This window comes from Kribbella sp. NPDC003557 (genome assembly GCF_040610805.1).
Lineage (GTDB): Bacteria > Actinomycetota > Actinomycetes > Propionibacteriales > Kribbellaceae > Kribbella.
In genome coordinates this window covers 562,940-659,120 of the sequence record NZ_JBEXMY010000007.1, presented here as the reverse complement: position 1 = coordinate 659,120, position 96,181 = coordinate 562,940, and the positions used below count along the sequence as shown (strand labels likewise).

At 69.9% G+C, this 96,181-nt stretch carries 96 protein-coding genes (1 of these 96 only partly in view); 58 read left to right on the top strand and 38 right to left on the bottom strand.

Annotation, left to right across the window (positions count from 1 at the left end; all coding sequences use genetic code 11):
• Positions 1 to 148 precede the first annotated feature (148 nt).
• Genes efeO through thpR form a run of 3 tightly spaced genes read right to left on the bottom strand, consistent with a single transcriptional unit; the run spans position 149 to position 2,761 of the window.
• Positions 149 to 1,288 (bottom strand): iron uptake system protein EfeO, encoded by a 1,140-nt coding sequence (efeO, locus tag ABZW60_RS31540; RefSeq protein ID WP_355482985.1) that lies wholly within the window; start codon positions 1,286 to 1,288, stop codon positions 149 to 151.
• A gap of 15 nt (positions 1,289 to 1,303) precedes the next feature.
• Complete coding sequence (gene efeU, locus ABZW60_RS31535; RefSeq protein ID WP_355482983.1) at positions 1,304 to 2,152, bottom strand: iron uptake transporter permease EfeU; 849 nt, start codon at positions 2,150 to 2,152, stop codon at positions 1,304 to 1,306.
• Between the two features lie 45 nt (positions 2,153 to 2,197).
• Positions 2,198 to 2,761, bottom strand: coding sequence for an RNA 2',3'-cyclic phosphodiesterase (gene thpR, locus ABZW60_RS31530; RefSeq protein WP_355482981.1), 564 nt, complete (start codon positions 2,759 to 2,761; stop codon positions 2,198 to 2,200).
• A 34-nt stretch (positions 2,762 to 2,795) separates the two neighbouring features.
• Between thpR and ABZW60_RS31525 the strand changes: the two genes are divergently transcribed.
• On the top strand, positions 2,796 to 4,244 hold the full coding sequence (locus ABZW60_RS31525; RefSeq protein ID WP_355482979.1) for an LLM class flavin-dependent oxidoreductase: 1,449 nt from the start codon (positions 2,796 to 2,798) through the stop codon (positions 4,242 to 4,244).
• Here ABZW60_RS31525 and ABZW60_RS31520 read toward each other — a convergent pair.
• Positions 4,227 to 5,630 carry a mycothione reductase gene (locus tag ABZW60_RS31520; RefSeq protein WP_355482977.1) on the bottom strand — a complete coding sequence of 468 codons (1,404 nt, stop codon included), beginning with the start codon at positions 5,628 to 5,630 and terminating at the stop codon, positions 4,227 to 4,229. The genes ABZW60_RS31525 and ABZW60_RS31520 overlap by 18 nt on opposite strands.
• Before the next feature lie 53 nt (positions 5,631 to 5,683).
• Between ABZW60_RS31520 and ABZW60_RS31515 the strand changes: the two genes are divergently transcribed.
• Positions 5,684 to 6,379 carry a DUF4429 domain-containing protein gene (locus ABZW60_RS31515; protein ID WP_355482976.1) on the top strand — a complete coding sequence of 232 codons (696 nt, stop codon included), beginning with the start codon at positions 5,684 to 5,686 and terminating at the stop codon, positions 6,377 to 6,379.
• Here ABZW60_RS31515 and ABZW60_RS31510 read toward each other — a convergent pair.
• A complete protein-coding gene (locus tag ABZW60_RS31510) occupies positions 6,376 to 7,707 on the bottom strand; it encodes an MFS transporter (RefSeq protein ID WP_355482974.1) in 1,332 nt (443 codons plus the stop codon). The genes ABZW60_RS31515 and ABZW60_RS31510 overlap by 4 nt on opposite strands.
• Positions 7,704 to 8,153, bottom strand: coding sequence for a MarR family transcriptional regulator (locus ABZW60_RS31505; protein WP_355482972.1), 450 nt, complete (start codon positions 8,151 to 8,153; stop codon positions 7,704 to 7,706). The genes ABZW60_RS31510 and ABZW60_RS31505 overlap by 4 nt, the downstream gene beginning before the upstream one ends.
• 83 nt (positions 8,154 to 8,236) lie before the next feature.
• Here ABZW60_RS31505 and ABZW60_RS31500 point away from each other — a divergent pair, with 83 nt between their 5' ends.
• Entirely contained in the window at positions 8,237 to 9,337 is a 1,101-nt protein-coding gene (locus tag ABZW60_RS31500) for a hypothetical protein (protein WP_355482970.1), read from the top strand.
• Here ABZW60_RS31500 and ABZW60_RS31495 read toward each other — a convergent pair.
• Positions 9,298 to 10,770, bottom strand: a complete 1,473-nt coding sequence (locus tag ABZW60_RS31495; protein ID WP_355482968.1) for an NCS2 family permease — start codon at positions 10,768 to 10,770, stop codon at positions 9,298 to 9,300. The two genes, ABZW60_RS31500 and ABZW60_RS31495, sit on opposite strands and share 40 nt — an antisense overlap.
• Before the next feature lie 69 nt (positions 10,771 to 10,839).
• Here ABZW60_RS31495 and ABZW60_RS31490 point away from each other — a divergent pair, with 69 nt between their 5' ends.
• A complete protein-coding gene (locus ABZW60_RS31490; protein ID WP_355482966.1) occupies positions 10,840 to 11,151 on the top strand; it encodes a DUF2530 domain-containing protein in 312 nt (103 codons plus the stop codon).
• Positions 11,152 to 11,196: 45 nt separating this feature from the next.
• On the opposite strand, the gene ABZW60_RS31485 is transcribed toward ABZW60_RS31490, so the two are convergent.
• On the bottom strand, positions 11,197 to 11,970 hold the full coding sequence (locus tag ABZW60_RS31485) for a DUF3027 domain-containing protein (protein WP_355482964.1): 774 nt from the start codon (positions 11,968 to 11,970) through the stop codon (positions 11,197 to 11,199).
• A gap of 106 nt (positions 11,971 to 12,076) precedes the next feature.
• On the opposite strand from ABZW60_RS31485, the gene ABZW60_RS31480 reads away from it, so the two are divergent.
• Positions 12,077 to 13,924: an MFS transporter gene (locus ABZW60_RS31480; RefSeq protein ID WP_355482962.1), complete on the top strand. Its 1,848-nt coding sequence runs from the start codon at positions 12,077 to 12,079 to the stop codon at positions 13,922 to 13,924.
• A gap of 99 nt (positions 13,925 to 14,023) precedes the next feature.
• On the opposite strand, the gene ABZW60_RS31475 is transcribed toward ABZW60_RS31480, so the two are convergent.
• Complete coding sequence (locus ABZW60_RS31475) at positions 14,024 to 15,577, bottom strand: MFS transporter (RefSeq protein ID WP_355482960.1); 1,554 nt, start codon at positions 15,575 to 15,577, stop codon at positions 14,024 to 14,026.
• A gap of 98 nt (positions 15,578 to 15,675) precedes the next feature.
• Between ABZW60_RS31475 and ABZW60_RS31470 the strand changes: the two genes are divergently transcribed.
• Positions 15,676 to 16,410 (top strand): TetR/AcrR family transcriptional regulator, encoded by a 735-nt coding sequence (locus tag ABZW60_RS31470; protein WP_355482959.1) that lies wholly within the window; start codon positions 15,676 to 15,678, stop codon positions 16,408 to 16,410.
• Here ABZW60_RS31470 and ABZW60_RS31465 read toward each other — a convergent pair.
• Positions 16,407 to 16,790: a cold-shock protein gene (locus ABZW60_RS31465; protein WP_355482957.1), complete on the bottom strand. Its 384-nt coding sequence runs from the start codon at positions 16,788 to 16,790 to the stop codon at positions 16,407 to 16,409. The genes ABZW60_RS31470 and ABZW60_RS31465 overlap by 4 nt on opposite strands.
• Before the next feature lie 131 nt (positions 16,791 to 16,921).
• A complete protein-coding gene (larE, locus tag ABZW60_RS31460; protein ID WP_355482955.1) occupies positions 16,922 to 18,397 on the bottom strand; it encodes an ATP-dependent sacrificial sulfur transferase LarE in 1,476 nt (491 codons plus the stop codon).
• A 234-nt stretch (positions 18,398 to 18,631) separates the two neighbouring features.
• Between larE and ABZW60_RS31455 the strand changes: the two genes are divergently transcribed.
• Positions 18,632 to 19,225 (top strand): TetR family transcriptional regulator, encoded by a 594-nt coding sequence (locus tag ABZW60_RS31455; protein ID WP_355482953.1) that lies wholly within the window; start codon positions 18,632 to 18,634, stop codon positions 19,223 to 19,225.
• Entirely contained in the window at positions 19,222 to 20,169 is a 948-nt protein-coding gene (locus ABZW60_RS31450) for a R2-like ligand-binding oxidase (protein ID WP_355482951.1), read from the top strand. Before ABZW60_RS31455 ends, ABZW60_RS31450 begins: the two co-directional genes overlap by 4 nt.
• Here the strand turns inward: ABZW60_RS31450 and ABZW60_RS31445 are convergent.
• On the bottom strand, positions 20,143 to 21,300 hold the full coding sequence (locus tag ABZW60_RS31445) for an MFS transporter (protein ID WP_355482949.1): 1,158 nt from the start codon (positions 21,298 to 21,300) through the stop codon (positions 20,143 to 20,145). The two genes, ABZW60_RS31450 and ABZW60_RS31445, sit on opposite strands and share 27 nt — an antisense overlap.
• 88 nt (positions 21,301 to 21,388) lie before the next feature.
• On the opposite strand from ABZW60_RS31445, the gene ABZW60_RS31440 reads away from it, so the two are divergent.
• Positions 21,389 to 22,270, top strand: coding sequence for a LysR family transcriptional regulator (locus ABZW60_RS31440; RefSeq protein WP_355482947.1), 882 nt, complete (start codon positions 21,389 to 21,391; stop codon positions 22,268 to 22,270).
• On the opposite strand, the gene ABZW60_RS31435 is transcribed toward ABZW60_RS31440, so the two are convergent.
• Complete coding sequence (locus ABZW60_RS31435; RefSeq protein WP_355482945.1) at positions 22,263 to 23,885, bottom strand: AMP-binding protein; 1,623 nt, start codon at positions 23,883 to 23,885, stop codon at positions 22,263 to 22,265. The two genes, ABZW60_RS31440 and ABZW60_RS31435, sit on opposite strands and share 8 nt — an antisense overlap.
• 153 nt (positions 23,886 to 24,038) lie before the next feature.
• Between ABZW60_RS31435 and ABZW60_RS31430 the strand changes: the two genes are divergently transcribed.
• The 4 genes from ABZW60_RS31430 (at position 24,039) to ABZW60_RS31415 (ending at position 28,280) form a co-directional block, all read left to right on the top strand.
• The gene (locus ABZW60_RS31430; protein WP_355482943.1) at positions 24,039 to 25,502 is read left to right on the top strand and encodes a restriction endonuclease; all 1,464 of its coding nucleotides are present in this window, start codon (positions 24,039 to 24,041) and stop codon (positions 25,500 to 25,502) included.
• A gap of 89 nt (positions 25,503 to 25,591) precedes the next feature.
• Entirely contained in the window at positions 25,592 to 26,197 is a 606-nt protein-coding gene (locus tag ABZW60_RS31425; protein ID WP_355482942.1) for an SIMPL domain-containing protein, read from the top strand.
• 60 nt (positions 26,198 to 26,257) lie between these two features.
• Positions 26,258 to 27,493, top strand: coding sequence for an Nramp family divalent metal transporter (locus tag ABZW60_RS31420; protein WP_355482940.1), 1,236 nt, complete (start codon positions 26,258 to 26,260; stop codon positions 27,491 to 27,493).
• 1 nt (position 27,494) lies between these two features.
• Positions 27,495 to 28,280 (top strand): metallophosphoesterase, encoded by a 786-nt coding sequence (locus ABZW60_RS31415; RefSeq protein ID WP_355482938.1) that lies wholly within the window; start codon positions 27,495 to 27,497, stop codon positions 28,278 to 28,280.
• A 35-nt stretch (positions 28,281 to 28,315) separates the two neighbouring features.
• Here the strand turns inward: ABZW60_RS31415 and dmpI are convergent, their stop codons facing one another.
• Positions 28,316 to 28,498: a 4-oxalocrotonate tautomerase DmpI gene (gene dmpI / locus ABZW60_RS31410; RefSeq protein ID WP_355482936.1), complete on the bottom strand. Its 183-nt coding sequence runs from the start codon at positions 28,496 to 28,498 to the stop codon at positions 28,316 to 28,318.
• A gap of 84 nt (positions 28,499 to 28,582) precedes the next feature.
• Positions 28,583 to 29,455 carry a LysR family transcriptional regulator gene (locus ABZW60_RS31405; protein WP_355482934.1) on the bottom strand — a complete coding sequence of 291 codons (873 nt, stop codon included), beginning with the start codon at positions 29,453 to 29,455 and terminating at the stop codon, positions 28,583 to 28,585.
• Positions 29,456 to 29,512: 57 nt separating this feature from the next.
• Between ABZW60_RS31405 and ABZW60_RS31400 the strand changes: the two genes are divergently transcribed.
• A complete protein-coding gene (locus ABZW60_RS31400; RefSeq protein ID WP_355482933.1) occupies positions 29,513 to 29,887 on the top strand; it encodes a DUF427 domain-containing protein in 375 nt (124 codons plus the stop codon).
• Here ABZW60_RS31400 and ABZW60_RS31395 read toward each other — a convergent pair.
• Positions 29,851 to 30,624: an alpha/beta hydrolase gene (locus ABZW60_RS31395; RefSeq protein WP_355482931.1), complete on the bottom strand. Its 774-nt coding sequence runs from the start codon at positions 30,622 to 30,624 to the stop codon at positions 29,851 to 29,853. The genes ABZW60_RS31400 and ABZW60_RS31395 overlap by 37 nt on opposite strands.
• Positions 30,625 to 30,731: 107 nt before the next feature.
• Between ABZW60_RS31395 and ABZW60_RS31390 the strand changes: the two genes are divergently transcribed.
• The 5 genes from ABZW60_RS31390 to ABZW60_RS31370 are packed head-to-tail and all read left to right on the top strand — an operon-like array spanning position 30,732 to position 36,653.
• On the top strand, positions 30,732 to 31,514 hold the full coding sequence (locus tag ABZW60_RS31390; protein ID WP_355482929.1) for a GNAT family N-acetyltransferase: 783 nt from the start codon (positions 30,732 to 30,734) through the stop codon (positions 31,512 to 31,514).
• Positions 31,511 to 32,038, top strand: a complete 528-nt coding sequence (locus ABZW60_RS31385) for a kinase (RefSeq protein WP_355482928.1) — start codon at positions 31,511 to 31,513, stop codon at positions 32,036 to 32,038. Before ABZW60_RS31390 ends, ABZW60_RS31385 begins: the two co-directional genes overlap by 4 nt.
• Positions 32,035 to 34,317 carry a helicase-associated domain-containing protein gene (locus tag ABZW60_RS31380; RefSeq protein WP_355482926.1) on the top strand — a complete coding sequence of 761 codons (2,283 nt, stop codon included), beginning with the start codon at positions 32,035 to 32,037 and terminating at the stop codon, positions 34,315 to 34,317. Before ABZW60_RS31385 ends, ABZW60_RS31380 begins: the two co-directional genes overlap by 4 nt.
• Positions 34,314 to 35,003, top strand: coding sequence for a DUF6000 family protein (locus ABZW60_RS31375; protein ID WP_355482924.1), 690 nt, complete (start codon positions 34,314 to 34,316; stop codon positions 35,001 to 35,003). The genes ABZW60_RS31380 and ABZW60_RS31375 overlap by 4 nt, the downstream gene beginning before the upstream one ends.
• A gap of 9 nt (positions 35,004 to 35,012) precedes the next feature.
• The gene (locus tag ABZW60_RS31370) at positions 35,013 to 36,653 is read left to right on the top strand and encodes a DNA repair helicase XPB (protein WP_355482922.1); all 1,641 of its coding nucleotides are present in this window, start codon (positions 35,013 to 35,015) and stop codon (positions 36,651 to 36,653) included.
• Positions 36,654 to 36,658: 5 nt separating this feature from the next.
• Here the strand turns inward: ABZW60_RS31370 and ABZW60_RS31365 are convergent, their stop codons facing one another.
• Genes ABZW60_RS31365 through ABZW60_RS31355 form a run of 3 tightly spaced genes read right to left on the bottom strand, consistent with a single transcriptional unit; the run spans position 36,659 to position 39,426 of the window.
• The gene (locus tag ABZW60_RS31365; protein ID WP_355482920.1) at positions 36,659 to 37,369 is read right to left on the bottom strand and encodes an FCD domain-containing protein; all 711 of its coding nucleotides are present in this window, start codon (positions 37,367 to 37,369) and stop codon (positions 36,659 to 36,661) included.
• A 27-nt stretch (positions 37,370 to 37,396) separates the two neighbouring features.
• Positions 37,397 to 38,332 (bottom strand): dihydrodipicolinate synthase family protein, encoded by a 936-nt coding sequence (locus ABZW60_RS31360; protein WP_355482918.1) that lies wholly within the window; start codon positions 38,330 to 38,332, stop codon positions 37,397 to 37,399.
• Between the two features lie 14 nt (positions 38,333 to 38,346).
• Entirely contained in the window at positions 38,347 to 39,426 is a 1,080-nt protein-coding gene (locus ABZW60_RS31355) for a sialidase family protein (protein WP_355482916.1), read from the bottom strand.
• Positions 39,427 to 39,473: 47 nt separating this feature from the next.
• Here ABZW60_RS31355 and ABZW60_RS31350 point away from each other — a divergent pair, with 47 nt between their 5' ends.
• From ABZW60_RS31350 to ABZW60_RS31330, 5 genes are all read left to right on the top strand, one after another.
• The gene (locus ABZW60_RS31350; protein WP_355482914.1) at positions 39,474 to 41,096 is read left to right on the top strand and encodes an extracellular solute-binding protein; all 1,623 of its coding nucleotides are present in this window, start codon (positions 39,474 to 39,476) and stop codon (positions 41,094 to 41,096) included.
• Positions 41,096 to 42,040, top strand: a complete 945-nt coding sequence (locus ABZW60_RS31345) for an ABC transporter permease subunit (RefSeq protein WP_355482912.1) — start codon at positions 41,096 to 41,098, stop codon at positions 42,038 to 42,040. Before ABZW60_RS31350 ends, ABZW60_RS31345 begins: the two co-directional genes overlap by 1 nt.
• Positions 42,037 to 42,924, top strand: a complete 888-nt coding sequence (locus ABZW60_RS31340; RefSeq protein WP_355482910.1) for a carbohydrate ABC transporter permease — start codon at positions 42,037 to 42,039, stop codon at positions 42,922 to 42,924. Before ABZW60_RS31345 ends, ABZW60_RS31340 begins: the two co-directional genes overlap by 4 nt.
• Before the next feature lie 72 nt (positions 42,925 to 42,996).
• A complete protein-coding gene (locus ABZW60_RS31335) occupies positions 42,997 to 43,776 on the top strand; it encodes a phosphatase PAP2 family protein (protein ID WP_355482908.1) in 780 nt (259 codons plus the stop codon).
• A gap of 37 nt (positions 43,777 to 43,813) precedes the next feature.
• Complete coding sequence (locus ABZW60_RS31330) at positions 43,814 to 45,823, top strand: AAA family ATPase (protein ID WP_355482906.1); 2,010 nt, start codon at positions 43,814 to 43,816, stop codon at positions 45,821 to 45,823.
• Here the strand turns inward: ABZW60_RS31330 and ABZW60_RS31325 are convergent.
• Entirely contained in the window at positions 45,810 to 47,000 is a 1,191-nt protein-coding gene (locus tag ABZW60_RS31325; RefSeq protein WP_355482903.1) for an MFS transporter, read from the bottom strand. The genes ABZW60_RS31330 and ABZW60_RS31325 overlap by 14 nt on opposite strands.
• Before the next feature lie 89 nt (positions 47,001 to 47,089).
• Here ABZW60_RS31325 and ABZW60_RS31320 point away from each other — a divergent pair, with 89 nt between their 5' ends.
• The 4 genes from ABZW60_RS31320 to tuf all read left to right on the top strand — a co-directional run bounded on the left by ABZW60_RS31320 (position 47,090) and on the right by tuf (position 53,774).
• Entirely contained in the window at positions 47,090 to 47,401 is a 312-nt protein-coding gene (locus ABZW60_RS31320) for a metalloregulator ArsR/SmtB family transcription factor (RefSeq protein ID WP_355482900.1), read from the top strand.
• Positions 47,402 to 47,468: 67 nt separating this feature from the next.
• Positions 47,469 to 49,715: a PQQ-binding-like beta-propeller repeat protein gene (locus ABZW60_RS31315; protein WP_355482897.1), complete on the top strand. Its 2,247-nt coding sequence runs from the start codon at positions 47,469 to 47,471 to the stop codon at positions 49,713 to 49,715.
• 205 nt (positions 49,716 to 49,920) lie between these two features.
• Positions 49,921 to 52,302, top strand: coding sequence for a hypothetical protein (locus ABZW60_RS31310; RefSeq protein WP_355482895.1), 2,382 nt, complete (start codon positions 49,921 to 49,923; stop codon positions 52,300 to 52,302).
• A 284-nt stretch (positions 52,303 to 52,586) separates the two neighbouring features.
• Positions 52,587 to 53,774 (top strand): elongation factor Tu, encoded by a 1,188-nt coding sequence (gene tuf, locus ABZW60_RS31305; protein WP_355482893.1) that lies wholly within the window; start codon positions 52,587 to 52,589, stop codon positions 53,772 to 53,774.
• Between the two features lie 16 nt (positions 53,775 to 53,790).
• Here tuf and ABZW60_RS31300 read toward each other — a convergent pair whose 3' ends face one another.
• On the bottom strand, positions 53,791 to 54,057 hold the full coding sequence (locus ABZW60_RS31300; RefSeq protein ID WP_355482891.1) for a DUF4031 domain-containing protein: 267 nt from the start codon (positions 54,055 to 54,057) through the stop codon (positions 53,791 to 53,793).
• The gene (locus ABZW60_RS31295; RefSeq protein ID WP_355482889.1) at positions 54,054 to 54,758 is read right to left on the bottom strand and encodes a copper homeostasis protein CutC; all 705 of its coding nucleotides are present in this window, start codon (positions 54,756 to 54,758) and stop codon (positions 54,054 to 54,056) included. The genes ABZW60_RS31300 and ABZW60_RS31295 overlap by 4 nt, the downstream gene beginning before the upstream one ends.
• 100 nt (positions 54,759 to 54,858) lie before the next feature.
• Between ABZW60_RS31295 and ABZW60_RS31290 the strand changes: the two genes are divergently transcribed.
• The 6 genes from ABZW60_RS31290 to ABZW60_RS31265 all read left to right on the top strand — a co-directional run bounded on the left by ABZW60_RS31290 (position 54,859) and on the right by ABZW60_RS31265 (position 58,940).
• Positions 54,859 to 55,896, top strand: a complete 1,038-nt coding sequence (locus ABZW60_RS31290) for a LacI family DNA-binding transcriptional regulator (protein ID WP_355482887.1) — start codon at positions 54,859 to 54,861, stop codon at positions 55,894 to 55,896.
• Positions 55,897 to 55,969: 73 nt separating this feature from the next.
• Positions 55,970 to 56,188 (top strand): hypothetical protein, encoded by a 219-nt coding sequence (locus ABZW60_RS31285; protein ID WP_355482885.1) that lies wholly within the window; start codon positions 55,970 to 55,972, stop codon positions 56,186 to 56,188.
• 38 nt (positions 56,189 to 56,226) lie between these two features.
• Positions 56,227 to 56,571, top strand: coding sequence for a hypothetical protein (locus tag ABZW60_RS31280; RefSeq protein WP_355482883.1), 345 nt, complete (start codon positions 56,227 to 56,229; stop codon positions 56,569 to 56,571).
• 58 nt (positions 56,572 to 56,629) lie between these two features.
• Positions 56,630 to 56,995 carry a hypothetical protein gene (locus ABZW60_RS31275; RefSeq protein WP_355482882.1) on the top strand — a complete coding sequence of 122 codons (366 nt, stop codon included), beginning with the start codon at positions 56,630 to 56,632 and terminating at the stop codon, positions 56,993 to 56,995.
• Positions 56,992 to 57,426: a hypothetical protein gene (locus ABZW60_RS31270; RefSeq protein WP_355482880.1), complete on the top strand. Its 435-nt coding sequence runs from the start codon at positions 56,992 to 56,994 to the stop codon at positions 57,424 to 57,426. Before ABZW60_RS31275 ends, ABZW60_RS31270 begins: the two co-directional genes overlap by 4 nt.
• On the top strand, positions 57,423 to 58,940 hold the full coding sequence (locus ABZW60_RS31265) for a multicopper oxidase domain-containing protein (RefSeq protein WP_355482878.1): 1,518 nt from the start codon (positions 57,423 to 57,425) through the stop codon (positions 58,938 to 58,940). Before ABZW60_RS31270 ends, ABZW60_RS31265 begins: the two co-directional genes overlap by 4 nt.
• Positions 58,941 to 58,950: 10 nt before the next feature.
• On the opposite strand, the gene ABZW60_RS31260 is transcribed toward ABZW60_RS31265, so the two are convergent.
• Together ABZW60_RS31260 and ABZW60_RS31255 are read right to left on the bottom strand one after the other, a co-directional pair.
• Positions 58,951 to 59,436, bottom strand: coding sequence for a Clp protease N-terminal domain-containing protein (locus ABZW60_RS31260; RefSeq protein ID WP_355482876.1), 486 nt, complete (start codon positions 59,434 to 59,436; stop codon positions 58,951 to 58,953).
• Entirely contained in the window at positions 59,436 to 59,660 is a 225-nt protein-coding gene (locus ABZW60_RS31255) for a hypothetical protein (protein ID WP_355482875.1), read from the bottom strand. Before ABZW60_RS31255 ends, ABZW60_RS31260 begins: the two co-directional genes overlap by 1 nt.
• Before the next feature lie 123 nt (positions 59,661 to 59,783).
• On the opposite strand from ABZW60_RS31255, the gene ABZW60_RS31250 reads away from it, so the two are divergent.
• The 4 genes from ABZW60_RS31250 to ABZW60_RS31235 are packed head-to-tail and all read left to right on the top strand — an operon-like array spanning position 59,784 to position 61,774.
• Positions 59,784 to 60,110: a metalloregulator ArsR/SmtB family transcription factor gene (locus ABZW60_RS31250; RefSeq protein WP_355482873.1), complete on the top strand. Its 327-nt coding sequence runs from the start codon at positions 59,784 to 59,786 to the stop codon at positions 60,108 to 60,110.
• Positions 60,111 to 60,112: 2 nt separating this feature from the next.
• Positions 60,113 to 60,583, top strand: coding sequence for an SRPBCC domain-containing protein (locus tag ABZW60_RS31245; RefSeq protein WP_355482871.1), 471 nt, complete (start codon positions 60,113 to 60,115; stop codon positions 60,581 to 60,583).
• A 1-nt stretch (position 60,584) separates the two neighbouring features.
• The gene (locus tag ABZW60_RS31240; protein WP_355482869.1) at positions 60,585 to 61,184 is read left to right on the top strand and encodes a dihydrofolate reductase family protein; all 600 of its coding nucleotides are present in this window, start codon (positions 60,585 to 60,587) and stop codon (positions 61,182 to 61,184) included.
• Between the two features lie 2 nt (positions 61,185 to 61,186).
• Positions 61,187 to 61,774, top strand: a complete 588-nt coding sequence (locus ABZW60_RS31235) for a dihydrofolate reductase family protein (protein WP_355482868.1) — start codon at positions 61,187 to 61,189, stop codon at positions 61,772 to 61,774.
• 3 nt (positions 61,775 to 61,777) lie between these two features.
• On the opposite strand, the gene ABZW60_RS31230 is transcribed toward ABZW60_RS31235, so the two are convergent.
• Positions 61,778 to 62,599: a peptidyl-tRNA hydrolase gene (locus ABZW60_RS31230; protein ID WP_355482866.1), complete on the bottom strand. Its 822-nt coding sequence runs from the start codon at positions 62,597 to 62,599 to the stop codon at positions 61,778 to 61,780.
• A 149-nt stretch (positions 62,600 to 62,748) separates the two neighbouring features.
• On the opposite strand from ABZW60_RS31230, the gene ABZW60_RS31225 reads away from it, so the two are divergent.
• From ABZW60_RS31225 to ABZW60_RS31170, 12 genes are all read left to right on the top strand, one after another.
• Positions 62,749 to 63,540 carry a thymidylate synthase gene (locus ABZW60_RS31225; RefSeq protein ID WP_355482864.1) on the top strand — a complete coding sequence of 264 codons (792 nt, stop codon included), beginning with the start codon at positions 62,749 to 62,751 and terminating at the stop codon, positions 63,538 to 63,540.
• Positions 63,537 to 63,992 (top strand): dihydrofolate reductase, encoded by a 456-nt coding sequence (locus tag ABZW60_RS31220; RefSeq protein WP_355482862.1) that lies wholly within the window; start codon positions 63,537 to 63,539, stop codon positions 63,990 to 63,992. The genes ABZW60_RS31225 and ABZW60_RS31220 overlap by 4 nt, the downstream gene beginning before the upstream one ends.
• A gap of 97 nt (positions 63,993 to 64,089) precedes the next feature.
• Complete coding sequence (locus ABZW60_RS31215) at positions 64,090 to 65,352, top strand: toxic anion resistance protein (protein ID WP_355482860.1); 1,263 nt, start codon at positions 64,090 to 64,092, stop codon at positions 65,350 to 65,352.
• A 29-nt stretch (positions 65,353 to 65,381) separates the two neighbouring features.
• On the top strand, positions 65,382 to 65,960 hold the full coding sequence (locus ABZW60_RS31210) for a hypothetical protein (RefSeq protein WP_355482858.1): 579 nt from the start codon (positions 65,382 to 65,384) through the stop codon (positions 65,958 to 65,960).
• A gap of 677 nt (positions 65,961 to 66,637) precedes the next feature.
• Positions 66,638 to 67,684, top strand: coding sequence for an AAA family ATPase (locus ABZW60_RS31205; RefSeq protein ID WP_355482855.1), 1,047 nt, complete (start codon positions 66,638 to 66,640; stop codon positions 67,682 to 67,684).
• Complete coding sequence (locus tag ABZW60_RS31200) at positions 67,681 to 69,006, top strand: hypothetical protein (protein WP_355482853.1); 1,326 nt, start codon at positions 67,681 to 67,683, stop codon at positions 69,004 to 69,006. Before ABZW60_RS31205 ends, ABZW60_RS31200 begins: the two co-directional genes overlap by 4 nt.
• On the top strand, positions 69,003 to 69,998 hold the full coding sequence (locus ABZW60_RS31195) for a glutamate ABC transporter substrate-binding protein (RefSeq protein ID WP_355482851.1): 996 nt from the start codon (positions 69,003 to 69,005) through the stop codon (positions 69,996 to 69,998). The genes ABZW60_RS31200 and ABZW60_RS31195 overlap by 4 nt, the downstream gene beginning before the upstream one ends.
• Before the next feature lie 125 nt (positions 69,999 to 70,123).
• Positions 70,124 to 71,110, top strand: a complete 987-nt coding sequence (locus ABZW60_RS31190) for a hypothetical protein (RefSeq protein ID WP_355482849.1) — start codon at positions 70,124 to 70,126, stop codon at positions 71,108 to 71,110.
• Positions 71,107 to 73,524, top strand: a complete 2,418-nt coding sequence (locus ABZW60_RS31185; RefSeq protein ID WP_355482847.1) for a tetratricopeptide repeat protein — start codon at positions 71,107 to 71,109, stop codon at positions 73,522 to 73,524. Before ABZW60_RS31190 ends, ABZW60_RS31185 begins: the two co-directional genes overlap by 4 nt.
• Positions 73,521 to 74,576, top strand: coding sequence for a PP2C family serine/threonine-protein phosphatase (locus ABZW60_RS31180; protein ID WP_355482846.1), 1,056 nt, complete (start codon positions 73,521 to 73,523; stop codon positions 74,574 to 74,576). The genes ABZW60_RS31185 and ABZW60_RS31180 overlap by 4 nt, the downstream gene beginning before the upstream one ends.
• A gap of 29 nt (positions 74,577 to 74,605) precedes the next feature.
• Positions 74,606 to 75,883, top strand: a complete 1,278-nt coding sequence (locus tag ABZW60_RS31175) for a VWA domain-containing protein (protein ID WP_355482844.1) — start codon at positions 74,606 to 74,608, stop codon at positions 75,881 to 75,883.
• A complete protein-coding gene (locus ABZW60_RS31170) occupies positions 75,880 to 76,620 on the top strand; it encodes an FHA domain-containing protein (RefSeq protein WP_355482842.1) in 741 nt (246 codons plus the stop codon). The genes ABZW60_RS31175 and ABZW60_RS31170 overlap by 4 nt, the downstream gene beginning before the upstream one ends.
• Positions 76,621 to 76,623: 3 nt before the next feature.
• Here the strand turns inward: ABZW60_RS31170 and ABZW60_RS31165 are convergent, their stop codons facing one another.
• Both ABZW60_RS31165 and ABZW60_RS31160 read right to left on the bottom strand, forming a co-directional pair.
• The gene (locus ABZW60_RS31165) at positions 76,624 to 77,085 is read right to left on the bottom strand and encodes a hypothetical protein (RefSeq protein ID WP_355482840.1); all 462 of its coding nucleotides are present in this window, start codon (positions 77,083 to 77,085) and stop codon (positions 76,624 to 76,626) included.
• Between the two features lie 76 nt (positions 77,086 to 77,161).
• On the bottom strand, positions 77,162 to 78,094 hold the full coding sequence (locus ABZW60_RS31160) for a GNAT family N-acetyltransferase (protein ID WP_355482839.1): 933 nt from the start codon (positions 78,092 to 78,094) through the stop codon (positions 77,162 to 77,164).
• Between the two features lie 215 nt (positions 78,095 to 78,309).
• Here ABZW60_RS31160 and ABZW60_RS31155 point away from each other — a divergent pair, with 215 nt between their 5' ends.
• Both ABZW60_RS31155 and ABZW60_RS31150 read left to right on the top strand, forming a co-directional pair.
• On the top strand, positions 78,310 to 78,720 hold the full coding sequence (locus ABZW60_RS31155; protein WP_355482837.1) for a ribonuclease: 411 nt from the start codon (positions 78,310 to 78,312) through the stop codon (positions 78,718 to 78,720).
• Between the two features lie 55 nt (positions 78,721 to 78,775).
• On the top strand, positions 78,776 to 79,723 hold the full coding sequence (locus ABZW60_RS31150; protein ID WP_355482835.1) for a glycoside hydrolase family 6 protein: 948 nt from the start codon (positions 78,776 to 78,778) through the stop codon (positions 79,721 to 79,723).
• 27 nt (positions 79,724 to 79,750) lie between these two features.
• Here ABZW60_RS31150 and ABZW60_RS31145 read toward each other — a convergent pair whose 3' ends face one another.
• From ABZW60_RS31145 to groL, 4 genes are all read right to left on the bottom strand, one after another.
• Entirely contained in the window at positions 79,751 to 80,134 is a 384-nt protein-coding gene (locus ABZW60_RS31145; RefSeq protein WP_355482834.1) for a hypothetical protein, read from the bottom strand.
• Between the two features lie 42 nt (positions 80,135 to 80,176).
• Complete coding sequence (locus ABZW60_RS31140) at positions 80,177 to 81,157, bottom strand: HD domain-containing protein (protein ID WP_355482832.1); 981 nt, start codon at positions 81,155 to 81,157, stop codon at positions 80,177 to 80,179.
• On the bottom strand, positions 81,142 to 82,074 hold the full coding sequence (locus ABZW60_RS31135; protein ID WP_355482830.1) for an ATP cone domain-containing protein: 933 nt from the start codon (positions 82,072 to 82,074) through the stop codon (positions 81,142 to 81,144). The genes ABZW60_RS31140 and ABZW60_RS31135 overlap by 16 nt, the downstream gene beginning before the upstream one ends.
• Before the next feature lie 204 nt (positions 82,075 to 82,278).
• Positions 82,279 to 83,904 carry a chaperonin GroEL gene (gene groL, locus ABZW60_RS31130; RefSeq protein ID WP_355482828.1) on the bottom strand — a complete coding sequence of 542 codons (1,626 nt, stop codon included), beginning with the start codon at positions 83,902 to 83,904 and terminating at the stop codon, positions 82,279 to 82,281.
• A gap of 233 nt (positions 83,905 to 84,137) precedes the next feature.
• Here groL and ABZW60_RS31125 point away from each other — a divergent pair, with 233 nt between their 5' ends.
• On the top strand, positions 84,138 to 84,698 hold the full coding sequence (locus tag ABZW60_RS31125; RefSeq protein ID WP_355482826.1) for a GNAT family N-acetyltransferase: 561 nt from the start codon (positions 84,138 to 84,140) through the stop codon (positions 84,696 to 84,698).
• Here ABZW60_RS31125 and ABZW60_RS31120 read toward each other — a convergent pair.
• The 3 genes from ABZW60_RS31120 to ABZW60_RS31110 all read right to left on the bottom strand — a co-directional run bounded on the left by ABZW60_RS31120 (position 84,687) and on the right by ABZW60_RS31110 (position 86,404).
• Positions 84,687 to 85,022 carry an MmcQ/YjbR family DNA-binding protein gene (locus ABZW60_RS31120; RefSeq protein WP_355482824.1) on the bottom strand — a complete coding sequence of 112 codons (336 nt, stop codon included), beginning with the start codon at positions 85,020 to 85,022 and terminating at the stop codon, positions 84,687 to 84,689. The genes ABZW60_RS31125 and ABZW60_RS31120 overlap by 12 nt on opposite strands.
• 36 nt (positions 85,023 to 85,058) lie before the next feature.
• Positions 85,059 to 85,718 carry a PASTA domain-containing protein gene (locus ABZW60_RS31115; protein ID WP_355482823.1) on the bottom strand — a complete coding sequence of 220 codons (660 nt, stop codon included), beginning with the start codon at positions 85,716 to 85,718 and terminating at the stop codon, positions 85,059 to 85,061.
• Between the two features lie 194 nt (positions 85,719 to 85,912).
• Positions 85,913 to 86,404 carry a SigE family RNA polymerase sigma factor gene (locus tag ABZW60_RS31110; protein ID WP_355482821.1) on the bottom strand — a complete coding sequence of 164 codons (492 nt, stop codon included), beginning with the start codon at positions 86,402 to 86,404 and terminating at the stop codon, positions 85,913 to 85,915.
• Positions 86,405 to 86,533: 129 nt separating this feature from the next.
• Here ABZW60_RS31110 and ABZW60_RS31105 point away from each other — a divergent pair, with 129 nt between their 5' ends.
• Positions 86,534 to 86,869, top strand: coding sequence for a PspC domain-containing protein (locus tag ABZW60_RS31105; RefSeq protein WP_355482819.1), 336 nt, complete (start codon positions 86,534 to 86,536; stop codon positions 86,867 to 86,869).
• Between the two features lie 68 nt (positions 86,870 to 86,937).
• On the opposite strand, the gene ABZW60_RS31100 is transcribed toward ABZW60_RS31105, so the two are convergent.
• Positions 86,938 to 87,903 carry a glycerophosphodiester phosphodiesterase gene (locus ABZW60_RS31100; RefSeq protein WP_355482818.1) on the bottom strand — a complete coding sequence of 322 codons (966 nt, stop codon included), beginning with the start codon at positions 87,901 to 87,903 and terminating at the stop codon, positions 86,938 to 86,940.
• A gap of 171 nt (positions 87,904 to 88,074) precedes the next feature.
• Between ABZW60_RS31100 and ABZW60_RS31095 the strand changes: the two genes are divergently transcribed.
• Positions 88,075 to 89,793 (top strand): ABC transporter ATP-binding protein, encoded by a 1,719-nt coding sequence (locus ABZW60_RS31095; RefSeq protein WP_355482815.1) that lies wholly within the window; start codon positions 88,075 to 88,077, stop codon positions 89,791 to 89,793.
• Positions 89,790 to 91,526: an ABC transporter ATP-binding protein gene (locus tag ABZW60_RS31090; protein WP_355482813.1), complete on the top strand. Its 1,737-nt coding sequence runs from the start codon at positions 89,790 to 89,792 to the stop codon at positions 91,524 to 91,526. Before ABZW60_RS31095 ends, ABZW60_RS31090 begins: the two co-directional genes overlap by 4 nt.
• Before the next feature lie 76 nt (positions 91,527 to 91,602).
• Here the strand turns inward: ABZW60_RS31090 and ABZW60_RS31085 are convergent, their stop codons facing one another.
• Together ABZW60_RS31085 and ABZW60_RS31080 are read right to left on the bottom strand one after the other, a co-directional pair.
• Positions 91,603 to 92,145, bottom strand: a complete 543-nt coding sequence (locus ABZW60_RS31085) for an rRNA adenine N(6)-methyltransferase family protein (RefSeq protein ID WP_355482811.1) — start codon at positions 92,143 to 92,145, stop codon at positions 91,603 to 91,605.
• Between the two features lie 61 nt (positions 92,146 to 92,206).
• Positions 92,207 to 93,349 carry a CapA family protein gene (locus tag ABZW60_RS31080; protein ID WP_355482809.1) on the bottom strand — a complete coding sequence of 381 codons (1,143 nt, stop codon included), beginning with the start codon at positions 93,347 to 93,349 and terminating at the stop codon, positions 92,207 to 92,209.
• Between the two features lie 106 nt (positions 93,350 to 93,455).
• On the opposite strand from ABZW60_RS31080, the gene map reads away from it, so the two are divergent.
• A complete protein-coding gene (map, locus tag ABZW60_RS31075; protein WP_355482807.1) occupies positions 93,456 to 94,223 on the top strand; it encodes a type I methionyl aminopeptidase in 768 nt (255 codons plus the stop codon).
• 12 nt (positions 94,224 to 94,235) lie between these two features.
• Here the strand turns inward: map and ABZW60_RS31070 are convergent, their stop codons facing one another.
• The gene (locus ABZW60_RS31070) at positions 94,236 to 95,264 is read right to left on the bottom strand and encodes an Rv2578c family radical SAM protein (RefSeq protein ID WP_355482805.1); all 1,029 of its coding nucleotides are present in this window, start codon (positions 95,262 to 95,264) and stop codon (positions 94,236 to 94,238) included.
• Positions 95,265 to 95,634: 370 nt separating this feature from the next.
• On the opposite strand from ABZW60_RS31070, the gene ABZW60_RS31065 reads away from it, so the two are divergent.
• Positions 95,635 to 96,181: the 5' portion of a hypothetical protein gene (locus ABZW60_RS31065; RefSeq protein ID WP_355482804.1), read on the top strand. Its footprint extends 128 nt past the window's final position; 547 of the gene's 675 nt are visible here — the first part of the coding sequence; it begins with the start codon at positions 95,635 to 95,637; the stop codon falls past the right edge of the window.

The window sequence follows — 96,181 nt, the reverse complement described above, 5'->3', positions numbered from 1 at the left end:
CCTGGGCCACCCGCGGCCCGGCCGGCCCCCAAATGCCCCCCTGGCTACACCCCCCCCCCCCGCCCCGGCTGCGCCGGGGCGGCGGCGGGAGCAGGAGCAGGAACGGGAGCCTGGCCGTCGGCCGGGGTCGGGGGGTTGGCTTCGTTTGTCATTTCTTCGCCAGCACTCCGGCGACCTTGCTGACGGGCTCGGCGAGGCCGTCTACTACTGCGCCCAGGGCCTTCTTCTCGGGCTCGGTGGCGGTGTAGGGCTTGAAGCCGTCGCCTTCGCGGTACTTGTCGAGGGACGCGAAGACGGCCTTGAACTGGGTGTCCAGCTGGGTGACGAGGGCCGCGTCGCGCTTCTGCAGGGCGGGGCGGAGGGCCTGGATCGCGGCCTGGGAGCCTTCGACGTTCGCCTGGAAGTCCCAGAGGTCGGTGTGCGAGTAGCGGTCCTCCTCGCCGGTGACCTTGCCGGTCGCGACCTCGTCGAGCAGTTCCTTGGCGCCGTTGGCCAGCTGCAGCGGCGTGAGCTTCACGGTCTTCGCCTTCGCGACCACCGTCTTCACGTCGGCCAGCAGCAGGTCGGCGTACTTCTCCATGCCCTTGGTGGTGTTCGAGACCCAGAGCGCCTGCTCGATCCGGTGGTACCCGGTCCACTCCGTCCCCGGCTCGACGTCGTTCACCCGCGCGTCGATCTTCGGGTCCAGGTCGCCGAACGACTCCGCGACCGGCTCGATCCGCTCCCAGTACGTCCGCGACACCGGGAACAGCGCCTTCGCCTTCGCGACGTCGCCGGCCTTCACCGCGGCGACGAACTCGGTGGTCTTCTGCTCCAGCGCGACCGCCTGCGAGTTCACGTACCGCTGGTAGCTCTCGGTCGCCTGCTTCAGCGCGGTGTCGGTGTCGACCTGCGCCGGCGCGTCGCCGGTGACCGTGAGGTCGCCGCGGATCCCGTCGCCGACCATGCCGGGCTTGCAGACCGCCTGGTACTTGCCGGTCGGCAGTTCGACGATCAGGTCCCGCTTCAGGCCCGGCCCGATGTTCTCCACCTCGCCCATCACGCGGTCGCCGTCGGCGTACACGTAGAACTCGGTGACCTTGCTGCCGGCGTTCTCCACCGAGAACGTGCTGGTGCCGGACTTGACGTCGCGGCGGCTCAGGTCACAGCCCGAGTCGGACGCCTTGACCGACACCGGGCCGGTGCCGTCGTCCTTGGCCGCCGGCTCCTCCTTCGCACACGCGGTCAGCGCGGCGAGGCCGAGGACGACACCGAAGATGGAGGCCCGACGGGCCAGAGTCGTGCGCATGGTTCTCCTGGGGATTCAGGCCGCTTTGTGAGCGGTCGTCGCCGGTACGGCGGGCGGTGCGGAGCTCTTCACCGGGCGGAAGTAGAGCACCATCACCGGGACGAGATAGGCGACCCACGCGATCGCCTCCAGCACCGACGGTGCCGGGTTGAAGTTGAAGATGCCCTTGAGCAGGACGCCGTACCAGCTGTCCGGCGGGATCACGTGGGAGATGTCGAAGGCCAGCGTGTGCAGGCCGGGCAGGATGTTCGCCTCCTGCAGGTCGTGGAAGCCGTAGGCGAAGATGCCGGCCGCGACCAGGATCAGCACCGCGCCGGTCCACTTGAAGAACACGGCCAGGTTGATCTTCACCGCGCCCTTGTAGATCGCGAAGCCGAGCAGCACCGAGGTGGCGAGCCCGAGCAGGACGCCGACGAACGGCACGGCGGTGGTCGCGGTGGCGGCCGACGCGTACACGATGAACGCGGTCTCGATGCTCTCCCGGAACACCGCCAGGAACGCCAGGATCACGACCGCGCGCGACCCCACCTCGAGCGCCTGGCCCATCCGTTCCCGGAGCTCCTTGGCGATGCTCCGGGACGCCTTGCGCATCCAGAAGATCATCCAGGTGACGAAGCCGACCGCGAGGATCGACATCACGCCGCCGACGGTCTCCTGGGTGGTGAAGGACTTCGCGGTCAGCGCGGTGACGAACTGGAGCAGACCCCAGGCGGCGACCGCCACGGCAAGCGCCGTGGCGACACCGATCCAGACCAGTTTGAGTCGATCGCGATGGTCCGACTTGACCAGGAAGGTGGCGAGGATACTGACGACCAGCGAGGCCTCGAGTCCTTCACGGAGTCCGATCAGGTAGTTCGCGAGCATGGCGGGACTCTCTCATAGCATTAGGTACGGCTAACCTTCCTGAGGTTAACCTAAGAAGTCCCATTCGCCTACCGTGACGTACGCCGCACTGTGGCCCGGGCCCTCGCCGAGGCGGGACTCGATCAGCTGCAGGCTGCCCGCCGTCCACACCGGGCTCTCGTAGGTGTCGAAGATCCGCACCCACCTGGTGACGTCGACCGGCCGCCGGAGCCGCGCGAGTGTCAGGTGCGGGTTGAACTTGCGCCCCTCGACGGTGACACCGGCCCGGTTGGCGGCGGCCCGGGTGGTCATCGACAGGTGCTTGAGCGACTCGGTCTCGTCGCGCACCCCGGCGTACAGCACCCGGGCGTCCGGCACCCCGGGGAACGCGCCGGCGCCGGCGAGCCGCAGCTCGAACGGTTTCTGCCGCTTCGCGGCCCGCTCCAGCCGCTCCTCCAGCTCCTCGGTCTTCCAGTCCGGCACCTCGCCGAGGAACGCCAGCGTGAGATGCCAGTGGTCGTCCGCGGCCCACCGGATGTCGTCATCCGGGTGCTGCCGGCGCGGCTCGACGAACTCGCTCAGATCCTCCACTACTTCGATGGGTGGCACGACGGCCACGAACAATCGCATCCGAAAAGCGTATCGGTGGTGGAAACTGTTTTCTGTGGAACACCGGCTGCCGTCACCTTGTGTGGTGATCCTGGCCGGTCCGGGGGCGTCGGGGAAGTCGACGTGGGCGGCGGAGCGGTTCGCCGCCGACCTGATCGTTTCCAGCGATCGGTTGCGCGCGTTGGTCGGGGCGGGTGAGGACGACATCGCGGCGAGCGCGGACGCGTTCGCTTTGCTGGACGTGGTGGTGCGGCAACGGATCGGGCGGCGGCTGACGACGGTCATCGACACGCTGGGGCTGGATGCCGAACGGCGCAGGCGATGGCTGGAGCTGGCTCGGGATGCCGGGATGGCCTGCGTCGCCGTGGCGTTCGACACGCCGGCAGAGGAGTGCCGGCGGCGGAACCGGGAGCGGGCCGAAAAACGTATTCCTGCGGATGCTCTGACCAGCCAGTTGCGGTCGTGGGCCGTGGCGAAGAAGGAGTTGCCGGGCGAGGGATACGACGACGTACTGGAGCCGACCGCGGCGCGGGTGGTGCCGACCGTGTTCGTCGAGTCGACCGCGGCGCAGGCGCGGCAGTCAGAAGCTCCGGTCGGGTTGCGCTTCGGGTTGCAGTTGAGCAGCTACACCCACCCGGCGGGACGCGCGGGGATGGCGGAGTGGGTACGGCAGGTGGCGGAGCGGGCCGAGGCGGCGGGGTTCGACGCGATCTACGTGATGGACCACTTCCGGCAGATCCCGCAGGTGGGGCGGGCCTGGGAGGACTTCCTGGAGAGCTGGACGACGCTCGGCTATCTCGCCGCCTGTACGACGCGCGTCCGGCTGGGCACGCTGGTCTCGGGCATCACGTACCGCAACGTCGCGCACCTCGGGAAGATCGCGGCGACGCTCGACGTGCTGAGCGGCGGGCGGGCCGTGTGCGGCGTCGGGCTCGCGTGGTTCGAGGCCGAGCACAAGGCGTACGGCTGGCCGTTTCCTCCGGTCGGCGAGCGCTATGCCCTGCTCGAGGACGCGTTGCGGTTGCTGCCGGTTTTATGGGGACCAGGCAACAAACCGTTCCACGGCAAGCTCCTCGACGTACCCGACACGACCTGCTATCCGCGTCCGCTGCAGGAACATCTTCCGCTGCTGGTCGGCGGGAGTGGACCGCGGACGCTGCGGCTGGCGGCGCGGTACGCCGATGCGGTCAACGTCTTCGGCGACGTCGCCGCAGTCCGCAAAGCAGCCACGCGCCTGGGCGACAGACCAGTAGAGCTGACCCATCTGTCCACAACCTTGGTGGGCAAGGATCACGAGGATCTCGACCAGCTGATTCGCACGCTCCGTCCGCGGAACGTGAACCCGGCGAAGTACGCGGAATCGGTCAACGCGGGCACGACGGACGACCAGATCGGCCGGTTCCGCGAGCTGTCCGAGGCCGGGGTGGCCGAAGTGATGATCAGCCTCCCCGACCTGGACACCATCGACACGGTGGCTGACGTGATCTCAGCGTTTCGGGTGTAGCTCCAGCTTCAGCAGGGCGTTCTCGATCAGCTCGGGCATCGCCGGGTGGATCCAGTACTGGCCGCGGGCCATCGTGTACGCGTCCAGCCCGAAGCTCATCGCCTGGATCACCGGCTGGATCACGGTCGGCGCCTGCGGGCCGATGACGTGGCAGCCGATGATCTGCCCGCTGTCCGGGTCGGCCAGGACCTTCGCGAACCCGGTGGTGTCCTCCATCGCCCAGCCGTACGCGATGTCAGCGTACCGCTGAACCGCTGCCACATAAGGGATTCCACGGTCCCGCGCCTGCTCCTCGGTGAGCCCGACGGAGGCGATCTGCGGCGAGCTGAACACCGCGTGCGGGACGAACCGGTGGTCGGCCTCGATCCGGTCGTCCGGGTTGAGCAGGTTGTGCTTGACCACCCGGGCCTCGTGGTTCGCGACGTGCTTGAGCTGGTGCGGGTTCGTCACGTCGCCGAGCGCGTAGATGCCGTCGACGGTGGTCTGCTGGTACGCGTCGACGACCACGCGTCCCTCGCGGTCCACCTCGACACCGGTGGCGTCCAGGTTCAGCAGGTCCGAGTTCGGCTCCCGGCCGACGGCGACGAGGAGCTCGTCGACCTCCAGCTCGTCGGAGCCGTCCGGGTGCAGCATCCCGAGCAGGATCGAGCCGTCGTCGCGGCGCGCGACCCGGATCGTCTCGTGGTTGAGCCGTACGTCGTACTTCGCCCGCGCGATCTCGGTGTAGCGCGCGGCGATCTCCGCGTCCTCGGTCCGCAGCAGCTCGCCGGAGCGGGCGATCACCGTCACCTCGACGCCGAACGACGCGAACACGTGCGCGAACTCGGCCGCCACGAACCCGCTGCCGATGATCGCCAGCCGGCGCGGCAGCTGCTCGAGCCGCATGATCGTGTTCGACGTGTGGAACCCGGTCTCCGCCAGGCCCGGGATCGGCGGCACGATCGGCCGGCTGCCGCTGGCGATCACGTACCGGTCGGCGCTGAACACGCTCGACGAGCCGTCCTTGCCGTCGACGGTCAGCTCCTTGACGCCGGTGAACCGCCCGGTCCCGTCGTACACGGTGACGTTCGCGTTGTCCGGGTTGTGGTGCCGGTACTCCGAGCCGCCGGCCGCGATCGGGTCGATGCGGCCGAAGATCCGGTCCCGGACCTCGGGCCAGCGGACGCCGAGCAGCTGCTCGTCGATGCCGTACCCCGAGCTCACCGACGGGGTCGCGGCCACGTCGGCGGCGTGCACGAACATCTTGGTCGGGATGCAGCCGACGTTCAGGCAGGTGCCGCCGAACGTACCGCGCTCGACGATCGCCACCTTCCAGTCGGCGAACCGCCGGTTGACGATGGTGTTACCGGAGCCGGTCCCGATGATGGCGAGGTCGTAATGGGTCACGCCTCATTGTGACCCTGACCGCCAAGACCCGCCCACCAGGGAGGATAGGACGAGTGACACGCGGTGAGCTGACGAGCACGAACGGGACGGTCGTCTGGGACGGCCTCGGCACCCTCCGGATCCGGTACGACGCGACGCGGAGCGGGTTCCATCCGCTCGCCGGCGCGGTCCGGGCCCGGCTGGGTGAGCGCGTGTTGCCGGTGGAGGCACTGCGATCGGTCGAGGTGACCGGGACCGGGGCCCGGCTCGTCCTGCGCGAGGGCGCCGACCCGCTGCAGTCGGTGACCCGGCTGATCGACGTCTACGACTTCCCGGGTGTCGACCTCGACCTCGCCGGGGACATCGCCCGCGACGTCGCGCAGGTCCTGGTACGCCGCGACGTACCGGCGACCGCCGCCACCGCGTGGCTGGTCGCACCGCCGGGCGCGCCGGACCAGTTCGAGGGGCACGATGCGACGCTGGTGGTCGCGAACGGGCGCCTCACGTTCACCTACCGCCGGTCCGCGGGCCGGAAGAAGAAGGCGCTCGGCGACCTCTGGTCGGTGCCGCTCGACGAGATCGTCGACGTCGAGTGGATGCCGGAGCAGGGGCGCCTCGGCGCGCGCGGGTTCCTCCGGATCGCGACCGCCGCGACCCCCGACGTACGGCCGAAGCCGAGGCACGACCCGGCGACGATGGTGAGCCGGCGGCACACGGACGTGGACGTGCTGTTCTTCGCGACCCGCCTGCTGACCCGGATCAGGCCCTAGGCGACCTGCGGCCCTACCGCCTTCTTGGGCTCCGCCTCGGGTGCGCCGTCCAGGACCGCCTTCTCGCCGAGCAGCTCGGTCTGCGGCAGCACCTCGAGGCGCGGGCGCGGCAGCAACCGCGGCCGGATCGCGAGACCACGCCGGCGGGAGAAGTACAGCACCGAGCCGATCGTGCCGAGCACGGTCAGCCCGCCGCCGACGATCAGCGAGTAACGGGCGCCGAACTCCTGCCCGACCCAGCCGATGAACGGCGAGCCGATCGGCGTACCACCCATCAGAACGGTCATGTAGAGCGCCATCACCCGGCCGCGCATGGTCGGCTCGATGCTCAGCTGCATCGTCGCGTTCGCGGACGTCAGCATGGTCAGCGAGGCGAGCCCGACCAGCGGCAGCACCAGCGCGAAGCCCAGGTAGCTCGGCATCAGCGCACTGACCACCTCGGCGACGCCGAAGGCCAGGGCCGCACCGATCACCAGACGGGCGCGGATCCGGACCCGGCGGGCGGCCAGCAGGGCGCCGGCCAGCGAACCGATCGCGAGCACCGAGCCGAGGATGCCGTACTCCCCCGCGCCCTTGTGGAAGACCTGCGTCGCCATCAGGGCCGAGGTCAACTGGAAGTTCAGCCCGAACGTGCCGGCGAAGAACACCGCCACCAGCACCATCATCAGGTCCGGTCTGCGCCACAGGTAGCGCATACCGTCGCGGATCATGCCCTTGTCCCGGGCCGCGGGTTTCGGCGTGTGCAGCTCGCCCACCCGCATCAGGCGCAGCGACAGGATCACGGCGGAGTAGGTGAACCCGTTGATCAGGATCACCGGTCCCGTGCCGATCCAGTTGATCAGCAGGCCGGCCAGCGCCGGGCCCAGCAGCCGGGCGGCGTTGAACGACGCGGAGTTGAGGCCCACCGCGTTCGACAGCTCGTCGCGGCCGACCATCTCGACCACGAACGCCTGCCGGGTCGGGGCGTCGAACGCCGTGCCGACACCGAACAGCAGGGCCAGCAGATACACGTGCCACGGCTGGACGACGCCGGCGATCGTGAGGCCACCGAGGACCAGCGCGACGGACGCCATCGCGATCTGGGTGACGGTCAGCACCTGCCGCTTCGGGAAGCGGTCGGCGACCAGACCGGCGTACGGACCCAGCAGGAGGGCCGGGAGGAACTGGAGGCCGGTGACGATACCGAGCGCCGTCCCGGAGTGGGTCAGCTCCAGGACCAGCCAGTCCTGGGCGACGCGCTGCATCCAGGTGCCGACGTTCGACACGATCGCGCCGGAGGCGTACAGACGGAAATTTCGGACTTTGAACGCACGGAAGGTCGGGCTCATCGAGCCGCCAGCCGTTCGAGAACAGGGGCTGCCTTGCGCAGGATGTCGCGCTCCTCGGGGGTCAGTTGCTTCAGCTTGGTCTGCAGCCACTCGTCGCGGCGCCGGCGGTTCGCCAGGATCAGCTCGTCGGCCTTGGCGGTCAGCTCGACCATGATCTGGCGCTTGTCGGTCGGGTGGGGCCGGCGGGCGACCAGGCCCGCCTCCTCCATGTTCGTCACGATCCGCGTCATCGACGGCGGCTTCACCTGCTCGTGGGCGGCGAGCTCGCCGATCGTCATCGCCTCGTGCTTGGACAGCGCGCCGAGCACGCTGAGCTGGTTCGCGGTGAGGTCGTGACCGGGCTCGCGCTGCCGGCGGATCTGCCGCGACAGCCGCAGGGTCGAGGACCGCAGCGCACTCGCCAGCCCGACGTCACTCTTCACCTGCTGCGCTACGACTTCGGGCATGTCTTTACCTTAACTCATTACCTTTGCTAACTAAAACTGGTTTCCGCCGCTTGGTATTCCCGGCTCCGCTAGAGTTCGCGGTCATGGGAACGACGGCCGAGCTGGAGCGGTACGAGCAGCGGTTCCGGCGGGCGGGGCTGCCGCTGTTCATCGAGGACTTCTCGCCCACGCACGACATCTACACGCGGGCGGCGCCGCTGCTCGTGCTGGTGTTCCTGGCCGAGATGCTCGGCGCCACCTCGCTGGACTGGCTGTGGTGGCAGAACCTGCTGGCCGCGATCGGCGGCCTGGTCGCGCTCGTCGTCGGGTTCGGCCTGCTGAACGGGTTCCGCGGGCGGCCGTTCTGGTCGTTGCCGACCCGCTTCGGGATCCCGGAGCTGGCGGTGTTCGTCCTGCTGCCGGCCCTGCTGCCGGTGGTCACGCAGGGGCAGGTCAAGCAGTTCTTCGGCGTCGCCGGCGGCAACCTGTTGCTGCTGGGAGCGGTGTACGTCGTGGTCGGCTACGGCTTCATCGCGACCGTCGTCTGGGGAGTGCGCCAACTGGCCCGCGAGCTGGCCAACTCGGTCGCCAGCTTCATCCGGGCGTTGCCGCTGCTGCTGGTCTTCTCACTGGTGCTGTTCATGACCGCGGACATGTGGCAGGTGTTCGCGGGGATGCCCGCCGCCTTCATCGTCTTCTCGGTGATCGCCTTCACCCTGCTGAGCACGGTGTTCCTGCTGATCCGGCTGCCGCTGGAGGTGGACGCGATCGAGCGCACCGCCGGGTCCGGTCCGCCGCTGCGCCGGATCCAGCGCTTCAACGTCAGCGTCAGCCTGGTGATCCGGCAGTGGATGCAGGTTCTCGTGGTGAGCGCCGGCGTCGGCCTGTTCTTCGTTGCCTTCGGCATGCTCGCGATCAGCGAACACATCTACGAACAGTGGGGCGTCGACGCCGGCTCCTGGTCGTACCACCTCACGCTGCTGGACCATCCGCTCGTCCTCAGCGCCTCGCTGATCAAGGTCGCGGTCGGCATCGCGAACTTCACCGGCCTGTACTACTCGATCGCGCTGCTCACCGACTCGACGTACCGCACCGAGTTCCTCGACACCGTCGGCGCCGAGCTGCGCGACCTGTTCACGGCCCGCGCCGAGTACCTCGAGATGCGTCAGGTCAGCCAGTCGGTCAGCGGGCCGATCGCGAAGTAGACCACGAACAGCGCCGCCACCACCCACATCAGCGGGTGCACCTGGCGGGCCTTGCCGCGGACCGTCTTGAGGATCGCGTACGAGACGAAGCCGGCGCCGATACCGGCCGAGATCGAGTACGTGAACGGCATCAGCACGATCGTCAGGAACGCCGGGAACGCGACCTCGAGGTCGTCGAAGTCGATACCCTTCACCTGCGTCATCATCAGGAACCCGACCAGGATCAGCGCCGGCGTCGCCGCCTCGTACGGCACCAGCGTCACCAGCGGCGCGACCACCATCGAGATCAGGAAGCAGATCCCGGTCACCACGCTCGCCAGCCCGGTCCGCGCGCCCTCGCCGACACCCGACGCGGACTCGATGTACGACGTGTTGCTCGACACCGACGCCGCGCCGCCCGCGGCCGCCGCGACGCTGTCCACGATCAGGATCCGCTGCGAGTTCGGCGGGATACCGTCCTTGTCGTTCAGGCCCGCCTCGGCGCCGATCGCGGTCATCGTGCCCATCGTGTCGAAGAAGTCGGCCAGCATCAGCGTGAAGATCAGCAGCAGCGCCGACACCACCCCGATCTTCTCGAACGAGCCGAACAGGCTGAACTCGCCGATCGTGTCCAGGTTCGGCTTGGTGAACCACTGGTCCGGCAGCTTCGGCACGCTCAGGCCCCAGCCGCCCGGGTTCTTGTCGGTGCGGGCGCCGATGGTCGCGATCGCCTCGATGACGATCGCCAGCGCGGTCGCGGCCAGGATGCCGATCAGGATCGCGCCCTTCACCTTCCGGGCGTACAGCGTGACGATCAGGAGCAGGCCGAAGACGAAGACCAGCGTCGGCCAGCCGTGGAGGTTGCCGCCGACACCGAGTTCGACCGGCGGGCCGGTCGGCGCCGCGGGACGCCGTACGAAGCCGGCGTCGATCACACCGATGAACGTGATGAACAGGCCGATGCCGACGCTGATCGCGATCTTCAGCTGCAGCGGCACTGCCTCGAACACCGCCTTGCGGAAGCCGGTCAGCACCAGCACCAGGATGATCAGGCCCTCGAGGACCACCAGGCCCATCGCGTCCGCCCAGGTCATCTTGGTCGCCACCGAGAACGCGATGAACGCGTTCAGGCCGAGACCGGTGGCCAGCGCCAGCGGGAAGTTCGCGACCACGCCCATCAGGATCGTCACCACGCCGGCCACCAGCGCGGTCGCCACCGCGATCTTCGCGATCGCCGCCGCCGGGTCGGTGCCGCCGCCCACGAACTGACCGGTGCCGTCCTTGACGGTGCCGATGATCAGCGGGTTCAGCACCACGATGTAGGCCATCGTGAAGAAGGTGACCAGCCCGCCGCGCACCTCGCGGCCGAGCGTGGATCCGCGTTCACTGATCTTGAAGAACGAGTCGAGAGGACCGGAACCGGAGCGGGCCGTCGCGGCCTGGGACGAGCTCATGCCCGCATCGTGCCAGTTCCTACCGGGCAGTTGCGAGCACTAATCGGAAACGAAGCTAAGGTAGGTGGCGTGGCGGAGGATCAGGGGGCATCCAAGAAGCGCACCGACCCGACCAGCCAGCTGGCCCGCGGCGAACTGGTCCACGCCGAGGTCAAACCCCTCGACCTGTCCGGCATCCCCAGCGTCATCACCGGCATCGCCCTGTGGGCCGTCGCGCTGGTCGTCCTGTTCCTCTTCCGCGACCGCCTCGACGCCAACGGCCTCGACTGGTGGCTCTGGGTCCCCGTAGCCGGCATCGGCCTGGGCCTCATCGGCCTCTGGTACTGCAAACGCCGCTGGACCGCCATCCAAGCCGGCCACCGCCCCGAAACCGAAGACTGACCAGCCGCGTGTAACCCCCGCGTGCTACACCAGTTCGGCGGCCGGTCAGTTCTCTAGTTCGAGGGTGTCGTAGCCGGTGGTGTCGAAGGCGTGGTCGGGGGTGGGGGGTTCGGTGATGTCGATGGTGGCGTCGGAGTGGGCGCCGCAGCCGTAGTCGTAGGCGACGACTCGGGCCTCGCCGGGGGCCATTTCGTTGGCGCAGACGCCGAAGGCCTGGCCGAGGCTGTCGGCGAGGCGGATCCAGTAGCCGCACGAGTGGCACTTGTACGGGACGGCCTGGGCGATCGCGGACGTCGGTCCGAAGTCGCCGGCGTACCACCGCTCGGCCGCCTCTTCGCGGCCGATCGGCGAGAGCACGCGCTCGCGGCCGAGGCCGAGCTCCTCGACGACCGTGAGCACCTCTTCGGGAGCGTCGGCGGTGTCGGTGAAGCCGGGCTCGAGGCGCGGGTCGTCGGGGTGGGTCGGGAACAGGTCGCCGGGGCGCAGGTCGCCGGGCTGGACGCGCTCGGACCACGGGATCCACTCCGGCGCGACGACGGCCTCGCCGCCGGGGAGCATCACGACCTCGTTGACCGTGACGGTCTTGGCCCGCGAGGCGCGGGTCAGCGTGACGGCCCAGCGCCAGCCGCGGTACCCGGGGTGGGTGGAGGCGAAGTAGTGCGTGACGAGGCGCTCGCCCTCGACCAGATGACCGAGGTGCTCCCCGACCTGTGCGGCGCCGGCCTCGGCGATCGCGGCCTCACGCGCCGGTTCGACCGCCGCGACGCAGACGGCGTCGGGCTTCGCACGTACCGGTTCGGGGGTTCTGACGGGAGTCACAATCGCCCATTCTCGCACGCCGTTCCCAGTACTCCGAACCGCCGTCGCCCACCCGTCGTACGCGCGGTGCCTGCGGTCTGTCCCCGGTACGAGGCAGGATGGTTCCATGCACTCCCCCGACCCCAAGGCCAATCCCGGCGGAAACGCCGCGGGCGGTCCGCCGCGCGGCGACGCGGGCGGGCCGAAAGCCGCCGGGAAGTCGGCCGGCGAGCGGTTCAGTGACGCCCGCGGGCGGATGGGGAGCGCGGGCAAGAAGGTCGGGCACGCGTCGAAGGTCGGCGCCGAAGGTGTCGCGTCGGCGTCGAAGAAGGCCGCCGAGGTCAGCGGGAAGGTCGGCCGCGCGACCGGGCGCCGGATCCGCGGGCTGACGAGCGCCCAGGGCGCGGGTGAGTCGGGGCTGTCGAGGCTGATCGAGCTCGGCGCGGTGAACGCGGCAGGTGACACGGCGTTCGCGGTGTCGCTGGCCGGGACGGTGTTCTTCACCGTGCCGAGCGGCGAGGCGCGCGACCGGGTGGCGCTGTTCCTGGTGCTGACGATGGCGCCGTTCGCGTTGATGGCGCCGCTGATCGGCCCGATCCTCGACCGGTTCCGCCACGGCCGCCGCTGGGCGATCGGGGCGACTCTCGGCGTCCGCGCGTTCCTGGTCTGGGCCCTGGCCTCGTCGATCGCCGGCCACGGCTCCGCCTGGCTGTATCCGGCGGCGCTCGGCTGTCTGGTCGCCTCCAAGGCGTACGGCGTCACGCGCGCCTCCGCCGTGCCGCGGCTGCTCCCCAAACAGATCACCCTCGTCACGGCCAACTCCCGGATCTCGCTGGCCGGTGTCGCGGGCGCGACGATCGGCGCCGGGATCGCGGCCGCGTTCGCCGCGATCGGGCCGGAGTGGTCGCTGCGCTGGGCCGCACTGGTCTACATCGTCGGCCTGATCCTCGCGATCCGGCTGCCCGCCGCGGTCGACTCCCCCGCCGACGAAGAGGTGACCGGTACGGCGGGGCGCGACGCCCGGCGCCGCGCGATCACCGCCGCCGTGGCCCGCGGGATCCGGTGCAACCTGGGCCTGCGGTTCGTGTCCGGGTTCCTGACCATGTATCTGGCGTTCCTGCTCCGCGACCAGCCGGTCAGCGGGGTCAAGGGCGCCGTCGCGGCCGGGGCGGTGGTGGCCGCGGCCGGGCTCGGCAACAGTCTCGGCACCATCCTCGGGTCGTTGCTCAAGGCCCGTAAACCGGAAGCGGTCGTGCTGGTGGTGCTGCTCGCCGACGCGACCGTCGCGATCGCGGTCGCGGTGCTGTACGGCCTGCCGATCCTGATCACGCTCGGTCTGGTGGCCGGCTTGTGCAGTTCGCTCGGCAAGTTGTCGCTGGATGCGATGATCCAGCGCGACGTGCCGGAGTCCGTGCGGACGTCGGTGTTCGCGCGGTCCGAGACGGTGCTGCAGCTCGCCTGGGTGATCGGTGGCGGCTGCGGGATCGTGCTGCCACTGATCCCGCGGCTCGGGTTCGGGTTCCTCGCGGGTGTGCTGCTGATCGTGGTCTTCCTGGTCCTGCGAATGCGCCCGAGCTCGCGCAGCACGCCGGAGACGCTGCGCCCGGGCGGTCTCGGCGGGCCTCGCACCGACGCGCACAAGCCACACGCCGCGGCGCAGTCGCACGAGCCGTCGTACCGCGATGAGCACCCTGACACCACGACGCGCACGATCCTCAGCGTCGCGGAGCAGCGGGCGGCCCGTGAGCGGCGCTCGAGCTCACAGGACGAGCCCACCGTCGAGTGGCGCACCGGCGACCAGAAGCCGCCGCCGGAGCAGCCCATCGGCCGCTGGTGGAGCGGCCAGCCCGACGAGGACGAGAACACCGGCGAGAACCCGCAGCCGTGGTCCGAAGACACCACCGAGGAACGCAATCAGCCCTCGTCCAGACGCCACCACCACCCCCGAGACACACCGCGCCGCCCGCCCCGCTAGAGCACCCGCCGGACGCAGGTTGCGAGACAAGCGCCGGGGGCGCAGCTGACAGCACTCGGCGGCCGAGTGAGGGGTCACTCGGCCGCCGGGTTGAGCGGGTCAGGCTACGGGGGCTAGGTCCGCCTCCTCGGCGGCCGGCTGCTCGGCGGGAGCGGTGCCGTGGGTGGTGCCGCGGAGGGTGATGGTGGTGGCGACCGCGGTGACCAGCAGGACGACTGCGCCAACCAGGGCGACCACGCTCATGCTGTGAGTGAAGGCGTGGCGGGCGGTGGCCAGGACGGTGTCGGCCAGTTGCGCGGGCAGCTGGGCGGCTGCTGCAGTCGCGGCAGGCAGGCCCTCACGGACCGGAGCGGCGACGCCGGCGGGCAGGTCGGTCGGGACGTCGGCGCGGTAGACCGCGGTGCCGATCGAGCCCAGGACCGCGATCCCGAGCGCGCCGCCGAACTCGGCGCAGGTCTCCATCACCGCGGACGCCGACCCGGCACGCTCCGGAGCGACGGAGCCGACGACCGCCTCGGTCACCAGGGTCATCACCATCACCAGACCGGCCGCGAGCAGCCCGGCCCCGAGCAGCGGGACCACCAGTGACGAGTCGACCTGGATCTGGGTGAGTACGCCGTACCCCGAAGCCGCGAGGACGAACGCTCCACCGATCACATAAGCGCGGTCCATCTTCCCGGCCAGCGCGGTGGCGAGCGGAGCCGCGCCGCCGACCAGGACCGACGGGGCCAGCGACCACAGCGCAGCCTTCAACGGCGAGAGGCCGTGCACCAACTGCAGGTACTGGGTCAGGAACACCGCGTTGCCGACGAGCGCCAGGGTGCCGACGGTGTTCGCCGCCAGCGACCCGCTGAACGCGCGGTTGCGGAACATCGACAGGTCGACCATCGGGTGCGCCGCGGTCCGCTGCCGCTGGACGAACAGCACCCCGAACACCAGCCCGGCCACGATCGCCACCACCGGCAGGGCGGACACGCCGTGGGCCGCCAGCTCCTTGATCCCCCAGATCACCGGCAGAACGGCAGCCAGCGACAGCACCGAACCGAGCAGGTCGAACCGCCCGCGCACCGGCGCCTTGAACTCGGGCAGCAGGACCGGCGCGAGCACCACGAGCAGCACCATCGCCGGGGTGTTGATCAGGAACACCGAGCCCCACCAGAAGTGCTCCAGCAGGAACCCGCCGAGCACCGGGCCGAGGGTGATCCCGCCCATCATCACCGCGCTCCAGAACGCGATCGCCTTCGACCGCTGCTTCGGGTCGTGGAACATGTTCCGGATCAGCGCCAGGGTCGACGGCATCAGGGTCGCGCCGCCGATACCGAGCAGCGCGCGGGCCGCGATCAGCTGCTCGGGGTTCTGCGCGTACGCCGCCGCGACCGAGGCGAGCCCGAAGCCGATCGCGCCGAACAGCAGCAGCCGGCGGCGGCCGATCCGGTCGCCGAGCGAGCCCATGGTGATCAGCAGGCCGGCCAGCACGAACCCGTAGATGTCGAAGATCCACAGCTGCTCGGTCGCGTTCACGCCGAGGTCCGCGCTGATGAACGGGACCGCGAAGTACAGCACCGACACGTCCATCGAGACCAGCAGCAGCGGCAGCGCGAGCACGCCGAGTGCGATCCATTCCTTGCGGCCCGCCCGTTCGGTGGTCCCCATGATGCCCCTCCGGTTATCTGTCTATGCCGCACACTGTGTGCGCCATACACAGACCATACACAAGACTGTCTATGCTGTAAACAGATAGACTGCGGCGTATGGACGAGAGCGAGCTGCCCAGGGTCTTGCAGCAGATGTGGGGTATCGAGGGGCGGAGCCGCCCGGGGCCGAAGCCGGCCTTCCACATCAGCGACATCGCGCGGGCCGCGATCAAACTGGCCGACGCGGGCGGGCTCGCGGCGGTCTCGATGAGCAAGGTGGCGGCCGAGCTCGGCTTCACCACGATGTCGCTCTACCGGTACGTCGACGCCAAGGACGATCTGTACGTCGTGATGCTCGAGCACGCGTTCGGCGACCCGCCGGCGCTCGACCCGGAGCTCGGCTGGCGGGGCCGGATCACCGCCTGGGCCGAGGCGTTCCGCGACGGGCTGCGGCGGCACCCGTGGATCCTGCAGATCCCGGTCCAGGAGCCGCCGTTGTCACCGAACCAGCTGGCCTGGATGGAGTCGGGGCTGGGCGCGTTCGAGGGCACGCCGCTCACACCGCCGGACCGGTTGTCCGCGATGCTGCTGGTGAACATCTACGTCCGCGGTACGGCGCAACTCACCGCGAACATGCTGACCGAACCGGACGCGATCCGCGCGGCCGACCAGCTCTACACCGAGCGCCTGACGATGCTCGCGACGCCGGACCGCTTCCCCGGGATCGCGGCGACCCTCGAGCAACCTCTCGACGAGGGCTACGCCGGCGACTTCGACGCGGGAGAATTCACCTTCGGCCTGGACACCGTCCTCGACGGCATCCAGGCGCGCATCACCCGGCTGACGAACTAGTAGTCGAGCTTGTCGGCGACGCCGCGCAGCACGGTGGCGACCTGGCGGGCGGACTTGTTGTCGGGCTGGCGGCCGCGGCGGTAGTTCTCGCCGAGGCGGTCGAGGAGCTTGATCAGGTCCTCGATGACGACCTGCATCTCCTCCGGCTTCGGCCGCATCGCCTTCGCCACCGACGGCGGCGGGTCGATCAGCCGGACCTGCAGCGCCTGCTCGCCCTTACGTCCCTCGACGACGCCGAACTCGACCTTCTGGCCCGGCTTCAGGTTGGTCACACCCGACGGCAAGGCCTCGGCGCGGACGTAGACGTCCCCGCCCTCCTCCTTGCTGAGGAATCCGAACCCCTTCTCGGAGTCATACCACTTCACCTTGCCAACGGGCACGGGAACCTCTTCAGTCGTCAATCGTTCGGGAAGCGACCGGACCGTGAAGCCCGATCGGGAAACCCAGCGTACGTGAACCTGCGCAACGGCGCCTCCGGAAACTACCTGATCGAGCAGCCTCCCCGCACCCCCTACAAGTTCCGGTATTTCTCCGGCTCTGCCAAGCGTTCGTTCATCGACCCGGACCGGAACCCGCGCGGGTCGACCTGCGCCGCCGGGAACCCTTCGGCCATGACCGCATTCACCAGCATTTCGTGGTCCACGCGGTCCAGTAATGCGGCGTCGATCTCGATCGACGCGGTCTCCCCGAGGTCGCGGACGCGCACGTTCTCGACGCCGTACGCCGCGAGCCGCGCACGGACGGCCTGCTCGGCACGGTCGACCCGGACGAGCAGGTTCGGGGTGATGCGGATGCCGTACGCGATCCGGCTGGACAGGCACGCCGCGGCGGGTTTGTCCGACGTCTCCAGACCCCAGCTGCGCGACGCCGTCCGGATCTGCGCCTTGGTCAGTCGCGCGTCCTTCAGCGGCGTCAGCGCGCCGCGCTCGAAGGCGGCCCGGATGCCCGGCCGGAACCCGGCGATCGCGTCGTCGGCGTTCGTCCCGGTCGCGATCGCGGTGATGCCGAACTCGTCCGCGATCGGCTGCAGCGTCTCGACCAGCTCAGCCTTGCAGAAGTAGCACCGGGCGCCCGAGTTCGCCTGGTACCCCTCGCGCTCCATCTCGTGCGTGTGCGGCGAGACGTGCCGGACCCCGAGCCCGTCCGCGAACCGCGCCGCGGGCTCCAGCTCCGCGGCCGGCAACGAGGGTGAGACCGCGGTCGCCGCGACCACGTTCGCCGGGCCGATCGCCCGCGCCGCGGCCGCGAGCAGGAACGCCGAGTCAGCGCCGCCGCTGAACGCGACCACCATCTTGTCGTACGACGACAGCCGCCGCATGAGCGCTTCCAGCCGCTGCTCGAGCACGTACGCGTCGAGCCAGGCGGGGAACTCGGTCAGGTCGTTCAGTACGACGTCGGCGCCGTACGCGCGCAACTCGTCCGCGGTGAACGGACCGGTCGCGACCGACACCGCGAGCGCGCCGGCGGCATGAGCGCCGTCGATGTCGGCGGTGTGGTCGCCGACGAAGATCGTGGCCTGGTGCGCGCGCAGCGCCGTGCCCTTCTCGGCTCCGTGCAGGTCGCCGACCGGCTCGTCGACGTCCAGCCCCAGGTGCTCGAGGTGCAGCCGGACCGACGGGGTGTGCTTCGCGGACACGACCATCGTCCGCCCGCGCAGCGCCCGGATCGCGGCCAGCGACTCGGCCACGCCCGGCAGCGGCAGGCTGCCGGTGATGGCGTGCGACGGGTAGTGCTCGCGGTACCGCGCGACCATCGCGTCGACCTGCTCGGCCGGGAACCAGTTCGCCATCTCCCAGGTCAGCGGCGGCCCGAGCCGGCTGACCACCAGGTCGGTGTCGATCGGCACGCCGGTCTCCGCGGCGAGCAGGTCCCAGACGGCCTGGATCCCCGGCCGGGAGTCGATCAACGTCATGTCCAGGTCGAAGCCGACCACCAACTCCGGCACGTCGGCGGTCTCGGGAGCGGGTTCAAGAGCGGCGGTTGACACGTCCCCAACCCTACGTGCTCCCACCTGCGTCGCGGTCTCGCATCCCGAAACGGCCGACATATCTAGTAAATCAGTCGGATTATAAGTATTAACCGACCGTGAGGGAGCAGTCACGATCGACTCCGACTACAGCAAGGCGAACGGGCGACGCGTCGCACTTCTCCGCACTTGACAATTGACGACTTGGTGTCCGAGCACTTGACATCCGGGGCAGTTTTGTAAACCCTCGTCGGCATGGACTCGTTTGCCGATCGGACCAAACGCCGGCTGCGGGACGAGTTGCTGGACGCTGCCCAGGACGCCATCGAGACAGGTGGGTACGACGCGCTTCGGATGGCCGAAGTGGCTCGTCGTACCGGGGTGTCCCGGCAGACCGTCTACAACGAGTTCGGCGACAAGTGGGGCGTGCTGGAAGCCGTCGCGGGACGCGAGACCGAACGGTTCCTGCTGGATGTGAACGCGGCGCTCGCCGAGCAGTCCGATCCGATCGACGGCCTCCGGGCCGCGGTGGAGCGGGCGCTCACGCTGGCCGGGGAGAACCCCCTGGTGAAGGCGGCGCTGAGCCGGCCGGGATCGGACCAGGCCAGTCAACTGCTGACCACACGGGGGCAGCAGGTGCTGGAACTGGCGCACCTCCGGCTGGATTCCCATGTCAGGGAGCACTGGCCGGAGGTGCCTGCGGAAGACGCGACCAGCTGCGTCGACGTCGCCCTGCGCGTCGTCATCAGCCACATCGTCACGCCGGGCCCTCCCCCGGCCGTGGTGGCGGCGCAGCTGGCTCGTGTCCTGTCACCCTTCTTAGCCGAGTCCAGGAGGCAGCACGTATGAACGATCTGCACAGGCAGGGTTTCAGCTCCCTCAAGGCCGGCGGCCTCAACTGGGACGCGATGCCGCTGCGGCTGTTCGACAAGGGCAACCGCAAGTTCTGGAACCCGCGCGACATCGACTTCAGCCAGGACGCGAAGGACTGGCAGGAGCTGAGCGACAACGACAAGGACAACGCGTTGATGCTCTGCTCGCAGTTCATCGCCGGCGAGGAGGCGGTGACCGAGGACCTGCAGCCGTTCCTGCAGGCGATGGCAGCCGAGGGCCGGTTCGGCGACGAGATGTACCTGACGCAGTTCTGCTTCGAGGAGGCCAAGCACACCGCGGTGTTCCGGCTCTGGCTGGACGCGGTCGGCGTCACCGAGGACCTGCACCGCTACGTCGAGAACAACCCGGGCTACCGGGCGATCTTCTACGAGGCGCTGCCGGTCGCACTGAAGTCGCTGGCCGACGACCCGTCGCCGGCCAACCAGGTCCGCGCGTCGGTGACCTACAACCACGTGGTGGAAGGGACCCTGGCCCTGACCGGGTACCACGCGTGGAACCTGCTCTGTACGTCGCGCGGCGTGCTGCCCGGGATGCAGGAGCTGATCCGCCGGATCGGCGACGACGAGCGGCGGCACATGGCGTGGGGCACGTTCACCTGCCGCCGGCACGTCGCGGCGGACGCGTCGAACTGGAAGGTCGTCACCGACACGATGGAGGAACTGCTCCCGCACGCGCTGACCCAGATCCAGTGGGCGATGGACAACTCCCCCGAGCTGCCGCCGGAGATCAACCCGACCGCGTTGATGACGTACGCGGGCGATCGCGCCACCCGCCGGCTCGGCGCGATCGAGTCCGCGGTCGGCGCGGACGTCGCCGGGATCGACCTCGACTACTCGCCGGAGAAGCTCGAGGACGACTTCGGCGACGAGGACTCAGCCGCGCTGGCGGCGGTGCGCTAGCAGGACGACCAGCGCCGCGGTCGCCAGGACCGCGGGAAGCCAGGTGACGGTCGCCGTGCCGAGACGGTCGGCGACCTGGCCGCCGGTGAAGGCGCCCAGTGCGATCGCGCCGTTGTACACCCCCACCAGCACAGCGGACGACGCTTCGGGGGCACTGGGCGCCGCCGCGTGACCCCACGCCTGCGTGCTGACACTCGTCCCGCCGTACGCGAGGCCCCAGATCACCAGCAGGACAAGGGATCCCGCGATCGTCGTACCGATCAGGGGCATCGCGAAGGCGGACAAGGCGATGCCGCCGGCGATGACGGCCAGGGCCCGGGACGGGCGCAAGGCCCCTGTGAAGAAGTTGCCCACGACACCGGCCACACCGTACGCGAGCAGGAGGGTGCCGATCAGCGCCGGACCGGTGTGCGGCTCCAGCAGCGGGCGGATGTAGGTGTACGCCGCGAAGTGGCCGGTCACGATCAGCACCACGAGGACGAGGCCGACGCGGATGTCGTCGATCCGCAGCACGTCGCGGACGTCGCCCCAGCGCACCGCCTTCTCGGGCGCGAGTGACGGCAGGTAGTAGACCAGCGCGACGGCGAACGCCATCGACAGCAGGCCGATGCCCGCGAAGGCCCAGCGCCAGCCGAGGATCTCACCGACGTACGCGCCGGCCGGGATGCCGAGCACCGACGCGATCCCGATCCCGCTGAAGATCAAGGAGGTTGCGGGTCCGGCGGCGTGTTCGGGGACGACGCGGCGGGCCAGGCCGATGGTGAGCAGCCAGACGCCACCGATCGAGACACCCATGAGGACCCGCGCCGCGATAAGGACCCAATAGACCGGTGCGAGCGCGGCTGCGAACGACCCGGAGGCGAGCAGCACCATCAGTCCGCCCAGCACCGCCCGGCGGTCCAGTCGCCCGAGGCCGAGCGGCAGGACGGGCGCGGCGACTGCCGAGACGAGGCCTGTCGTGGTCAGGGCCAGGCCCGCAGTGCCTTCGGTGACGTGCAGGGATTCGGCCATCGGGGTGAGCAGCCCGACCGGGAGCATCTCGGCAGTCACCACGGTGAACACGGTCGCGGCCATCGTGATCGGTGCGGCCCATCCCCGGGTGATCGTCTGGTCGGCGCAGATCGTCGTCATACATCCAGTGAGCCGTCCCGGGGTGATGCGGAACAACGGCGATCTGATCATGCTTGTATTAGCTGAGCTCATCGATCGGAGGTAGGCCGTGGCTGTCGAGATCCGTGAACTGGAGTGCTTCCTCGTCCTCGCCGACGAGCTGCACTTCGGCCGTACGGCCGAACGCCTCTACCTCTCGCAGAGCCGGGTCAGCCAGCTGCTGCAGTCGCTGGAGCGCCGGATCGGCGGGCCGCTGTTCGAGCGGACGAGCCGGCGGGTGGCGCTGACGCCGCTCGGCAAGGAGTTCCTGACCTCGCTGCGACCCGCGTACGCGGCACTGGAGCGGGTCGTCGAGGGCGCCCGCGAGTACGCCGCCTGCGTGAAGGGTCAGCTCCGGATCGGTTTCCAGGGCACGGTGAACGACGAGATCCTCAACGCGGTGTCGGCGTTCCAGTCACGCAACCCGAACTGCCTGATCGACGTCTGGGAACTCCCGATGAACGACCCGTTCAGCGCCCTGCGGCGCGGCGACGTCGACGCGGCCGTCGCCCTCCTGCCGATCGCGGAGGACGACCTGGTCGTCGGGCCGACGTTCTCCGTCGTGCCGCAGACCCTCGCCGTGTCGAAGCGGCATCGGCTGGCCGGCCGCACGTGCGTCGACGTGGAGGACCTGGCGGGCGAGACCCTGATCGGTTTCTCCGGCCCGGCGCCCAGCTACTGGCGCCTGACCCAAGCGCCCACGCAAACCCCGGCCGGCGCCTTGATCCATCGCGGCCCCGAGGTCCGCACCTTCTCCGAAGGGCTCTCACTGATCGCCGCCGACCGCGGCGCGATGCTCGTCTGCCAGGCCACCGCCAGCCGCAACCAGCGCGCCGACATCATCAGCATCCCGCTCACCGGCGTCCCCGACTCCGCCCTCGCCCTGACCTGGCGCCGCGGCGAGGAAACCCCTGCGTTACAGGCGTTCGCGGAGCACCTCAAGGTCAGCTGAGGCCCAGCAGCTCGACGGACTTCTCGCGCATCTCGACCTTGCGGATCTTGCCGGTGACCGTCATCGGGAAGTCGTCGACGAGCAGGACGTACCTCGGGATCTTGAAGTGCGCCAGCTTGCCGGCGGCGAAGGTTCTGATCGCGTCGGCGTCGAGCGGGTCCGCACCGGGCTTGAGCTTGATCCAGGCGCAGAGCTCCTCGCCGTACTTCTCGTCGGGGACGCCGATGACCTGCACGTCGGCGATCGCCGGGTGGGTGTAGAGGAACTCCTCGATCTCGCGCGGGTACACGTTCTCGCCGCCGCGGATGACCATGTCCTTGATCCGGCCGACGATGTTCACGTACCCGTCCTCGCGCATCGTCGCCAGGTCGCCGGTGTGCATCCAGCGGGCCTGGTCGATCGCCTCCGCGGTCTTCTCCGGCTCGTCCCAGTAGCCGAGCATCACCGAGTACCCGCGGGTGCACAGCTCGCCGGGCTCGCCGCGGCCGACGACCAGCCCGGTCGCCGGGTCGACGAGCTTCACCTCGACGTGCGGCATCACCCGGCCGACGGTCGACGTCCGGCGGTCCAGGTCGTCGTCGCGCCGGGTCTGCGTTGACACCGGCGAGGTCTCGGTCATGCCGTAGCAGATCGCGACCTCGGCCATGTGCATGTCCGCGACGCAGCGCTTCATCACCTCGACCGGGCACGGCGATCCGGCCATCACCCCGGTCCGCAGGCTGGTCAGGTCGTAGTCGGCGAAGTCCGGCAGGCCGAGCTCGGCGATGAACATCGTCGGTACGCCGTACAGCCCGGTGCAGCGCTCGTCCTGGACGGCCCGGAGCGTCGCCGCCGGGTCGAACGCCGGCCCCGGGATCACCATGCAGGCGCCGTGTGTGGTGCAGCCGAGGTTGCCCATCACCATGCCGAAGCAGTGGTAGAAGGGCACCGGAATACACAGGCGGTCGTCGGCGGTGAACGCGATCGTCTCGGTGACGAAGAAGCCGTTGTTCAGGATGTTGTGGTGGCTGAGCGTCGCGCCCTTCGGGAACCCCGTCGTACCGCTGGTGTACTGGATGTTGATCGGGTCGTCGAAGGACAGCTCCGCCTCGCGGGCGTGCAGCCCGTCGACCGGGATCCGGGACGCGTCGTCGCGGAGCGCGTCCCAATCGCCGGTGCCGAGGTAGACGATCTGCTCGAGGGCCGGGCAGTCGGGTTTCACCTCGTCGACCATCGCCCGGTAGTCGCTGGTCTTGAAGTCGGTCGCGGAGACGAGCAGCCGGACACCGGACTGGTTGAGCGCGTAGGACAGCTCGTGGGTGCGGTACGCCGGGTTGATGTTCACCAGGATCGCGCCGATCAGCGCGGTCGCGTACTGCGTGATCGTCCACTCGGCCCGGTTCGGCGCCCAGATGCCGACCCGGTCGCCCTTCGCGATGCCGCGGGCCATCAGGCCGCGCGCGACCAGCTCGACCTCGGCGCCGAACTCGTCGTACGTCCAGCGCCGGCCGGTCTGCACCTCGACGAGGGCCTCGCGGTCGCCGTACGCGCCGATGGTGCGTCTCAGGTTGGCGCCGATCGTCTCGCCCAGCAACGGAACCTCGGACACCCCGGACGCGTACGACGGCAGGCTCATGCAAGCCATCGTCACGCTCGGCAAATGCGTCTGCAAGTGCACGCGCGGCAGGAAACAGGGGGTGGACGGCAAGCAATGTCCTTACCAACTCTGCGTCACAACGGTCGCGGAGCGTGGTTGGGCGGTTACCTTGGAGTCGAGAGGTGTGAGGCGATGGGCCGATCCGTGGAAGGTCACGCCCGCAGCGACCGTCCGCCCGGGCGTACTGCCGAGGCGGCGCAACGTACCGCTGCGGTGCAGGAACGCGTCCAGGCCCTGGGCGGCATCCTCGCCGACGCGCTCGCCGGCGATGTCCACGGCACCGATCTGCAGACCCTGAAGCGGGCGCCGCGGCGCGCGCCGCCGACCGTGCCGCCGGCCGATCTCGAGGCGCATCCCGGACCCGTCTGGGATGCGTTCGTGCCTCAGCCGCCGGGCCGGTTCCGGTGGTGGGGCGCCGAGCGCCGGTTCGCGCGCCGGCTCGCCGACGCGGAGGACCGGTTCGCGGAGGCGATCGAACGGCACCGGGCCTTCGAGGAAGCCCGCAAGGAGCGGGTGGCGCGTGGGGTGCGCGAGCAGGTCGACCAGCAGCGCCGGCTCGACGAGGCGACCGCGGAACAGCATGCGCGGATGGACGCGTACGAGCACGCGGTCCGCGGCCGCGACCGGGCCGCCGTGACGCGGTATTTCACCAGGGCGCTGGACCGGGTCCCCGAGCCACTGGACTTCCCTCGCCGGCGCAAGGTCGGGTACGTCCCCGAGTCGACGCTGCTGGCGGTGGAGTGGGACCTGCCCGACGTCAGCGTCGTACCGGCAGAGGCGTCGTACCGCTACGACCGCTCACTGGACACGGTGCTCGCGGTCATGCGAGAGCCGCTGGAGCTGCGACGGCTGTACCAACAACGGGTGGCGCAGCTGGCTCTGCGCGCGCTGCACCTGGTCTTCGGAAGTGACAGGTACGGCGTGGTCGAGACCGTCGTGTTCAACGGCATGGTCGAGTCGGTGGACCTCACGACCGGCCAGACCGTACGGCCGTGCCTGATCACGTTGCGGGCCACGCGGGAGCAGTACCAGGCGCTGGTGCTGGACCAGCTCGACCCTGTGGCCTGCGTACGGCACTACTTCGCCGCGGAGGTGTCACGGCACCCGGAGGAGCTGCAGCCGGTGGAGCCGGTGCTGGAGTTCGACCTCGCCGACCCGCGCACCGTCGAGGCGGTCGACGTGATCAGCGAGATCGACGCACGCCCGAACCTGCTGGAGCTCACCCCCGAGGCGTTCGAGCACCTGGTGCACAACCTGCTCACGCGGATGGGCCTGGAAACCAGGCTGTTCCGGCGCGGAACGGACGGCGGGATCGACTGCGTCGCCTACGACCCGCGCCCGATCACCGGCGGCAAGTTCGTCGTCCAGGCGAAACTCTGGACCCGCACCGTCCCACCGACCGCCGTCCGCGACCTCTTCGGCACCGTCATCGACGCCGGCGCCACCAAGGGCATCCTGATCACCACGTCCGGCTTCGGCCCCACCAGCTACCAGTTCGCCAACGGCAAACCCCTCCAACTCATCGACGGCACCGCCCTCCTGTCCCTCTGCCACCACCACGACATCCCGGCCCGCATCATCCCCCGCGCCAGCTGAGCGGCGACTCGTAGATCTGGAGTTCGGCTGCAGTGTGAGATGACCGGTGACTTGCTGGTGATGCCAGACTGACCGTTATGGACACAGGGGTGAGTGTTGTCGGGTCAGGGCAGGTCAGTGGCACGCCGGATGTGCTGCGGGTGACGTTCGGCGTGGAGCAGGTCGCAGCTGATGTGGCGGCGGCTGTCGCCACGGTCGGCGAGCGGACCGAGGCGGTGCTCGGGGCGTTGCGGGCCCAGGGAGTGCAGGACTCGCAGCTGGGGACCAGTGCGGTGAACGTGTTCCAGGAGTACCGGGAGCCCGGCACGGACCCGGCGTACCGCGCCTCGCACACCGTGCTGGTGGAGACGAAGGACCTGACCGGCTTCGGCGCGCTGCTGAACGCGGCTGTCGGTGCTATCGGCAACAGCCTCGCCCTGCACGGGCTGCAGTTCGACATCGAGGACAAGTCCGCGCTGCTGGCCCAGGCCCGGGAGCTGGCGTTCCAGCAGGCCAAGGCGAAGGCCGGGCACCTCGCTGCCCTGTCCGGGTTCTCTCTCGGCTCGGTGACCGCGATCTCGGAGAGCCAGGGCCAGTTCCCGATCCGTACCGAGTCCGCAATGCTCGGCAAGGGCGCGTACGACTCCGCTCTCAACGTTGTACCGGGCGACCACACCGTCGAGGTCTCGCTCCAGGTGCACTTCGCCTGGGCGTAACCCGCGTCTCAAAACGCGCACAGGGGTTGCGCGCTGGGTACAGACAGAGAGACTTCTCTCATGTACGCACCGGCACCGCTGCGGCGGCAACTGAGTCGGTCCGGGCTGTTGCTGCTCGGGCCGGCGTTCGTAGCTGCCGTCGCGTACGTCGACCCCGGTAACTTCGCCACCAACATCGCCGCCGGTGCGACCTACGGTTACCTGCTGTGCTGGGTGGTGGTCGGGGCCAACCTGATGGCCGTCCTGGTGCAGTACCTGGCGGCCAAGGCGAGCATCGCGACCGGGCGGACGCTGCCGCAACTGTGCCGCGACGAGTTCCGGCGCCCGACGTCGACCGGGCTGTGGGCGCAGGCCGAGGTGGTCGCGATCGCGACCGACCTGGCCGAGGTGGTCGGCGGCGCGATCGCGCTGAACCTGCTGTTCGGCGTACCGCTGCTGGTCGGCGGCGTGATCACCGGCGTGGTCTCGTTCGGGCTGCTGATCTACCAGTCGAAGCGGGGCCAGCGGCCGTTCGAGGCCGCGATCATCGGTCTGCTGGCCGTCGTCCTGGTCGGCTTCGTGGTGTCCACGGTGAAGTCGGACCCGTCGGCGAGCGGCGTGGTCGGCGGCCTGGTGCCGCGGCTGGACGGCACCGAATCGCTGGTGCTGGCGGCCGGCATGCTCGGCGCGACCGTGATGCCGCACGCGATCTGGCTGCACGGCGCACTCGTGACCGACCGGCACTGGAAGACCATCCGCTCCGAGAACGGCAAGTCCCGCGTACTGCGGGCGACCCGGCTCGACGTCGCGGTTGCGATGGCGCTCGCCGGCGCGGTCAACCTGGCCATGGTCGTCCTGGCCGCGGCTGCCCTGAAGGGCACCGGCGCCGACTCCCTCGACGCCGCCCACATCGCGATCGGCGACCGCCTCGGCCAGCTCCCCGCCCTGCTGTTCGCGCTCGCCCTGCTGGCCAGCGGCTTCGCGTCCTCCTCGGTCGGGACCTACGCGGGCTCGGTCATCCTGGACGGCTTCTGGCAGCGTCACGTCCCGCTGCCGGTACGGCGCCTGATCACGCTGATCCCCGCGCTGCTCGTCCTGGCGATCGGCATCGACCCCAGCCGCGCACTGGTGGTTTCGCAGGTGGTGCTGAGCTTCGGCATCCCGTGCGCCCTATGGCCGCTGGTGAGATTGACCGCCTCCCGGCGCGTCATGGGCGACTTCGTCAACCGCCGGGCGACTACTCTCGCGGCATGCCTGGTAGCCACCGCCGTCACGGCCCTGAACGTCGTACTGATCGTGCTGACGCTGCGGGGATGACATGACCCGGGTGTACGCCGTGAGCGACGTCCACGGCCACCTGGGGAAACTGACCGCCGCACTGCACGCCGCCGGCCTCACCGATGCCGACGGCAACTGGGCGGGCGAGGACGTCAGGCTGTGGTTCCTCGGCGACTTCTTCGACCGCGGCCCGGACGGGATCGGGGTCCTGCGCTACGTGCGCGGCCTGATCGACCAGGCTCCCGACGGCGCGGTCCGGATGCTGCTCGGCAACCACGAGATCCTGGCCCTCGGGATGTACAAGTTCGGTGACACGTTCGTCCCGCACGACGGCATCACGCTGCGCAGCTTCGAGCGTTCCTGGGCCTTGAACGGCGGCCAGGACCGCGACCAGGAGCTGCTCACCGACGACGACGTGGACTGGCTGCTCGACCGGCCGATGCTCGGGCTGGACGCCGACCAGCTGCTGATGCACTCCGACACCGCCGAGTACGTCGAGTGGGGCGACACGCTCGACCAGATCAACGCCGCGGCCCGGGCCGAGCTGCACTCCGACGACATCGAGGTGTGGTGGGAGATCTGGCGCCGGATGACGTCGCGGTACGCGTTCCGCGGCCCGAGCGGTCCCGAGGTGGCCCGGATCATGCTCCAGCATCTCGGCGGCCGCCGGATCGTGCACGGCCACAGCATCGTCGCCGACCAGCTCGGCATCGACCCGCAGTTCCTGACCGGGCCACACCTGTACGCCGACGGCCTGGCGCTGGGCATCGACGGCGGCGCCTTCGACGGCGGGCCGTGTCTGGTGGTCGAGCTCACCGCGGAGTGACGCCGCGAGGACGCCACTCCACCGGCCGGGCGCGGCTACTTGTCGGCGGTGAGCGTGCCGCCGACCGCCCAGCTCTCCGGCGGGGTCTCCTGGATCCAGACCTGGACGCTCTCGGCCGGTACGCCGAGGGTGTCGACGAAGGCGTCGGTGACCTTCTGGACCAGGTCGCGCTTGAGTTCCGGGGTCCGCGGACCCTGCAGGACGGTGACGACAGGCATCGGATTTCCTTTCGGTGATGGGTTCTGAGCCCATTCCAGCCCGCACGACCGCCGCGAACGAGACGCAGTTGCGATGTCCTCCGATCACTCGAACTGATCGGACGCCGTCCGGCAGGCCTCCAGCAGGACGGCGAGGTCGCCGCCGACCGTCGTACCGGCCGGGACCGCGAGGCTCGTGGTCAGGGTGAGCCGCGGGCTCGGTCGCCGGAAGACAACTCGCCCTTCGCGGAGCAGGCGAGCGTGGGACTCGTAGATGACCGTCCAGCTCGGTGGACCGGCACCGATCGCGGCGTGGGTGTCCTGCAGGCTGTTGGAGCGTGGGCCGAGCACCGGTTCGAAGCCGGCGGTCGCGCACGCCGAGAGCACCAGGTCGACCAGCGGCGGGTTCGTGCGGCGGTCGGTGATCCGGAGCGGGAGTTCGCGGAGGTCGGTCAGCCGGACCTCCTCCGGCGGGGCGGTCGTGGCCGGCAGGGCGATCAGCAGGTCGTCGTCCCAGACCGGGACGAACTCGAGACCTGCCGCCTCGTCCTGTCCGCGGACGAACGCGGCGTCGAGCTGGCCTGCTCTCACCCGGTCCAGCCGGGCGCGGGTCGACGCGCTCACCAGCTCGACGTACACGCCCTTCGACGAAAGCTCTGCCACCACTGTCTCCAGCCGTTCGCCCAGTCCTGTGCTGGTTCCCAGCCGGAGCCGGCGGAAAGGTTCGGCGGTGGCGGCGGCGCGGGCCGCCTCGACCGAGGCGAGCACGGCGCGGGCGGCCGGGAGGAAGCGCTGGCCGGCCTCGGTGAGGCGGACGGCGCGGGCCGAGCGGTCGAAGAGCTGGACGCCGAGCTCGCGTTCCAGGCGCGCGATCTGCTGGCTGACGCCCGGCTGGCCGATCCCGAGCTGCTCGGCGGCACGCCCGAAGTTCAGCACCTCCGCGACGGTGACGAAGTACTGGATCTGCCGGAACTCCATCCGCTGATCATCGCGGATCCGGGAATGGCGCCGTCCCGCGCGGGGTTGTCAGCGGTTATGGCCGACAAGACTGTGAAGATTCCCGGACCGGACCACCCGATCACCGTGGGCAAGAACCCGGACCGTGTGGTCGTGAAGGTCGGCGACGTGGTCATCGCGGACACCCGCGACGCCCTGTCGCTGCAGGAGGCGAGCTATCCGGCGGTGCAGTACATCCCGCGCGAGGACGTCGACTTCACGCAGCTCGAGCGCACCGAGCACCAGACCTACTGCCCGTACAAGGGCGACGCGTCGTACTACAGCCTGCTCCCCGCCGGTGCGGCCGGCGAGAACGCGGTCTGGACCTACGAGCAGCCGTACGACGCGGTCGCGGACATCCGCGAGCACGTCGCGTTCTACCCCGACAGGGTGTCCGTCGAGATCATCGCCTGAACCACCGGGGCGAGCACCTCGGGCGGTACGACGTGGTGCTGGTCGGGGAGCTCGACGAGCGTCGCGTTCGGCAGGATCGCCACGATGCGATGCGCCGCGTCGAGCATGAACGGCGCGGTCGCGGTCCCGGCGACCACGAGGGTCTGCTGCGTGATCGCGCGGAGCGTTTCGACCGGTGTGGTGCCCTCGTGCGCCATCACCGCGAAGTCGTAGGCGAGCGTCGGCGCGAGCTCCGCGACACCCGGTAGCGCGGCCACTTCGAGCGCGTCGGATTGCGGCGCGCCGGTCATCAGCATGAACAGCTCGACGGCTTCCCGGTTCTGGCCGTCGCGGATCAGGTCGAGCACCCGCTCACCGTCGTCCGTCGGGTCCACGTCGTCGGGTCCGTACGGCGGCTCGTGCAGCACGAGCTTCGTGATCGGCAGCTGACTCGCCGCGATCGCCGCCAGTCCCGCCCCGGACGAGTGCCCGTAGACGGCCGCCGTACCGCCGAAGACCGTGAGCAGCGCGGCCAGGTCCTCCACCTCGCGCTGGACGTCGTACGGGGTGCTGTCGCCGGAGTCCCCGCGGCCGCGGCGGTCGTACGTCACCACGTCGCACTTGCTCGCCAGTTCGTCGGCCAGTGGCCGGAGCGCCTGCCGGTCGCACAACGCTCCCCCGACGAGGACCAGCGGGTGTCCGCTGCCCAGGCGGTCGTAGGCGATCGTCGTGCCGTCCGCTGACGTCACTTTCTCCATCGGATGCTCCTCGCTCGTCGTGGCTGACGTCCGGGACGTCGGAGCCGGTCGGCGCGCTTCGACATTGTGGTGGCGCTTGGACTGCCGGGGTGGTTCACTGCTTCGCGATGATCACGAGAGTCGATGACTACCTGCACAAGGTTCCCTTGTCCGGGGCGGTTCCCGAACAGGTCGGACCGTTCACCTTGTTCCGCACGACGACGATCTGGCCGTACTACGCCCGCCCTGTGCCCGGTTCCGGGGCGTCGATCCAGCCGGCTGACATCGAGCTGGTGCGGGAGCGGTGTGCCGAGCTTGGCATCCCACTGAGCTTCGAGTGGGTCGTGGAGACCTGCCCGTCGCTGGGACCGGCCGCAGCGGCAGCCGGGCTCAGTGTGGTCGAGCACCCGTTGCTGGTGCTGGAGCGCGCGGACTTCCGCCCTGCCGTGGCCGATGCCCGCTGCGAGATCATCTCGGCCGACGACGGCCTGGTACGGCAGGCCCGTGCGGTCGCCGGGCTCGCGTTCCGTGAGTCAGGCACGGCTGTTGGCACCGCTGGGCCGGCAGAGCGAGACTCCGCGGCTGCGGCGATGGCGGCCGACACTGTCGCGGCCCTGCAGGACCGGATGCGCCGTGGGGTCGCGGTCACCGCCGGTGCGTTCACCGGCGACGGCATGGTGGCCAGTGGAACGCATCAGCCGGTCGGCTCCACCACGGAGATCGTCGGCGTCGGCACGCTGCCGTCGATGCGCCGGCGCGGCCTGGCCGCCGCTGTGACCTCGGCACTCGTCGAGCACGCGCTGGACAACGGCGTGGACCTCGTCCTGCTGTCCGCCGAGTCGGACGCGGTCGCAGCGGTCTACGAGCGTGTCGGCTTCCACCGGATCGGTCACGCCGGAGCAGCTGAGTGACATGGAGTCCGGACACCCGTCTGGTCGTGCTGCGCGGCAACTCGGGCTCCGGCAAGTCCACCACGGCCCGGACGCTGCGCGAACGCCTCGGCCGCGGTACGGCGTGGGTCGAGCAGGACCACATCCGCCGCATCCTGCTCCGCGAGTACGACCTCCCGGGCGGCGTGAACATCGGGCTCATCGACACCAACGTCCGCTACGCACTCGACCACGGGTACGACGTGGTGCTCGAGGGCATCCTGGACGCCGCGCGGTACGGCGACATGCTGCGCCGGCTCACCGCGGACCACCGTGGCACGACCCTGCACTACTACTTCGACATCCCGTTCGCGGAGACCGTCGTACGGCACGGAACCCGGGACCTGCACGGTGTGAGCCCCGAGATGATGCAGGACTGGTACCGGGAGCACGACGTACTCCACGGCGTCGAGCAGACCGTGATCGGGCTGGACAGCGCGCTGGACGAGACCGTGGCGAAGATCCTGACCGACCTCGGGGCGGATCCCGTACCGTTGGAGGGATGAGCACGTCCGAGCCCACCCGCCCCCGTACCCTCGCCGAGGCGCTGCGGAGTTGGGGCGACGCCGCGCTCGGTGAGTTGCTGCGGCGGCGGCCTGATCTGGCGTTGCCGATTCCGGCGGATACCGGGCAGCTTGCGGCGCGGGCGACGAGCAACGCGTCCGCGGCGCGGGCCATCAACCGGCTGGACGAGTTCGGTGTGGATCTGCTGGAGTCGCTGTCCGCGCTGCCGGAGCCGGTGGACCTGACGGCGTTGGCGCAGGGTGTCGACCAGCCGGAGGACGTCGTCCGGCCGCGTGTCGCCGAGCTGCTGGACCTCGCGCTGGTCTGGGGAACCGAGGACGACCTCCGCCCGATCCGTGCGGTGCACGAGTTGCTCGGTCCGACGCCTGCAGGCCTCGGTCCGAGCACGACGCGGCACTTCGGCGACCTGGACAAGCTGATCGAGGAAGCCGGCCCGGACGCGCGCGCCGTTCTCGACAAGCTGACCTGGGGTCCGCCGACCGGCTCGGTCGAGAAGGCGGACCGGCCGGTGACGATCGCGTCGGCGCGCACCCCGGTGGAGCGGCTGCTGGCGCGCGGTCTCGTCGTACCCAAGGACGCGAACACAGTGGTGCTGCCGCGACAGATCGGCCTGCATCTGCGGGGCGGGCGGGTGCTGGCGTCGACGCGTCCGGTGCCGCCGCCGCTGGACGGCAAGAAGGTGTCTGCCGCTATCGCGGATCGGGCCGCGGCCGGTGCCGCGCTGGACCTGGTGCGGCTGGTCGACCGGGCGCTGGAGCAGCTGGGCACGGAGCCGCCGCCGGTACTGCGTACGGGTGGTGTCGGCGTGCGCGAGCTGCGCAGTCTGGCCGGGAAGATCGGTGCCGAGGAGCACACCGCGGCCGCGGTACTGGAGATGGCGTACGCCGCTGGGCTCGTGGCTGCGGTTGAGGTCGGGACGAGTGAGCTGTGGCTGCCGACCAGCTCGTACGACGACTGGCTGGAGCTGGACCTGGCACACAGGTGGGCTCAGCTCGTCATGGCGTGGTTCTCCGGGCTGCGAGCGATCGGGCTGATCGGGCGGCGCGACAGCACCGGCAGTAGTGCCGCTGCGCGCGAGCGGCTGATCAACGCGTTGGCGCCGGACCTGGAGCGGTTGCTGGCGCCGGAGATCCGGCTGCTGGCGCTGCAGGCACTGGCCGAGGCCGGTCGGGGCACCGCGCCTGCTCCGGAGACCGTGGTGACCTGGGTGGCCTGGCATCGCCCGCGGCGTGGCGGGCAGTTCCGCGACGACCTGGTCGAGTGGAGCGTGTCAGAGGCGGCCCTGCTCGGGCTGACCGGGTTGGGCTCGCTGGCGGCGCATGCTCAGCCGCTACTGGGAGCTGAGCCGACTGCTGACGAGTTGGCCGAGGCGATCAGTCCGCTGATGCCTGAGCCGGTGTCCGAGGTGCTGTTGCAGGCCGACCTCACGGCGGTGGCTCCTGGGCCGTTGGTCCGCACGGTGCAGGACGAGCTGTCGGCGATGGCGGACGTGGAGTCGGACGGCGGCGCCGGCGTCTACCGGTTCAGTGAGAGCTCGGTACGGCGCGCGTTCGACCTCGGCCGTACGGCGGAGCAGCTGCACACGTGGCTGGCGGAGCATTCGCGGACCCCGGTGCCGCAGCCCTTGGCGTATCTGATCGACGACGTCGCGCGGCGGCACGGCGTACTGCGGCTCGGGACCGCGTCGACGTACCTGCGTTGTGACGACGAGAACGTGCTGACCCAGCTGCTCAGCTCGAACCTGCCCGGTGTGCGGTTCCGTCGACTGGCGCCGACCGTCGTCGTGTCGCCGTCACCGCCGGACATGGTGCTCAGCCGGCTGCGGGACGCCGGGTTGGCGCCGCTAGCGGAGACGTTCGAAGGCGCGGTGCACGTGACCGGCACGCCGCGACGTGGCGAGGCCCCGCGCCGGCGTACCAGCAGGGACTTCAACGAGAGCGCGTTCGACCTGACGGACGACCAGGTGAAGGCAGTCATCGAGAAGGTCCGCGCGGGCGACCGCATCGCCGCCGAACGCCCCGGCGACGACGGCCTGATCGAGCCTGCGGCCCCGGCCGAGACCATCGCCGTCCTCACCAACGCCGCCGAGGCGCACACCCGCACCTGGATCGCGTACGTCGACCACAACGGCCACTCCTCCGAACGCATCGTCGAACCGGTCCGCGTCGCCGACGGCTGGCTCACCGCCTACGACGACACCACCGACAACCCCCGCACCTACGCCCTCCACCGCATCTCCGCGGCCCGGGCGGTCGAGTGAAGGACGACGACGACCGAGCCTTCTGGGCAATGTTCCGCTGGTCGCCGAACGGCGGCTACCTGCCCCTCATCGCCCGAGCCATGGTCTGGCCACGGCCGCGGCAGGCGTGGTACCAGTTCCGGCTCCGGTGGGGCGGCCGGCTGGCGCCGGCGAAAGACCTGCAACTGATGCTGGAGGCCGGTGGCTGGCGGACGAGCCTCGCTGCGACCTGGCTGATCGCCGCCGGCCGGCGCGAGGACCTGCGCCCGGCGATCGAGCGGGACATGCTGGCGGGCCTGACGGGCGGCCACGGCTGGGGGTACTGCACCTCGCTCGCTTGCCTGGGCACCGAGAGCGACGCGCAGATGCTCGTCCGGTACCTCGATCACGCGCTCACCTTGCCGGTCGAGCGGGAGGGCTTCGAGACCCAGTGCCAGGGAACAGCCCTGGCCACGCTCATGTACCTGGATGAGCAGCTGGGCACCACTCACGCCCAGCGCTTCCTCGGCGAAGGCGGCCCGTGGGAGCGCTGGCCCGGCTCCGCCGACCGTGACCTCGCGGCCTACGCGGACGGTATCCGCTCCGACGTCGTCTTCGCAGCCGGCGGCAACCCGGGCATCCGGCGGCAGCTCAAGGAGGCAGACGAGCCGACTGGCCCTGGGCCGTTTTGGCGGAGAAGGCACAATGGAGGGTCGGGGCGAGGATAGGAGCTGCGGGTGACAGACGGTCCACTGATCGTGCAGTCGGACAAGACGCTGTTGTTGGAAACGGCGCATGCGGACGCGAACGATTGCCGGAAGGCCATCGCACCGTTCGCGGAGCTGGAGCGGGCGCCGGAGCACGTACACACCTATCGCCTGACCCCGCTCGGTCTGTGGAACGCGCGGGCCGCGGGGCACGACGCCGAGCAGGTCATCGACGTCCTGCTGCGCTACAGCCGCTACCCGGTCCCGCACTCGTTGCTGGTCGACATCGCCGAGACCCTGGATCGCTATGGGCGGCTGCGGCTGGAGAAGCACCCCCAGCACGGACTGGTCCTGGTCACGACCGACCGGCCGGTGCTGGAAGAGGTCCTGCGCAGCAACAAGGTCAAGCCGATGCTGGGCGCCCGGCTCGACGACGACACCGTCCTGGTGCACCCGTCCGAGCGCGGTCACCTCAAGCAGACCCTGCTGAAGCTGGGCTGGCCCGCTGAGGACCTGGCCGGGTACGTCGACGGCGAGGCGCATCAGATCGACCTGGTGAAGGACGGCTGGGAGCTCCGCCCGTACCAGGAGCAGGCGACCGATTCGTTCTGGCACGGCGGCAGCGGTGTCGTCGTACTGCCCTGTGGCGCCGGTAAGACGATCGTCGGCGCGGCCGCGATGGCACAGGCGTCCGCGACCACCCTCATCCTGGTCACGAACACGGTGTCCGCGCGGCAGTGGAAGGACGAGCTGCTGAAGCGCACCAGCCTCACCGAGGACGAGATCGGCGAGTACTCCGGTGCGCGCAAGGAGATCCGCCCGGTGACGATCGCGACGTACCAGGTGATGACGACGCGCCGGAAGGGCGTCTACACGCACCTGGAGCTGTTCGACGCCCGCGACTGGGGCCTGATCGTGTACGACGAGGTGCACCTGCTGCCCGCGCCGATCTTCCGGATGACCGCGGACCTGCAGACCCGGCGCCGGCTCGGGCTGACCGCGACGCTGGTCCGCGAGGACGGCCGCGAGGGCGACGTGTTCTCGCTGATCGGCCCGAAGCGGTACGACGCGCCGTGGAAGGACATCGAGGCGCAGGGCTGGATCGCGCCCGCGGACTGTATCGAGGTGCGGGTGGACCTCGAGCAGACCGAGCGGTTCGTGTACGCGACCGCCGAGCCCGAGGACCGCTACCGCCTGGCCGCGTCCACCCCGGCGAAGTCGAAGCTGGTCCGCCGGATCGCCGAGCACCACGCGGGTGAGCCGCTGCTCGTCATCGGTCAGTACATCGACCAGCTGGACGAGCTCGGCGAGCGCCTGGAATGCCCGGTGATCAAGGGCGAGACCACGGTCCGCGAACGCCAGCGCCTGTTCGACGCGTTCCGGCACGGCGAGATCACCCGGCTGGTGGTCAGCAAGGTCGCCAACTTCTCCATCGACCTCCCCGAGGCGTCGGTCGCCATCCAGGTCTCCGGCACCTTCGGCTCCCGCCAGGAAGAGGCCCAGCGCCTCGGCCGCGTCCTCCGCCCCAAGGGCGACGGCCGCACCGCCCGCTTCTACTCGATCGTCGCCCGCGACACCATCGACGCCGAGTTCGCCGCCCACCGCCAACGCTTCCTCGCCGAACAGGGCTACGCCTACACCATCGTGGACGCGGAAAACCTGTTCGCCTGAGGCAGTCAGCTGTCCAGGCGGGTATGGATTCCGTTGAAGTGGCTCTTCATGGAGTGGGCGTAGGTTGCGGGGTTGCCGGACTCCAGGGCCACCAGGAGGTCTCGGTGCCAGGCGGCGGCGTCGGCGGGGGTGTAGCGGGCGCCGGGGAGGCGGGCGTCGACCTGGGCGAAGGTTCGCCAGAAGACTGAGAGCAGGTCGATCACCAGCGCGTTGCCGAGCGGCTCGTAGAGCGCCTGGTGGAAGGCCCAGTCCTCGTCGGGGAAGTACTTGCCCTCGGCGGCCCTGGCCTCCATCCGCTCGACGATCGGCTCCAGCGTCTCGTAGCCGTGCTGCTTGAAGTGGTCGACCACGTCGTCGGCGAGGCCGACCTCGATGGCCTGGCGGACCTCCAGGACGTTCTGTACGTCGCGGAGGTCCCCCGCCATCGACTGCGACATCCGGAAGGCGAGGCCGTCCTCCAGCGACTGCAGGTTCACCTCGCCGACATACGTGCCGTACCCGTGCCGGATCTCGATGATGCCGACCGCCTGCAGCGCCTTCATCGCCTCCCGGAGCGGATGCCGGCCGACGCCCAGTTGCGCCATCAGCTCCTGCTCGTTGGGCAGCGGGTCACCCGCCTTCAGCCCGCGCTCCAGGATGTACGACTTCATCGCGTCCCGGATGAAGGACTGGTTGCCTGCCGCACCACGTGCCCGGCTGAGCCCACCCGTTGTCACTGCCGGCCTCCCATTGTCTGAGATCGCTCAGTGTAATCCGGCGCGTTCCAGCAGCGGCCGGACAGCAGCGATCTCCGTGTCGTCCAAGGGGATGCTCGGGTACGCCGTGACCGGGCAGGCGATCACGCCCAACAGGTAGAGGCCGGCTTTGAACGCCCCCAGCGCCGCCGAGCTCGCGCCCATCCGGGAGCGGTCCGCGACGTTGATGATCTCGAACAGCCGGAACAACCGGTCCTGCTCGTCGCGTGCCGCCGCGGTGTCACCGGCCGCCGCGGCTTTGAACAACCGCACATAGCCTGCCGGGTCGACGTTGCCCAGGCCCGGCACGACGCCGTCGACGCCGAAGGCCAGTGCAGAGTCGACCGTGACCTCGGAGCCCGTCATGATCGCGAAGTCGTTCAAGCCCTTCTCCCGGCGGGACAGCACCAGTTCGCGGAGCGACGTCTCCTGGCCGGACGAATCCTTCACTCCGGCGATCACGCCCTGTTCGCCCAGTGCTGTCATCAACGACCCAGGCAGCTTCGTGCCGGCGCGGGGCGGGATGTCGTAGGCGTACAGCGGGGTGTCGCCCACGAGCGAGGCGAGCCGGACGAAGTGCCGCTCGATCTCGGCCGGATGCGTGGCCGCGTAGAACGGCGCGGTAGCGACGATGCCGGACACACCGGCCTTCAGAGCGGCAGAGACATGCGCGGCGACCCGGTTCGTGGACGTGTCGATCACGCCGGCCAGGACCGGGACCTGGCCGGCCACCTCGGCGACGGTCGTCTCCACGACGACCTGTCGCTGCTCGTCGGTCAGGAACGTGCCCTCGCCGGAGGTGCCGAGCACGAACACCCCGTCCACACCCCCGGACAGCTGGTACTGGATCAGCCGGGCCAGCGATGCGGTGTCGACGTCGTACTCGGGGGTCAGCGGAGTGACCAGCGGCGGTACGACGCCGGCCAGACGGGCGGATGCGGTCAAGGGGTCTCCCAACCTCAAAGGGCGAATGTTGTGAAGCGCAAGGTCGCGAACGAGGACGTCTCACCGGCCTCGTAGAAGATGCCGATTCTCCGGCCGGAGCCGTCAGGGCCGTCGGGCAAGAGCGTCAGATCGGAATACCCGGCCATGCCCTCGTGAACGACCAGGGCCGACTTCCAGGACGCACCGGAGTCCTCGGACACGAAGACGGTCAGCTCTCGCCGTGAGGACGGGTTCACCGGAGTCGACAACAGCAGGCGTCCGTCCGGCAGGCAGAGCACGCTGCCCTGGATACCGGGTGCGGTGACCTCGGGAATCCCGGCGTACGGCGCGTCGAGTGTCCGACCGCCGTCGGAGGACCAGGCGTGCACACGAGCCGGGCCGGTGCCTTGGTGGTTGCGGGCGTTGAAGTACAGCCGCCCGTCGGGCAGCTCGGCGGCGGTGGTCTCGTTGGCGTTGATCTCGGCACCGTCGTTGCGGTCGACGAATCCGACCGACCACGTGACACCGCCGTCGTCGCTGTAGATGCAGTGCCCGCCGTTCAACCGGATCAGGTCGTCCACCGGCTCGGACGGGACGAACGAGTGGTTCGCCGGTACGACGAGACGCCCGGAGCGCAGCGTGATGCCGTGACACGGACCAGTCGCGTACCAGCCCCAGTCGCCCGGCTTCACCTGCGCCGTGATCTCCGCGGCCGGCCCCCAGGTGGCACCGTCGTCCGCGGAGCGCTGCACGAAGACCCGCCGGCCGTGGACCGGATCGGTGCCCCGGGCAAGCGACATCTCGACCGCGTCGGCGCCGTTCTGCACGGTGACCAGCACGATGTCCCCCGAGGCCAGGTCGACCAACGGCACCGGGTTTCCGCAGGTCTTGCCCGGCACCGCCGACACCACCTGCAACGGCAGCCAGGTGCTGCCGCCGTCGAGCGACCGCCGCAGCACCACCTCGATCTCGCCGGCGTCACCGGAGCCGTGCAGCCGCCCCTCGCAGAACGCGAGCACCACCGAGCCGCGCGACAGCACCGACGGGATGCGGAACGTGTGGTAGCCGCTCCCCGCCGGATCGAAGATTTCCGCGGCACCGACTCTTGATGACATAGGACGTACTATGTCATGGTGTGGGCCTCCGATGGAAGTGAGGCCTCATGCCGGTCAGCAGAAGAACATTCCTCGGCGGCGGTCTGGCCGCCGCCGCTGTCGCGGTCACGGGTACGCCGCTGCTGGCGGGGTGCGCGTCCGACAAGAAGAACACCGCCGCGGCGAACGCGGCGGTGAAGCTGCCGACGTACACGAAGTACGGCGAGATCACGCCGGACCTGCCCGGTACCGACGTGGTGCTGGACGGCTTCCTGAAGTACCCGGCGAACCCGGTGAAGGCGATCGCCGAGGCCCCGGGCGACGGCAAGCCGATCACGTTCATGACGAACATCCCCGGCGCGATCCCGCCGGCCGCCGACCGGAACCAGTTCTGGCAGGAGCTGAACAAGCGGCTCGGCTCCGAGCTGCAGATCAGCATGGCGTCGAACGACGAGTACAAGGACAAGTTCGCGACCCGGATCGCGGGCGGCGACCTGCCGGACATCCTGAACATCCCGACCGACACCCCGCAGATCCCCGGTCTGGTGAAGTCCAAGTGCATGGACCTGACCGAGCACCTGTCGGGTGACGCGGTCAAGAAGTACCCGTTCCTGGCCAACATCCCGGCCGAGTACTGGAAGGGCTGCGTGTTCAACGGCGCCATCTACGGCGTACCCGTGCCGCGCGGCATGTCCCGGACCTCGCTGGCGCTGTACCGCGAGGACCTGCTCGCCGCCAAGGGCATCAAGGACCCGGCGCCGAAGAACTTCCAGGAGTTCTTCGATCTGGCCAAGGAGATGACCGCGGCCAAGCAGAACAAGTGGGCCTGGACCCGGGTGCCGCTGTCGACCATCCGGCAGATGCTCGGGATCGCGAACGTCTGGAAGGAGGAGGGCGGCAAGTTCACCTCGATGTTCGAGGACGAGGCCCAGCTCGAGGCGCTCGAGGCCGGCCGCAAGATGGTCGCCGCCGGGGTGATCAACCCGGACGCCTTCAACGACAAGGCCAGCGCTCGCAAACAGTGGTTCAACGGCGGTATCGCCGCGTTCGACTACGACAGCTTCGTCGCCTGGAACCAGTACTACTCCGACAACACCGCCGGCGACGCGTTCGCGGTGAACATGCTCGACGTACCGGGCTTCACCGGCGGTGAGGGCAAGCCGTGGATGGGGTCGGCGCTGAACAACGTGACGTCGTTCAGCAAGGACAGCAAACACTCCGCCGAGACGCTGCTGAAGGTGGCGAACTGGATGGCGGCGCCGTTCGGCACCGAGGAGTACATGTTCCGCAAGTACGGCGTCGCGGGCCGGCACTACACGCTCAAGGGCACGGACCCGGTGCCGTCCAAGGTCGGCGTGGTGGAGACCGGCATCGGCCTGCAGTACATCAGCGACTCGACGCTGGCGCTGTACTGGGCCGGCAAGCCGGACGTGCCGCGCAAGCAGCACGCGATCCAGGAGAAGGTCGCGAAGCGGCTCGTGTACGACGCGTCCTACGGGCTGTACTCCGACACCCAGTCGAAGAAGCAGACGCAGCTGTCCAAGACGATGACCGACCTGGAGGGCCAGATCGTGCAGGGCAAGAAGCCGGTCTCGGACTGGACCGCCGCGGTGCAGACCTGGAAGTCCTCGGGCGGCGACAAGATGCGCACCGAGCTCGAGCAGGCGCACGCCGACACGGCAGGGAAGTAATGCTGCAGAGATCCGCCAAGCACCCGCAGCAGCGCCTGAGCCTCGGACGGCGGCTGCTGCGGGACCGCGTGCTGCTGCTGTTCGCGCTGCCCGGGGTCGCGCTGATCGTCGCCTTCCACTACGTGCCGCTGCTGGGCAACGTGATCGCGTTCAAGGACTACCAGCCGTTCCTCGGGATCGGCGGCAGCGACTGGTCGGGCTGGGCGAACTTCAGCGTGATCTTCAACGGCGACCCGGCGTTCCTGCGGGCGCTGAAGAACACGCTGATCCTCACCAGCCTGCAGTCGATCTTCGTGTTCCCGGCGCCGATCCTGCTCGCCCTGCTGCTGAACTCGCTGTTCTCCGAGCGGATCAAGCGGATCGCGCAGAGCATCCTCTACCTGCCGCACTTCATGTCGTGGGTGATCGTGGTCGCGCTGTTCCAGCAGATGCTCGGCGGCAGCGGCCTGCTGAACAACTACCTGCGCTCGCACGACCTGTCGACGATCGACATCATCGGGAACTCCGAGCTGTTCCACGTGCTGCTGACGTCGCAGATCATCTGGAAGGACACCGGGTGGGCGACCATCCTGTTCCTGGCCGCGCTGTCCCAGATCGACTCACAGCTGTACGAGGCGGCCAGCGTGGACGGCGCGAGCCGGATGAAGCAGCTCTGGCACGTCACGCTGCCGGGCCTGCGCGGGATCATCATCCTGCTGTTCATCCTGCGGCTCGGCGACTCGCTGACCGTCGGCTTCGAGCAGATCATCCTGCAGCAGCAGGCGGTCGGACGTGACGTCAGCGAAGTGCTGGACACCTACGTCTACAACAACGGCGTCCTGGGTGGCGCGTGGGGCGTCGCCGCGGCGGTCGGGCTCGTCAAGGGCATCGTCGGCGTAGCGCTCGTGCTGACCGCGAACAAGGTCGCCCACATCTTCGGCGAGCAAGGGGTGTACCAGAAATGAGCCGCAAGATCGTTCAAGGCGTCCCGATGCCGGGGTGGCCGATGCGGGCTTTCAAGGGCCTGGTGCTGCTGGTCTTCTGCGCGGTCGTGATCATCCCGTTCGTCGGCGTGATCTCGACCAGCGTCGCGCCGAACAAACAGATCAACGAGTCCGGCGGCCTGGTGCTGCTGCCGAAGTCGATCAACTTCTCGGCGTACGAGTCGTTGTTCGCCGGCGGTGTGGTGACGCGGGCACTGTTCGTCAGCATCTTCGTGACGATCGTCGGCACGCTGCTCAGCCTGACCGTGTCGTGCCTGCTGGCCTACGCGCTGTCGCGGCCCGGCTTCGTGGCGGGACGGCCGATTCTGCTGGTCGTGCTGTTCAGCATGCTGTTCTCCCCCGGCATCATCCCGCTGTACCTGACGGTCAAGGGTGTCGGGCTGCTGGACAGCATCTGGGCGCTGATCGTGCCGACGATGATCAGCGCGTTCAACGTCGTGGTGCTGCGCGCGTTCTTCATGAACCTGCCGAACGAGATCACCGAGAGCGCGCGGATCGACGGCGCGGGTGAGCTGAAGACGTTCTCGTACATCGTGCTGCCGCTGTCCAAGGCGGTGCTGTCGGTGATCGGCCTGTTCTACGCGGTGGCGTACTGGAACGCGTTCTTCTCCGCGTTGCTGTACCTGAACGACTCCAAGCTGTGGCCGTTGCAGCTGGTCCTGCGGACGTACGTCATCAACGACACCCAGCTCGGCAGCGCGGAGCTGGGCACCGAACTGCTGCCGCCGCAGGCATCGATCCAGATGGCGATCCTGGTCGTCTCGATCGTGCCGATCCTGGTGGTCTACCCGTTCCTGCAGCGGCACTTCGCGAAGGGGGTGCTGACCGGCGCGGTGAAGGGGTAAGGGGTTGCCCAGGGCAACATCAGGGTCGCGCCTGGGCAAATCCTGAGGGTACGGCAGGTACCGTCGAACGGTATGGGGATACAGGCACTGGAGCGGGTGGGGCAGGGCGGGGAACAACAACAGAAGGTCTTCTGGAGAGTGGCCCGGGAAGCGGTCCTGCTGGCCACCCTCTTTCTCGTCTACAGTGCCGGCCGGCAGCTCGCCGCCCGGCACTCCGGGTCGGCCTTCGACCACGCCCACGAAGTGTTGTCGTTCCAGAACTGGCTGCACCTGCCGAACGAGGCAGCGGTCCAGCACTGGGCCCTCCGGTTCCCGCACGCCATCGAGGGCGCCAACCTCTACTACGCGAGCGTGCACGCGCCGCTGACGGCCGCCGTGCTGCTCTGGCTGAGCATCTGGCGGCCGAAGGCGTACTCGCACGTGCGGTGGACGATGGTGTCGCTGACCGGGCTGGCGCTGATCGGTCACATCGTGTTCCCGCTGGCGCCGCCGCGGATGATGCCGGGCTTCGTCGACACCGGGCTGCGGTTCGGTCAGTCCGTCTACGGTCCGGACCACACCGGCGGCGCGGTGAACCAGTTCGCCGCCATGCCGAGCCTGCACGTCGGCTGGGCCGCCCTGATCGCGCTCTCGATGATCCTGATCACCAGGTCGCGCTGGCGGTGGCTCTGGCTGCTGCACCCGATCATCACGTTCAGCGTGGTCGTGGTGACCGCCAATCACTACTGGCTGGACGGCATCGTGGCGCTGGTCCTGCTGGCCGCCAGCCTGCCGCTCCTGCTGCGGCCCGGTCTGCACGCCTACAAGCTGCGGACCCGTAATTCGGTTCCACCGCGCAGAGTGCTCAAGTAACGTAGCTGGGCTCCCCACACTCGCCGGAGGTTCCAGCATGCCCTCAGACACGTCCGACACCCTCCAGGCCGAGAAGGACTACCTGAAGACCTCCCGGTCGGCGCTGGCGCTGATGCGGGAGAAGACCGGCGCGCTGGAGATCCACAGCGCGGACCGGGTCAACCAGGAGTTCCTGCAGGCCGCCATCTTCCGGCGGATGAAGGAGCTGGAGGACGACCCCGACGTCCCGCTGTTCTTCGGGCGGCTGGACTACCTGGAGCCGACCGAGGAGACGTTCCACATCGGTCGCCGGCACGTGAACGACGCGCTGGGCGAGCCGCTGGTGGTGGACTGGCGGGCCGACATCTCGGTGCCGTTCTACCGCGCCAGCAAGACCGAGCCGATGGGCGTGGGGGTTCGCCGGCGGTTCGGCTTCACGCACGGCGAGATGACCGCGTTCGAGGACGAGGACCTGACCGCCAGCGGCCAGGACGAGCAGCACAGCGACATCCTGGACGCCGAGATCGAGCGGCCCCGCTCCGGCCCGATGCGCGACATCGTGGCGACCATCCAGCCCGAGCAGGACGTGATCGTCCGGGCGGGCGTCGACGACACCATCTGCGTCCAGGGCGCGCCCGGTACCGGTAAGACCGCGGTCGGGCTGCACAGGGCGGCGTACCTGCTCTATGCGTACCGTGACCAGCTCAGCCGGGCCGGGGTGCTCGTGGTGGGTCCGAACGCGAGCTTCCTGCGGTACATCGGCGACGTCCTCCCCGCGCTGGGTGAGATCGAGGCGAAGCAGACCACCGTCGAGGAGCTGGTCGCCCGGGTGAAGGTGGCAGGCCCCGGGCCGGCGCCGGTCGACGTACTCAAGGGCGATGCGCGGATGGCCGAGGTACTGCACCGGGCCGTCTGGTCGCATGTCGAACTGCCCGAGGAGTCGCTGGTCGTGCCACGCGGCGCGCACCGCTGGCGAGTGGCGGCGTACCAGGCCGAGGAGCTTGTCACCGAGCTACGCAGCCGCGGCATCCGGTACGGCGCCGGTCGCGCGATGCTGCCGCAGCGCCTGGCGCACGCCGTCCTGCTGCGGATGGAGGCGGCAGGCGACTCCCCCGACGACCGCGTGCAGGACTCGGTGGCCCGCAGCCGCCCGGTCAAGCAGTACGCCGACGCGCTCTGGCCGGCGGTGGACCCGGCCAAGCTGCTGTTCCGCCTCTTCACCGACCCTGAGCTGCTGGCCCAGCACGCCGACGGCATCCTCAGCGCGGACGAGCAGGCGCTGCTGACCTGGGAGAAGGTGCCGCGGTCCGCCGGCGCGGCCAAGTGGTCCGTCGCCGACGCCACTCTGATCGACGAGATCGCCGACCTGGTGGACCGTACGCCGTCACTCGGCCACGTCGTGCTGGACGAGGCCCAGGACCTGTCCGCGATGCAGCTGCGTGCTGTCGGGCGGCGCTGCTCGACCGGCTCGATGACTGTGCTCGGCGACATCGCCCAGGGCACCACGCCGTGGGCCACGCCGTCGTGGGACGAGGCGTTGAAGCACCTGGGCAAGACCAGCGCCCACACCGAGGAGCTGACCGCAGGCTTCCGCGTCCCCGGTCAAGTGATCGAGTACGCCGCCCGTCTGCTCCCGTCGATCGCCCCGCACCTCAAACCGCCGACAGCCGTCCGGCGGGCACGCGGTGAGCTGACCATCACGCGCGTGCCCGACAGTCTGGCCGCCGCGGTGACGACCGTCCGTGAGGTGTCGGAACGTCTCGGCTCGATCGGTCTGATCGTCCCGGACGCACTGGTCCCCTCGACCCGGAAGGCGCTGCAGGGCATCCCATTCTCGGTGCTGGGCGACGAGGATGACGTCGAGGCCCACCTGGACGTCGTACCGGCGTCGCTCGCCAAGGGTCTCGAGTTCGACCACGTGGTGCTGGTGGAGCCGGCCGGCATCGTGGCTGGTGAAGCCGACGAGCGGACCGGGCTCCGCCGCCTCTACGTCTGTCTGACTCGTGCGGTCACCTCACTGGTCGTTCTGCACAGCGAGGACCTGCCTGCGATCCTCAGTCAGCCGTAGCCGTGACGTAGATGTCCTCGTCACGCTCCAGCTCCTCGACACGCTGCAACGACGGGTCACGCCAGAGCACGTAGACCAGACCGAGCACGACCAGCGACAGCGCGGCCGCCAGGACTGGCAAGTAGCCGACCCCGAGGGTCTGGATGACCAGTCCGCCGACAACAGCCGACAGTCCGGCGCCCAGGTAGATGGCCGACGCGTTGAGCGAGATCAGGAGCCCGCCGCCGAGCTCCAGCAGCAGGTTCTGGATCGGCGGGTTGAAGGCCCAGGTCAGCATGCCCCAGACCACCAGAGCCGCCCCGGCGCCGACCTCGGTCGTGAGCGTCAGGTCCAGCGTGGCGAGGACGGCCGTGATGCCGATCATCAGCACGACCAGCGTGCGGAGGCTGCCGAACCGGTCCGTGATCCGGCCGCCGAGGAAGTTGCCGATGACCGCACCTACGCCATACAGGAGGAGCAGGAGGCCGGTGACGTTGCCGGTCAGGCCGGCCGTGTGCTTGAGCAGCGGCACGATGTAGATGTAGACGCTGAACGCGGCGAGCACGGCGAGCACGGTGATGGCCAGGACCACCTGCACGCGCCGGTCGGTCACACCGGCGAAGCGCTCACGCAAGCCGACCACGGGCGGTGCGTCGACCTTCGGGAGCGCGGCGCGCTCGGCAATGGCGACCAGTACGGCAACCGCGGTGATGAGTGCGAAGACGCCCTTGTAACCGAGCGTCGGGCCCAGCAGAGTGCCGGCGGGCACGCCGAGGACCAGTGCGAAGGTGAGACCGCCGAAGACGATGGCCACGGCCCTGCCGCGTTCCTCAGGTGGCATCAGGCTGGTGGCGAACAGCGTGGCGGCCGGCGTGTACAGGGCGGCGCCGAGCGCGGCCACGACCCGGCCGGCGATCAGGACCGGGTAGTTGACGGCCACCGCGGCGATCAGGTTGCCGAGCGCGGCCAGGACCAGCGCGGCGATCAGGAGGGTACGACGCTCCCACCGGCCGGCCAGCGTGGACAGGATCGGGGCACCGATCGCGTACGACAGCGAGAAGGCGGTGGCGAGCTGACCCGCGGCGGTGAGCGAGACGTGCAGCTCCGAGCTGACGTCGGGCAGCACACCGGACACGACGTACGCGCTGGTGCCGACCGCGAACGCACCGGCGCCGAGCAGGTAGATCCGTGCGGACATGAAGACCTTCCGGAGACGAGGTTCGGTAGTTCGACGATCATCGTACTACGAAGTTCATCGAACTTCGACAGACGTCGTACTATGGATGTATGGCCACGAAAGTGCTCCCGCAGCCGGAGCGGGACGAGATCCGCGTCGAGGCGGTTCTCCAGGCGTTGGGCGAGCCGGTCCGGCTGACCATCGTCCGCGCGCTCGCCGACAACCCGGCCGGGGTCTGCTGCGGCGAGATCGAGCTGCCGGTGACCGCGTCCACGCGGGCCCACCACCTGAAGATCCTGCGCGAGGCCGGCATCCTGTCCACCCACACCGACGGCACCCGGCGGATCAGCGTCCTGCGCCGCGAAGACCTCGAGGCTCTGTACCCGGGCCTGCTGACGGGCATCTTGTCGGCGAAGCAGTAGGCAACCGCAAGGTCGCGGTGGGGTGATCGTGGGACGGTTGTAGAACTGCGGCTGGCAGACTGAAGCAGTGGTGGAGCTTCGGGCGCGGTGGGACGACCTGGTGCCCGGGTCCGGTTCGCTGGCCGACGACCTGGTCGCCCGGTACGTCGAGCGCACCCGCCGCGCCTACCGCGACCACTATCTCGGCATCGTCCTGACCGCGCTGGACTCGCTCATCCAGCTCTCCACGGATCCCACCAGCGTCCGCCTCGCCGCCTGGTTCCACCGGGCGGTCCACGAACCGGCCGGCACCCCGTCCGAGGACGCCGAGGCATCAGCCCGGCTGGCCGAGCACCTGCTGCCGCAGTACGGCGTACCACCCGTCCGGATCGCCGAGGTCGCCCGGCTGATCCGCCTGACCGGTGACCTCGCCGCACCGCCGCCGGACTCCTACGCACCGCCGCGCCGTGACGCGAACGGCGACGTACTGCTGGACGCCGTCAACGCCGTCCTCGCCTCAGATCCCAGCCGGTACGCCGTCCACATAGCCGAGGTGCGGCGCGACGCCGGTGACCGGAAGACCGCACTGGAGCACCGGTACGACGAGGTCCGCGAACTGCTCGACGGCCATCTGTACCGGACCCAACTGGCGCGCCAACGCCTCAGCCCGGTCGCCCGGGTCAATCTCGAGGCCGAGCTCGCCGAACTGGACAGTGAGCTCCCGGCTCCGTGGCGTGGTTGGCAACAGGCGGCCCTGACCGCGACCGCTACGTTCACCGCGATTGCGGCCGCGGTCGTCGCGATCGCGGCGTCCGGTGCGTCCTGGCAGACCCCGGCCGCGCAGGACGAGGCCGGCTGGCCGACCGTCGCCCTGGCTGTCCTCTCGTTCTTCAGCGCGCCAGTCCTCTTCCGCTGCGCCCGCAGCGCCAGCCAGCGGGCCCGCCTCATCGCAGGCGGCGTCCTGGCGATTGCCGTGACCGGACTGCTCATCGCCTGGGCTCAAGCGCCCAGAACCAACCCGGCCGTCGGCGTGGGCCTCCGTGTGCCGCTGCTGATCTCCGCACTGATCCTGCTGCTCGCCGCCGGCGCGGCTGCCCTCGTGGCCTCGCTGCTCCGCACGCGGACCGCCCGCTTCCTCCCGGCCCGCAACCTCGGTCAGCAGCTCGCCTGGCTCGCCGTACCCGCCACAGTCGCCGTCGTCCTGTTGCTGATCGTCCAGCCGCTGTCCCGCAGCTACGTCCTCAGGTCCAACGAGCGGGTCGAGGGAGCCGCCCGCGAGGCCGGGAAGGCCACGCCGTCGGTGCTCGACGGCCGCGTCGCCTGGGTCAGCGACTCCGTCGTGGGCACCGGAGCGGAGGAGGCGATCGGCACCCGGTACGGCGTCGCGATCCCCCGCCCCGGCGTGGTCGAAATGCTGGACGCGGCCACCGGTGCGCTGCGCTGGCGCTACAGCCGCTCCGACTCCGACGAGAAGCCGGTGATCGCGGCCACCGGCAACGGCGAGTACGTACTCGCCCAGTTCGCCGACGTCGGCTACCTGCTGCTCGACGCGAACACCGGCCACCGCAAGGCCGCGTGGCCGGGCCGGACGCGGGACCGCTTCGTCCAGCAGGCCCAGCCGCTGCTGGTCGGCGAGCGCTCCGGCAAGCTGCGCGGTGTCGACCCGAGTGGTCACGAGCGCTGGACGTACGACTCCGGCGACTGTACCGACCTGGGCGCCATCGCCACCGCCGAGACGGTGCTCACCTTCGTCAGCCACACCTGCGACGACCGGCCGGACGAGATGACCGCGCTGGACGTCCAGTCGGGCCGGAAGCTGTGGACCAAGACCTCGGCGGACACCTACCGCCGGCCGGTCGTGGTGGCGGGCCTGGTCGTGGTGGCCGAGCCCGGCGGCGACTCCGACGTACCGGCCGCACTGACCGCGATCGAGCCGCGCACCGGCGACATCCGGTGGCGCTGGGAGGTGCCGAAGACCTGGGCCTGCCGCACGCTGCTGAACGCGGCCGGGAAGTACCTGATCGTCGTGGACTGCCCGGGCCCGAGCACTACCGAGAACCGCCGGAGCGTCGTGACCGCGATCGACGCCAACACCGGACTGACCGCCTGGCAGACCCTGGCTCCGGTGAGCCCGCGGACGAAGGTCACGGTCACCGCGGACGGCCGAGTCGTGTCACTGGCCCGCGCCTCCACCGGCTGCGTCGCCAACGTGATCAGCCGGACCGGTTTCCGCCAGGTCCGCCTCCCCACCGGCATCACCTGCAGCCGTGACGCCCGCGCCGTCGGCAACCTGGTCCTCACCTCCGGCCCGAACACCGTGATCGCCCTGCGCTAGTGACTCCGCGTAGCCGGAGTCGTCCGCGGCCCCCGCAGATCACGCCGCAGTGTGATCTGCGCCGCAATTCCACGGCTGCAATTCGTTGCGGAGCGCATCTGTCGGAGCGGTCAGGTGACGAGCCGATATCGCTTTGGCCACGGACCGATCCGGGAACCCCGGATCGGTCGGCGACAGGTCCCAACCGGTGCCAGACTCCTTGGCCATGGACCTGCGCGACCAGTGGAATCGCCTGCTGCCGCACGCGCAGCCGTTGGGCGACGACCTGCTGGCTCGTTACGCAGAGCAACATCGTCACTATCACGACCAGCAGCACCTCACCGAGGTCCTGGAGACCGTCGACGAGCTGGCCGAGTACGCCGACGACCCGGACACGGTCCGGCTGGCGGCCTGGTTCCACGACGCGATCTACGACCCGCAGGCCGACCCCGGCGAGAACGAGGAGGTCTCGGCCCAGCTGGCCGAGCTCGAGCTGGCGGCGTACGGCGTCGAGGCCGCGAAGGTCGCGGAGATCGGCCGCCTGGTCCGGCTGACCGCGAAGCACGACTGCGCGGCGGACGACCGCAACGGCGCCGTGCTCTGCGACGCCGACCTGCGGATCCTGAGCCTGCCGGCCGCCCGGTACGACGAGTACGCCGCCGGGATCCGGCAGGAGTACGGGCACGTCGCCGACCGGGACTTCGCCCGCGGCCGGATGTCGTTCCTGCAGGGCCTGAGCGAGACCCGGCTGTACGCCACCCCCAAGGGCCATGAGGAATGGGAACGGCCCGCCAGGGAGAACCTGACCCGGGAGGTCGGTTCGCTGGGCCCTAGGGCGGCCCGACCGATCGGCGGGCTGATCCCGGTCGTCTACTTCGGTGCGGCGCTCGGCGCGGTCGTCGCGTCCTCGGTCCTGCTGGGCCGCGGCCTCGGCGCGGCCGCCAAGTGGCCGGCCGACCCGGCCGACGTCAGCGGCTTCCCGGTGTGGGCCCCGATCGCCGGTACTGCGGTTGCGGCCGCGCTGGCCTGTGCGTGGTTCCGGAGGACGCAGCAGCGCCTGGTGACCGTCCCTGCGATCGTCTTCGCAGCTGTCGGACTCATCGCGGTCGGCGTGTGCTGGTGGCGCTGGCCGGTCGCCCAGCCCGGTGCGGCCATGTCCGAGCGCTGGCCGTACCTCCTGATCGCTTCGGTCGCGCTGGTGCTCGCAGGCGCGTTGCTGGCGCTGGCACGACGGTTGCGGCTAGCACCGCCGTACGCCCAGGCTCCCCCGCGGTGGCTGGGCGTCGGCGCGACCGCTGTGTGCGGCGCGCTGCTGGCGTGGGTCGTCGTCTCCGCCGGCGAGCCGTTCGTCCAGGCCCGGCTGGAGACGGCCAACACGGTCAGCACGACCACGACCGCACAGCCGACCCAGCAGCCGGTCCAGCTCGACGGGACGCTGGCCTGGAGCCGTGAGGTCCCCGCGACCGGTGCCATCACCGGTACGGCGGGCGGCGTAGCGGAGCTGCGGCCGGACGGCGTGGTCATGTCCGACGCCGCCACCGGTCAGATCAGGTGGCGCTACTCCCGGGCCGATGTCCAGGACGCTGCTTCCAGCGGCGCCAACGGACTGGTCGTGTCCTCGGACGGACGCACCGTCGCGGCGCACCTGCCGCGCTCGGAGAACCGCGAGCCCGCGGGCATCAAGCTGCCGACGTACGCCGTACTGAACGCGGTGAGCGGACAGGTGCTGACCGAGGTTGACACCGACGGGACCGCACTGGCCGTCGACGGCGACCAGTTGCTCGTGGCCGAGAAGAACTACGTGGTCGCGCACGGCGTCAGCAGCCCGACCCACTGGCGCGCGCAGGTGCGCTGCACCGTGACACAGGGCGCCCTGGTCGGTGACCAGGCCGTCGTCGTGGACGCGTGTGCCGGCAACGGTGCCGTCGTCCGCGGCCTGGACATCAAGACCGGCGCGCAGCGCTGGGAGGTCGACCTCGGCGCACGGATCGACCTGAGCTCGGAGCTGGACCCGTCGACGTGGGTCGGCGACATGGTCGCCGTACCGGACACCCGTGAGGTCTCCGGCCTGATCTGGACCGGCGCCGCCGGCGGCACCCTCTACCAGTGGTCGGTCGACATCAGCGAAGGCCATCTGATCTGGACCACCCCCGTGCCGGGCACCCCGCGACCACGGCTCGGCTCTTCGTCATGTGACGCGCAGCTGGCCGCGACGCACGCCGCACTGGTGCTGATCACCTGCCGGACCGCGAACGACCCCGGACAGCCGCAGACGTACGACGTGTCGTCGTCGAGTCCTGCTGACGGGACACCGCAGTGGCACCACCTGCTGCAGGTGCCGCCGCGGCTGCAGCAGCCGGAGTACCCGCGGAACGGCTTCGCGCTGCTGCCGGACGGGCGCGTGGTGACGCTGATGCCGCAACCGAACGGCAGCTGCTCCCCCGTGATGATCGGCACCACCGGCGTCCAGCCGCGACCGATCCTGCCCAGCCCGAACACGCAGCCGGTGGCCAAGTCCGAGGAAGTCACCTGTAACCGCCCGGCCGTCACGGTCGCCGCCGCCCGCCCGATCTTCTCCGACGGCACCCGGCTGTTCGCACTCAACTGAGGCTCCGGGAATTCTGTTGCTCCCGGCCCTGTTGACACCTACCGTGATCCGCATGTTCCGCGTGGTTTTCGAGTCCGACCTGTCAGGCACCGGCCTGACGGGCGCTCCCACGTGGGCACTGTCAGTCGATTGCACCGGCGCGCGAAGCTGACCCTCCTCCTGCTCAGCAGGACCCGCGGAGGAGGGTGACCCGCACCGGCCCCCTCCACGCGGTGACAGCGCTGTGAGGGCTTGCCGGAGGGTCCTGGCTCATCCCGAACCTTCTGACAGACAAAGGATTTCTCATGGCCAAGAGCCAGTTCGTGCGGACCAAGCCGCACCTCAACATCGGGACGATGGGTCACGTCGACCACGGCAAGACCACGCTGACCGCGGCGATCACCAAGGTGCTCGCGGAGCGCGACCCGGGTGTGAACCGCTTCGTCGCCTTCGACGGCATCGACCGTGCGCCGGAGGAGATGCAGCGCGGGATCACGATCAACATCTCGCACGTCGAGTACGAGACCGCGACCCGGCACTACGCACACGTCGACATGCCCGGGCACGCCGACTACGTCAAGAACATGATCACCGGCGCCGCCCAGGTGGACGCCGCGATCCTGGTCGTGTCCGCGCAGGACGGCGCCATGCCGCAGACGCGCGAGCACGTGCTGCTCGCGCGCCGGGTCGGCGTACCGTACCTGGTCGTCGCGCTGAACAAGGCCGACACCGTCGACGACCCGGAGCTGCTCGACCTGGTCGAGCTGGAGGTCCGTGAGCTCCTCTCGGAGTACGGCTTCCCCGGCGACGACGTACCGGTCGTTCGCGTGTCCGGACTGAAGGTGCTCGAGGGCGACCCGCGGTGGACCGCCGCGATCGGTGAGCTGCTGGACGCGGTCGACGACTACGTGCCGGTGCCCGACCGCGAGCTCGGCGAGCCGTTCCTGATGCCGATCGAGAACGTGCTCACGATCAGCGGCCGCGGCACCGTGGTCACCGGTGCGGTCGAGCGCGGTTCGCTGAAGCTCGGCGACACCGTCGAGGTCGTCGGCCTCGGCCCGACGGTGACCAGCACGGCGATCGGTCTGGAGACGTTCGGCAAGTCGCTGGAGTCCGCGGACGCGGGCGACAACGCGGCGGTGCTGCTGCGTGGCGTGAAGCGTGACGAGGTCCGTCGCGGCCAGGTGGTGGCGTTGCCGGGCAGTGTCCGGCCGCACCGGAAGTTCCGGGCGAACCTGCACGCGCTGTCCACCGCCGAGGGTGGCCGGCACACGCCGTTCGCCGCGGACTACCGGCCGCAGTTCTACTTCCGGACCACGGACGTGTCCGGCGGGATCGACCTGGGTGAGATCGCCCTGGTGATGCCCGGCGACACGATCGAGCTCGGCGTGGAGCTGGAGAAGCCGGTCGCGATGGACGTCGGCCTCGGCTTCGCGGTCCGCGAGGGCGGCCACACGGTCGCCGCCGGCACCGTGACCGAGCTGCTCGACTGAACGAACGGCCCCTGACCTATCCGGTCGGGGGCCGTTTGCGATGCCGTAGCCCCGACGCGATCAGTCGGCTGACCAGTTCGCGGCTGGAGACCGGTACGGCGCCGGCGGCGATCAGGTCGTCGTAGCGGTCGCTCGGCACGTCGTAGTGGTCGCGGTCGAAGCCGCGGGCCGGGATGCCGGCGGCCTTCGCGAAGGCGTGCAGTTCCTCGTAGGACTCGTCGCTGACCAGATGCGACCAGATCCGGTTCCAGGCCGGCCAGGCGGGCGGGTCGATGAGGATCATTCGCGCGCGTCCTGGGCGTCGAGCAGGGTGCGCCACGAGCGCACGAACCGGGAGTTCACGTACGCCTTGGTCCACGAGCCGTCCTGGCGGACCGACGTACCCACGTGGAACCGGCGGACACCGCTCTGGAACAGCCACGGCACGTGCTCGGGTTGCAGACCGCCGCCGGCCATCATCACGCCGGCGACAGCGGCGTCGTCACGCGCCAGCTTGCACAAGTCGTCCAGGCCGTGGCTCACACCGATCGACGAGCCGGCCGTCAGGACGCAGTCCAGACCGGGCAGGCTGCGCAGCGCACGCCACGCCTGCTGCTGGTCCAGTACGGCGTCGATCGCGCGGTGGAACGTCCACGGCGTACCGGCGAAGGTGCTGACCAGCGCGGCCACCGACTCGACGTCCACCTGGTTGTCCGGGGTCAGGAAGCCGAGCACGAAACCGTCCGCGCCCGCGGCCAGGAAGGACTGCGCCATCGCGGTCAGCCGGTTCAGTCCGGCGCCGTCGGTGGTGAACGAGTTCTCCAGCCGCAGCATCACCCGCAGCGGCAGATCGGTGACCCGGCGGATCGCGCTGACCGTCGACACCGACGGGCACAACCCGTCGGCCTCCATCGAGGCGCACAGCTCCAGCCGGTCCGCCCCGCCCTCCTGCGCCGCCTCTGCGTCCGCCGGATGCAGCGCGATGATCTCCAGCAACGAACCCATGCGCGCCATCATCTCCCATATTCCTGTTGCACTCCCGCACGGCCTTCTGTATCGTTTTTCTAGAACGATTTAGAAGAACGATACAGATGAGGTGATCGAGATGGCGGGAGTGACGCTGAAGACCGTGGCGAAGGCCGTGGGCGTCTCGCCGTCGACCGTCTCGAACGCCTACAACAAGCCCGACCAGCTCTCCACGGCGCTGCGCGAGCGGATCCTGGCCACCGCCCAGGAGCTCGGGTATGCCGGACCGGACGCGTCGGCCCGCGCCCTGCGCAGCGGGAAGGCGGGCGCCGTCGGGGTGCTGTTCACGGACAAACTGGCCTACGCCTTCTCGGATCCGTACGCGGTCGGCTTCCTGGCCGGGCTCGCCGAGGTCGCCGAGGAGTTCGCCACCAGCCTGCTGCTGATGCCGCTCAGCTCGACCGACATCGCCGGCGGCAGCAACGCCGTCCAGCAGGCCGCGATCGACGCGGCGGCGATCTTCTGCGTGCCGGGTGGGCACCCGGCGCTCGAGATCCTCGCCAACCGCGGGATCCCGGCGGTGTCGACCGACCGGGGCGACCACCCGGACCTGTCCTGGGTCGCGATCGACGAGGTCGAGGCGGCCGCGCAACTGGGCGAGCACCTGGCCCGGCTCGGTCACCGGGAGGTCGTCGTCCTGGTCGACAACGCGCAGGCGGCCGGCGGCCGGCCGGTGGAGCTGACGCTCGACGAGGTCGGGTACACCGACTGCGAGCTGCGGATCCAGGGCCTGCAGAAGGCGATGCCGGACGCCCGGCTGCGGATCGTCTCCGGCGGGCACAACGCGTTCGCGTCCGGGATGAAGGGCGCGGAGTACGTGCTCGACTCGCAGGACCGGCCGACGGCGATCGTCGGGCTGAGCGACGTGCAGGCACTCGGCGCACTGGAAGCCATGAAGGTCCGGGGCCTGACCCCGGGTCGCGACCTGACCCTGGCGGGGTTCGACGACATCCCCGCCGCCGCGGCCGCCGGCCTGACGACGGTCCGCCAGCCCATCAAGGACAAGGGGCGCGCCGTCGGCCGCATCCTGCTCGACCCGGCCGCGACCGACCGCCAGCTGCTGATGCCGACGCAGCTGATCGTCCGCTCCAGCAGCGGACCCGCGCCCAAGCACTGACAACCACACACACCTCCCCGGAACCGTCCGGTTCCCGGGTCGATCAACCACGCTCTCAGGAGGGAGCAGAACCATGACGTACTTCATTGCCGGCAACACCGCCGTCGAGAACGCGCGCAACCTCAGCCAGTCCGCGCTCCCGAACGCTCCCCAGCAGCCGTACGACGAGCCGGTCCGCAACCGGGCGGTCCGCTCGCGGCTCAGCGCAGTACTGCGGTCCGTCGCCGAACGCGAGCTCCGGCTCGCCAACCGCATCGACCCCGCCCCGACCTGCCCCACCACCGCCGGCTGACCTTGTTTTGTCGGAGGTGTCTGGCACTCTGAAGGGCGATGAACGAGCCAGGAGTGTTGCTGACCGCGCGGGCGATGGTGCTGCACGACCTCGCCGCGCGCGGCTTCGACGACGCGGTGATGGTGTCCTTGCTGGAGGACGCCGTCGCCGGTCGCCAGTGGTGGCTGGACCAGTGGCCCGACGGTGCCGAGCACATCGCGGGCCTGGTGGCGCAGGACGTCCAGGACCGCCTGGTCGACTCCGGCGTCCGCTGGCCGCGCTGCACGGCCTGCGACGACCTGCATGACCACGAGCTCCGCATCGAGCCCGAGCTCGGCCCGGACCCGCACTGGGTGTGCGAGCGGGCCGGCATCACCGTCGCACCCCTGGGGCACCTGACCTGACCCTTCCGGGTAATACCTGATTGCTCTACATGTAGCCAGACTACTATTGTCTGTCTACATGAAGCTGCTGAACGCGCTCCGGGTGACGGCCGCGGTGCATGCGCTGGCGATCTGCCTGCAGCCGGTCTTCGCGGGCGTGTACCTGAACGGCTCGCCGTCCGGCCTGCGCCTGCACGAGCCGATCGGGCTGGCCCTGGCCTTCCTCGGGCTCGCGCAGTTGCTGCTGGCAACGATCTGGTGGCGGGCCGGCGGCCGCTGGACCGCGGCCGTGGTGAGCCTGCTGATCCTGACCGGTGAGGTCGTCCAGATCGCGATGGGGTACAGCCGCCAGCTGGCGATCCACGTACCACTCGGCATCGCCCTCGTCGCGGCCTCGGTCGCCTTCGCGGTCTGGGTCGGCAAGCGCGAGGTGGTCGCCGCATGATCACCCTCGAGCCGCAGCCGGCCGTCAAGGTCCGCAGGCCGCGGGCCAGCCTGCAGGTGCTGCGCATCACCCTCGTGCTGCACACGGTGTTCGTGGTCGCGCAGCCGATCGCCGCCGGGTACTTCCTGGCCGGCAACGTCGACGCGATGACGAACGTGCACAGCGTCATCGGCGGCACCATCTGGATGCTCGCACTGCTCCAGACCGTCGCGGCCGTCTGCTACGCGATCGGCAGTCGCGGCCGGATCTGGCCGGCCCTGATCTCCGTCCTGCTGGTCGTCGCCGAGTTCGTCCAGCTCACCTTCGGCTACCTGCAGAACTTCGCCGTCCACGTCCCGCTCGGCACCGCGATCGTCGGCACCGTCTGCTGGATGACCGTCTGGTCGTTCCGCCCCACCGCACGTCTCAACCGCCAGGAGGCGAAGCGATGAGATTGTCCCGCCGCGCAGTTCTGGCCGCCTCGGGTGGCGCCCTCGTACTCACCGCCTGCGGCCAGGAGGCCAAGCCCGCACAGGCCGGAGAACTCCTGCGCAGCAAGGCGAAACTCCCCGCCCCGTTCCAGGTGCCGCTGCGGATCCCACCGGTGAAGAAGGCGGTCCGGTCCGATGCGAAGGCCGACTACTACCAGGTCGTCCAGCGCACCGCGAGCCTGGAGATCCTGCCCGGCCTGAAGACCGAGGTGATGGGGTACGACGGCCTGTTCCCCGGCCCGACCTTCGATGTGCGGAGCGGACGGACCACCGTGGTCGAGCAGGTCAACGAGCTCGACGTGTCGACCGTGGTCCACCTGCACGGCGGCCACACGCCCGCGCCGAGCGACGGCTGGCCGCTCGACCTGATCATGCCCGCGAACGGACAGCACGCCGGTCACCACACCGGGCGCCGGATGTCCGGCGGCGACATGACAACGGGCAAGCGCACCTACACGTACCCGAACACGCAGCGCGCCGCGACGCTGTGGTACCACGACCACACGATGGACTACACCGCGCCGCAGGTGTACCGCGGCCTGTTCGGCCTGCACATCGTCCGCGACGACGAAGAGGCGGAACTCCCGCTGCCGAAGGGCGATCGGGAGATCCCGCTGGTGATCGCGGACCGCGCGTTCGACGCGGACGGCTCGTTCCTCTACCCGGCCGCGAAGGACGGTCCCGGTGTGGAGTCGGCGTACATGGAAGGTGTCGTCGCCGACGTCACGCTGGTGAACGGCGCGCCGTGGCCGGTGCACGAGGTCGACGCGGTCCGGTACCGCTTCCGCATCCTGAACGCGAGCAACGCCCGGCGGTACGAACTCGCCTTCGACAAAGGCCCGGCGACGTTCGTGCAGATCGGCAGCGACGGCGGCCTGCTCGGGGAGCCGGTCGAGCACAAGTCGCTGGTGATCGCACCGGCCGAGCGCTTCGACGTGGTCGTGGACTTCTCGCAGTACCAGCCGGGCGACGAGGTCACGGTCGTCAACAAGCTCGACGGCAACGCGAACGTGCTGCGCTTCAAGGTCGCCCGCAAGGCGTCCGACGACACCAGGGTCCCGGCGACGCTCTCGTCGTACGCCGTGACCCCGCGGCCGAAGGGCGTCGTCCGGCGCGAGTGGCGGTTCCGCCGCGGGAGTGCCGGCGACCACCGGGGCTGGACGATCAACGGGAAGGGCTTCGACCCGGCCGTGATGCAGGCGCAGGTCAAGCTGGACCAGTACGAGATCTGGTCGTTCGTCACCGACGTCCACCACCCGGTGCACGTCCACCTCGCGCCGTTCCAGGTCCTCACCCGCGGCGGCGGCAAGATCTCGGCGTACGACCACGGCTGGAAGGACACCGTCGACATCCGGCCGGCCGAGGTCGTCGAGGTCCTCGTCAGGTTCACCGCCCACAAGGGCAAGTACCTGATCCACTGCCACAACCTCGAACACGAGGACATGGCCATGATGGCCGCCTTCGAGACGATCTAGGTCCGTCGCCTCAGGGGGTGCCGGCCGCGAGGGCTTCGGTGGCTCGGGCGTGGAGGGCCTGACGGTCGACGCCGGCAGCCTGGAGGGTACGGGCCACGCGACCGCGCTCGGTGTCGAGCAGGCCGACCAGGATTCGCATCGGGCCGATACGGCCGCCGAGTTTCGGCGGGGCGTCCATCGCCCGGCGGAGCACGAGCTTGGTGGACTCGCCGATCTGCGGGTCGCGGGCCCGGTCGGGTGTTGCTTCTGGCAACAGTCCGGTCCGGACCGCGATCCCGGCGACAGCCAGGCTCTGCTCCCACTCCCGGTTCAGGGCGTCCCGGATCGCACTGTCCGTCAGCCCGGCCTCGGCCAGTAGCCGCGCGGCCGACGAGCCGTCGAGTGCAGCCACGGCCAGAAGCACATGTTCCGCCTCGATCGTCCGCGAGCCGTCCCGGCGGGCCTCGGCGCGCGCCGAGCGCACCAGGATCGCCCGGACATCCTTGTGATCCGGCATCATCGCCTCCTCAGGGCAACTCCGGCGGCGATCAGCCGCCGGGCGTGTTTCTTGTGCACGGCCTGCCGGGTGACCCCCAGCACCTCGGCCACCTCGGACCAACTCCAACCGGCCCGCATCGCCCGCTCCACCTGGCTGTCCTCCAGCCGGTCGGCCAGCCGGCGTAACGCCACCACCGCGGCCAGGCCTGCCGCGGGGTCCTCGGGATCCACCAACTCGGTCATAAAAGCAACTTAGGTTGACAACCATTCGATGTCAACCAAGGTTGCTCGATCCGGGGGTTGACGACCAGATCGAGCTCGACCTATATTCAACACATCGGTTGATCAAGGGAATGGTTGATAAAGATGATGGTTGATGACGATCAGCTTGACCGGGCGTTCGCGGCGCTGGCCGACCCGGTGCGGCGGGCGATGATCGCGCGGCTGTCGCGTGGACCGGCCACGGTGAACGAGCTGGCCGACCCGTTCCCGATCACCAAGCAGGCGGTGTCGCGGCACATCCAGGTGCTCGAGGCCGCCGGGCTGATCACCCGGACCCGGGACGGCCAGCGCCGCCCGTGCCACCTGGTGCCGGCCGCCCTCGAGGCACTGACGAGCTGGATCGACGAGTACCGGCTCGAGACCGAACGCCGCTTCCGCCGGATGGAAGCGCTACTGGACAAGGAGCAGTAACCATGAACGGCACCACCATCAACACCCCCGCGGGCACCCCGTTCGTCGAGGTCACCCGCGAGTTCGCCGCCACGCCCGCGCAGCTGTTCCGGGTGATGTCCGACCGCGACCTGGTCGCCCAGTGGCTCGGCCCGCGCGAGCTGGAGGCGACCATCGAGGAGTACGACGTCCGCACCGGCGGCAAGTACCGCTACGTCCACAAGGACGACTCCGGTGAGTACGCGTTCCGCGGCGTCTTCCACACCGTCGAGCCGGACAAGCTGGTCATCCAGACGTTCGAGTGGGAGGGCGCGCCGGGCGAGGTGTGCATCGAGAAGATGACGCTGGAGCCGACCGAGAAGGGCGTCCGGCTGCACCAGCGGTCGGTGTTCCCGTCGGTCGAGGCCCGCGACCAGTCGATCGAGTACGGCATGGCCAACGGCATCGAGGACTCGATGAACCGCCTGGCCGAGCTGGTCGCGAAGGAGAGCTGACATGAGCCAGGTCGTCGTCGACATCTCGGTGTCGCTGGACGGCTACGTCACCGGGCCCGGTGCCGGAGTGGACAACGGGCTCGGTGACGGCGGCGAGGCCCTGCACGACTGGGTCTTCCACGGCACCGACGCGGACCGCACCGTCCTCGACTCCGCCTTCGACGCCACGGGCGCGGTCATCCAGGGCCGGAACCTCTTCGACGTCATCGACGCCCCGGGCGGGTGGAGCGACGAGATGGGGTACGGCGCGAAGCCGACCGGTGAGGTCAACCCGCCGGTCTTCGTCGTCACCCACACACCGCCCGTCAGCACCCGGCTGGGCGATCGGTTCCGCTTCGTCGCCAGTCCCGCGGAAGCCGTCTCGCAGGCGCTTGAAGTTGCCGAAGGCAAGGACGTCTACGTGATGGGCGGCGGGCAGATCTGTCACGAGGTGCTCGCGGAAGGGCTCGCCGACGTACTGCGGTTGCACCTGGCACCCGTCGTGCTCGGCGGCGGGACCCGGTTGTTCCCGGCCGGCAGCGCGCCGGCGTACGCACTGGAGCTGGTCGACGCCGTTTCGACCCCGGCCGCGCAGCACCTCACGTACAGGGTGGTGAAGTAGCGATGGGCAGCGTCATCGCCACGGCGGTCGTCTCGCTGGACGGTTTCGTCGCCGACACCGAGGACGAGGTCGGGCCGTTGTTCGACTGGTACAACAACGGCCCGGTCGAGGTCTACGGGACCGATCCGGGACGGCCGTTCCACCTCAGCCGGGCGAGCGCGGACTACATCAACGCCACCTGGCCGAACGTCCGGTCGTGCGTGATCGGGCGGCGGCTGTTCGACATCACCAACGGATGGAACGGCGTACCCGCGGTCGGCGACCACGTCTTCGTCGTCACCCACCAGCCGCCGACCGACTGGCCGTTCCCCGACGCCCCGTTCACGTTCGTCAACGGCATCGAGGACGCGATCACCCGGGCCAAGGACCACGCCGGCGACCACGACGTCTCGGTCACCGGCGGCAACCTCACCGGCCAGGCTCTGGCGGCCGGGCTCGTCGACGAGATCGCCTACAACGTCGTACCAGTTCTCTTCGGCACCGGCGTGAAGTTCTTCGGCGACTACGTGGGCCCGCAGATCCTGCTGGACGACCCTCGCGTAATCCAGGGCGACCGCGTCACCCACCTGCACTACCGCGTCATGCGATAGAAGTCAGCGCCGCAGTTGCGGGTGGTCGGCGATGACGGTGCGGGAACCGGGCGCGATCTCGGTGAAGCCGGCGTCCTGGACTACCGGGAGGTTGCTGGTGAGCAGGCTTCGCCAGTGCTCCGGTGTCGCCGTGCGGACGGCGAGCTCAAAGCCGGTCGCCTCCCACTCCTTGCGCGCCCGCTCCGACAAACCCCACCAGGCGAGCTGGGCAGCATGACCACACTGCGCCATCGCCTTGCCGCTGGACATTTCCAGGGTCGGGTTGAGCCACAGGACCGGGACGCCGGGGTCCAGCGGCGGCAGGTCCGCGGTGTCCTCGAAATCGGTGCCGCTGACCTGGAGCTTGAAGAGGTCGGGCGGCACGTCGTCCACGCCCGTCGGCGGAAACACCCGAACCTCGGCCGCCACGACCCCGGACGCCACGGCCCCGGCTGCCGCGACCCCGGACGCAGGCGCCTCGGACGCAGGCGCCCCGGACGCAGGCGCCCCGGACGCAGGGGCCTCGGACGCCGCGGCCCCGGACGCCGCGGCCCCGGACGGGGCGACGTCCTCGGCAGGCACCGAAGAGCCGGTTCCGTAGCCGCGCACCGTGATCCCGGGCAGGGCCTCGGCGCGGCGCCACTCGATGCCGCGGGCGCGCTTGGTGATCTTGCGGATGCGGTTGTCCTGCCAGGCCGCCATCGCCTCCGCCCACTCCCCCTCGCCGTGCGACCGCTCGTCGGCCAGGATCGCGAGCACGGCCCGCGCCGCCGTCTCCAGCGCGTCGGTCTGCGCCGGCCGGGCCTTCTTCTCGACGCGCACCACGAGCGTCAGCACAAGCTCCACACGCGTGAGTCTCTCAGCAACCGCTGTACAGCGGTCGCCGGCCCGCTCTCCGGAAACAATTCGTCGCCTGGTGGCAGTTTTGTTCCGCAAGGACGGGCCGCCCCGCGCCGCTGACCTCTGCGCGGACGGGGTGGAGGTAGGTTGGCCGCATGCAGCAGTACCTGGATCTGTTGAGGCACGTGCTGGACAACGGGACCGAGAAGGGGGACCGGACCGGGACGGGCACCCTGAGCGTGTTCGGGTACCAGTCGCGGTACGACCTGCGGGCCGGGTTCCCGGCGGTGACCACGAAGAAGCTGCATCTGCGGTCGGTGATCGGGGAGCTGATCTGGTTCCTCAGCGGCTCGACGAACGTCAAGTGGCTGCACGAGAACAACATCTCGATCTGGGACGAGTGGGCCGACGAGAACGGCGAGCTCGGCCCGGTGTACGGCTACCAGTGGCGTTCCTGGCCGACGCCCGACGGCCGCCACGTCGACCAGATCGCGAACCTGATCGCGTCGATCCGGAACAACCCGGACTCCCGCCGGCACATCGTGAACGCGTGGAACGTGGCCGACGTGGACGACATGGCGTTGCCGCCGTGTCACACGATGTTCCAGTTCTACGTCGCGGACGGCCGGCTGTCCTGCCAGCTGTACCAGCGGTCGGCCGACATCTTCCTGGGTGTGCCGTTCAACATCGCGTCGTACGCGCTGCTCACCCACATGGTCGCCCAGCAGACGGGGCTCGAGGTCGGCGACTTCGTGCACACCCTCGGCGACGCGCACCTGTACCTGAACCACCTGGACCAGGCCCGCCTGCAGCTCACGCGCGAGCCGCGGCCGCTGCCGACGCTGGAGCTCAACCGCCGCGACTCGATCGACGGCTACGAGATCGCCGACGTCGAACTGGTCGGCTACGACCCGCACCCGGGGATCAAGGCCCCCATCGCCGTATGAGCATCGTCCTGATCGCCGCGGTCGGGCGCAACGGGGTGATCGGGCGGGACAACGACCTGCCCTGGCGGATCCGTGAAGACCTGCAGCGGTTCAAGCAGCTCACGCTCGGTCACACGCTCGTCATGGGCCGCAAGACCTACGACTCGATCGGCCGCCCGCTCCCGGGCCGCCGTACCGTCGTCGTCACCCGGCAACACGACTGGTCCGCCGACGGCGTCGACGTCGTCCACTCCCTCGACGACGCCCTGAAGTACGACGGAACGCTGTACGTGGCCGGCGGCGGCGAGATCTACCGCCAGGCCCTCCCGCACGCCGACGCCCTGGAACTCACCGAGGTCGACCAGTCCCCCGACGGCGATGTCACCTTCCCGGAGGTCGCTCAGGCCGACTGGACCGAGACCGCCCGCGAGACGCACAACGGCTTCTCCTTCGTTGGTTACCGCCGCAGCTAACAACGAGTAGGCAACGGGCCGCCCGTGGGGACCTGGAACCGACTAGATTGGGCGCGCGTCACGGAGGTGTCCAGGGGACCTCTCGGAGGGGAACACGATGACTGAAGCCGACAACACCGCTGCTCAGGCCGCTGCCGCGCAGCCCGCTGCGGCGCCGTTGCAGCCGCCGACGGCGACCGCGCCGGGGCTGATACTGACTGCGCCGCCGCCGTCACAGCCGGTGGCAGCCACCTCCGCGCCGACCATGGCGCCGGCTGTCGACCCTGCCGCGTTGCCGGGGCTGGACACCAAGGTCGACACGTTCCTGACCGCGCTGATGGCGGCCGAGCCGCGCTCGCCGGAGTTCGCGGCGAAGGCCAGTGACGTGCGCAGCATGGGTGACGTCGACATCCGCGCCGCCGCCGAGAGCTCGAACCGGCTGCTCCAATCACCGGTCCGGGCGCTGCAGGAAGGCGGCCTGTCGGAGGGGTCGACCGTCGGCAAGACCCTGCTCGAGCTTCGCCGGACGGTCGAGGAGCTGGACCCGAAGGAAGCCACCGGGGTGAAGAAGCTCCTCGGGATGATCCCGTTCGGGGACAAGATCGAGGACTACTTCCGCAAGTACCAGACCGCGCAGAGCCACCTCGAGGGCATCCTGCACAGCCTGCGCAACGGCCAGGACGAGCTCGGCAAGGACAACGCCGCGCTGAACCTGGAGAAGCAGCAGCTCTGGGACGCGATGACCCGGCTGAACCAGTACGTGTACGTCGCCGAGCGCCTCGACGCGCGGCTGTCCGCGGCGATCGCGGAGCTCGAGGCGACGAACCCGGACAAGGCGAAGGCGTTCCGCGAGGACGTGCTGTTCTACGTCCGGCAGAAGCACCAGGACCTGCTCACCCAGCTCGCCGTGTCGATCCAGAACTACCTGGCCATCGACATCGTGATCAAGAACAACATCGAGCTGATCAAGGGCGTCGACCGGGCGTCCACGACCACCGTGTCGGCACTGCGTACGGCGGTCATCGTCGCGCAGGCGCTCGGCAACCAGAAGCTCGTGCTGGACCAGATCACCGCGCTGAACACCACCACCAGCGGCATGATCGAGCGCACCTCGCAGATGCTGAAGGACAACTCGGTGGCGATCCAGCAGCAGGCCGCGTCGGCGACCATCGGGCTGCCGCAGCTGCAGGCCGCGTTCGCGAACATCTACGCGACCATGGACGCGATCGACACCTTCAAGGTGGAGGCCCTGGACAACATGGCCGCGACGATCGGCACGCTGGAGACCGAGGTGACCAAGTCCCGTTCCTACCTGGACCGGGTCGCCCAGCAGAACCAGCAGGTCGTGCACGGCAGCCTCGACCTCGACCTCGGTCGCTGAGTCGCGGGAAAGACTAAGGGGGTACGGCGTTGGCTCTGGGTGACTTCTTCGCGCGGCTGACCGGTCGCAAGGAGGAGCCCGAGCCTGCGCCGGTCCCCAGGCCGCCGACGAACGACGACCTGCTGGCGGCGCTGGTCCGGGTCGAGCAGCTGGTCGCCGGCGGCGCCGTACCGGCCGTGGTGGCGTCCCGCGTCGCCCGGGTGGTCCGCGTGGTCCGGGAGACGATCCCGCGGCTCGGCAACCTGGGCGGCAGCGTGCAGGCGTACTCCGTGATGGCGACCGCGACGGACTACCTGCCGGAGGCGATCGGCGGGTACCTGCGGCTGCCGCGGCAGTGGGCCGACACCCGCCCGGTGGACCGCGGCAAGACGTCGCTGATGATCCTGATCGACCAGTTGGACCTCTTGGCCGCGACGATGGACAAGGTCTTCGACGCGGTGAACCGGGCCGACGCGGCGGCACTGATCGCGCACGGCCGGTTCCTGCAGGAGAAGTTCGGCACCGGCTCCACTGGCGGAGGACTCGCCCTCGGCCCGACCGCGTCGACCCCGCCGCCGGATCCCGGGGCGGGACCGTTGGCACCACCACCTGGACGAGGAGGGTCATGAGCGGCGCGGGGGGACTTAAGGAGGCGCTGTCGGCGCTCCTTACAGTCGCGGCTCGGGCCGGCGTCGCCGACGACACAGCCCGGGGTGAGGCGCTGTCGCTCGCCGCGGCCCTGGCCGAGTCGGCACCAGGTGCGCCTGCCGACTGGGGTAAGGCTGTTCCTGGCGGCACGACACAGGACTTCTTCGACGCCGCCGTGCGCGGCCGTCGCTGGCGGGGCGCTCCTACCGCCGTACTCACCGAGCTGATCGCCAGTGGTTCTACTGAGAAGGCGGCGTACGCCGAGGCGCTGGCGGAGGTGGCATCTGCCGCCTGCACTCTGGGCGAGCCCACTATGCGAGTCGTGGGCAATGCGTCGGTCGCAGCTGCTGCGCAGCTACAGGCGGCTGGGGTGCGGACGCTGCAGGTGGGGAGCGGGGCGACGGCGCCAGGAGCGCCGGCAAAGCCGACGGCCGACGGGGCGGGAGCCGGAGCAGACCCAGCCGGTGGGCCGGGCGCCGGAGCAGGCCCAGCCGGCGGAGCAGGCCCAGCTGGTCGGCCGGGGGCCGGAGGAGGCTCAGCCGGCGGGGCGGAGGCCGGAGCAGGTCCAGCCGGTGGGCCGGGGGTCGGAGGAGGCTCGGCCGGCGGGGCGGGCGCTGGTGCGGCGGCTGGTGTGGCGGCGGCTGCTGCGGAGGCGGTTGTGGCCGAGCCGGTCAAGACTGTTGAGGAGCTGCTGGAGGAGCTGGACGGGCTGACCGGGCTGGCTCGGGTCAAGCGGGAGGTGCACCGGCAGGTCGCCGTACTGCGCGTCGAGAAGCTGCGGACCGAGGCGGGACTGAAGAGCCCGACCATCACGCGGCACCTGGTGTTCGTGGGGAATCCGGGGACCGGCAAGACGACTGTCGCGCGGCTGGTGAGCGGGATCTACAAGGCGCTCGGCCTGCTGTCGAAGGGCCAGCTGGTCGAGGTCGACCGGTCCGAGCTCGTCGCCGGGTACCTGGGGCAGACCGCGACGAAGACGGCCGACGTGGTCGCGTCCGCCGCGGGCGGTGTGCTGTTCATCGACGAGGCGTACAGCCTGACCGCCGGTGACCTGGGCGCCGACCAGTACGGGCGGGAAGCCGTCGACACGCTGGTCAAGGAGATGGAGGACCGGCGCGACGACCTGGTCGTGATCGTTGCCGGGTACCCCGAACCGATGGAAGTGTTCATCGCCGCGAACCCCGGGCTGGCGAGCCGGTTCCGGACCACGATCGAGTTCGAGAACTACAGCGACGACGAGCTCACCGACATCCTCACCGGGCTCGCCGAGGCGGCCGACTACGAGCTGGTACCGGCCGCGGTCGACAAGTTCCAGGAGATCCTCGCGGCGACCGCGCGGGACAGCTCGTTCGGCAACGGACGGTTCGCCCGGAACGTGCTGGAGGCCGCGATCGGCCGGCAGGCCTGGCGGCTGCGCGACGTCAAGGCACCGACGAAGGACGAGCTGCGTCAGATCCTCGCCGCCGACCTGACCGACGAAGCCGAACAGACCCCACCCACCGAGCCCGACCCGACCGCGCCCGACCCGACCGCGCCCGACCCGACCGCGCCCGACCGCACCGCGCCGGACGCGAACGCGCCGGCCGAGCGTGCGCAGCCGGACGGCGCGACGGACGAGAGTGTGCCGGACGACGGTGTGCAGCCCGACAGTGCCCGGCCTGACAGTGTTCGGGTTGAGCAGAGCGAGCAAGGAGAACAGGCGTGACCCAGACGCAGAGTGCGCCGCCCGCGACCCTGGCGGCCCCGCCGCAGGGTGCGGCCGGACAGGCGCCGAACGCCCGGAGCGCCGGTCCACGCGGCGCGGTCGCGCAGTGGTTCGAAGGTACGCCGGGCCGGATGCGCGCGTTCCTGATCCTCGCCGCCGCGATGAGCGTGGTGTTCGGCCTCGCCGCCGCGCAGGGCTTCAGCCAGTCCGACGGCTCCCTCGAGCGCGCGCAGGCGAACACCGCCCAGCTCGTCCGCATCCAGGCGATCCACACCAACCTGGTCAGCGCGAACGCCGACGCGACCAACGCGTTCCTGGTCGGCGGGCTCGAGCCGCCCGGCCAGCGCGCGCACTTCGTCAACTCGCTGGCCGCTGCCGCCGGGCTGATCGCCGACGCCGCCAGCGCGCAGCCCGCGGACCGTGAGGTGCTCGGCGCGCTGAACAAGACCCTCGTCACGTACGAAGGCCTGATCGAGCAGGCTCGCGCCAACAACCGGCAGGGTCTCCCGATCGGCTCGCAGTACCTGAAGGACGCGAATTCGGTGCTCCAGGAAGACTCCCTGCCGCTGGTGAAAGCGCTGGTCGAGGCGAACGAGCAGCGCGTCGACACCGAGTTCGACGGGATCGGCAAGGGCACCATCTGGATTCTCGCCGGCGGCATCCTCAGCCTGGTCATCTTCGCGATCACGCTGCGCTGGCTGGCCCGCCGTACGCACCGCTACCTCAACGTCCCGATCGCCGCGGGTGCCGCGCTGGTGCTGCTGACCACGGTCATCGGCGGCGTCGCGCTGGCGAGCGCGTCCGGCACCGCGAAGGACACCCGCAACGCCGAGTACGAGCGGACGCTCGCGCTGTCCCGCGCCCGGATCGCGGCCTACGACGCTCGCTCCAACGAAAGCCTGACGCTGATCGCCCGCGGCTCGGGTGACGCCTTCGACAAGGCGTACACCGCGGCCGCGGCCGAGGTCGACAACCAGCTGGGCAAGTCGTCCGGCACCACCGACGGACTTCAGGACGCCTGGGCCGACTACAAGCGGGTCCACGGCAAGGTCCGCGAGGCCGACACCAGCGGCAACTGGGACGGCGCGGTCGCTATGGCCGTCGGCGACCCGAAGGCGGCCGACAACTCCGCGAAGACGTTCGGCGCGTTCGACACCGCCTCCACCGAACAACTGACCGCCAGCAGCGACGCCGTGTCGAGCGAACTGTCCGACGCCCGCGACGGCCTACCCCCGATCGGCTGGCTGGGCGTCCCGATCGGCATCGTCGCCGCCCTGCTGGTCGCCTGGGGCATGTCGCAGCGCCTGGAGGAGTACCGATGAAAAAACTGATCCCACTCGCCGCCGCCACCGCCCTCCTCCTCACCGCCTGCGGCACCGGCAACTACGCCGCCACCCAGCTCCCGGTGAAAGAAACGTCGCCGGCCACCTCGACCACACCCAAGCCACCCAGGCCGTGCGCGGACGGCCAGAACGCACTGGCGTCGTACGCACCGAACGCCGACACCCCGGCGCCGGGGGGCGCGATGCCTGCCGGCTCCTGGATGGCGGAGATCAAGAAGCGGGGCCGGTTGATCGCCGGGGTCTCCGCGGACAGCTTCAACCTGGGATACCGCGACCCGATCAGCGGCAAGATCCAGGGTTTCGACATCGACATGATCCAAGCTGTTGCCAAAGGCATCTTCCCGGACGCCGACACGAACCCTGGCCGCGTCGAGCTGCGCGTGATCTCCAGCCCCGCCCGGATCCCGTCGCTGCGCGACACCAAGAACCCGGTCGACATCGTCGCGCGCAACATGACCATCAACTGCGATCGGTGGAACGACATCGCCTTCTCCGCCGAGTACTACCGCTCAGGTCAGAAGACGCTGGTGCAGAGCGACTCGACGGCCAAGAGCACCGACGACCTGTCCGGTCAGACGATCTGCGCACCGGCTGGTTCGACCAGCCTCGAGAACCTCAAGAAGAAGAACCCCGCCGTCAAGGCGGTCACCGCCGACACCGACACCGGATGTCTGGTCCTGTTCCAGCAGGGCAAGGCACAGGGGATCAGCGGCGACGACACGGTCCTGGCCGGCGACGTCGCTCAGGATCCGTACGCCAAGGTCCTTCCGGAGCGGTTCAGCGACGAACCGTACGGGCTGGGCATCTCGCTGAAGCACCCGGAGTTCGTCAGGTTCGTGAACGTCGTCCTGCAGCAGATGAAGGACGACGGTGGTTGGAAGACCTCGTACGACAGGTGGTTCAAGACAGCACTTGGTGAGGCGCCCAAGCCACCGGTGGCGCTTTACGGCCGCGTTCCGGTGAACCAATGACCGTTCGTACGCCGATCGTCTCGGCGCCCGTTCCTCCGGGGAGGATGGGGAGCAGTGTTCCGGCTTCGGAGTTGCTTTCCTATCTGGGCCTGCTCGGGGAGTGGCGGGATCGGCGGAAGGCTGAGTTGGACGAGTTGGATCAGGCCGCTCTCCACTCGGACGAGGCTGATGCGCTGAGTGCGGATGTCGTGCTCAGCATGACGGTCTGGAAGGCGGTCTCGGATCGGTACGAGCTGATTCTGGTCACCTGGGACTCCGGCCGCGTCGGGCAGAAGGAGACCGAGCAGATCTCGGCGTTGATCTGGGGCGGTCTGGATGCCGGCGCCGCGGGTGGCTCGCTCGCGGTTTCGTTGCCTGAGGCGTGCAAGCTGTCGGACGCGCTGGCGTCCAGCCTGCGGGCCAAGCTCGCTCTCGAGCCCGGCGACGCCGACCTGGCGGCCCGGCTGCGGCAACTGCGTGCGCAGGTCGAGCGGATCAGTGACCTGGTCAAGCAGGAGCCGGCCAACGCCCGCAACGACGCGCTCGCCAAGCACCACGACCTGGACCGGCGGCTCACGGATCTCGCCGACCGCAACAAGCGCGGCGCGGACATCGGCGGGCTGGTCGGCCCGTTCGAGATGGACGCCGCCAAGGTCGAGCGCGACCTGATCGTCGGCGCCGCGACCCGCAAGGAGCGTGCCGCCGACGTCGCCCGGGCGCGTACGCTGCGCGGCGAACTCGAGGCCCAAGGTACGGCGGTCCGCGCGCTCGCCGACAAGGCGGTCGCGACGGTCGCCCCGGCCCCGCGCCTCGCCGTCCCCGATGTGACCGCGCTCGGACCGGTGCCGAACACCCCGGCCGAGCTGGAGAAGTACCTGACCCGGCTGGACGCGGTCCGGCGGGCGCTCGGCCAGGCGCAGGCGGCGTACGGCGGTGCGCTGCAACGCCGCGACGAGCTGGCCCAGGTGCTGGACGCCTATCAGGTCAAAGCGGCAAGTGTTGCTCCGGGCAACGAAGATCTCGCCGAGCTGTACCGGCGCGGCCGAGCGGTGATCGAGACCGAGCCGGTCGACCTGGCCCGCCTCGCAGCACTGGTAGCGGCCTACCAGGCCTACCTGGAAGGAACGAAATGACGACCTGCACCCAGCCGGGCTGCACCGGCTCCATCGTCGACGGGTACTGCGACGTCTGCGGCTCCCCCGCCGCGCCGAGCAAAGCGGCGAGCACGGCGGCGAGCACGGCGGCGAGCACGGCGGCGAGCACGGCGGCGAGCACGGCAGCGAGCACGGCAGCGAGCACGGCCACCCCGGCCCCGGCGACCGGCAAGTGCACCCAGCCGGGCTGCACCGGCACGTACGTCGACGGGTACTGCGACGTCTGCGGCTCGCCCGCCCCTGACGGCGGTACGGCGGCCGACCCCGACCCGATCAGCACGGTCTCGACCGTCTCTCGCGCGTCGAACCGGCTGGCCTCGACACCGCTCGGCTCGGCCCGTGCGGCGGCGGCCGGCTCGAAACTGACCCGCAAGCTCGGTACGTCGTCCACCCGGCTGCGCGGCGCGCGGCTCGGCGCCGGTCTCACGCACGTCCCGTCGATCCCCGCGATCGATGCGAGCAAGGCGATCCTGGCCAACCCGATGGTCCCGGAGGATCGCCGCAACTGCCCGAGCTGCGGCAACCCGGTCGGCCGCTCCCGCAACGGGCAGCCCGGCCGCACCGAGGGCTTCTGCCCGAAGTGCCGCAACCGGTTCTCGTTCTCGCCGAAGCTGCAGCCGGGCGACCTGGTCAACGACCAGTACGAGGTGGCCGGATGCCTGGCGCACGGCGGTTTCGGCTGGATCTACCTGGCCCGGGACAAGAACGTCTCGGACCGCTGGGTCGTCCTCAAGGGCCTGCTGAACTCCGAGGACCCGGACGCGGTGGCCGCGGCGATCGCCGAGCAGACGTTCCTGGCCCGGGTCGAGCACCCGCTGATCGTCGAGATCTACAACTTCGTCACCCACGACGGTGCCGGCTACATCGTGATGGAGTACGTCGGCGGCACGTCGCTGAAGACCCTGCTCAAGCAGCGGATGGCCGCGAACAACGGCCAGTACGACGCGCTGCCGATCGACCAGGCGATCGCGTACCTGCTGGAGATCCTGCCGGCGTTCTCGTACCTGCACGACCTCGGCCTGGTCTACTGCGACTTCAAGCCGGACAACATCATCCAGGTCGGTGACGCGGTCAAGCTGATCGACCTGGGCGGTGTCCGGCGGATCGACGACCTGGACTCGGCGATCTACGGCACGGTCGGCTTCCAGGCGCCGGAGGTGGCCGAGGTCGGCCCGTCGATCGCCTCCGACATCTACACGCTCGGCCGGACGCTGTGCGTGCTGGCGATGGAGTTCCGCGGCTACCAGAGCCGGTACGTCGACACGCTGCCGCCGGTGAGCGACGTACCGCTGTTCCAGAAGTACGACTCGGTGTACCGCCTGCTGGCCAAGGCGTGCGCGAAGGACCCGGCGGACCGCTTCCAGTCCGCGGACGAGTTCCGCGTGCAGCTGCTCGGCGTACTGCGTGAGGTGGTGGCCGACAAGCAGGGCGTGAAGGCCGCGCAGCACTCGGCGTCGTCGTTGCTGTTCGGTACGCCCGGCGACAAGTCGGTCGGGCTGGGCGACGCGGCGCTGCCCTGGCAGCAGCTGCCGTCGCTGGCGCCGGACGACAGCGACAAGATGGCCGGCTGGCTGAAGACGGTGAGCGTGCCGGACTCGACCAAGCGGCTCGAGCTGCTCATCGACGCGCCCGAGCAGTCGCCGCAGACGCTGCTGGAGATCGCGGAGGCAGCGCTGGAGGTCGGGCCGGACCGCTACGACATGGTCGACACCGCGGTGGCCGACCTGCTCAACGCCGACCCGTGGGAGTGGCGGGCCGTCTGGATGGCCGGACTGGTTGCCCTGGCCCGCGGTGACTCGGCCGGCGCCCAGTCCGCGTTCAACGCCGTCTACGGGCAGGTGCCGGGCGAGCTGGCGCCGAAGCTCGCTCTGGCGATCGCCTGTGAGCACAGCGGCGAGTTCGACGTTGCCGAGGGCCTCTACCTCACCTGTGCGCGCACTGACGCCAACTACATCGCCCCCTCCGCGTTCGGTCTGACCGACATCCGGACCTCGCGTGGCGACGTGGACGGCGCGCTCGCCGCGCTCGACCTGGTGCCCCGCACCAGCGGCGCGTACGTGCGGGCTCGTCGCCAGCGAGCCGGACTACTGGCAGGATCGGGGCGTGGCCTTCCCGCGCTCGCCCAGGCGATGGACAGCATCGCGACGCTGACCATCGACCCGGTCGACCGGGCCAACCTGGCCGCGGACGTGTTCCGGACGGCGCTGACCGAGGTGCAGCAGTCCGGTCCACAGGAAGCGCTCCGGATCGACGGCCGCGCGGCGACCGAGTCCTCCCTGCGGGACGGGCTCGAGGCCACGTACCGGTTTCTGGCCGACCAGGCCCCGACCCGGACGGAACGGATCGTCCTGGTCGACTGGGCGAACGAGGTTCGAGGATGGACGTTGCGATGACGAGTTCGACCGACACGGTCTGCCCCAACTGCGGCGGGCCGGTGGCCGAGGCCGACCTGTTCTGCGAAGCCTGCGGCACCGAGCTGAAGCCGGGGACCGCTGCCCCGACCTCCCCGGCGCTGGACACCGACACCGAGCCGACGGTGGAGATCACCGCAGCCGTGGTGGAGGCTGTGGGGCCCTGCAAGTCGTGCGGCGGCACCATCGGCGCTGACGGGTACTGCGAGACGTGTGGCACCAAGGCCGCCAAGCCGCGGGACCACTTCGAGGAGCAGCCCGCTCCCTGGGTGGCCGGGGTCTGCGACCGCGGTATCCGGCACAGCCGGAACGAGGACGCGATGGCCATCGCCGCCGACGCCGAGCCGGGTAGCCGGGCGCTGCTGGTGGTCTGCGACGGCGTGAGCTCATCGCTCGACTCCGACGTCGCCTCGCTGGCGGCCGCACGCGCGGCGCGTGACGTGCTGGAGGCCGGCCACGCTCAGGGCCTCGGCACTGAGACCTCCCGGGCCGGGGCGGTCGCGGCCAGGCTCAAGGCGGCGGCCGACGCGGCGAGTGACGCCGTACTCGACAACACCAGCCCGGACAGCCCGAACCCGGCGTCCTGCACGTTCGTGGCCGCCGTACTGGAGAACGGGCTGCTGGTCGCGGGCAACGTCGGCGACAGCCGGGCGTACTGGTTCCCGGACGACGCCGAGCCGATCGCCCTGACCGTGGACGACTCGTGGGCGGCCGAGCTGATCGCCACCGGGGTGTCGCGCGAGGAGGCCGAGTCCGGCCCGCACGCGCACGCGATCACCCGCTGGCTCGGCAAGGACGCCCCGGACCACACGCCGCGTACCACGACACTGCACGTGGGCGGGCCGGGCTGGCTGCTGGTCTGCTCGGACGGCCTGTGGAACTACTGCTCCGAGGCGGCACCGCTGGCCGACCTCGTACGTCAGACAGCTGCGGGCAACGGGGGCGAGCCGAAGGCCACCGCGTCCGCCCTGGTTGACTGGGCCAACGCCCAGGGCGGCCAGGACAACATCACCGTCGCGCTCGCGCGGATCTGACCGGCGCGCACCCAAGGAGAGGGACCGAGATGGCCGACTTCACCGCCACCGTTTACCAGAACGAGTTCCTGCCCGACGGCGGGACCGACGTGCACGCCATCGTCACGGTGGACTGCTCCGGTGCCGGCGCCGCGGGACAGTCCGGCAGCGGCGACGCGGGTGAGATCATCATCGTCGACACCTCCGGCTCGATGGGCCGTGACGGTGTCCAGGCCGCCGCGTACGCCGCGCAGACCGCGCTCGACCAGATCCTCGACGGCGTCTGGTTCGCGGTGATCTCCGGCAACGACCGCGCGCAGCTGGCGTTCCCGCCGTCCGCGGAGCCGGTGATGGTCAAGATGGACTCGTACACCCGGCAGGCCGCCAAGGACGCCGTGTCCCGGTTCTACGCCGACGGCGGGACCGCCATGGGCACCTGGCTCCGGCTGGCCTCACGGGTGTTCGCGACCGTGCCGTCGCTGTCGCAGAAGCACGCGCTCCTGCTCACCGACGGCGAGAACCAGCACGAGACGCCGGAGGCGCTGACCCAGGCGATCGCGTCGGTCACCGGCCAGTTCCAGTGCGACGCCCGCGGCGTCGGCGTGGCCTGGCAGGTCGACGAGGTCCGCCGGATCGCGCAGGCGCTGCTCGGTACCGTCGACATCATCCCGGCGCCGGACCAGCTGGCCGCCGAGTTCGCCAAGATCATCCAGAACGCCATGAGCCGCGGCGTCGCGCAGGCGGATCTGCGGGTCTGGGCGCCGCAGGGCGCCGAGGTGCTGTTCGTCCGGCAGGTCGCGCCGACCGTCGAGGACCTGACGTCGCGCCGGACGGCCGTGAACCCGCTGACCGGGTCGTACCCGACCGGCTCGTGGGGCGACGAGTCCCGCGACTACCACGTCGCGATCCGGCTGGCCGCGAAAGCGGTCGGGCAGGAGCAGCTCGCCGCACGCGTGCAGCTCGTGATCGGCGACAACACGGTCGCCCAGGGCCTGGTGAAGGCGCTGTGGTCCGCCGATGAGGCGCTCACCACCCGGATCAGCCCGGAGGTCGCCCACTACACCGGTCAGACCGAGCTGGCGCAGGCGATCCAGGACGGTCTGGCCGCCAAGGCCGCGGGCGACACAGCGACCGCGACCACCAAGCTCGGCCGGGCCGTGCAGCTCGCGGCGGCGACCGGCAACGAGGAGGCGACCACGCGGCTGCGCAAGGTCGTGGACATCGACGACCAGGAAACGGGTACGGTGCGGCTCAAGCGCACGGTCGAGAAGGCCGACGAGATGGCGCTCGACACAGCCTCCACCAAGACCACCCGGGTGCGGAAATGACCGTGAACTGTCCGAGCGGACACCCCTCCACGTCGACCGACTACTGCGACGTCTGCGGCCTGCCGATCGGCGCCGCCGCGACGCCGGCCGCGGCCGGGACCCCGGCTCCGGCCGTCGCGGCGCCCGCTCCGGCGGCCACGCCAGCACCGGCACCGGTGGGCCAGACCTGCCCGAACTGCTCCGAGCCGGCGGCGGCAGACGCGCTGTTCTGCGAGAGCTGCGGGTACGACTTCACCACCGGGACGATGCCGCGGCCCGCGTCCTCGCTCGACCTGGGCCCGGACCCCGCGGGTCCGCCGCCCCCGCCGGCCCCCGCCGCGGTGGCCGAGTGGGTCGTCGAGCGCTGGGTCGACCCCGACTGGTACGCCGTACAGCAGAGTGACGACCCGTGTCCGTCCCCGGGGCTGCCGGCCGTGATCCCGCTGACCGAGAAGAGCCTGCTGATCGGCCGCCCGTCGAAGAGCCGCGGTATCTCTCCGGAGATCGACTGCGGCGACGACACCGGCGTCAGCCGCCGGCAGGCCCAGCTGACCACGGACGGCCAGCGCTGGTGGGTCGAGGACCTGCAGTCCTCCAACGGCACGTACGTCGCGTCCGCGGCCGGGCCGTTGCCGGAGACCCCGATCGTCCCGGGGCAGCGCCAGGAACTGAACCCCGACGACCGCATCTACGTCGGCGCCTGGACCCGGCTCGTCGTCCGCAAGGCGACACCGGAGGAGCAGGCCGGCCAGGCCTGAGGCCTAGCTGATGTGGCCGGGCTGGGCCTGCTGGGTCCAGCTCGGCGCCGGGTTGAAGCACAGCCACTCGATCACGGTCGAGCCGATCACGATCGGGATCAGCCACGCCCACCACTGATGCGGCAGCGAGACGACCGCGATCGCGGTCCACAGCGCGACCCAGCCGCCGCCGTACCCTCGCAGCACGCCGCGGTACCAGAGCCCGCCGGGCGCCTCGGCGGCGCGCTGGCCGACGTACACGAACAGGTACGACGCGATCGTGATCGGCCAGAAGTACCAGAGCCGGTCCCAGTCGTACGGCACCATCACCAGCGCGGTCAGGCAGACCAGCGCGATCGCCCAGTGGTACACCTCACCGGCCCAGTTCAGCCCGCGGCGGCGCAGCGTGAGCACGATCGCCAACGGGCCGAACAGGACGGCGACGACACCCGCCAAGACGTGCAGGATCAACGCGATGTCACGCATCGTCCCCCGTCCCCCCGGAGCTCTCTGACATGTCAGGGAGCATAGGGATCCGGGCCTGGCGCGTCAGTACCTCAGGCTAGTTCTCCGGGAACGACAGCACCCGGCGGACCGCGAAGTTCCGGTATCCCAGGCGTTCGAAGCTCTTCGCCATCGGGACGTTGCCGAAGTCCGTGTCGGCCCGGATCTGCTCGGCACCGGTCTCCGCGAGCAGGTGCGTGATCTCGGCCAGCAGGTCGTCACCGAGCCCCTTGCCACGATGCTCGGGGACGACGCCGAGGTAGCCGACGACCGGACCGCCCGCGTTCGCCGTCGGCATCGCGAAGCCGACCAGCTCGCCGTCGCCGTCGAAGGCCAGCCGCCACAGGTTCCGGTCGCCGGGCATCGACTTGTACATCGCCAGCTCTTCGCGGGCCGCGCCCTCGACGCCCAGTCGCGCGATCTCCCGCGCGGTCGCGGCGTCCAGGCTGCCCTGGCTGACGCGCACGAACACGTCGACGAACGCCTCGTCGTCGGCGGGCCCGAACGTGAGCCGCGTGGAGCGTTCCGGCAGACCGTAGGCCGGCTTCCACTCGTACCGCAGCCGGTCGGTGACGTTGTTCATGCCGACCGCCGCGGCCGCCTGGGCCCGCGACTCGAGCGCCGCGACGACGTCGGGCTGGGCCTGCCAGTCGCTGTCCAGGAAGAAGTGGTACTCCGGCGGCTCGGCGTCGGACGAGCGGGACGCGACGGCGTGCTTCAGCAGCTCGGTCCACACCGGGACCGGATCACCGTCGCCGGCGTAGTACAGGCCGTCGATGCTGTACGGGTGGGTCTCGCCCGGGACGCCCCACCAGATCGCCAGGGCCTGGATCGTGCCGTTCTCCTCGACGACCCAGTTCCAGTCGTGCTTGTAGTAGCCCGCGGCAACATATTCGCGGTAGCGGTCGAGGGTGACGGTGTTGACGGACTGCTGCTCGATGAGAGCGAAGATGGTGTCGAGGTCGGCCTCGACGGTGGTGCGGATGGTCACAGATCCTCCAGCAGGAGGCGCGCTGCTCCGCTCAGTGCGAGCTGTGCGAGCGGATCGGGCGCGCCGGGAAACAAGTCGGTGTGTTCATCGGTCGCTCCTTCCGCTCCGGGATCTCTCTCGCCGCGCCAGACTCTAGGGGTTCGGCGGGGTCATAGTCCAGCCGTTATTCACAGCTGGGATGTACCGGCGCCGCCGCCGCCGGGAAGCCTCCGGGCATGAGAACCCTCATCGCCGCCGTGACCCTGGCGACCACCGTCGTCCTCGGGTCCACGGCCTACGCCGCCCCAGCCCCCACCACCGCCGCCGTGTCCGTCGTCAGCTCGCCGGCCGCGATCGACACCTGCGCGCTGAGCTCGTTGCCTGCCGAGGCCTCGGACACCCTCGACCTCATCCACTCCGGTGGACCGTTCCCGTACGACCAGGACGGCACCGTCTTCTCGAACCGCGAGGGCATCCTGCCGTCGGAGTCCAGCGGCTACTACCACGAGTACACCGTGATCACGCCGGGTTCCCCCGACCGCGGCGCCCGCCGGCTGGTCGGTGGCGGCGTGAAGACCACACCCGAGCACGTCTACTACACCGCCGACCACTACTCCTCGTTCTGCGAGGTCGACGAGGAGAGCTGAGCTGGCTACGAGTAATGTCGTCGGCACGTTGAGTGATCAGGAGGGTCTTTCACCGATGCCGACTCCGCGCTTCACGACCGGGCTGTTGCTGACTGCCGTCCTGCTTGCCTTCGGCCCGCCCGCGTCCGGGCGGGCCGAAGCGAGCGGCGATCCGTTGACGCTGACCACCGGGTTCTACGTCGACCCGGCCTCGTCCGCGGCGGCGTACGCCCGGCGGCATCCCGAGGACACCGAGCTCGCGTCGAAGATCGCCGCGCAGGCGTCCGCGCGATGGGTCGGCGCGTGGAGCGGCGACGTACGCGCGGGCGTCACGGCGTACACGACAGCCGCGGACAAGGCCGGGAAGCTGCCGGTGCTGGTGACGGACAACCTGCCGGGACGCCAGTGCGGGATCGGCGGCGGGGCCGCGTCGGACGCGGCGTACCGGACGTGGATCGCGGCCGTGTCGGCCGGGATCGGGACGCGGCCCGCGGTGGTGGTCCTCGAGCCGGACGCCCTGGCGCGACTCGACTGCTACCCGACATCGGAGTGGGACGGGCGGATCGCGCTGCTGAAGTACGCCGTCGGGGTGTTCGCGGCGAAGAACCCGAACACCTGGGCGTACCTCGACGCCGGGAACGTGACGTCCGGCGACGCGAAGGAGATCGCCCGCCGGCTGCGGCTCGCCGACATCGGCAAGATCCGCGGCTTCGCGCTCAACACCGCGAACTACTTCACCACCGAGCAGTCGGTAGCCCGCGGCAACGACATCCTGCAGGCGCTCGGCGGCGGCACGCACTACGTCGTCGACACCAGCCGCAACGGCAACGGCTCCGACGGCAGCTCCTGCAACCCACCCGCCCGCAGACTCGGCACTCCCCCCGCCCGCACCCCCACCCCCGTCGACCTCCACCTCTGGCTCCGCACCCCCGGCGAATCCGACGGCCCCTGCGGCCTCACCCCGAACCTCCCCACCAGAACCTTCTCCCCCGTCCTGGCCCACCACCTGATCACCGGCACCTGATGGGGAGTGTCGTCGGGGGGACTGCTGTCATTCGCGGCGGCCCGTCCTGGCGTTGTCGCTCCGGCGCTCTGCATCCGGAGGGGACAGCTGTTTCGCTGCCGCGAGGAAGCTCGAACGCGTCTTCACCATGGCGGTGACGAGCGTCGTCGCAGTTCCGGCCACGCCGACCCCGATCCCGATCACGGCCGGCAACGACAGCCCGGCAAGGTAGACGACGACCGCGAACCCACCCATGACGATGAAGAGGGCTGCGAGGGCAAAGCCTCCCAACCACACGACCGTGGAGCGCATCAAGAGCTGATAGCGCTTGAGTGCGTCGTCAGTCGCCGTCGCATCGGACACGTGGCGATCCACGGAGTCCAAGGTGCTGACCGGCGAGCGCCGCTGCTTCCCGCGTTTCGACTTGGCCACGAGAACCTCCTTCGAGCCACGCGCGAAGCTTCCTCGGTGCTCCTACGCGACTTGTCCGGCAAGCGCAAACGGGACGATCGACTCGTCGGCGTACGCGAGTAGCGCCGCATCGTTCATCGTCATCAGGTCATGAATCAGCCGCGGGCCTGCGTCCGCCGGCGATCGTTTGATGCCAAAGGCCGCCGCCACCCGGTGCAGTGCTCTGACCATGGCAGCAGCGAAGACAACCGCTTGACTCTGCACGGCTGGGGCGGTGTAGAAGGTGTCGAAGTTGTACTGCCGGAGCCGCGCCATCGCCAACGCCGTGGAGTCCTCGCTGCAGACAGATCCGGTACGGAGGCTCGCCTGGACGACTCCCCGCAGCAGCGCTTCCCGCTGCTCGACATACGTCGTACCGATCTCGGCCTCGATCTCCCGAGGCAGCGCTGCCTCGTCGACCATCCCGAGAGTGACCGCGTCCGCATGATCTCGGGTCAGGTAGGCGATCCGATCAGCCCACCTGACCACCTCTGCCTCGGCCGAACCAGAACTGTGGGCCGACCATGGGTGTCGACGGACCCCGGCGAGAGTCTCCGGCGACAATCCCAGGGAGACCAGTGCGACCTCGGCGGCGTACGCGGAGTGGTGGAACTCGGGCCAGTACGCGCGGATCACCGCCTCCCCCACGTGGGAGAGCGGCGGATGACCACAGTCGTGCGCCAGGCCGATCGCTGCAGCGAGCTCCTGCCGTAGGCCGAGCTCGCCGGCCAGCGTCGCCGCGATGTCCGACACCTCGCGGCTGTGAGCGGCCCGGCTGCAGTACCCCTGGCCGGAACCGACGAAGACCTGACCAATTCCGTCCAGTCGGACCAGTTGAGGCGCCTCCTGGACGCGGTGCAGATCCTCGGCCCACCGGGTGTCTGCGATCAACGCCGCTCCGATCGGGTGAAGGTACGCGCTCGTGAGCCGCGTGCCGCGAGGGCCGGCCGGGCCGAGGTGGGTCGACAGCCATGCGTGACGGCCGGCGATCAGCGCGCCTTCCATGCCCGCACCTCCTCGGCCAGTGCGGCGCCGGCCTCCTCGTACTGCGTGAGGTCGATCGGCGCGGGCGGGTACTCCGTGAGGCTCTGGCACTCGTCGAGAACGGCGCTGGCGGTGGTGTAACTCTTGACCAGGATGGAGTACCGGAGGGAACCGAGCGGACACACGCTGCGGAGAACCCGCAGTGTCTCGGCCGAGATCTGCCCCGTCGTGACGATGGGCTGGGCGCGGAGCTGATCGAGGATCCAGGCGGCGACCGAACCGACCGCGTCGTCGTAACCCGCGGCGTCATAGGCCTTGCCGTTGAGGCCGAGACCCCGAGTCGCGCGGCTCAGGCCGTCCCAGAGCTTGATCAGGCTGAAGTCCTCCCCTTGTCCGACCGGCTCGTTCGACCGGCGGCTCTTGATCACGAAGACCGGACGCGACGGGTCCATCAGGGCGGGCTGGGCCTTGGGCAGGATCTCGGTCTTCAGCCAGGTGGCCAGGTCCTCGGGACCGTCGATCCGGCCACGCTTGGCGAGGAACGTCGTCGCGTACCGTACGGCGGCGACGGGCGTGGTGCGTTTCAGGACGAGCAGGACGGCGTCGCCGAGATCAGCCGTCGGAATCGGCACCCGGGGCTGCGGGGCGAGGATCCGGAGCGCCTCGTCGGCGATCTTGGTGATCTGCGGGTCCCGGGGAATCGTGCTCGCGGCCGCCTGCCGGATGCTGCGCTCCAGCTTCTCGCGGTCGAACGGAGCGACCTGTCCGGAGGCCCGGACCACGAGCAGTTCGGGCTGAGCGGTGGTCTCGATCGTGACGAACGTGTGCGGCGGCTTGCTGAAGCAGACGCGCTCGCGCTTCGCGCTCGTCCCGTCGATCATCGTCGTACGAGATACGCGGGTACCTTCCCGGCAGACCGGACACTCGAAGTTCGCCATGACCGCAGTGTGCGCCCGGCGCTCACCATTCGCAAGGGTATGCTACCCGTAGCAGTAGCCATTCTTAACGTTGTATATATCGTCAAGATTTGTCAGAGCCGCTGAGTAGTCGCTATCTGCGTCGGGCTGCCAACAGCAAGCGGCCCCGAGCGTGAGCTCGGGGCCGCTTGGGTTCTACTGCTGTGCTGTTGGACTACCTCTGGATCAGAAGTCCATGCCGCCCATGTCGGGCGCGCCGCCCGGAGCGGCCGCGGCCTTCTCCGGCTTGTCGGCGATGACGGCCTCGGTGGTGAGGAACAGGGCCGCGATCGACGCCGCGTTCTGCAGCGCGGACCGGGTCACCTTGGCCGGGTCGATGATGCCGGTGGCGATCAGGTCGACGTACTCACCGGTCGCGGCGTTCAGACCGTGACCCGGCTCGAGGTTGCGGACCTTCTCCACCACGACGCCGCCCTCGAGGCCGGCGTTCACGGCGATCTGCTTCAGCGGGGCCTCGACGGCCTGGCGCACGATCTGCGCACCGGTCGCCTCGTCACCCTCGAGCTCCAGCTTCTCGAACGCCTGCACCGACGCCTGCAGCAGCGCGACGCCACCACCGGCGACGATGCCCTCCTCGACGGCCGCCTTCGCGTTGCGAACGGCGTCCTCGATGCGGTGCTTGCGCTCCTTCAGCTCGACCTCGGTGGCCGCGCCGACCTTGATCACCGCGACGCCGCCGGCCAGCTTGGCCAGCCGCTCCTGCAGCTTCTCGCGGTCGTAGTCGGAGTCCGACTTCTCGATCTCGGCGCGGATCTGGTTCACCCGGCCGGTGATCTGGTCGGCGTCGCCCGAGCCCTCGACGATGGTCGTCTCGTCCTTGGTGACGACGATCTTGCGGGCCTGGCCGAGCAGCTCCAGGTCGACGGTGTCGAGCTTGAGGCCGACCTCCTCGGAGATCACCTCGCCGCCGGTGAGGACGGCGATGTCGACGAGCATGGCCTTGCGGCGGTCACCGAAGCCCGGCGCCTTGACGGCGACGGCCTTGAAGGTGCCCTTGATCTTGTTGACGACCAGGGTGGCCAGCGCCTCGCCCTCGACGTCCTCGGCGATGATCGCCAGCGGCTTGCCGGTCTGCATGACCTTCTCCAGCACCGGGACCAGGTCCTTGATGCTGCCGATCTTGCTGTTCACGACCAGGATGTACGGGTCGTCGAGGACGGCCTCCATCCGGTCGGTGTCGGTCACGAAGTACGGCGAGATGTAGCCCTTGTCGAAGCGCATACCCTCGGTGAGCTCGAGCTCGAGGCCGAAGGTGTTGCTCTCCTCGACGGTGATGACACCTTCCTTGCCGACCTTGTCCATCGCCTCGGCGATGATCTGGCCAACCTGGGTGTCCGCGGCGGAGATCGACGCCGTCGACGCGATCTGCTCACGGGTCTCGACGTCCTTGGCCAGCGACAGCAGCTGCTCGCTGACGGCCTCGGTCGCCTTCTCGATGCCCTTCTTCAGGCCCATCGGGTTGGCGCCGGCGGCGACGTTGCGCAGCCCCTCGCGGACGAGAGCCTGGGCCAGCACGGTGGCGGTCGTCGTACCGTCACCCGCGACGTCGTCGGTCTTCTTGGCAACTTCCTTGACGAGCTCGGCCCCGATCTTCTCGTACGGGTCCTCGAGCTCGATCTCCTTGGCGATGGAGACACCGTCGTTGGTGATCGTGGGGGCGCCCCACTTCTTCTCCAGCACGACGTTGCGGCCCTTCGGGCCGAGCGTCACCTTGACGGCGTCGGCGAGGGTGTTCATTCCCCGCTCGAGGCCGCGGCGCGCCTCTTCATCGAAAGCAATCAGCTTGGGCATTCTCCGCGAGTCCTCCCGCGTCGAGTCTTTGTGTTCAGCCGGCTCGATGCCCGCGACGGACGGCACCGGCACCGCGACGCTCATGTCCCGCCGCACTCCGGCACCTCATCGAGGCCGTCTTCTTGCACACTCCGGCAGGCGCGAGCACTTATCACTCTCACCCATGGAGTGCTAACCAAGTATTAGCACTCGCCCCAAACGAGTGCAAGCCGGCCCCCGGCTACGGTGATCCCATGGTGAACGTACGCCCGGCCGGGCCGGACGCCTGGCCCGACGTCGCGACGGTGATGGGCGAGCGCGGCGACCCCGCGCGCTGCTTCTGCCAGTACTTCCGGCTCCGCGGCAAGGCATGGTCCGGCAGCAGCCCGGAAACCCACCGGGACAGCCTCCAGGCGCAGATTCGTAACGGTGAGCGACCGCCCGGTGTCGTTGCGTGCGACGGGGATGCCCCCGTCGGCTGGTGCGCCGTGGGGCCGCGGACGTCGTACCCGCGCGTCGTCGCCTCCCCCAACTGGCGCACGGACCACCCGGATGCCTGGGTGATCACCTGTTTCGTCGTACCGGTCGGCCACCGCCGTCAGGGGATCGCCGGGGAACTGGTCCGCGGCGCCCTCGACCTGGCCCGCTCGTACGACGCCCCCGTCGTCGAGGCCTGCGCCGTGGACACCACGACCGCCGGCCGGATCCCGTCGGCCGACCTCTACCGCGGCCCGCTGTCCGTCTACCTCGACGCCGGCTTCACCGAGGTCAGCCGCACCAGCCCGCAGTGGGTCCTGGTCCGCTCAGCCGTCTAACTGGGACACCAGGTACTTCGGGGCGGTCAGGCGCCAGGCCTCGGTGATGAGCTCGGCGAGTTCCTCCTCGTCGGCCTTCTCCAGTTCGATCAGAACCCAGGCGAAGCGGCCGCCCTCCCAGGACGCCTCGTACACCTCGGGATTCTCGGCGACCAGCGCCTCCTGCTCCTCACGAAGCGCCTTCAGATGCATGCGCGTCTGATCCTCTGACAGGTACGCAAAGCTCTTGTTGCGCACCTTGAAGACCGGCTGCCCGGCCCACCCCTCCTGCTCCTCGGCACCCGGCAGCCCCGCCATCACCTTCACCACCGCCCGCGCATCCATATCCCCGACGCTAGGCGGCCCCACCGACAGTTCCGGTCACCTCGCCAGCGTCAGCGTCACCGTCGATCCGACCGGCAGCACCGTCCCGACCGCGGGCGAGATGCCGAGGATGGTGCCGGACGGGTAGCTGGGCGACGTCACCCACTTGTAGTGCGACTTGAGGTCCGCAGCCAGCAGCAGCGGCGCGTAGTTCTTCGCGATGGGGTTGAGAGGCGGGCCACCGAGCGACGAGTAGCTGGGGACACCGGACCGGTCCCGCAGGATCTGGATCCGGGCGAGGATGCGATCGACCTCCGCGGCGCTCGTGGACGACTCGGCGTAGAACCACACCTTGAGCGATGGAATGCCGACTGCACCCATGCACACCCTGGTGCCCTGCCAGCCGTTGAGGCAGCTCGTCCGCTGGCGCTGGGCCTGTACGCCGTCGATGACGATCGCCTCGTCGGCGTGGTAGTCGAGGGACGGCGGCGTGCCGGTCAGCTGCACGCTCTCCACACCCTTCGGGCGGTTGCTCTGGCAGAACTGTGCCCTGGTGGGGTCGTCGATCTGGACCGTGTCTTGTTTGGGGGTACCGCACTGGCTCTTGTTGGTCGCCCAGGCGGCCGGCACGGCGATGGCGGCATGGCCGAAGGCAACCAGCCGCGTCGCAGGCGGTACCGGAGCGTCCGTCGTCGGAGTGGGGCTTGCTGAGGTCACAGGCGCGGTCGGTGTGGCTGAGGTCAGGAGGTTCGCACCGGCGATGACAGCGCCGACCGCTACCGCCGTGAGCGCTGTGAGTCCTGCCGTACGGCGGCGTCGGCGGCGGGTTGCTCCGGCTCGTAGGGCGTCCAGCGGGGGTGGACCGACGGGAGTGTGAGCGGCGGTCCGTTCCAGGAGGTCTGTCAGGTCGGTCATCGGGGTTCTCGCAGTTCTGCCAGGTGGGGGTCCTGTGCCAGGGCTTTCACCGCTCGGGACAGCCGGCTCTTGACGGTGCCGGCGGCGACGCCCAGCACGGACGCCATCTGTTGCTCGCTCAGGTGCGCGTAGTACCGCAGTACGACGGCTGTGCGCTGGTCGCCCGGCAGCCGGTCGAGTGCGCGCATCACGGCGTCCGTGTCGTCCACACCGGCCGTCCTGTCGCTGTCGGGCGACTCCGGGAGCGACGCAGACGGCAGCTCGCCGTGCCAGCGGCGCCTGCGGGAGGAGCGGAAGCAGTTGACCAGTACGCGGTGCACGTACGCGTCACGGTCCTCAGCGACCCGCACCCGGTTCCACTTGAGCAGACAGCGCTCCAGCGCGGACTGGACCAGGTCCTCGGCCTCGGACGGCGTACAGCCGAGCAGAACCGCGGACCGGACCAGCGTGGGCCAGCGCGCGGTGACGTACTCGGTGAACTCGTCCATGTCCCTCCTCACCCCTAGAGACAGGCTGGGGTGTCACGAGGGTTCCACGAAAGTCGTCGGGGTCGGATCAGGGGTCGGTCGGTACCGATCCGGATGTGGCGGGGGGTGCCGAAACGGGACAGTGGAGCCATGACGAACTCCAACGCACCGTTCCAGAACCTCTCCGGCAAGGTCCTCCGTCGTTCCGCGAACCAGCGGATGCTCTCCGGCGTGTCCGGCGGCATCGCCGAGTACCTGAACGTCGACGTGACCCTGGTCCGCCTCGGCTGGGTCGGCCTCACCCTGATCACCGGCGGCGCCGCCCTGATCGGCTACGCGGTCGCCTGGATCGTGATCCCCGAGTCCGACGGCAAGGCGGTCTGGCAGAACGTCCAGCACTCGGTGAACCAGAACCAGGACACCACCGAGCAGGACATCGCCTCCCGAATCTACGACGACACCAACAACAAGCCCCCGGCGGCGTGAGCAGGACTGCGCCCGGAGGAGGCGCAGGCGCCCAGGCGGGGTGATCGCGGGCAGCGGTCACCCCGCTGCTACACGTTCAGGGCCGGTCTGCTGAGAGCGGCGAGGGTCTGGTCCGGGTGGTCGGTGAAGACGCCCTGGAGACCTAGGGCGGCGAAGCGGGTCAGTTCGGTGGGGAAGTCGGTGGCGGTGGGGAGAAAGCGGCGTTCGGCGCGGAAGGTCCAGACCTGGACGGCCAGGCCGGCGCGGTGGGCGTGGTCGACGAGGCGAGTGGGTTCGCCCAGGCATCCGTCTGCTGTGCGGGGCAGGACCAGGTCCTTGTACGGCGCCAGCACCTGCGCGTAGGTCGCGATCTCACGAAGGCCGCGGGGCTCGATCAGGTCGGCGTACGTGCGGCCGTCGCCGATGCGCAGGAAGTCGTTCGGTGCGCTCTCGGAGTCGATCAGCTGCACCAGTGGGACCCGTGTCATCACCGACAGCCGTCGCAGGCTCGTCGGTTCGAAGGACTGGATCATGATCTCGTCGGAGCGCAGCCCGAGCGCGAGGATCCGCTCGGTGAGCAGCTCCTCCAGCGGCAGGCCGAGCCGCCGGAAGTACGCCGGGTGCTTGAGCTCCGGGATCACCCCGATCTGCCGGCCCCGCCGCGCCGACTCCCGGCGCGCCAGCGCGACCACGTCGTCGAAGGTGGGGATCTCCTCGAGCCCGTCGTAGGCCGTGTTGTTCGCCCGGAGCGCGGGCATCCGCTCCCGGGCCCGCAGCGTGCGCAGCTCGGCGTACGTGAAGTCCTCGACGAACCAGCCGGTGACCGCGGTCCCGTCGACGATCTTGGTGATCTTCCGGTCCGCGAACACCGGGTGCTCCGCGACGTCCGTCGTACCGGAGATCTCGTTCTCGTGCCGGCAGACCAGGACACCGTCGAGCGTGGCGACCAGGTCCGGCTCCAGGTAGTCGGCTCCTTGTACCGCCGCCAGCCGGTAGGCCCCCGTCGTGTGTTCCGGCCGGTAGCCACTGGCTCCCCGATGCGCGATCACCAACATGGGTCCAGGACAGGGGCCCGACATGGCCCGGCGGGAACCCGTTGCCCAACGCAAAGTGAAGCTCTACCGACCGTCACCACGCCCCGCCGGCCGCCCGCCTGTTCCGGGGGTCCACAGGTGCGATTAATTCGCATGCGAACTGTCCGAGGCGACACCTAGCCTGAGTGGGCCATGAGACAACTTCCGCTCGCCGATCCCGGCGTCCCGAACCATCGCTCGCCGGCCCGCTACCTGTGGTGGGTCGCGGGCGGTCAGGCACGCACGCTCGCCGGCGGGATGGCGTTCGGCATCCTGTGGATGGCGGCCCAGGCCTTCATCCCGGCGATCCTCGGCCGGGCGATCGACGAGGGCATCGCGGCGCAGGACGGCGAGCGGCTGCTGCGCTGGACCGCGCTGCTGTTCGCGGTCGGCGTGGTGCAGGCGACGGCAGGCATCATGCGGCACCGGTTCGCGGTCACCAACTGGCTGACCGCGGCGTACCGGACGGTCCAGGTGGTGACGCGGAAGTCGGCCGACCTCGGCGCGACGCTGCCCAAGCAGCTGGCCACCGGTGAGGTGGTCAGCATCGGCGCCGGCGACCTGTCCTACATCGGCAACCTGATGGAGATCTCGGCCCGGTTCGCGGGCGCGATCGTCGCGTTCGTCGTGGTCGCGTCGATCCTGCTGTCGTCGTCGACCGTGCTCGGCCTGGTGGTGCTGATCGGCGTGCCGATCATGCTGTTCTGCCTCGGTCCGATGCTCCGGCCGCTGCACAAACGGCAGTCCGCGCAACGCGAGGCGGTCGGCGAGCTGAACTCGCTCGGCTCCGACATCGTGGCGGGTCTGCGGGTGCTGCGCGGCATCGGCGGTGAGGAGTCCTTCTCCAGGCGCTATCGCAGCGAGTCCCAGCAGGTCCGGCAGGCGGGTGTGCGCGTCGCCGGCATCCAGTCCGTGCTCGACGCGGCCCAGGTGCTGCTGCCGGGCATCTTCGTCGTGCTGGTGGTCGGCCTCGGTGCGCATTTCGCGCTGCGAGGAGACCTCAGCGCGGGCTCGCTGGTCGCCTTCTACGGCTATGCGACGTTCCTGGTGCTGCCCCTGCGGACGGCGACCGAGTTCGCGAACCAGCTGATGCGCGGACTGGTCGCGGCGGGCCGGGTGATCCGTGTGCTGAAGCTCGAGACCGAGATCACCGAGCCGGACACTGCGGTGCGACTGCCGGACCACGGCGACCTGGTCGATCCGGTCTCAGGCATCCGTGCCCGTGACGGTCTGCTGACCGCGGTCGTCAGCGCGGAGCCGGACACCTACGGCCGGCTCGCGGACCGCCTGGGTCGGTATGACGACGCCAGCGAGGTCAGGTACGGCGGCGTGACGCTGGCGAGCGCGACACGTGCGGACATCCGCGAGCGGATCCTGGTCAGCGACACAGGCTCCCAGCTGTTCACCGGAACGCTGCGCACCGAGCTGGACCCATCAGGCCGGTGCACTGACGACGAGCTGATGGCCGCGATGCGTACGGCGTCCGCTGAGGACGTGCTGGTAGCGCTGACCGACGGGCTCGACTCCGAGGTGGAGGAGAAGGGCCGCTCGTTCTCCGGTGGTCAGCGGCAGCGGCTGGTGCTGGTGCGCGCGCTGCTCGCCGACCCGTCAGTGCTGGTGCTGGTCGAGCCGACCTCGGCCGTGGACGCGCACACGGAGGCGCGGATCGCGGAGCGGCTGCGCGAGCACCGGTCCGGGCGCAGCACCGTGGTGCTGACCGCGAGCCCGCTGCTGCTGGACCGCGTCGACGAGGTGATCTTCGTCGCCGCCGGCCGAGTGGTTGCCACCGGCAAGCACCGCGAGCTGCTCGAGACCACCCCGCAGTACCGCCGTACCGTCACCCGTCAGACCGAAGAGGAGGCCGTCCGATGAGGCAGATCCTGCCCGTGGCCGGGTCGGCCGAGATCCGCCGGCACGCCCGGCGGCTGGCTCGGCGGCATCCGCGCGCCCTGCTGGTCGCGCTCGGCCTGCACGGGCTGGCGGCGGTCACCGGGCTCGCCGCGCCGCGGCTGATCGGCGACCTGGTCGAGGACGTGCAGAACGGCACCACCGCCGCCAGGGTGAACTTGGTGATCGCCGTGATCGCCGGGTTCATCGTCGCGCAGTCGCTGCTCACCCGCTGGGCGCGGTACCGGTCGTTCGCGCTCGGCGAGCAGGTGCTGGCCGAGCTGCGGGAGGAGTTCGTCGACAACGCGCTCGCGCTCCCGATCGGCACCGTCGAGCGGGCCGGCACCGGCGACCTGCTGTCGCGGACGTCGCGGGACGTCGACACGCTGTCCCGCACGGTGCGCTTCGCCGTACCGGAGACGATCATCGCGTTCGTGACCGTGGTGTTCACCGTGGTCGCGACGGCGCTGGTCGGTGTCTGGGTGCTGGTGCCGCTGGTCGCGATGGTCCCGCTGCTCTGGCTGAGCACGAAGTGGTACCTCCGCCGCGCCAAGGACGGCTACCTCCGGGAGAACGCGGCGTACGCGCAGATGACCAGCTCGCTCGCCGAGACGGTCGAAGGCGCGCGCACGGTCGAAGCCCTCCGGCGGTACGACGATCGCGTGCGGCGCGGCGACGCGGACATCCGTGGGAGTTACCTGGCGGAGCGGTACACGCTGTTCCTGCGCACCGTGTACTTCCCGGCTGCCGAGCTCGGGTATCTCGTGCCGGTCGTCGGGACGCTGCTGTTCGGTGGCTGGATGCACCTCAACGGCCACGCGTCACTCGGCGCCGTGACGGCCGCCGTGCTGTACGTGAACCAGCTGATCGACCCGGTCGACCGGCTGCTGTCCTGGCTGGACGAGCTGCAGTCCGGCGGCGCCGCGTTTGCTCGGCTGCTCGGCATCAGCGACGTGCCGGACGATCGGACGCCGTCTGGGCAGGAGCCTGCCGGTGAGCTGGTCGAGGCCCGGGACGTGCGGTTCTCGTACGTCGACGGTCGCGACGTACTGCACGGTGTCGATCTGACGATCCAGCCGGGCGAGCGGATCGCGATGGTCGGACCGTCCGGTGCCGGCAAGTCGACGCTGGGCCGGCTGGTCGCGGGCATCCATCCGCCGCGGACCGGTTCGGTGACGGTCGGCGGGGTCGGGATGACGGAGCTGCCGCTGGACGAGCTGCGCAAGCAGGTCGCGCTGGTCACGCAGGAGCACCACGTCTTCGTCGGCACGCTGCGGGACAACCTGTCGATGGCGCGCCCGTCGGCAACCGACGCGGAGCTGCTCGACGCGCTTGGTGCAGTGGACGCACGGGAGTGGGCCGAGGCGCTGCCGGACGGTCTGGACACCAGGGTCGGTTCGGGGCAGCTGGCGTTGACGCCCGCCCAGGCACAGCAGCTGGCGCTGGCGCGACTGGTGCTGGCGGACCCGCACACGTTGGTGCTCGACGAGGCGACGTCGCTGATCGACCCCCGCGCGGCGCGCCACATGGAGCGCTCGCTGGCCGCCGTACTGGAAGGCCGGACCGTCATCGCGATCGCCCACCGCCTCTACACCGCCCACGACGCCGACCGAGTCGCCGTAGTCGAAGACGGCCGCATCTCGGAACTGGGCAGCCACGAAGAGTTGGTAGCCCGCCAAGGCTCCTACGCCGCCCTCTGGAACTCCTGGCACGGGTAAGAGCAACCGGAGACCCGACGTGGCGGGCTGGGACCTGCTATTCCAGGTCCCAGCCCACACGTTTCGGTCTCGAGTTCTAGCGTTTGCGCAGTACGAGGACTGCTGAATCGACATGGGGCGGTGGGGTGAAAGCCTTGCGGGGAAGGCGGAGGCCGATCGACGGGTCGTAGTGGCGGTACCAACGGTTCGCCCCGGGCGCGTCTCCGCGAGCCCACCGGTTCGCCACCTGCCGTTGCAGCACCAGGTCCGCCGACACCAGGCGGGAACCCGGCGACAGCAAGCGCTTCAGCAGCAAGGTGGAGATGTTGTACGGCGGGCTCGACACCACCCGGAACGGCCGTGACGGCAACCGCAGGTCACCGGCATCGGCCCGGACGACCGTGACCGGCGCGTCCGCGAACCGCCGGCGCAACCGATCGGCACGACCGGGATGGAGTTCGACGGCGACCACCCGGGCGCCGGCGCGGACCAGCGGCGCGGTCAGCGCGCCGAGGCCGGCCCCGACGTCGAGGACGAGTTCGCCGGGAGTGATCCCGGCCGCGTCCACGACCCGTTGGGCCCAACGATTATCGAGCGGATGCCATCCCCAGGCACCCCTCGCCTGCCCGGAGGCGGGCACGACGGACCATCACGAAGTACGTAATCATGCGATCGACCCTAGACCGCCACAACGCCATGGCTCAAAGCATTTTCGGCGTCGCGCCCAGTGCCGTAACGGTCTCCGTCGTCCGCCGCTGCGCCAACTCGAGCCGACTCCGCCGCGCGGTGTCCTTCGCGAGCTCCCGCCGTACGTCGAGGACCCGCACCGGCAGGTCGTCGGTCATCAGCAGCGGCGCGTACTCGGCCTCGGTCGTCCACCGCTCACCGGTACGCGTGAACGTGAAGCGCGCCAGCAGCCCTTCGGCCTTGGCGCTGTTGGGTTCGCGATGCGCGGCGACCAGATTGCCCAGCCCGTACGCGACCCACTTGCCGTCGATCTCCTCCATCGGCTGCACGACATGCGCGTGGTGCCCGATCACCAGGTCGATGTTGCTGTCGGCAAGCAGTTGCGGAGCGATCTCGCGCTGCTGGTCGTTGAGCTTGTTCGAGTACTCCGTCCCCCAGTGGCAGCTGACCAGCACGAGGTCGGCGCCGCGGTCGCGGGCTTCCTGTGCCTTCAGCGTGATCGTCTTCGCGCTGATCTTGCCGGCCCGCCAGGTCTCACCGTTGGGGTACGGCAACCCGTTGAAACCAAAGGTGAAACTCAGCGAGGCGACCTTCACGCCATTCACGTCGACGATCGTGATCTGCTCGGCCTCTGCCCGCGACCGCGCTGTGCCGGCGTGCTTGAGACCCACCTTGTCCAATGTGTCGAGCGTCCGGTCGACACCGGCCGCGCCGCCGTCGAAGCTGTGGTTGCTCGCGGTCGTACACAGGTCGTACCCGGTCTGCTTGAGCGCGGCGGCGATCTGCGGCGGGCCCTGGAAAAGCGGGTATCCGTGGTATGGCCCACCCGCGCGGGCGAGCGGCGTCTCCAGGTGTGCGATGGCGAGATCCGCCTTCTGCACCAGGGGTTTCACGCTGCTCATCAACGGCGCGAAATCCCAGCGACCGTCCTTGCCGTCGCGCTTCGCGGTGGTCCACAGCCGTTCGTGCAACAGGACGTCACCCGTCGCGACCACGGTCAGCCGCTCCGGCTGCGCGCCCGGTTGCTTGCCCGGACTCGATGTCGTCGCAGGGCCGGCGGACGTGCTCGCGAAGGTGTCTGCGATACAGCCGCTCGTCGCCACCGCCGCGGCGCCGGCGAGTACTCCTCCGAGCACCGCGCGTCGTCTTACCGCCATCCCCCGCCCCCCAAACTCCGTTGTTGTTGCCTAAGACGCCGTGCAGGGCTGATTGGTTGAGAGAGCGTTGTGGTAGGACTACCGGTATAACTATCCCGGAGGAACCATGGTCGAGTTGAAGACACCGGCGCAGATCGAGCAGATGCGCGCGGCCGGGCGGGTCGTCGGCACCGCGCTCGCGACGGTGAAGAAGGAGGCCGCGGTCGGGGTGTCCCTGCGCGAGCTCGACGAGGTGGCGCGCGACGTCCTGCGGGTCGCCGGGGCGGTGTCGCTGTTCGACGGGTACCAGCCCGGGTTCGCGACGTCGCCGTTCAGCGGCGTGATCTGTACGTCGGTGAACGACGCCGTCCTGCACGGACTGCCGTCCGACCTGCGGCTCGCCGACGGCGACCTGCTGAACGTGGACTGCGGCGCCTCGGTCGACGGGTGGTGCGCGGACTCGGCGATCAGCTTCTGCGTGGGTACGCCGCGGGCCGAGGACCTGGAGCTGATCGCGACGACCGAGGAGGCGCTGGCCGCCGGGATCGCCGCCGCCGTGGAGGGCCACCGGATCGGCGACATCGGCGCCGCGATCGGGCAGGTCGGGAAGAACGCCGGCGTCGGCACCAACCTGGACTTCGGCGGCCACGGCGTCGGCCGGCGCATGCACGAGGAACCCCACATCCCCAACGGCGGCCGCCCCGGCCGCGGCCTCAAACTCCACGCCGGCCACGTCTTCGCGATCGAGCCCTGGTTCTGGGCCGGCCCCGGCTCCACCTACACCATCAACCCCGACGGCTGGACCCTCCGCTCCGCCGACGGCACCCGAGGCGCCCACGCCGAACACACCGTAGCCATCACCCCCGAAGGCCCCCAGATCCTCACCCTCCCGTAAACAGCTCGGTCTTCAGAACAAGCGTTGTTGGGAAGGGGTGGTGGAGGGCTTGGGGTTGTGCATGCCTCGGATTGGTTCGGAGCGGTGGGAGGAGGGGCCGGCGAAGCCGTGTTTTTCGAGGAGGGGGCGCACCTTCTGTTCGAAGGCTTTGCGGTAGCTCGGGGAGGCGTAGGCGCCGTGGCCGTACAGGGATTCGTAGCGACTGACCAGGTTGGGATGGTCGTGGGACAGCCATTGCATGAACCAGTCCTTGACGCCGGGGCGTAGGTGCAGGACCAGCGGGGTGACGCCGGTGGCGCCTGCTTCGGCGAGTTGGGTCAGGAGTTGGTCCAGCTGGTCGGTGGAGTCGGTCAGCCACGGGAGCACGGGCGCGACCATCACGCCACACGGGAGGCCGGCGGCGCGGATGGCGCGGATGAGGTCCAGGCGGCCGCGGACGGACGGTACGCCGGGCTCCAGGCGGCGGCGCAGCTCCTCGTCGCCCAGCGCCAGCGAGATGCCGATGCCCACCGAGACATCCGCCGAAGCCTCGGCCAGCAGCCCGAGATCGCGGCGCAGCAGGGTGCCTTTGCTGAGAATGGAGAACGGCGTACCCGAGGAAGCGAGCGCGTCGATGATGCCGGGCATCAGGCGGTAGCGACCCTCGGCCCGCTGGTACGGGTCCGTATTAGTGCCCAGGGCAACGCGCTCGTGCCGCCAGGACGGGCGGGCCAGCTCGCGGCGCAGGACGTCGGCCACGTTCGTCTTCACGACGATCTGCTGGTCGAAGTCCCGGCCGGTGTCGAGCTCGAGGTACGTGTGCGTCGGCCGGGCGAAGCAGTACCGGCAGGCGTGCGTGCACCCGCGGTACGGATTGACGGTCCAGTTGAACGGCAACGCCGAACCGGGCACCGAGTTCAGCGCCGAGTGGGCGAGCACCTCATGGAACGTGACGCCCTGGAACTCCGGCGTCGTCACCGACCGGACGAGCCCCGCGATCGACCCGAGCCCCGGCAACGTCCCCGGAGTCTCGGCATCGATCTGCTGCCCGGCCCACCTCATGCCTCATAGTCGAACACATGTTCCCATGAGCGTCAAACGGCGCACGTCACCCGGTGTCATGTCTCAGGACATCGGTGACGGATCTGTATCAGGACATCGGTGACGCTTCAGGGGCACTTGGTGGTGACACTTCTTCGGCCCGGCGTGCAAGGCATGTCCTTCCGGATCCGATGTGCGGACGTTGGTAGGCCAGCCATCTACCAGGCGCAGGCGCCGTAGACCTGGAGTCCTGCCATGGTCGACCAATCACACGAGGTATGAGGATGATGCGAAAGCACAATCCTCAGGTTCGGGGAGACGGGTTCGCGCTCGTCAAGCAGGTCGCACCCGAACAGTCGCGGCCGTTCCTGGGCTCAGGGATGATGTCGGGGTGACTGCGGTTGACGTAGCGTTGCTTCGGCTGGCTGATGTGCTCGCAGGGGTCGAAGCGGACCTGGGGGACTACTGCGGCTTCTGCTATGCCGAGGAAGATGCGGTGCTTCTGGCGGGACCGGTCGACGCGATTCCGAGAGACCTGCTGTCGAGAGCGGCGTTCGAGGGGCCGGATCACTGGGGTGACTACGTCAACCTGTACCGGAAGCTGACGCCGCGGATCATGGCTCTGCTCGTCCACGACGAGCTGCACGTCCACGACGAGCTGATCGCGAGCCACCTCGTCGAGGCCGGGTGTTGGACCACGTGGGCCGACGATGAGCGTGATGCGGTGCTTGCGGTCTGCCGGGCGTGGTGGTCCGACACGTTGGCGTCGTACCCCCGGACACTCGACGCGAGCGTCGTACTCAGTTTCCTCGCGACGACGTCCGTACCTCTCACCCAATGGCTCGATGTGTGGAACGCTCAACCGCCAGGCCCTGCGGATCTGCACGCCCAGGAGTTGTTCCGCTGGTGGTGGGACGAACTGCTGAACGGAGAGCTGA

Bases quoted from the DNA above. Each gene is read 5' to 3' on its own strand.
- ABZW60_RS31125 (WP_355482826.1), top strand. From the start codon at position 84,138: ATGGTGAACGTACGCCCGGCCGGGCCGGACGCCTGGCCCGACGTCGCG.
- ABZW60_RS31350 (WP_355482914.1), top strand. From the start codon at position 39,474: ATGCCGGTCAGCAGAAGAACATTCCTCGGCGGCGGTCTGGCCGCCGCC.
- ABZW60_RS31445 (WP_355482949.1), bottom strand. From the start codon at position 21,300: ATGACGACGATCTGCGCCGACCAGACGATCACCCGGGGATGGGCCGCA.
- ABZW60_RS31430 (WP_355482943.1), top strand. From the start codon at position 24,039: ATGGGCCGATCCGTGGAAGGTCACGCCCGCAGCGACCGTCCGCCCGGG.
- ABZW60_RS31080 (WP_355482809.1), bottom strand. From the start codon at position 93,349: ATGGCGGTAAGACGACGCGCGGTGCTCGGAGGAGTACTCGCCGGCGCC.
- ABZW60_RS31475 (WP_355482960.1), bottom strand. From the start codon at position 15,577: ATGGGGACCACCGAACGGGCGGGCCGCAAGGAATGGATCGCACTCGGC.
- ABZW60_RS31270 (WP_355482880.1), top strand. From the start codon at position 56,992: ATGATCACCCTCGAGCCGCAGCCGGCCGTCAAGGTCCGCAGGCCGCGG.
- ABZW60_RS31170 (WP_355482842.1), top strand. From the start codon at position 75,880: ATGACCGTGAACTGTCCGAGCGGACACCCCTCCACGTCGACCGACTAC.
- ABZW60_RS31330 (WP_355482906.1), top strand. From the start codon at position 43,814: ATGCCCTCAGACACGTCCGACACCCTCCAGGCCGAGAAGGACTACCTG.
- ABZW60_RS31455 (WP_355482953.1), top strand. From the start codon at position 18,632: ATGGACTCGTTTGCCGATCGGACCAAACGCCGGCTGCGGGACGAGTTG.
- ABZW60_RS31245 (WP_355482871.1), top strand. From the start codon at position 60,113: ATGAACGGCACCACCATCAACACCCCCGCGGGCACCCCGTTCGTCGAG.
- ABZW60_RS31095 (WP_355482815.1), top strand. From the start codon at position 88,075: ATGAGACAACTTCCGCTCGCCGATCCCGGCGTCCCGAACCATCGCTCG.
- ABZW60_RS31140 (WP_355482832.1), bottom strand. From the start codon at position 81,157: ATGGAAGGCGCGCTGATCGCCGGCCGTCACGCATGGCTGTCGACCCAC.
- ABZW60_RS31275 (WP_355482882.1), top strand. From the start codon at position 56,630: ATGAAGCTGCTGAACGCGCTCCGGGTGACGGCCGCGGTGCATGCGCTG.
- ABZW60_RS31405 (WP_355482934.1), bottom strand. From the start codon at position 29,455: ATGGAGTTCCGGCAGATCCAGTACTTCGTCACCGTCGCGGAGGTGCTG.
- ABZW60_RS31215 (WP_355482860.1), top strand. From the start codon at position 64,090: ATGACTGAAGCCGACAACACCGCTGCTCAGGCCGCTGCCGCGCAGCCC.
- ABZW60_RS31415 (WP_355482938.1), top strand. From the start codon at position 27,495: ATGACCCGGGTGTACGCCGTGAGCGACGTCCACGGCCACCTGGGGAAA.
- ABZW60_RS31450 (WP_355482951.1), top strand. From the start codon at position 19,222: ATGAACGATCTGCACAGGCAGGGTTTCAGCTCCCTCAAGGCCGGCGGC.
- ABZW60_RS31435 (WP_355482945.1), bottom strand. From the start codon at position 23,885: ATGAGCCTGCCGTCGTACGCGTCCGGGGTGTCCGAGGTTCCGTTGCTG.
- ABZW60_RS31345 (WP_355482912.1), top strand. From the start codon at position 41,096: ATGCTGCAGAGATCCGCCAAGCACCCGCAGCAGCGCCTGAGCCTCGGA.
- ABZW60_RS31155 (WP_355482837.1), top strand. From the start codon at position 78,310: ATGAGAACCCTCATCGCCGCCGTGACCCTGGCGACCACCGTCGTCCTC.
- ABZW60_RS31300 (WP_355482891.1), bottom strand. From the start codon at position 54,057: ATGATCCTCATCGACCCGCCCGCCTGGCCGGCCTGGAACCGGATCTGG.
- ABZW60_RS31380 (WP_355482926.1), top strand. From the start codon at position 32,035: ATGAGCACGTCCGAGCCCACCCGCCCCCGTACCCTCGCCGAGGCGCTG.
- ABZW60_RS31090 (WP_355482813.1), top strand. From the start codon at position 89,790: ATGAGGCAGATCCTGCCCGTGGCCGGGTCGGCCGAGATCCGCCGGCAC.
- ABZW60_RS31355 (WP_355482916.1), bottom strand. From the start codon at position 39,426: ATGTCATCAAGAGTCGGTGCCGCGGAAATCTTCGATCCGGCGGGGAGC.
- efeO (WP_355482985.1), bottom strand. From the start codon at position 1,288: ATGCGCACGACTCTGGCCCGTCGGGCCTCCATCTTCGGTGTCGTCCTC.
- dmpI (WP_355482936.1), bottom strand. From the start codon at position 28,498: ATGCCTGTCGTCACCGTCCTGCAGGGTCCGCGGACCCCGGAACTCAAG.
- ABZW60_RS31395 (WP_355482931.1), bottom strand. From the start codon at position 30,624: ATGGAGAAAGTGACGTCAGCGGACGGCACGACGATCGCCTACGACCGC.
- ABZW60_RS31285 (WP_355482885.1), top strand. From the start codon at position 55,970: ATGACGTACTTCATTGCCGGCAACACCGCCGTCGAGAACGCGCGCAAC.
- ABZW60_RS31110 (WP_355482821.1), bottom strand. From the start codon at position 86,404: ATGGACGAGTTCACCGAGTACGTCACCGCGCGCTGGCCCACGCTGGTC.
- ABZW60_RS31295 (WP_355482889.1), bottom strand. From the start codon at position 54,758: ATGGGTTCGTTGCTGGAGATCATCGCGCTGCATCCGGCGGACGCAGAG.
- ABZW60_RS31510 (WP_355482974.1), bottom strand. From the start codon at position 7,707: ATGAGCCCGACCTTCCGTGCGTTCAAAGTCCGAAATTTCCGTCTGTAC.
- ABZW60_RS31260 (WP_355482876.1), bottom strand. From the start codon at position 59,436: ATGCCGGATCACAAGGATGTCCGGGCGATCCTGGTGCGCTCGGCGCGC.
- ABZW60_RS31390 (WP_355482929.1), top strand. From the start codon at position 30,732: ATGATCACGAGAGTCGATGACTACCTGCACAAGGTTCCCTTGTCCGGG.
- ABZW60_RS31185 (WP_355482847.1), top strand. From the start codon at position 71,107: ATGACGACCTGCACCCAGCCGGGCTGCACCGGCTCCATCGTCGACGGG.
- ABZW60_RS31340 (WP_355482910.1), top strand. From the start codon at position 42,037: ATGAGCCGCAAGATCGTTCAAGGCGTCCCGATGCCGGGGTGGCCGATG.
- ABZW60_RS31100 (WP_355482818.1), bottom strand. From the start codon at position 87,903: ATGTTGGTGATCGCGCATCGGGGAGCCAGTGGCTACCGGCCGGAACAC.
- ABZW60_RS31240 (WP_355482869.1), top strand. From the start codon at position 60,585: ATGAGCCAGGTCGTCGTCGACATCTCGGTGTCGCTGGACGGCTACGTC.
- ABZW60_RS31195 (WP_355482851.1), top strand. From the start codon at position 69,003: ATGAAAAAACTGATCCCACTCGCCGCCGCCACCGCCCTCCTCCTCACC.
- ABZW60_RS31420 (WP_355482940.1), top strand. From the start codon at position 26,258: ATGTACGCACCGGCACCGCTGCGGCGGCAACTGAGTCGGTCCGGGCTG.
- ABZW60_RS31255 (WP_355482875.1), bottom strand. From the start codon at position 59,660: ATGACCGAGTTGGTGGATCCCGAGGACCCCGCGGCAGGCCTGGCCGCG.
- ABZW60_RS31325 (WP_355482903.1), bottom strand. From the start codon at position 47,000: ATGTCCGCACGGATCTACCTGCTCGGCGCCGGTGCGTTCGCGGTCGGC.
- ABZW60_RS31165 (WP_355482840.1), bottom strand. From the start codon at position 77,085: ATGCGTGACATCGCGTTGATCCTGCACGTCTTGGCGGGTGTCGTCGCC.
- ABZW60_RS31400 (WP_355482933.1), top strand. From the start codon at position 29,513: ATGGCCGACAAGACTGTGAAGATTCCCGGACCGGACCACCCGATCACC.
- thpR (WP_355482981.1), bottom strand. From the start codon at position 2,761: ATGCGATTGTTCGTGGCCGTCGTGCCACCCATCGAAGTAGTGGAGGAT.
- ABZW60_RS31290 (WP_355482887.1), top strand. From the start codon at position 54,859: ATGGCGGGAGTGACGCTGAAGACCGTGGCGAAGGCCGTGGGCGTCTCG.
- ABZW60_RS31220 (WP_355482862.1), top strand. From the start codon at position 63,537: ATGAGCATCGTCCTGATCGCCGCGGTCGGGCGCAACGGGGTGATCGGG.
- ABZW60_RS31505 (WP_355482972.1), bottom strand. From the start codon at position 8,153: ATGCCCGAAGTCGTAGCGCAGCAGGTGAAGAGTGACGTCGGGCTGGCG.
- tuf (WP_355482893.1), top strand. From the start codon at position 52,587: ATGGCCAAGAGCCAGTTCGTGCGGACCAAGCCGCACCTCAACATCGGG.
- ABZW60_RS31120 (WP_355482824.1), bottom strand. From the start codon at position 85,022: ATGGATGCGCGGGCGGTGGTGAAGGTGATGGCGGGGCTGCCGGGTGCC.
- ABZW60_RS31180 (WP_355482846.1), top strand. From the start codon at position 73,521: ATGACGAGTTCGACCGACACGGTCTGCCCCAACTGCGGCGGGCCGGTG.
- ABZW60_RS31320 (WP_355482900.1), top strand. From the start codon at position 47,090: ATGGCCACGAAAGTGCTCCCGCAGCCGGAGCGGGACGAGATCCGCGTC.
- ABZW60_RS31480 (WP_355482962.1), top strand. From the start codon at position 12,077: ATGCACTCCCCCGACCCCAAGGCCAATCCCGGCGGAAACGCCGCGGGC.
- ABZW60_RS31265 (WP_355482878.1), top strand. From the start codon at position 57,423: ATGAGATTGTCCCGCCGCGCAGTTCTGGCCGCCTCGGGTGGCGCCCTC.
- ABZW60_RS31135 (WP_355482830.1), bottom strand. From the start codon at position 82,074: ATGGCGAACTTCGAGTGTCCGGTCTGCCGGGAAGGTACCCGCGTATCT.
- ABZW60_RS31250 (WP_355482873.1), top strand. From the start codon at position 59,784: ATGATGGTTGATGACGATCAGCTTGACCGGGCGTTCGCGGCGCTGGCC.
- ABZW60_RS31225 (WP_355482864.1), top strand. From the start codon at position 62,749: ATGCAGCAGTACCTGGATCTGTTGAGGCACGTGCTGGACAACGGGACC.
- ABZW60_RS31105 (WP_355482819.1), top strand. From the start codon at position 86,534: ATGACGAACTCCAACGCACCGTTCCAGAACCTCTCCGGCAAGGTCCTC.
- ABZW60_RS31150 (WP_355482835.1), top strand. From the start codon at position 78,776: ATGCCGACTCCGCGCTTCACGACCGGGCTGTTGCTGACTGCCGTCCTG.
- ABZW60_RS31310 (WP_355482895.1), top strand. From the start codon at position 49,921: ATGGACCTGCGCGACCAGTGGAATCGCCTGCTGCCGCACGCGCAGCCG.
- ABZW60_RS31500 (WP_355482970.1), top strand. From the start codon at position 8,237: ATGGGAACGACGGCCGAGCTGGAGCGGTACGAGCAGCGGTTCCGGCGG.
- ABZW60_RS31495 (WP_355482968.1), bottom strand. From the start codon at position 10,770: ATGAGCTCGTCCCAGGCCGCGACGGCCCGCTCCGGTTCCGGTCCTCTC.
- ABZW60_RS31470 (WP_355482959.1), top strand. From the start codon at position 15,676: ATGGACGAGAGCGAGCTGCCCAGGGTCTTGCAGCAGATGTGGGGTATC.
- ABZW60_RS31175 (WP_355482844.1), top strand. From the start codon at position 74,606: ATGGCCGACTTCACCGCCACCGTTTACCAGAACGAGTTCCTGCCCGAC.
- groL (WP_355482828.1), bottom strand. From the start codon at position 83,904: ATGCCCAAGCTGATTGCTTTCGATGAAGAGGCGCGCCGCGGCCTCGAG.
- ABZW60_RS31280 (WP_355482883.1), top strand. From the start codon at position 56,227: ATGAACGAGCCAGGAGTGTTGCTGACCGCGCGGGCGATGGTGCTGCAC.
- ABZW60_RS31070 (WP_355482805.1), bottom strand. From the start codon at position 95,264: ATGAGGTGGGCCGGGCAGCAGATCGATGCCGAGACTCCGGGGACGTTG.
- map (WP_355482807.1), top strand. From the start codon at position 93,456: ATGGTCGAGTTGAAGACACCGGCGCAGATCGAGCAGATGCGCGCGGCC.
- ABZW60_RS31335 (WP_355482908.1), top strand. From the start codon at position 42,997: ATGGGGATACAGGCACTGGAGCGGGTGGGGCAGGGCGGGGAACAACAA.
- efeU (WP_355482983.1), bottom strand. From the start codon at position 2,152: ATGCTCGCGAACTACCTGATCGGACTCCGTGAAGGACTCGAGGCCTCG.
- ABZW60_RS31235 (WP_355482868.1), top strand. From the start codon at position 61,187: ATGGGCAGCGTCATCGCCACGGCGGTCGTCTCGCTGGACGGTTTCGTC.